Annotated in this window: 101 protein-coding genes, 1 pseudogene and 1 riboswitch; of the genes and pseudogenes, 66 read left to right on the plus strand and 36 right to left on the minus strand. The window is 73.5% G+C overall.

Annotated elements, in window-relative coordinates:
* Nucleotides 1–272: 272 nt before the first annotated feature.
* Complete coding sequence (locus D7193_RS31165) at nt 273–956, minus strand: hypothetical protein (protein ID WP_120783255.1); 684 nt, start codon at nt 954–956, stop codon at nt 273–275.
* A 70-nt stretch (nt 957–1,026) separates the two neighbouring features.
* Here D7193_RS31165 and D7193_RS31170 point away from each other — a divergent pair, with 70 nt between their 5' ends.
* Genes D7193_RS31170 through D7193_RS31180 form a run of 3 tightly spaced genes read left to right on the plus strand, consistent with a single transcriptional unit; the run spans nt 1,027 to nt 5,332 of the window.
* Nucleotides 1,027–3,645: a valine--tRNA ligase gene (locus tag D7193_RS31170; protein WP_120783256.1), complete on the plus strand. Its 2,619-nt coding sequence runs from the start codon at nt 1,027–1,029 to the stop codon at nt 3,643–3,645.
* A 59-nt stretch (nt 3,646–3,704) separates the two neighbouring features.
* Complete coding sequence (locus D7193_RS31175; RefSeq protein WP_377456380.1) at nt 3,705–4,976, plus strand: bifunctional folylpolyglutamate synthase/dihydrofolate synthase; 1,272 nt, start codon at nt 3,705–3,707, stop codon at nt 4,974–4,976.
* Nucleotides 4,973–5,332, plus strand: a complete 360-nt coding sequence (locus tag D7193_RS31180) for a DUF4233 domain-containing protein (RefSeq protein WP_120783258.1) — start codon at nt 4,973–4,975, stop codon at nt 5,330–5,332. The genes D7193_RS31175 and D7193_RS31180 overlap by 4 nt, the downstream gene beginning before the upstream one ends.
* Nucleotides 5,333–5,347: 15 nt before the next feature.
* Here the strand turns inward: D7193_RS31180 and D7193_RS31185 are convergent, their stop codons facing one another.
* On the minus strand, nt 5,348–6,700 hold the full coding sequence (locus D7193_RS31185) for a VOC family protein (protein WP_120783259.1): 1,353 nt from the start codon (nt 6,698–6,700) through the stop codon (nt 5,348–5,350).
* Between the two features lie 142 nt (nt 6,701–6,842).
* Between D7193_RS31185 and ndk the strand changes: the two genes are divergently transcribed.
* Nucleotides 6,843–7,268 (plus strand): nucleoside-diphosphate kinase, encoded by a 426-nt coding sequence (gene ndk, locus D7193_RS31190; protein ID WP_120783260.1) that lies wholly within the window; start codon nt 6,843–6,845, stop codon nt 7,266–7,268.
* A gap of 183 nt (nt 7,269–7,451) precedes the next feature.
* Here ndk and D7193_RS31195 read toward each other — a convergent pair whose 3' ends face one another.
* Nucleotides 7,452–7,883 (minus strand): carboxymuconolactone decarboxylase family protein, encoded by a 432-nt coding sequence (locus tag D7193_RS31195; RefSeq protein ID WP_120783339.1) that lies wholly within the window; start codon nt 7,881–7,883, stop codon nt 7,452–7,454.
* Nucleotides 7,884–8,076: 193 nt separating this feature from the next.
* On the opposite strand from D7193_RS31195, the gene D7193_RS31200 reads away from it, so the two are divergent.
* A complete protein-coding gene (locus D7193_RS31200) occupies nt 8,077–9,633 on the plus strand; it encodes an alkaline phosphatase D family protein (RefSeq protein ID WP_120783261.1) in 1,557 nt (518 codons plus the stop codon).
* 118 nt (nt 9,634–9,751) lie between these two features.
* Here D7193_RS31200 and D7193_RS31205 read toward each other — a convergent pair whose 3' ends face one another.
* The 4 genes from D7193_RS31205 to D7193_RS31220 are packed head-to-tail and all read right to left on the minus strand — an operon-like array spanning nt 9,752 to nt 13,409.
* On the minus strand, nt 9,752–10,540 hold the full coding sequence (locus tag D7193_RS31205) for an ABC transporter permease (protein ID WP_120783262.1): 789 nt from the start codon (nt 10,538–10,540) through the stop codon (nt 9,752–9,754).
* Nucleotides 10,541–10,549: 9 nt separating this feature from the next.
* A complete protein-coding gene (locus D7193_RS31210) occupies nt 10,550–11,323 on the minus strand; it encodes an ABC transporter permease (protein WP_241563687.1) in 774 nt (257 codons plus the stop codon).
* Nucleotides 11,320–12,327, minus strand: coding sequence for an ABC transporter ATP-binding protein (locus tag D7193_RS31215; RefSeq protein WP_120783264.1), 1,008 nt, complete (start codon nt 12,325–12,327; stop codon nt 11,320–11,322). Before D7193_RS31215 ends, D7193_RS31210 begins: the two co-directional genes overlap by 4 nt.
* A 59-nt stretch (nt 12,328–12,386) precedes the next feature.
* On the minus strand, nt 12,387–13,409 hold the full coding sequence (locus D7193_RS31220; protein ID WP_120783265.1) for a helix-turn-helix domain-containing protein: 1,023 nt from the start codon (nt 13,407–13,409) through the stop codon (nt 12,387–12,389).
* 248 nt (nt 13,410–13,657) lie between these two features.
* Between D7193_RS31220 and D7193_RS31225 the strand changes: the two genes are divergently transcribed.
* Nucleotides 13,658–14,353 (plus strand): lysophospholipid acyltransferase family protein, encoded by a 696-nt coding sequence (locus D7193_RS31225; protein ID WP_120783266.1) that lies wholly within the window; start codon nt 13,658–13,660, stop codon nt 14,351–14,353.
* A 12-nt stretch (nt 14,354–14,365) separates the two neighbouring features.
* Here the strand turns inward: D7193_RS31225 and D7193_RS31230 are convergent, their stop codons facing one another.
* On the minus strand, nt 14,366–15,841 hold the full coding sequence (locus tag D7193_RS31230) for a cryptochrome/photolyase family protein (protein WP_120783267.1): 1,476 nt from the start codon (nt 15,839–15,841) through the stop codon (nt 14,366–14,368).
* A gap of 67 nt (nt 15,842–15,908) precedes the next feature.
* Nucleotides 15,909–17,408 carry a hypothetical protein gene (locus D7193_RS34455; protein ID WP_120783268.1) on the minus strand — a complete coding sequence of 500 codons (1,500 nt, stop codon included), beginning with the start codon at nt 17,406–17,408 and terminating at the stop codon, nt 15,909–15,911.
* A gap of 118 nt (nt 17,409–17,526) precedes the next feature.
* Between D7193_RS34455 and D7193_RS31240 the strand changes: the two genes are divergently transcribed.
* From D7193_RS31240 to D7193_RS31280, 9 genes are all read left to right on the plus strand, one after another.
* Nucleotides 17,527–19,512, plus strand: coding sequence for a TIGR03960 family B12-binding radical SAM protein (locus D7193_RS31240; RefSeq protein ID WP_120783340.1), 1,986 nt, complete (start codon nt 17,527–17,529; stop codon nt 19,510–19,512).
* Between the two features lie 140 nt (nt 19,513–19,652).
* Nucleotides 19,653–21,431, plus strand: a complete 1,779-nt coding sequence (locus D7193_RS31245; protein ID WP_120783269.1) for a hypothetical protein — start codon at nt 19,653–19,655, stop codon at nt 21,429–21,431.
* A gap of 207 nt (nt 21,432–21,638) precedes the next feature.
* Entirely contained in the window at nt 21,639–22,358 is a 720-nt protein-coding gene (locus D7193_RS31250) for a TIGR03936 family radical SAM-associated protein (RefSeq protein WP_120783270.1), read from the plus strand.
* A gap of 131 nt (nt 22,359–22,489) precedes the next feature.
* A complete protein-coding gene (locus D7193_RS31255; RefSeq protein ID WP_120783271.1) occupies nt 22,490–25,561 on the plus strand; it encodes an Rne/Rng family ribonuclease in 3,072 nt (1,023 codons plus the stop codon).
* A 109-nt stretch (nt 25,562–25,670) separates the two neighbouring features.
* Nucleotides 25,671–26,207 (plus strand): hypothetical protein, encoded by a 537-nt coding sequence (locus tag D7193_RS31260; protein WP_120783272.1) that lies wholly within the window; start codon nt 25,671–25,673, stop codon nt 26,205–26,207.
* A 165-nt stretch (nt 26,208–26,372) separates the two neighbouring features.
* Nucleotides 26,373–26,687 (plus strand): 50S ribosomal protein L21, encoded by a 315-nt coding sequence (gene rplU, locus D7193_RS31265; protein ID WP_120783273.1) that lies wholly within the window; start codon nt 26,373–26,375, stop codon nt 26,685–26,687.
* Between the two features lie 11 nt (nt 26,688–26,698).
* A complete protein-coding gene (gene rpmA, locus D7193_RS31270; RefSeq protein WP_088992381.1) occupies nt 26,699–26,953 on the plus strand; it encodes a 50S ribosomal protein L27 in 255 nt (84 codons plus the stop codon).
* Between the two features lie 89 nt (nt 26,954–27,042).
* Entirely contained in the window at nt 27,043–28,488 is a 1,446-nt protein-coding gene (obgE, locus tag D7193_RS31275; RefSeq protein WP_120783274.1) for a GTPase ObgE, read from the plus strand.
* Nucleotides 28,489–28,558: 70 nt separating this feature from the next.
* Nucleotides 28,559–29,008, plus strand: a complete 450-nt coding sequence (locus tag D7193_RS31280; protein ID WP_120783341.1) for a GNAT family N-acetyltransferase — start codon at nt 28,559–28,561, stop codon at nt 29,006–29,008.
* A 33-nt stretch (nt 29,009–29,041) separates the two neighbouring features.
* On the opposite strand, the gene D7193_RS31285 is transcribed toward D7193_RS31280, so the two are convergent.
* On the minus strand, nt 29,042–29,701 hold the full coding sequence (locus D7193_RS31285) for a DUF6766 family protein (protein WP_120783275.1): 660 nt from the start codon (nt 29,699–29,701) through the stop codon (nt 29,042–29,044).
* Nucleotides 29,702–29,807: 106 nt separating this feature from the next.
* Nucleotides 29,808–30,290 (minus strand): DUF4383 domain-containing protein, encoded by a 483-nt coding sequence (locus tag D7193_RS31290; RefSeq protein ID WP_120783276.1) that lies wholly within the window; start codon nt 30,288–30,290, stop codon nt 29,808–29,810.
* A 260-nt stretch (nt 30,291–30,550) separates the two neighbouring features.
* Here D7193_RS31290 and D7193_RS31295 point away from each other — a divergent pair, with 260 nt between their 5' ends.
* The 5 genes from D7193_RS31295 (at nt 30,551) to D7193_RS31315 (ending at nt 34,406) form a co-directional block, all read left to right on the plus strand.
* Entirely contained in the window at nt 30,551–31,312 is a 762-nt protein-coding gene (locus D7193_RS31295) for a hypothetical protein (RefSeq protein ID WP_120783277.1), read from the plus strand.
* A gap of 31 nt (nt 31,313–31,343) precedes the next feature.
* Nucleotides 31,344–31,802: a phage holin family protein gene (locus D7193_RS31300; RefSeq protein WP_120783278.1), complete on the plus strand. Its 459-nt coding sequence runs from the start codon at nt 31,344–31,346 to the stop codon at nt 31,800–31,802.
* Complete coding sequence (locus D7193_RS34680; RefSeq protein WP_120783279.1) at nt 31,799–32,470, plus strand: DUF3618 domain-containing protein; 672 nt, start codon at nt 31,799–31,801, stop codon at nt 32,468–32,470. Before D7193_RS31300 ends, D7193_RS34680 begins: the two co-directional genes overlap by 4 nt.
* A gap of 128 nt (nt 32,471–32,598) precedes the next feature.
* Nucleotides 32,599–33,234: an SRPBCC family protein gene (locus D7193_RS31310; protein WP_120783280.1), complete on the plus strand. Its 636-nt coding sequence runs from the start codon at nt 32,599–32,601 to the stop codon at nt 33,232–33,234.
* Nucleotides 33,231–34,406: a zinc-dependent alcohol dehydrogenase gene (locus tag D7193_RS31315; protein ID WP_120783281.1), complete on the plus strand. Its 1,176-nt coding sequence runs from the start codon at nt 33,231–33,233 to the stop codon at nt 34,404–34,406. Before D7193_RS31310 ends, D7193_RS31315 begins: the two co-directional genes overlap by 4 nt.
* Before the next feature lie 40 nt (nt 34,407–34,446).
* On the opposite strand, the gene D7193_RS31320 is transcribed toward D7193_RS31315, so the two are convergent.
* Complete coding sequence (locus D7193_RS31320; RefSeq protein ID WP_120783282.1) at nt 34,447–35,691, minus strand: cytochrome P450; 1,245 nt, start codon at nt 35,689–35,691, stop codon at nt 34,447–34,449.
* 298 nt (nt 35,692–35,989) lie between these two features.
* Here D7193_RS31320 and D7193_RS31325 point away from each other — a divergent pair, with 298 nt between their 5' ends.
* A complete protein-coding gene (locus D7193_RS31325; RefSeq protein ID WP_241563689.1) occupies nt 35,990–36,463 on the plus strand; it encodes a hypothetical protein in 474 nt (157 codons plus the stop codon).
* Nucleotides 36,464–36,486: 23 nt separating this feature from the next.
* Here D7193_RS31325 and D7193_RS31330 read toward each other — a convergent pair whose 3' ends face one another.
* Nucleotides 36,487–36,705 carry a DUF397 domain-containing protein gene (locus tag D7193_RS31330; protein WP_091346888.1) on the minus strand — a complete coding sequence of 73 codons (219 nt, stop codon included), beginning with the start codon at nt 36,703–36,705 and terminating at the stop codon, nt 36,487–36,489.
* Between the two features lie 66 nt (nt 36,706–36,771).
* Between D7193_RS31330 and pepN the strand changes: the two genes are divergently transcribed.
* Nucleotides 36,772–39,288, plus strand: coding sequence for an aminopeptidase N (pepN, locus tag D7193_RS31335; RefSeq protein WP_120783283.1), 2,517 nt, complete (start codon nt 36,772–36,774; stop codon nt 39,286–39,288).
* A 155-nt stretch (nt 39,289–39,443) separates the two neighbouring features.
* Here the strand turns inward: pepN and D7193_RS31340 are convergent, their stop codons facing one another.
* Nucleotides 39,444–40,649 (minus strand): FAD-dependent oxidoreductase, encoded by a 1,206-nt coding sequence (locus tag D7193_RS31340; RefSeq protein ID WP_120783284.1) that lies wholly within the window; start codon nt 40,647–40,649, stop codon nt 39,444–39,446.
* A 227-nt stretch (nt 40,650–40,876) separates the two neighbouring features.
* Nucleotides 40,877–41,524 (minus strand): PadR family transcriptional regulator, encoded by a 648-nt coding sequence (locus tag D7193_RS31345; RefSeq protein ID WP_120783285.1) that lies wholly within the window; start codon nt 41,522–41,524, stop codon nt 40,877–40,879.
* 207 nt (nt 41,525–41,731) lie between these two features.
* Between D7193_RS31345 and nadD the strand changes: the two genes are divergently transcribed.
* The 9 genes from nadD to D7193_RS31390 all read left to right on the plus strand — a co-directional run bounded on the left by nadD (nt 41,732) and on the right by D7193_RS31390 (nt 50,472).
* The gene (gene nadD / locus D7193_RS31350; RefSeq protein WP_120783286.1) at nt 41,732–42,328 is read left to right on the plus strand and encodes a nicotinate-nucleotide adenylyltransferase; all 597 of its coding nucleotides are present in this window, start codon (nt 41,732–41,734) and stop codon (nt 42,326–42,328) included.
* 109 nt (nt 42,329–42,437) lie between these two features.
* Nucleotides 42,438–42,848 (plus strand): ribosome silencing factor, encoded by a 411-nt coding sequence (gene rsfS, locus D7193_RS31355; protein WP_120783287.1) that lies wholly within the window; start codon nt 42,438–42,440, stop codon nt 42,846–42,848.
* Entirely contained in the window at nt 42,845–43,474 is a 630-nt protein-coding gene (locus D7193_RS31360; protein ID WP_120783288.1) for a histidine phosphatase family protein, read from the plus strand. The genes rsfS and D7193_RS31360 overlap by 4 nt, the downstream gene beginning before the upstream one ends.
* Before the next feature lie 84 nt (nt 43,475–43,558).
* On the plus strand, nt 43,559–44,443 hold the full coding sequence (locus D7193_RS31365; RefSeq protein ID WP_120783289.1) for a DegV family protein: 885 nt from the start codon (nt 43,559–43,561) through the stop codon (nt 44,441–44,443).
* Between the two features lie 103 nt (nt 44,444–44,546).
* Complete coding sequence (locus D7193_RS31370; protein WP_120783290.1) at nt 44,547–45,314, plus strand: SDR family NAD(P)-dependent oxidoreductase; 768 nt, start codon at nt 44,547–44,549, stop codon at nt 45,312–45,314.
* Nucleotides 45,315–45,676: 362 nt separating this feature from the next.
* Complete coding sequence (locus D7193_RS31375) at nt 45,677–46,516, plus strand: ComEA family DNA-binding protein (RefSeq protein ID WP_377456378.1); 840 nt, start codon at nt 45,677–45,679, stop codon at nt 46,514–46,516.
* Nucleotides 46,513–48,912, plus strand: coding sequence for a ComEC/Rec2 family competence protein (locus tag D7193_RS31380; RefSeq protein WP_120783291.1), 2,400 nt, complete (start codon nt 46,513–46,515; stop codon nt 48,910–48,912). Before D7193_RS31375 ends, D7193_RS31380 begins: the two co-directional genes overlap by 4 nt.
* Before the next feature lie 145 nt (nt 48,913–49,057).
* Nucleotides 49,058–50,038, plus strand: coding sequence for a DNA polymerase III subunit delta (holA, locus tag D7193_RS31385; protein WP_120783292.1), 981 nt, complete (start codon nt 49,058–49,060; stop codon nt 50,036–50,038).
* Nucleotides 50,035–50,472 (plus strand): hypothetical protein, encoded by a 438-nt coding sequence (locus D7193_RS31390; protein WP_120783293.1) that lies wholly within the window; start codon nt 50,035–50,037, stop codon nt 50,470–50,472. The genes holA and D7193_RS31390 overlap by 4 nt, the downstream gene beginning before the upstream one ends.
* Before the next feature lie 267 nt (nt 50,473–50,739).
* On the opposite strand, the gene rpsT is transcribed toward D7193_RS31390, so the two are convergent.
* Both rpsT and D7193_RS31400 read right to left on the minus strand, forming a co-directional pair.
* The gene (rpsT, locus tag D7193_RS31395) at nt 50,740–51,006 is read right to left on the minus strand and encodes a 30S ribosomal protein S20 (RefSeq protein WP_120783294.1); all 267 of its coding nucleotides are present in this window, start codon (nt 51,004–51,006) and stop codon (nt 50,740–50,742) included.
* A gap of 180 nt (nt 51,007–51,186) precedes the next feature.
* Nucleotides 51,187–52,170 (minus strand): phosphotransferase family protein, encoded by a 984-nt coding sequence (locus D7193_RS31400; RefSeq protein ID WP_120783295.1) that lies wholly within the window; start codon nt 52,168–52,170, stop codon nt 51,187–51,189.
* A 140-nt stretch (nt 52,171–52,310) separates the two neighbouring features.
* On the opposite strand from D7193_RS31400, the gene D7193_RS31405 reads away from it, so the two are divergent.
* From D7193_RS31405 to D7193_RS31440, 8 genes are all read left to right on the plus strand, one after another.
* On the plus strand, nt 52,311–52,847 hold the full coding sequence (locus D7193_RS31405; RefSeq protein WP_120783344.1) for a DUF4240 domain-containing protein: 537 nt from the start codon (nt 52,311–52,313) through the stop codon (nt 52,845–52,847).
* Nucleotides 52,848–52,934: 87 nt separating this feature from the next.
* Complete coding sequence (gene lepA, locus D7193_RS31410) at nt 52,935–54,812, plus strand: translation elongation factor 4 (RefSeq protein ID WP_120783296.1); 1,878 nt, start codon at nt 52,935–52,937, stop codon at nt 54,810–54,812.
* Nucleotides 54,813–55,126: 314 nt separating this feature from the next.
* Complete coding sequence (locus D7193_RS31415; RefSeq protein ID WP_120331126.1) at nt 55,127–55,411, plus strand: GlsB/YeaQ/YmgE family stress response membrane protein; 285 nt, start codon at nt 55,127–55,129, stop codon at nt 55,409–55,411.
* Nucleotides 55,412–55,634: 223 nt separating this feature from the next.
* Nucleotides 55,635–55,922, plus strand: a complete 288-nt coding sequence (locus D7193_RS31420; RefSeq protein WP_120783297.1) for a GlsB/YeaQ/YmgE family stress response membrane protein — start codon at nt 55,635–55,637, stop codon at nt 55,920–55,922.
* Between the two features lie 238 nt (nt 55,923–56,160).
* On the plus strand, nt 56,161–57,447 hold the full coding sequence (locus D7193_RS31425) for a sugar ABC transporter substrate-binding protein (RefSeq protein ID WP_120783298.1): 1,287 nt from the start codon (nt 56,161–56,163) through the stop codon (nt 57,445–57,447).
* A complete protein-coding gene (locus D7193_RS31430) occupies nt 57,444–58,430 on the plus strand; it encodes a carbohydrate ABC transporter permease (protein WP_120783299.1) in 987 nt (328 codons plus the stop codon). The genes D7193_RS31425 and D7193_RS31430 overlap by 4 nt, the downstream gene beginning before the upstream one ends.
* Complete coding sequence (locus tag D7193_RS31435; protein ID WP_120783300.1) at nt 58,427–59,257, plus strand: carbohydrate ABC transporter permease; 831 nt, start codon at nt 58,427–58,429, stop codon at nt 59,255–59,257. The genes D7193_RS31430 and D7193_RS31435 overlap by 4 nt, the downstream gene beginning before the upstream one ends.
* Nucleotides 59,258–59,345: 88 nt before the next feature.
* The gene (locus D7193_RS31440) at nt 59,346–59,984 is read left to right on the plus strand and encodes an MOSC domain-containing protein (RefSeq protein ID WP_120783301.1); all 639 of its coding nucleotides are present in this window, start codon (nt 59,346–59,348) and stop codon (nt 59,982–59,984) included.
* Between the two features lie 129 nt (nt 59,985–60,113).
* Here the strand turns inward: D7193_RS31440 and D7193_RS31445 are convergent, their stop codons facing one another.
* Nucleotides 60,114–61,049, minus strand: a complete 936-nt coding sequence (locus D7193_RS31445; RefSeq protein ID WP_120783302.1) for a phytanoyl-CoA dioxygenase family protein — start codon at nt 61,047–61,049, stop codon at nt 60,114–60,116.
* Between the two features lie 190 nt (nt 61,050–61,239).
* A complete protein-coding gene (locus tag D7193_RS31450; RefSeq protein WP_120783303.1) occupies nt 61,240–62,100 on the minus strand; it encodes a hypothetical protein in 861 nt (286 codons plus the stop codon).
* 355 nt (nt 62,101–62,455) lie between these two features.
* Here D7193_RS31450 and D7193_RS31455 point away from each other — a divergent pair, with 355 nt between their 5' ends.
* Complete coding sequence (locus D7193_RS31455; protein WP_120783304.1) at nt 62,456–63,220, plus strand: SDR family NAD(P)-dependent oxidoreductase; 765 nt, start codon at nt 62,456–62,458, stop codon at nt 63,218–63,220.
* Nucleotides 63,221–63,281: 61 nt separating this feature from the next.
* Here D7193_RS31455 and D7193_RS31460 read toward each other — a convergent pair whose 3' ends face one another.
* Nucleotides 63,282–64,067, minus strand: coding sequence for an enoyl-CoA hydratase-related protein (locus D7193_RS31460; RefSeq protein WP_120783305.1), 786 nt, complete (start codon nt 64,065–64,067; stop codon nt 63,282–63,284).
* Between the two features lie 19 nt (nt 64,068–64,086).
* Here D7193_RS31460 and hemW point away from each other — a divergent pair, with 19 nt between their 5' ends.
* Nucleotides 64,087–65,310 carry a radical SAM family heme chaperone HemW gene (gene hemW / locus D7193_RS31465; RefSeq protein ID WP_174242788.1) on the plus strand — a complete coding sequence of 408 codons (1,224 nt, stop codon included), beginning with the start codon at nt 64,087–64,089 and terminating at the stop codon, nt 65,308–65,310.
* Nucleotides 65,311–65,346: 36 nt separating this feature from the next.
* On the opposite strand, the gene D7193_RS31470 is transcribed toward hemW, so the two are convergent.
* A complete protein-coding gene (locus D7193_RS31470) occupies nt 65,347–65,988 on the minus strand; it encodes a DUF4870 domain-containing protein (protein WP_120783345.1) in 642 nt (213 codons plus the stop codon).
* Nucleotides 65,989–66,249: 261 nt separating this feature from the next.
* Between D7193_RS31470 and hrcA the strand changes: the two genes are divergently transcribed.
* From hrcA to D7193_RS31485, 3 genes are all read left to right on the plus strand, one after another.
* Complete coding sequence (gene hrcA, locus D7193_RS31475) at nt 66,250–67,272, plus strand: heat-inducible transcriptional repressor HrcA (protein WP_120783307.1); 1,023 nt, start codon at nt 66,250–66,252, stop codon at nt 67,270–67,272.
* Nucleotides 67,273–67,345: 73 nt separating this feature from the next.
* Nucleotides 67,346–68,491: a molecular chaperone DnaJ gene (gene dnaJ, locus D7193_RS31480; protein ID WP_174242789.1), complete on the plus strand. Its 1,146-nt coding sequence runs from the start codon at nt 67,346–67,348 to the stop codon at nt 68,489–68,491.
* 63 nt (nt 68,492–68,554) lie between these two features.
* Entirely contained in the window at nt 68,555–69,289 is a 735-nt protein-coding gene (locus D7193_RS31485) for a 16S rRNA (uracil(1498)-N(3))-methyltransferase (protein ID WP_120783309.1), read from the plus strand.
* 79 nt (nt 69,290–69,368) lie between these two features.
* Here the strand turns inward: D7193_RS31485 and D7193_RS31490 are convergent, their stop codons facing one another.
* Nucleotides 69,369–70,130, minus strand: a complete 762-nt coding sequence (locus tag D7193_RS31490; protein ID WP_120783310.1) for an SDR family NAD(P)-dependent oxidoreductase — start codon at nt 70,128–70,130, stop codon at nt 69,369–69,371.
* Between the two features lie 68 nt (nt 70,131–70,198).
* Between D7193_RS31490 and D7193_RS31495 the strand changes: the two genes are divergently transcribed.
* The 8 genes and pseudogenes from D7193_RS31495 to D7193_RS31530 all read left to right on the plus strand — a co-directional run.
* Entirely contained in the window at nt 70,199–70,558 is a 360-nt protein-coding gene (locus D7193_RS31495; RefSeq protein ID WP_120783311.1) for a histidine triad nucleotide-binding protein, read from the plus strand.
* Nucleotides 70,555–71,931 (plus strand): serine hydrolase domain-containing protein, encoded by a 1,377-nt coding sequence (locus tag D7193_RS31500; RefSeq protein ID WP_120783312.1) that lies wholly within the window; start codon nt 70,555–70,557, stop codon nt 71,929–71,931. The genes D7193_RS31495 and D7193_RS31500 overlap by 4 nt, the downstream gene beginning before the upstream one ends.
* Nucleotides 71,932–72,170: 239 nt before the next feature.
* Entirely contained in the window at nt 72,171–73,232 is a 1,062-nt protein-coding gene (locus D7193_RS31505; protein ID WP_120783313.1) for a PhoH family protein, read from the plus strand.
* Between the two features lie 15 nt (nt 73,233–73,247).
* Nucleotides 73,248–73,721 carry an rRNA maturation RNase YbeY gene (gene ybeY / locus D7193_RS31510; protein ID WP_120783314.1) on the plus strand — a complete coding sequence of 158 codons (474 nt, stop codon included), beginning with the start codon at nt 73,248–73,250 and terminating at the stop codon, nt 73,719–73,721.
* Nucleotides 73,697–75,112 (plus strand): hemolysin family protein, encoded by a 1,416-nt coding sequence (locus D7193_RS31515; protein ID WP_174242790.1) that lies wholly within the window; start codon nt 73,697–73,699, stop codon nt 75,110–75,112. Before ybeY ends, D7193_RS31515 begins: the two co-directional genes overlap by 25 nt.
* Complete coding sequence (locus D7193_RS31520) at nt 75,105–75,491, plus strand: cytidine deaminase (protein ID WP_120783316.1); 387 nt, start codon at nt 75,105–75,107, stop codon at nt 75,489–75,491. The genes D7193_RS31515 and D7193_RS31520 overlap by 8 nt, the downstream gene beginning before the upstream one ends.
* A complete protein-coding gene (gene era / locus D7193_RS31525) occupies nt 75,488–76,384 on the plus strand; it encodes a GTPase Era (protein WP_120783317.1) in 897 nt (298 codons plus the stop codon). Before D7193_RS31520 ends, era begins: the two co-directional genes overlap by 4 nt.
* 222 nt (nt 76,385–76,606) lie before the next feature.
* Nucleotides 76,607–77,608: pseudogene (locus D7193_RS31530) on the plus strand (acyltransferase family protein); the annotation flags it as partial.
* 67 nt (nt 77,609–77,675) lie between these two features.
* On the opposite strand, the gene D7193_RS31535 reads toward D7193_RS31530, so the two are convergent.
* Nucleotides 77,676–78,527, minus strand: a complete 852-nt coding sequence (locus D7193_RS31535; protein ID WP_120783346.1) for a DUF4097 family beta strand repeat-containing protein — start codon at nt 78,525–78,527, stop codon at nt 77,676–77,678.
* A 102-nt stretch (nt 78,528–78,629) separates the two neighbouring features.
* Here D7193_RS31535 and recO point away from each other — a divergent pair, with 102 nt between their 5' ends.
* The 5 genes from recO to D7193_RS31560 all read left to right on the plus strand — a co-directional run bounded on the left by recO (nt 78,630) and on the right by D7193_RS31560 (nt 81,713).
* The gene (gene recO / locus D7193_RS31540) at nt 78,630–79,430 is read left to right on the plus strand and encodes a DNA repair protein RecO (protein WP_120783319.1); all 801 of its coding nucleotides are present in this window, start codon (nt 78,630–78,632) and stop codon (nt 79,428–79,430) included.
* A 41-nt stretch (nt 79,431–79,471) separates the two neighbouring features.
* Nucleotides 79,472–80,248, plus strand: coding sequence for an isoprenyl transferase (locus tag D7193_RS31545; RefSeq protein ID WP_174242791.1), 777 nt, complete (start codon nt 79,472–79,474; stop codon nt 80,246–80,248).
* A 94-nt stretch (nt 80,249–80,342) separates the two neighbouring features.
* Nucleotides 80,343–80,528: a hypothetical protein gene (locus D7193_RS31550; RefSeq protein ID WP_120783321.1), complete on the plus strand. Its 186-nt coding sequence runs from the start codon at nt 80,343–80,345 to the stop codon at nt 80,526–80,528.
* A gap of 199 nt (nt 80,529–80,727) precedes the next feature.
* Nucleotides 80,728–80,955 carry a thioredoxin reductase gene (locus D7193_RS31555; RefSeq protein ID WP_120783347.1) on the plus strand — a complete coding sequence of 76 codons (228 nt, stop codon included), beginning with the start codon at nt 80,728–80,730 and terminating at the stop codon, nt 80,953–80,955.
* Nucleotides 80,952–81,713: a pirin family protein gene (locus D7193_RS31560; protein ID WP_120783322.1), complete on the plus strand. Its 762-nt coding sequence runs from the start codon at nt 80,952–80,954 to the stop codon at nt 81,711–81,713. The genes D7193_RS31555 and D7193_RS31560 overlap by 4 nt, the downstream gene beginning before the upstream one ends.
* 36 nt (nt 81,714–81,749) lie before the next feature.
* Here the strand turns inward: D7193_RS31560 and gndA are convergent, their stop codons facing one another.
* Entirely contained in the window at nt 81,750–83,192 is a 1,443-nt protein-coding gene (gene gndA, locus D7193_RS31565) for an NADP-dependent phosphogluconate dehydrogenase (RefSeq protein ID WP_120783348.1), read from the minus strand.
* A 346-nt stretch (nt 83,193–83,538) separates the two neighbouring features.
* Entirely contained in the window at nt 83,539–83,835 is a 297-nt protein-coding gene (locus tag D7193_RS31570; RefSeq protein ID WP_120783323.1) for an MTH1187 family thiamine-binding protein, read from the minus strand.
* 314 nt (nt 83,836–84,149) lie between these two features.
* Here D7193_RS31570 and D7193_RS31575 point away from each other — a divergent pair, with 314 nt between their 5' ends.
* A complete protein-coding gene (locus tag D7193_RS31575; protein ID WP_120783324.1) occupies nt 84,150–84,455 on the plus strand; it encodes a hypothetical protein in 306 nt (101 codons plus the stop codon).
* A gap of 232 nt (nt 84,456–84,687) precedes the next feature.
* Here the strand turns inward: D7193_RS31575 and D7193_RS31580 are convergent, their stop codons facing one another.
* From D7193_RS31580 to D7193_RS31590, 3 genes are all read right to left on the minus strand, one after another.
* Entirely contained in the window at nt 84,688–85,488 is an 801-nt protein-coding gene (locus tag D7193_RS31580; protein WP_120783325.1) for an energy-coupling factor transporter transmembrane component T family protein, read from the minus strand.
* Complete coding sequence (locus D7193_RS31585) at nt 85,485–86,936, minus strand: ABC transporter ATP-binding protein (protein ID WP_120783349.1); 1,452 nt, start codon at nt 86,934–86,936, stop codon at nt 85,485–85,487. Before D7193_RS31585 ends, D7193_RS31580 begins: the two co-directional genes overlap by 4 nt.
* Before the next feature lie 109 nt (nt 86,937–87,045).
* A complete protein-coding gene (locus tag D7193_RS31590; RefSeq protein WP_120783350.1) occupies nt 87,046–87,630 on the minus strand; it encodes an ECF transporter S component in 585 nt (194 codons plus the stop codon).
* Between the two features lie 75 nt (nt 87,631–87,705).
* Nucleotides 87,706–87,811, minus strand: a riboswitch (TPP riboswitch).
* Between the two features lie 74 nt (nt 87,812–87,885).
* Here D7193_RS31590 and D7193_RS31595 point away from each other — a divergent pair.
* From D7193_RS31595 to D7193_RS31610, 4 genes are all read left to right on the plus strand, one after another.
* On the plus strand, nt 87,886–88,716 hold the full coding sequence (locus D7193_RS31595; protein WP_120783326.1) for an alpha/beta fold hydrolase: 831 nt from the start codon (nt 87,886–87,888) through the stop codon (nt 88,714–88,716).
* Nucleotides 88,717–88,779: 63 nt separating this feature from the next.
* On the plus strand, nt 88,780–89,529 hold the full coding sequence (locus tag D7193_RS31600; protein WP_120783327.1) for a sugar isomerase domain-containing protein: 750 nt from the start codon (nt 88,780–88,782) through the stop codon (nt 89,527–89,529).
* Between the two features lie 147 nt (nt 89,530–89,676).
* Nucleotides 89,677–90,180 (plus strand): DUF6328 family protein, encoded by a 504-nt coding sequence (locus tag D7193_RS31605; protein WP_120783328.1) that lies wholly within the window; start codon nt 89,677–89,679, stop codon nt 90,178–90,180.
* 115 nt (nt 90,181–90,295) lie between these two features.
* Nucleotides 90,296–92,308: an acyl-CoA dehydrogenase family protein gene (locus D7193_RS31610; protein ID WP_120783329.1), complete on the plus strand. Its 2,013-nt coding sequence runs from the start codon at nt 90,296–90,298 to the stop codon at nt 92,306–92,308.
* Between the two features lie 58 nt (nt 92,309–92,366).
* Here the strand turns inward: D7193_RS31610 and D7193_RS33815 are convergent, their stop codons facing one another.
* Genes D7193_RS33815 through D7193_RS31645 form a run of 8 tightly spaced genes read right to left on the minus strand, consistent with a single transcriptional unit; the run spans nt 92,367 to nt 96,869 of the window.
* Nucleotides 92,367–92,537, minus strand: coding sequence for a hypothetical protein (locus tag D7193_RS33815; protein ID WP_174242784.1), 171 nt, complete (start codon nt 92,535–92,537; stop codon nt 92,367–92,369).
* A 9-nt stretch (nt 92,538–92,546) separates the two neighbouring features.
* A complete protein-coding gene (locus D7193_RS31615; protein ID WP_120783351.1) occupies nt 92,547–93,152 on the minus strand; it encodes a hypothetical protein in 606 nt (201 codons plus the stop codon).
* A gap of 50 nt (nt 93,153–93,202) precedes the next feature.
* Entirely contained in the window at nt 93,203–93,601 is a 399-nt protein-coding gene (locus D7193_RS31620) for a Fur family transcriptional regulator (RefSeq protein WP_120783330.1), read from the minus strand.
* A gap of 28 nt (nt 93,602–93,629) precedes the next feature.
* Nucleotides 93,630–93,929: an ArsR/SmtB family transcription factor gene (locus D7193_RS31625; protein WP_120783331.1), complete on the minus strand. Its 300-nt coding sequence runs from the start codon at nt 93,927–93,929 to the stop codon at nt 93,630–93,632.
* A 43-nt stretch (nt 93,930–93,972) separates the two neighbouring features.
* Nucleotides 93,973–94,839, minus strand: a complete 867-nt coding sequence (locus D7193_RS31630; protein ID WP_120783332.1) for a metal ABC transporter permease — start codon at nt 94,837–94,839, stop codon at nt 93,973–93,975.
* 3 nt (nt 94,840–94,842) lie between these two features.
* A complete protein-coding gene (locus tag D7193_RS31635) occupies nt 94,843–95,604 on the minus strand; it encodes a metal ABC transporter ATP-binding protein (protein ID WP_120783333.1) in 762 nt (253 codons plus the stop codon).
* Nucleotides 95,601–96,557, minus strand: coding sequence for a metal ABC transporter substrate-binding protein (locus D7193_RS31640; protein WP_120783334.1), 957 nt, complete (start codon nt 96,555–96,557; stop codon nt 95,601–95,603). Before D7193_RS31640 ends, D7193_RS31635 begins: the two co-directional genes overlap by 4 nt.
* A gap of 54 nt (nt 96,558–96,611) precedes the next feature.
* Nucleotides 96,612–96,869 (minus strand): hypothetical protein, encoded by a 258-nt coding sequence (locus tag D7193_RS31645; protein ID WP_120783335.1) that lies wholly within the window; start codon nt 96,867–96,869, stop codon nt 96,612–96,614.
* A gap of 29 nt (nt 96,870–96,898) precedes the next feature.
* Here D7193_RS31645 and D7193_RS31650 point away from each other — a divergent pair, with 29 nt between their 5' ends.
* The 4 genes from D7193_RS31650 to dusB all read left to right on the plus strand — a co-directional run bounded on the left by D7193_RS31650 (nt 96,899) and on the right by dusB (nt 100,554).
* Nucleotides 96,899–97,240, plus strand: coding sequence for an antibiotic biosynthesis monooxygenase family protein (locus D7193_RS31650; protein ID WP_120783336.1), 342 nt, complete (start codon nt 96,899–96,901; stop codon nt 97,238–97,240).
* A gap of 24 nt (nt 97,241–97,264) precedes the next feature.
* Entirely contained in the window at nt 97,265–97,834 is a 570-nt protein-coding gene (locus D7193_RS31655; RefSeq protein WP_174242785.1) for a hypothetical protein, read from the plus strand.
* Between the two features lie 115 nt (nt 97,835–97,949).
* Nucleotides 97,950–99,329 (plus strand): glycine--tRNA ligase, encoded by a 1,380-nt coding sequence (locus D7193_RS31660; RefSeq protein ID WP_120783337.1) that lies wholly within the window; start codon nt 97,950–97,952, stop codon nt 99,327–99,329.
* 52 nt (nt 99,330–99,381) lie between these two features.
* The gene (gene dusB / locus D7193_RS31665) at nt 99,382–100,554 is read left to right on the plus strand and encodes a tRNA dihydrouridine synthase DusB (protein ID WP_120783338.1); all 1,173 of its coding nucleotides are present in this window, start codon (nt 99,382–99,384) and stop codon (nt 100,552–100,554) included.
* The last annotated feature ends 202 nt before the right edge of the window (nt 100,555–100,756 follow it).

Here is a 100,756-nt window from a genome sequence, read left to right on the forward strand (position 1 = left end):
GCTAAGCCCTCCAGCGCCGATGGTACTGCACTCGTGAGGGTGTGGGAGAGTAGGACACCGCCGGACATTCTTTCCTGTCAGGGTCACCTCCGTTGGGGGTGGCCCTGACAGCGTTTCCACCACAATTACCGCGGCCACCGGGCCACCGGCGCGCCGGAGGCGGCCGTCGCCAGGGTGATCGACTCCGGTTCCAGGAACTCGCGGCGTCCCGCGCGTCCGGACAGCGCGACGTCAAGGAACCCGAGTCGATCATGCCCGCACGGCGCCGGCGGTCAGTCGCGGCTCTGGATGCCGGCGCGGATGTCGCGGAACAGCGCCGCCGAATCGTCCAGCGTCCTTCCGGGGAACATCCCCAGCGCCACACTCCCGTGGTCGGCCCAGCCGCAGACGGCGAAGTCGCCGCCCTCCCCGCTGGTCGTCCCGCACTTCATGACGCCGCCCAGGTCGCCGGCCGGCACCTCGCGCAACCCCGTGACCTTGCCGGTCTCGTCGCTCATGAGGCCGAACAGCGTGTCGAGGTCACGTTCGGGCTGCCAGAGCAGGGTGGTGCCACCGAAGACCAGCACGGAGCGCTTCTCGTCGGCCGGGTCCCGGTAGACCACGCCGACGCTGCGGTCCAGGTCGATGTCGGCGGCCAGGCCGCTGCGCAGGTAGTCGGCGGTGCTGCGGGCCCGCTCGCTGTCGTCCCGGGCGAGGCCGGCGACCTGAGCCGGGGTGGCGAGCTGGGTGTCCTTCTCCTGGGCCACGCGCCAGCCGGCCACGCCCAGCGTGCCGGCTCCGGCCAGTCCCACCACGGCCGCCACGGCCCAGCCGATGCGCCGGCGCCGGGACCGGGTCGCCCGCCGTTCGGGGGTCTCGCCGGGCTCCCGGTTGCTCAGCTGGATCGGTTCCTCGGTCAGCTCGACGGGCTCCGGTCCGTCGTCGAGCTGGCGGTCGGTGAGATGTGCGTCGGACATAGCCGACACCGTACGCGAATGGCAGGTGGCGCACGTCGGGTCCGCGGAAGCCCTCCGTAGACTTTCTCGGGTGACCGAGAGACTCGATGCCCGACGCCCCGACGCCCCCACCCTGCCCGGCCAGTACCAGCCGGGTGAGGTAGAGCAGCGACGGTACGAGCACTGGGTAGCCGCCGGCCACTTCCGCGCCACCGCCGCCAGCGACAAGCCCCCGTTCACGATCGTCATCCCGCCGCCGAACGTGACCGGCTCGCTGCACATGGGCCACGCCCTCGACCACACGGTGCAGGACGCCCTGGTCCGCCGCAAGCGGATGCAGGGCTTCGAGGCGCTCTGGCTGCCGGGCATGGACCACGCCGGCATCGCCACCCAGAACGTGGTCGAGCGGCAGCTCGCCGGCCAAGGCCTGTCCCGGCACGACCTGGGCCGGGAGAAGTTCGTCGAGCGGGTCTGGCAGTGGAAGGCCGAGTCCGGCGGCGCGATCCTCGGCCAGATGCGCCGTCTCGGCGACTCGGTGGACTGGGACCGCGAGCGCTTCACCATGGACGAGGGCCTGTCGCGCGCCGTCCAGACGATCTTCAAGAAGCTGTACGACGACGGCCTCATCTACCGCGCGAACCGGATCATCAACTGGTGCCCGCGCTGCCTCACGGCGCTCTCCGACATCGAGGTGGAGCACACCGAGGACGAGGGCGAGCTGGTCTCGATCCGCTACAGCGACGACGTCGTGGTGGCGACCACCCGCGCCGAGACGATGCTGGGTGACACCGCGGTGGCGGTGCACCCGGACGACGAGCGCTACCGGCACCTGGTGGGCACCGAGGTGGAGCTGCCGCTCACCGGTCGGCGGATCCCGATCGTGGCTGACCCGCACGTGGACCCGTCGTTCGGCACGGGCATGGTGAAGGTGACCCCGGCGCACGACCCGAACGACTTCGAGATCGGCCAGCGGCACGACCTGCCGGCGATCACCGTGATGGACGAGCGCGGCGTCATCACCGCGCCGGGGCCGTTCGAGGGCCTGGACCGGTACGAGGCGCGGCCGGCGATCGTCGCCGCGCTGCGCGAGCAGGGCCGGATCGTCGCCGAGAAGCGGCCGTACCTGCACGCCGTGGGGCACTGCTCGCGGTGCCGTACGACGGTGGAGCCCCGGCTGTCGCTGCAGTGGTTCGTGAACACGGCCCCGCTGGCCCAGGCCGCCGGTGACGCGGTCCGGGACGGCCGGGTGCGTATCGAGCCCGCGGAGCTCGCGAAGCGCTACTTCGCCTGGGTCGACAACATGCACGACTGGTGCATCTCGCGCCAGCTGTGGTGGGGCCACCGCATCCCGGTGTGGTACGGCCCGGACGGCGAGGTGGTGTGCGTCGGGCCGGACGAGGAGCCCCCCACCGGCGCGGGTTGGCGGCAGGACGAGGACGTGCTGGACACGTGGTTCTCCAGCGCGCTCTGGCCGTTCTCCACCCTCGGCTGGCCGGAGCAGACCCCCGACCTCGCGAAGTTCTACCCGACCAGCGTGCTGGTGACCGGGTACGACATCCTGTTCTTCTGGGTCGCCCGGATGATGATGTTCGGCCTCTACGCGATGGATGGCCGGCAGCCGTTCGACGTGGTGGCCCTGCACGGCATGGTCCGCGACGAGCACGGCAAGAAGATGTCGAAGTCGTTCGGCAACGTCGTGGACCCGCTGGACTGGATCGACCGGTTCGGTGCCGACGCGACCCGGTTCACCCTGGCCCGCGGCGCCAACCCCGGTGGGGACGTGCCGGTGAGCGAGGAGTGGTGCCAGGGCTCCCGGAACTTCTGCAACAAGCTCTGGAACGCCACCCGGTTCGCGCTGATGAACGGCGCGCATACGGACGGGCCGCTGCCGGCCGCCGATCAGCTCTCGACCGTCGACCGGTGGATCCTGTCCCGGCTGGCGCACGTCACGGCCGAGGTGGACGAGCAGTTCGAGGCGTACGAGTTCGCGAAGGTCTGTGACCTGCTGTACCACTTCGCCTGGGACGACGTCTGTGACTGGTACGTCGAGCTGACCAAGCCGGTGCTCGCCGAGGGCGGCCCGGCCGCCGAGGCGACCCGCCGGGTGCTCGGCCACGTGCTGGACCAGCTGCTGCGGCTGCTGCACCCGGTCATCCCGTTCGTCACCGAGGAGCTGTGGATCGCGCTCACCGGCGGCGAGACCGTGATGCGGGCGGCGTGGCCGGTGGCCGACCGCGCGTGGGTGGACGACGCCGCGGAGGCGGAGGTCGGCACGCTCCAGCGGGTGGTGACCGAGATCCGGCGGTTCCGGTCCGACCAGGGCCTGCGGCCCACCCAGCGGGTGGTCGCCCGGCTGGACGGTCTCACCGGGGCCGGGATCGCCGCGCACGAGCCGCTGATCCGGTCGCTGGCACGGCTCGACGCGGCCGGCGACGGGTTCCAGGCGAGCGCGACGCTTGCCATGCCCGGCGACGTGAGCGTCGCGCTCGACACGCGCGGCTCGATCGACGTGGCCGCCGAACGGGCCCGGCTCACGAAGGACCGCGCGGCGGCCGAGAAGGAGGTCGCGCAGGCCCGGGCGAAGCTCGACAACCCGGCCTTCGTCGGCAAGGCGCCGGAGCACGTGGTCGGCAAGATCCGGGACCGGCTCGCGGCCGCCGAGGCCGACCTGGTCCGCATCGACGCGGCCCTGGAGGCGTTGCCCTCGTGAGCGACCACAACGCCTTCGCCGAGGTCGAGGCCGAGCTGGCCGGACGGGGTTACACCCGGATGGTCTTCGAGCTGGACCGGATCGAGTCTCTGCTCGACCTGCTCGGCAGCCCGCAGCGCGCGTACCCGTCGATCCACCTGACCGGTACCAACGGCAAGACGTCGACGGCCCGGATGATCGACTCGCTGCTGCGGGCCTTCGGCCTGCACACCGGTCGCTACACGAGCCCGCACCTGGAGACCGTGCGGGAACGCATCAGCCTGGACGGCGAGCCGGTCAGCGAGGAGCGGTTCGTGGCCACCTACCGGGAGGTGGCGCCGCTCGCGCGGCTGGTGGACGAGCGTTCGTCCGAGCCGCTGACGTACTTCGACATGACCACGGCGCTGGCGTTCGCCACGTTCGCGGACGCGCCGGTCGACGTCGCGGTGGTCGAGGTGGGGCTCGGCGGCGCCGAGGACTCGACCAACGTGCTCCAGGCCGGGGTCGCGGTGATCACCCCGATCGGGTTGGACCACACCGAGTGGCTGGGCGACACCATCGAGGACATCGCCCTGCACAAGGCCGGCATCATCCACTCCGGCGCCACCGTCATCTCCGCGGCGCAGGAGGAGGAGGCGGCCCGGCCGGTCCTGGAGCGCTGCGCCGAGGTGGGCGCCACCATCGCCCGCGAGGGTTCCGAGTTCGGGGTGCTGCGCCGGGCCGTCGCCGTCGGCGGCCAGGTGCTGACGTTGCAGGGCCTCGGCGGCGTCTACGAGGAGGTGTTCGTCCCGCTGCACGGCGCCCACCAGGCGCAGAACGCGGCGGTGGCGCTCGCCGCGGTCGAGGCGTTCCTCGGCGCCGGCGCCCGGCGGCAGCTCGACGTCGAGACGGTGCGGGAGGGGTTCGCCGCGGCCAGCTCCCCGGGGCGGCTGGAACGCGTACGCAGCGCCCCGACCGTCCTGCTCGACGGCGCGCACAACCCGCACGGGATGGCCGCCACGGTCGCCGCGCTGCAGGAGGAGTTCGCGTTCAGCAAGCTGGTGGCGGTCGTCGGCGTGCTCGGCGACAAGGACGCGCCGGCCCTGCTGGAACTGCTGGAACCCGTCGTCGACCAGGTGGTGGTGACCACGAACAGCTCGCCGCGCGCCATGCCGGCCCGCGAGCTGGCCGCGCTCGCCGCCGAGGTCTTCGGGCCGGAGCGGGTGGAGGTGGCCGAGGAGATGCCGGACGCGATCGAGGCGGCGGTGGCGCTTGCCGAGGAGGACGTACCCGGCGAGCTGAGCGGGGTGGGTGTGCTGATCACCGGGTCGGTGGTGACCGTGGCCGACGCCCGCCGGCTGCTGAAGCGATGACCGGGCCGGAGCAGCCGCGACGGTCCGGGCTGCGCGACCCCGAGCGGTCGGTACGCAGTCTGGGCGCCGCGACGCTGGCCATCGAGGCGTTCGTGCTGCTGCTCGCGATCCAGCCGATCCGGGTGGTCGGCGGTGATCTCGGTGGCCCGGCCATCGGCGCGATCGTGGCGCTGGCTGTGGCGGCCGTGGTGCTCGCCGGGATGATGCGCCGCCCCTGGGCCTGGCACGCCGGCACCGTCCTCCAGGGACTGCTCATGCTGGCGGGTCTGCTGCACTGGTCGCTGCTCGTGCTCGGCGTCATCTTCGCGCTGGTGTGGAGCTACGCCCTGCACGTGCGCCGGGTCATCCTGGGCTGACCGGCCCGGCCGCTGTCAGGCGTCGGCGGGCTCGCGCCACTGCACGAGGGCGAGGCCGTGACCGTCGGGGTCGGAGAAGGCGACGGCCCAGCTCTCCAGCTTCGTGCCCTCGTTGACGACGCGGGGAGCGGACGTGAAGCGGACACCGGCCGCGCGCATCCGCTCGTACGCTGCGTGGATGTCGTCGACCTCGAGGTTGACGTGTGCGGTGCGGAGGCTGACCCGCGAGGCCTCGGCCGCCTCGCGCAGCACGAGCCGGGTCGCGCCGTGGGCGAGGACCGCGGTGGAGGCGGCCCGGTCGACCTCGGTGAAGCCCAGCACGTCGCGGTAGAAGTCGAGCGAGCGGGACAGATCGGTGACCAGCAGTGTCATGCCGATGCCGCTGATCGGTGCGTCCACGTCGGCGGCCGGCGCGGCGGGCGGCGCCTCCGGTTCGTACCCGAACAGGGCCGGATCCAGGTCCTCGGCGCCGGCCGCCTCCTCGCGGGCTGGCCGGGCCGGCGGCGTGGGGTCGTCCAGCGGCAGGTCGAGCGGGTCGAGCGGGTCCACGACGAGGCGGCGGCCGCCGGTGTTGCCGCCCGTGGTGGCGGGGCCGGCGGCCGCGGCCGCTGCCGCCGGGGGGACGCCGAACTCCTCCTCGGCCGGTGTCCGCGGCGCGGGGGTGGGCCGCTTGGGCAGCGGGTTGGCCGGCGTCGGGTCGACGAGGGTGCCCTCCAGCACCACCCCGCTGCCCGGACGCTGGTGCACCACCACCGGATCCTGGACGTCCCGCGGGACGCCCGGGTCGTCGGCCAGGGGATCGCCGAGCGGGTCCCGGAAGTCGTCCTCGGCGGGGCGCCCGGCCCACGGCGGTGCGTCCTGCGCGATCAGCACCTCTTCGACGGGTTCGGCGCCGGCGAACTCCGGTGGGAGGTCGGCGACCGTCGCGGCGGCGGACTCGGCGTGGGTGGGGACCTCGTCCCAGAGGACGCGGACGTGCCGGGGATCGTCCAGCGCGACCCGGATCGGCAGGGTCTGCCCGAGCGACGGCCACTTCGCCACCGGCACCCGCGGCTCGATGATCTTCTTGCTGCGCGGCGGCAGCCCGGGAGCGTCGATGACCAGTTGCAGCTCGCACCGGCCGAACGCGTACTGGGTGGGGGGCTCGGAGGCGCTGTGCACGTGCCCCTCGCCGACCACCCAGGTGCGCCCGCCGGCGCGTACCGTGCCCAGGGCGATGGCCAGCACGAGGAGGGCGACCCCGAGCGCCACAATGGCCCAGCTGGTCATGCCGAGGCCGAAGAGCGTCACGAACGCGGCCACGGTGCCGAGCACCGCGGCGATCAGCTTCCGTACCGGCGCGATGGGTCGGCTGCCGCCATTCGCCACAGTGGACCTCCCGGGGGTCAAGGGCCAGGCTAGGCCGGAGGGGCCGCCGGGGGAAGGCCGGCCGCCGCGCCGGCGCCGGGACCGGGTCGCTAGGCTGACCGTACCCAGCCAGACCCGCTTCCGCGCACAGGAGGAACCCAGCGTGTCCAGCACCAGCCCGGACGAGCGCACGCTCGTACTGATCAAGCCCGACGCCGTCCGCCGGGGGCTGGTCGGCGAGGTCATTTCCCGCTTCGAGCGGAAGGGGCTGCGGATCGACGCCATGGTGACGCGGACGATGGACGGGGCTCTGGCCGACGAGCACTACGCCGAGCACGTGGACAAGCCGTTCTACCCGCCGCTGAAGGCGTTCATGACCGGCGGGCCGCTGGTCGCCCTGGTGCTCTCCGGTGACCAGGTCATCGAGGTGGTCCGGGGGCTGGTCGGCGCCACCGACGGGCGCCGCGCCGCGGCCGGCACGATCCGGGGCGACTTCTCGCTGTCGAACCGGGAGAACCTGGTGCACGCCTCCGACTCGGCGGACAGCGCCAAGCGCGAGATCGCGCTCTGGTTCCCCGAGCTGGGCTGACGCTCGTCCGGGCCGCCGCAGGCAGCGGCCCGGCACCGTGTGCGTAGCGCCGCGGCCCGGCGCGGCCGGCATGCCGACGTGGCTCAGCGCGGTGATGCGGCGGCGGGGCTCGGTCCGCCAGGCCGAGGAGCAACGGCCGGTGCGCGTCGAGCGCACCGGCCGCTTCCACCGCTCCGGCGCCGTTCACGCCTCGGTCGGCGGCTGCTTCTGGGTCGCGATGGAGATTCGGTTCCACACGTTGATCGTCGCGATCGCCACCAGGAGGTCGGCAAGCTCCTTCTCCGACCAGACCGCCGCGGCGGCGTCCCAGACCTCGTCCGGAACCCCGTGCTCACCTAGCCGGGTCACGGAGTCGGTGAGTGCGAGCGCGGTGCGCTCCCGCTCGCTGAAGAAGGGCGCCTCGCGCCAGGCCGCGACGGCGAAGAGCCGCCGGGTCGACTCCCCGGCCTTCAACGCCTCGCTGCTGTGCATGTCGACGCAGAACGAGCAGCCGTTCAGCATCGACGCGCGGAGCTTCACCAGCTCCAGCACCGTGTGGTCGACGTTCGCACGGACGTACTTCTCCAGCCCCAGCACGGCGTGGTACGCCTCCGGAACCACCTCTGCCGCGTCCATCCGCATGACTACCTCCCAGATCGGTTGACACCGTTACGACGGGGCGGCCGGGACGCGGCGTGACAGCCTGCGGGTGTGATGCCGATCATGCCGGGCGGACAACCGGCGTTCCGACCACGGCCATCCGCCGCGCGGCAAGTGGTCATGTCCGCCCGGTACACCTCCGGGGTCAGTCCCCGATCCAGGAGGAACGATGACCGAGCTTGATCGACGTACGGTGCTACGTGCCGGCCTGGTGGCCGGTGCCGGTGTGGTCGGCGGTGGCCTGCTGGGCGCGGGCGCCGCGACGGCGGCACCCGCGTGGCGGCCGGCCGGGCGGCCGGTGCTCACCCACGGCGTGCAGAGCGGCGACGCGACGGCGGAGTCGGCGCTGGTGTGGACCCGCGCCGACCGTCCCGGGCGGATGCTCGTGGAGGTGAGCCGCCGGCCCGACTTCCGCGGCGCCCGGCGGGTGACCGGCCCGGTGCTGGACCCGCGCGGCGACTTCACCGGAACGGTGCGGCTGCGCGGCCTGCCGGCCGGCGAGCGCCTGCACTACCGGGTCCGGGTGGAGAGCCTGGACCGGCACGGTCTCACCAGCGAGCCGCTGACCGGCGCGCTCACCACGGCACCGCGCGAGCACGAGCGGCAGGACGTCCGGTTCGTCTGGACCGGTGACATCGCCGGACAGGGCTGGGGGATCGCCCCGGACTTCGGCGGGATGTCGATCTTCCGCGCCATGCGGGCCACCCGCCCCGACTTCTACCTGTGCAGCGGCGACAACGTCTACGCGGACGGGCCGATCGCCGAGACCGTGACGCTGCCGGACGGGCGGATCTGGCGCAACCTCGTCACCCCGGAGAAGAGCAAGGTCGCCGAGACGCTGGCCGAGTACCGGGGCCAGTACGCGTACAACCTGCTCGACGAGCACCTACGCCGGTTCCTCGGTGAGGTGCCGCAGGTCAACCAGTGGGACGACCACGAGGTGACCAACAACTGGTACCCGGGCGAGATCCTCACCGACGACCGGTACACCGAGCGGCGCGTCGACGTGCTGGCGGCCCGCGCCCGGCAGGCGTACCGCGAGTGGGTGCCCACCCCGCTCGACGGCCGGCTGTACCGGCGGCTGTCGTACGGGTCGCGCCTGGACGTCTTCGTGCTGGACATGCGGACCTTCAAGGACCCGAACGACGGCAACACGTACGCCGACCCGGCGCGCGGTCTGCTGGGCCGGGAGCAGCGGGAGTGGCTGATCCGGGAGCTGAAGCGGTCCCGGGCGACGTGGAAGGTGATCGCCGCCGACCTGCCGCTCGGCCTGGTGGTGCCCGACGGCCCGGGTGCGCAGGAGGGCGTGGCGCAGGGCGACCCGGGCGCACCGGCCGGCCGGGAGTTGGAGTTTGCCGAGGTGCTGCGGACGGCGCACCGGGCGGGCGTTACCGGCATCGTGTTCCTCACCGCCGACGTGCACTACACCGCGGCGCACCACTACGACCCGGCGCGGGCGGCGGTCGGTGACTTCACGCCGTTCTGGGAGTTCGTCTCCGGGCCGGCGCACGCCGGCGCGTTCGGCCCGAACGCCCTCGACGGCACCTTCGGGCCGGAGGCCGTCTTCGTGCACGCCCCGCCGGCCGCCAACACCTCCCCGGCCGAGGGCTTCCAGCACTTCGGCGAGGTGAGCATCGACGGGCGCTCGGGCGCGTTCACGGTCCACCTGCGAGACCGCGACGGCGTCTCCCTCTGGACCCGAACCCTCCCCGCCCCCACCCCGTAACGCCCGCGCCCCCCGCCACCCACCCCGTCGATCTTGCAGTTTCGGCCCCGGCACAACGGGAGCAACCCGACGAAACGAGGGCCGAAACTGCAAGATCGCGGTGGGGGGTGGGACGGGGTTACACCGTTTCCAGGGTTGCTTGGCGGCGGGACTCGGTTTCGAAGAGCTTCAGGAGGGCTGCGGCCAGGATCGCGTAGCCGAGGCCGATCGCCAGTTCGGCGGCGAGCGCCGGGGCCGCCGCGCCGAAGCCGTCGCCGGCGACCAGGCGACGGGCACCCTCGGCGGCGTGCGTGATCGGGAGCACCCCGCCGACGGCGCGCAGGCCGGCGGGCAGCCCGGCGGCGGGCACGTTGACCCCGGTGAGCAGGAGCAGCAGCGCCACCGCGACGTTCGAGACCAGCCAGACGTCGCGGAAGCGCAGGCCGATGGCCCCCAGGGTCAGGCCGAAGAACCCGCAGGCCAGAGCCGCGGCGGCCAGCATGAGCAGCAGGCCGGGCAGCGCGGTGACCGGTATCCGCAGGCCGAGCAGCAGCGAGCTGACCGTCAGCGTGCTCACCGCGATCAGCAGGCCGTTGAGCGCGTACGGCAGGGCCCGGCCGAGGAAGATCGCGGTGCGGCTGCGCGGGGAGAGCAGCACGTGCCCGAGCGTGCCGAAGCGACGCTCGTTGGACACCGCCATGGTGCCGCCGAAGACGCAGGCCACCGAGGCGGCCAGCACGGCGTTGCCGACGATGTAGAAGCGGTCGTCGGCGACCCCGAGCTGGCGGCCGAGGTACGCGAAGAAGAAGAGCTGGAACAGCGGACCGACCAGCAGGGTGCCGACGAACATCGCCGGCGTGGTCCAGTTGAACAGGGCCCGGTAGGCGATGACGCCCCCGGTGCCGATCAGACGGAGCAGTGCGGTCATCTCGCCTCCTCAGGCCAGCGCGAGGGTGGCGGCGGCGCGGGCCCGCCGCTCGACGTGGGTCATCATGAGCGCGCCGAGCGCCAGGCAGGCCAGGCTGATCGCCAGGCAGATGCCGAGGGACGGCCAGACGGGACCGCTGCCGGTGGCGGCCTCCCGGACCGCGCGCGCTCCCCAGGTCGTCGGCAGCACGGCGGCGACCGGCCCGGTCCAGGCCGGCAGCGCGGTGATCGGCACGAGCATCCCGGACACCAGCCAGATCGGGTACTCCAGGGTGTTGGTCAGCGCGTTGGCGTTGCGGAGCAGGACGAAGGTCGAGGCGAGCAGCAGGCCGAACATGCCGAGGCCCAGAATGCAGCCGGGGACCGCGACCGCGAAGAGCAGCGGCCGGGCGAAGTCGAGCGGGATGCCGTACAGCAGCCGGCCCCAGACGAGGGTGGCGACCATGGCGTACGTGCCGGTGAGTGCCGTCGCCAGCGTGATCGGGAGGACGACGAGCGCGGGTGGCCGGGGCGCCAGCATGATCATCTCAAGGGTGCCCAGCCAACGCTGGTTCTGGATCGCCCCACCGGAGCCGAACAGCACCGACGACCACACCCCCATGAGGCCCGCCCCGACCGCGGCCTCCAGCAGCCGGCCCGGCTCGCCGCCCGCCCGGAACAGGTAGACCGCCAGCGTCGCCTGCACCACCGGCACGATCAGCGCGGTGGTGATCTCGAACGGGGAGCGGCTGAGCTGCTTGGCGTGCAGGAGCGCGCCGACCGCGAGCATGCGGAGCGTCCTCACGCGGCCACCGCCTCGATCGGACGCTCCTCGGCCACCCGGTTCACGATGGCCACGTACGCGTCCTCCAGCGTCGGCTGCCGGGCGGTGACCCGTCCGAGGCGAACCCCGTCGAGCGCCCGCAGCACGTCGGCCTGCACGTCGTACCCCGCGTCGGACTGCACCCCGAGCACCTGCGCCGCCCCGACGACGTCCATGCTGGCCTCCCGCACCCCGGGCAGCGTCCGGATGGCGGCCAGTTGCCGGTCCGTCACCCCGTACGCCTCGACCTCCAGCACACGGCGGCCGTCGGCGTGGCGGCGCAGCTCGGCGGGGGTGCCGAGGGCCTGGATCCGGCCGTTGGCGATCACCGCGATCCGGCCGCACAGCTCGTCGGCCTCGGCCATGTAGTGGGTGGTGAGCAGCACCGTGGTCCCGGTGGCCGCGAGGTCGGCGACGGTCTGCCGCAGCTCCCGGGCGGCCACCGGGTCCACCCCGATCGACGGCTCGTCGAGGAAGAGCACCCGGGGACGGTGCAGGAGTCCGCGGGCGATGTGCAGCCGCTGCCGCATGCCCCGGGAGTAGCCCTCCACCCGGTCGTCGTCCCGGCCGTCGAGCCGGACCAGTTCGAGCAGCTCGCCGATCCGGCGTCGCTGCTCCCGGCCGGGCACGCCGTACAGCTCGGCGAAGTAGCGCAGGTTGTCCCGGGCGGACAGCCGGTCGTAGAGGCCGCGGTCACCGCCGAAGACGTAGCCGATCCGCCGGCGCACCTCCCGGGTCCGCGTCACCACGTCGTACCCGCAGATCCGGGCGCTGCCGCCGCTGGGGACGAGCAACGTGTTCAGCATCTTGATGGTCGTGGTCTTGCCCGCGCCGTTCGGTCCGAGCAGGCCGAACAGCTCCCCGTTGCCGACCGTCAGGTCGACGCCGCGGACCGCCTCCACCTCCCGGCGCTGGGGTCGTAACCACCCGGTCCGGCTGCGGTAGGTGCGCCGCAGGCCGACCGCCTCGATCGCGTGTTCGCTCATGGGCGGAAACGTAGGGGCGGATCGGGGCGGCGGAAACGGATTCGGTTCCGACCGAATGCTCAGGCCGGGACGGCCGCCCGCTCCCCGCCGACCAGGCCGACCAGGGCCAGGCCGGCCGGTTCCAACCCGTACAGCACCCGCCGGCCGACCCGCCGCCGGTGCACCACCCCGGCGGCGAGCAGCGCGGCGAGGTGCTCGGAGACCGTGCTCGGAGCCAACCCCAGGGTGGCCGCGAGACCGGCCGTGGTGGCCGGCCGGCTCAGTGCCCGTAGCACCGCCGCCCGACCCCGGCCGACCAGGATCGCCAGCCGGTCGGTCACCGCCGCGTCGGCGGCGGCCGGAGCCGGGGCGCCCTCGGCGAGCAGCGCGGCGCCCCGTGCCTGGTAGGAGACCGCGACGATCTCGGGGTGGTCGGTGGAGCAGGTCAGGGCACCGCGGGAGAAGATCAACGGGATCAGCAACAGCCGGCGGTCCACCGCGCGGAAGCTCTGCTCCAGCGACTTGACCAGGGTCAGCACCGGCCGTTCCCAGCGCACGCGGTCGTGCAGGTCGGCCAGGAGGGCGTCCGGCCCGTCGGCCGCCAGCGCCCGGGCCCGGTGCAGCACCTCCTCGTCCAGCGCCGCCCGCATCGCCGGCCACCAGGGGGCGATCGCGGCGTCCCAGTACGCCTCAATGCCGGAGGCCAACCGGTCCAGGGCCGTCTCCCGGTCGTCGACGAACGGGCGCAGCCAGCCGGGCAGGTCGTCGGGGCGGTGGTAGCGCGGGACCTCCCCGGCGATCAGCGCGGCCGGGGTGCCGCGCAGCACGGCCAGTTCCTCGGCCAGCGTCGGCGTGGACGACGGGGGGACCGGTGTGAGGAAGTCGGGGATCCGGGAGCCGGCGGCGGAGAAGAGCCGCACCGGGGCCGTCTCCGGCACCTCGGCGAGGACTCTCCGGGCGTGCCCGGCCCAGCCGGTGTAGGGCCAGGGCGCCTCGGCCGGATGGGCGTCCAGCAGGTAGAGGCTGGTCACGACCTCCCACAGTGGGCTGATCGCGATCCGGGTACGTGTCACCGTGGGCTCGTCCAGCTCGATCCGGATCACGCCCCGAGCCTAGCGGCCGGTCGTCGTGCTGCGGCCCGTCGACGGTGGCGGCGCCACCGGGCCGACTCGGGTGGGCGTCCAGGTGACGCGGGGCCGCCCGCCGGGTACCAGGTACCCGGCGGCGACGGGACCGGCGCCACGCGATCAGCCGCTGAAGGGTTGCTGGAGGGTTCGCCACCCCGTCGGTACGACGGGGCCGCGTCCGCTACCGTGACACCGCCTGCATTGACACGACCGCCGGAGGACCAGTGCCGCTGCTCTACACCATCGGCAAGCTCACCGTGGCGCCCGCGCTGCGGTTGGCGTTCCGCCCGACCGTGGAGGGGCTGGAGCACGTGCCGGAGACCGGCGGCGCGATCTTCGCGGGCAACCACCTCTCGGTGGCCGACGAGCTCTTCCTCGGCACCGTGGTCCCGCGGCACCTGGCGTTCTGGGCCAAGTCGGAGTACTTCAAGGGCACCGGCCTGAAGGGCCGCTTCTCGAAGTTCGTCCTCACCGGCCTGGGCGCGATCCCCGTCGAGCGGGCCGGCGGTCGCGCCGCGCTGACCGCGTTCGACGCGGCCATCCCCGCCCTGAAGGGCGGTGAACTGGTGGCCGTCTATCCGGAGGGCACCCGCTCGCCGGACGGCCGGCTCTACCGGGGGCGTACGGGCGCGGTCCGGCTGGCTGTCGCCGCCGGCGTGCCGATCATCCCCGTCGGGATGATTGGCACCGAGAAGGTGCAGCCCATCGGGACGCGCATACCCCGGCCGGGCGCCGCCAAGATCACCGTCCGGTTCGGCAAGCCGCTCGACTTCACCGGCCGCTCCGACGACCGCACCTCTCTGCGGGCGATGACCGACGAGGTGATGAGCGAGATCCAGAAGCTCACCGGCCAGGAGTACGTTCCCCGGTACGCGCCGCCGCGCGCCCACCCGGCTCCGGTCGCCGACACCCCCGAGTGACCGGGTGGCCCGTCACGGCGGGCTCGCGCCTCGACGGTGCTCCTGCGCGAGGATCTCGTCGACGTCCCGCAGCCGGTTCAGCTGGGCCATCTGCCGGGCCATCCGGGCGTTGGCCGGCATCCGGTCCCGGTTGCGGTCCAGGAACGCCCAGTAGCCGGCCGTGTACGGGCACGCGTTCTCACCGGCGCGCTGCTTCGGGTCGTAGCGACAGCTGCCGCAGTAGTCGCTCATCCGGTTGATGTACGACCCGCCGGCCGCGTACGGCTTCGTGGTCATCCGGCCGAGGTCGGCATACTGGCTCATGCCGACGACGTTGACCGTCATCACCCACACGTAGCCGTCGACGAAGCTGCGGTGGAAGAAGTCCACCATCTCGGCCGGCCGCCAGCCGCGCTGCAGCCCGTAGTTGCCGAGCACCATGAGCCGCGGGATGTGGTGCACCCACCCGTGGTCGCGCAGGTCGGCCAGGACGCCGGAGAGGCAACGCGCCTGCACCGCGTCCGCGTCCAGGTCCCGGAACCAGTCCGGTACGGACCGTCGCGCGGCGAGCCGGTTGGTCCCCTGGTAGTCGGGCTCGAAGTACCAGTACAGGTTCCAGATGAAGTCCCGCCAGCCGAGGACCTGCCGGACGAAACCCTCCACGCTGGCCAGCGGTGCGCCCTGCCCGCGGTACGCCTGCTCGGCGGCGCGGACCGCCTCCAGGGGGTCGAGCAGGCCGAGGTTGAACGACGACGAGAGCAGGCTGTGCGCCATCCACGGGTCGGTGGAGAGCATGGCGTCCTCGTACGGGCCGAACCGCGGCAGCCGGTGCCGCAGGAAGTGTCGCAGCCGGGCCCTGGCCTCCTTCGTGGTCGCCGGGAAGCGGCGGGGACCGTCCCGGCCGACGAACCGGATGCCCTCGCGCTCCCACCGGTCGAGGTCGGTCCGGACCTCGGCGTCGATGTCGTCCTCCCTCGGCATCGGCGGCGGCGGGACGTCGAGGCGGCCGGCCTCCTTCGGCGGCGGTTGCCGGTTCTCCGGGTCGAGGCTCCACCGCCCGCCGACCGGCTCGTCCCCGTCGAGGAGCACGCGGTGGTGCTGGCGGGCGAAGCGGTAGAACGCGTCCAGCCGCAGCGCGCCCCGCCGACCGTCGGCCCATTCGGCGAAGTCGTCGATGGCCGTCACGAAGCCACGCGGGGGCAGCACGGTGACCCCGTCCAACCCCCGTACGAACCGCAGCGCCGCCCGGGACGTCGGGTGGCACACCTCCAGCGGCTCCCGCACCGCGCGCAGCGCCTCGCGGTAGGTCTCGGTACGCAGGTGGATCGCCTGGTCGCCGAGTTCGGCCGCGCGGTGCCGCAGGGCGGACAGCAGCAGGTGCGCCTTCTGGCGGTGGAAGGCGCGGCGGCGGAAGACCGCCTTCGACTCGACGAGCAGCACCGGTTGACGGCGGTCGTCGAGGAAGTGCGGCCCGAGCTGATCGGCGAAGAGCCAGCGCCGCGGCGGCATGCCCTTATTGTCGGTGTTGCGGTGACATATACCCGGGAGCAAAGGTGAAAAACGAGGGTGTGTCGTCTCAGCTCTGGTCGTTCGTGACGATCCGCGTACGCAGTCGGGCCAGCAGGGCGGCGCTGTCCTGCACCGAGAGGCGGGTGAAGACCGCGGTGGCGATGCTGCCGTGGTCGACCGAGGTGCAGACCACCACGTCGCCTTCGTCCGTGTGGCCCACCGCGCACCGCTCGTGCCGGCCCCGTACGCCCGTGTCGACGGTCTCGACCTGGCCGAGCCGGTACGACCCGGCCAACCGGGCGATCTCGCCGTCCGCGTCGCCCTCCGGGTCGAGCCGGAAGCCGGTCCCGCCGAACACCGTCACCCGCTTGCCGTCCGGGGTGGCGTAGACGCCCGCGAACGTGTCCTCGGCCAGCCAGTGCGCCTCGCGTACCTCCGTCTCCAGTTGGCGTGCGGCCTGTTCGCTGGTGCTGTCCTCGCGCAGGGAGAGGTCGTCCACCTGGGCCGGGAGCGTGGCGTGCGCCGGGTACTGCGTCCAGATCGGCCGGCCGTAGTAGGCCGGGCAGCCGCAGCAGCAGGCCAGCGTGAGCAGCAACAGCCACGGCCACCGCCGGCGCCGGCGGACCGGAACCGGCACATACCCCTTGGGGGCCTGCCAGCCCGGCGGCGGCGCGGCCGGTGGCGGCGCGCCGCGGCGCTTCGACCGGCGCTGCTTCGGCGGGGCGGGTGGAGGCGCGGCGGGCGGGGCCGCCACGACGGGCGGACGGACGGCCGGCGGCGACACCGGGTGGGCCGGCGGCGGCACCGAGTGGGCCGGCAGGGCCATGGGGTGCGGGAGCGGCGCCGGGGCGGGCGGCCCGGAGTAGGGCCGGGTCGGCGGCGGCGCCGGGTAGGGCAGGGTCGGCGGCGGTGGCGGCAACGCCGGCAGCTCGGCTGAGGGCAGCTCCCAGCCACCGGTGTCCGCGCCGGCCCACGGGTCGACGGGGATCTGGTGCTCCGGCAGCTCGGGCGGGGCCGCCGGCACGGGTGTCGGGTCGGCCGACTCGCCCCAGGCGCGGCGGCGCGGCGGAGGGGGAGGCACGGGGGCGGACCCGCTCCAGCGCGGTGCCGCGTCGGCGGCCTCGACGGCGGGCAGCCGGCGCGTCCCGGACGGCCCGTCCGGCCCGCCGGCCTCGTCGGTCACCGCCGGCGACGGCTCGTCCGGCCGCGGACTCCCCGGAGCGCCGCCGGCCGGCTTCGGGTCCGCGAGCCTCCGGGTGCCGTCGGGTCCGTCGGCCGGGTCCGGTTCCGGGTCGGAGAGCCGGCGCGTGCCGTCGGGTCCGTCGGCCGGGTCTGGCTCAGGGTCGGAGAGCCGGCGCGTGCCGTCGGGTCCGTCGGCCGGGTCTGGCTCACGGTCGGAGAGCCCGCGGGTGCCCGCGGGCTCCGCCGCGGCGGCCGGCTCGTCGGCGGTCTCCGGCGGTACGGGGGAGGAGGTGCTCTCCCCGGCGACGGCCGGCTCGCGGACCGGCTCCGTGCCCCGGGGGCTCCCCTCGGCCGGCCGGTCTGCCCCCGGCTGCGGCTCCGGCATCGCGGCAATCTCCTCTCGCGCCGACCCGAGGTTAGTACCGGTCCGCCACCCGTGGGGATCCGCCCGCCGCCCGCCGTGCGCGCGGCCGCCGCCCGGCGGGCGCGTACCCTTGGGCATCATGAGTGTCCCGTCCACGACGTCGCGCCCGGCCGCGGCGAACTCCGTCTGGTCCCGGCTGGAGCCCCTGCTGCCCCAGGTGACCAAACCCATCCAGTACGTCGGTGGCGAGCTGGGTGCGGTCGTCAAGGACTGGGACGCGGCGGCCGTGCGCTGGGCGCTGATGTACCCCGACGCGTACGAGGTCGGCCTGCCCAACCAGGGCGTGCAGATCCTCTACGAGGTGCTCAACGAGCTGCCCGACGTGCTCGCCGAGCGGACGTACGCGGTCTGGCCGGACTTGGAGCGGCTGATGCGCGCCCACGGCGTGCCGCAGTTCACCGTCGACGCCCACCGCCCGGTGCGCGACTTCGACGTGTTCGGCGTCTCCTTCGCCACCGAGCTGGGCTACACGAACCTGCTCACCGCCATCGACCTCGCCGGCATCCCGCTGCTCGCCGCCGACCGCACCGACGCCGACCCGGTGGTCCTGGCCGGCGGCCACGCCGCGTTCAACCCGGAGCCGATCGCCGACTTCGTCGACGCCGCCGTGCTGGGCGACGGCGAGGAGGCGGTCCTGGAGATCACGGCGATCGTCCGGGACTGGAAGGCTGAGGGCTGCCCGGGCGGGCGTGACGAGCTGCTGCTGCGGCTCGCCCGCACCGAGAGCGTGTACGTGCCGCGGTTCTACGACGTGGACTACCTTCCCGACGGCCGCATCCAGCGGGTCGTGCCGAACCGTCCGGACGTGCCGTTCCGGGTGCACAAGCGCACCACGATGGACCTGGACGCCTGGCCGTACCCGAAGAAGCCCCTCGTGCCGCTGGCCGAGACGGTCCACGAGCGGTACGCGGTGGAGATTTTCCGGGGTTGCACCCGCGGCTGCCGGTTCTGCCAGGCGGGCATGATCACCCGGCCGGTCCGGGAGCGGTCCATCACGACCGTGGGGCAGATGGTCCAGCAGGGGCTGGAGTTCTCCGGCTTCCACGAGGTCGGTCTGCTCTCCCTCTCCTCCGCCGACCACTCCGAGATCGGCGACATGTGCTCCGGGCTGGCCCAGCAGTACGAGGGCACCAACGTGTCGCTGTCGCTGCCGTCGACCCGGGTGGACGCGTTCAACATCGACCTGGCGCAGGAGCTGTCCCGCAACGGGCGGCGCACCGGGCTGACCTTCGCGCCGGAGGGCGGGTCGGAGCGGATCCGCAAGGTCATCAACAAGATGGTGTCGAAGGACGACCTGATCCGCACCGTGGTCACCGCGTACACCAACGGCTGGCGGCAGGTGAAGCTCTATTTCATGTGCGGCCTGCCCACCGAGACCGACGAGGACGTCCTCGAGATCGCCGACATGGCGCACGAGGTCATCCGGGCCGGCCGGGCGGCCACCGGTTCCAAGGACATCCGCTGCACGGTCTCGATCGGCGGCTTCGTGCCGAAGCCGCACACCCCGTTCCAGTGGGCCGCCGTGGAGCGGCCGGAGGTCATCGACGGCCGGCTCAAGCTGCTCAAGCAGGCCATCAACGCGGACCGCTCGCTGGGCCGGGCGATCGGCTTCCGCTACCACGACGGCGAGCCGTCGCTCATCGAGGGCCTGCTGTCCCGGGGCGACCGGCGCGTGGGCGCGGTCATCCGGCGGGTCTGGGAGAACGGCGGCCGGTTCGACGGCTGGAGCGAGCACTTCTCCTACCAGCGGTGGGTGGACGCCGCAGCCGAGGTGCTGCCGGCGTTCGGGGTGGATCTCGACTGGTACACCACGCGGGAGCGCGACGAGCTCGAGGTGCTGCCCTGGGACCACCTGGACTCCGGGCTGGACAAGGACTGGCTCTGGCAGGACTGGCAGGACGCGCTGAGCGAGTACGAGCAGGACGACTGCCGGTGGACGCCGTGCTTCGACTGCGGTGTCTGCCCCGCGATGGACACCGAGATCCAGATCGGGCCGACCGGCAAGAAGCTGCTCCCGCTCACCCCGATCAACGGGGGCGGCCTGCGGGTTCCCTCCGCCGGCTGACGCGCCGCCGGCACCCCGGCGGCCCCCGGGTCACCGGGTGCGCCGAGCGGCCGTCCGTCCGCTACCGTTTCCGGCGTCGGCCCGACCGCGTCGGAGGTTCGGAAGCCGAGCCCGTGGCGTGACCTGGATCATGGGGGGCGTTGGTGCTGCAGACGGGTACGGCGCGGGAGACGGCCGCCCCCGAACGGGTGAGCGGGACGGGCGCGCCACCGCCACCCGAGCGCCGGCGCGGGCCCTCCCGGCGGCTGGTGGTCGTGCTGCTGCTGCTGGGCTGGCTCGCCGGGGTGCTCTGGCGGCTCTGGTTGGCGCGCTCGGTGCAGATGCCGATCGCGCACACCGACGAGGATAGCTACCTCAACGCCGCGCGCGCCTTCGCCGGTGGCCCCAGCGGGTACAGCTCGGAGAACAGCGTGCTCCGCCGGGCGGGCTACCCGCTGCTGATCTCGCCGGCCTTCCTCGGCGACCACGGCTTCACCACCAGCTACGGGCTCGTCCGGCTCGTCAACGCGGTCGTCAACTCGGCGATGCTGCCGCTGGCGTACCTGCTCGGCACCCGGGTGCTCGGGGTGTCGCGGTGGCGGGCCCTCGGGATCGCCGCCGTGGCGGCCACCATGCCGGCCACCCTCTTCTACTCGCTGTTCGCGCTGACCGACTCGGTGCTCGCCGCGCTGACCGTCGCCTGGATCCTCCTGCTGGCGACGTGGCTGCGCCGGCCCGACCGGATGGTCGCGGCGCTCGGCGCCACCGCTGCGGCCGGCGCGTACTACCTGGTCCACGTGCGCGGCGTGGTCGTCCTGGCCGTGCACCTCGGCGTGGTGCTGCTGTGGGCGGTCCGCCGCCGCCTCGGCGTCCGGCCGCTGGTGGTCGCCGTGGGCACCGCGGCGGTCGCGGTCGTCCTGAACGAGGTGCTGATCAGGCTGCTGGACGGCAAGCTGATCCTCAACGGCTCCGATCCCGGTGACAGCACGCTGAAGGCGCTGCTCAGCAGCAAGGGGCTTGCCTTCGTCCTGGCCAGCCTCACCACCCAGGTCTGGTACGTGCTGGCGATCACCGGCGGGCTGGCGGCGCTCGGCTGGTTCGTGGCCGTCCGGCTGGTCGTACGCCGGGGGACCGACCCGGCGCAGCGCTGGCTGGCGATCGCCGCGCTGGCCGCGACCCTGGGCGTCGCGCTGGGCTGCGCGCTCGTCCTGGTCGGCGTGCCGTCGGCGACCCGGGACGCGGTGTACGCCCGGTACGTCCACGCGTTCGCCCCGCTGTGGCTGGTGGTCGGCCTGGCCGTGGCGTTCCGCGTGCCGCGCCGCGCGCTCGTCGTGGGGTACGCGGCGGCCGCCGCGCTGACCGCCGCGGGCGGCGGTTTCGTCGCGTGGCGGTTGGCCGGCGCCATCCGGGACGGCTCCCCGCTGCGGTACGGCGTGTTCGCTGCGCCCGACCTCATGGCGATGACCGCCGGCTGGACCCACTTCCGGCCCCTGGTCGGCAGCGCGATCGCGGTCGGTGCGGGCGCCGCCGTGGTGCTGCTCGGCCGGTTCCGGTGGGGTTGGCAGCCGGTGCTGGCCCTGGTCGTCGCCGGGCAGATGGTGATGATGGGGCTGCTCGCCGACCGGGTCCTGGCCCCGATGAGCGACGCGCTCGGACCCAGCCCCACCCTGGCGCAGCTCGGCCTGCGGAAGGGCGAGTCGATCGCCACCAGTTCCGGCTACCACCTGGCGCTGCGGCTGAACCACGAGCACGAGATCACCTGGACCTCCGTGCCGAATTTCGTCTCGGAGCCGCCCCCGGACGTGGACGTGGTCGTGGCCCGGTGGTATCCCCAGCCCGGCCCGCGGCACAGTTGGGACTGGGACGGCACCAGGTACGGGTTCCACCGGATCGGCGGGAACCCGGACCAGCACTGGGCGCTCTGGCGCCGCGACGGCTGACCGCCCCCGGGCCGTCCGTCCGTGCCCGGCTGTCACACGCGCTGTCCGGATGTCCGCCGTGTCCGGTCCGCACGAGGATGGCCGGAAAGTGGCATCGCACGCGCCGCCGGGTGAGGATGGACAGCGACAGACCGAGCAAGGAGTACGACGATCAGTAAGAGACCACAGCCGGAGGGCGGACAGGCGCCGGTCGTCCAGCGCGTCCGGATCCGGTACGCCAAGCGCGGACCGCTGCGTTTCACCTCCCACCGCGACTTTGCCCGGGCCTTCGAGCGGGCCGTACGCCGTGCCGGGGTGCCCGTCGCCTACTCGCAGGGCTTCACGCCGCACCCCAAGATCTCCTACGCCAGCGCCGCCCCGACCGGGGTGGCCAGCGAGGCGGAGTACCTGGAGATCGGCCTCCAGGCGCCGGTCGACCCGGCCGACCTGCGGGCCGCGCTCGACGGGGCGCTCTCCCCGGGGCTCGACGTGCTCGACGCCGTGGTGGCGACCGGCGGCAGCCTCGCCGACCGGATCGAGGCGTCCTCCTGGCGGGTCGAGCTGCCGGAGGTAGCCCCGGAGGCGCTGCGCGCCGCGGTGGACGCCTTCACCGCGGCCGCCGAGGTGCAGGTCGAGCGGATGACCAAGCAGGGGCGGCGCACCTTCGACGCGCGGGGTGCGGTCATCGCCATCGATGTGGCGACGCCGACGCCGACGCCTTCCGGGGGACCGGCCGTACCGTGTGCGATACTCGAAGTGGTCGTGCGGCAGGTCACCCCGTCCGTTCGACCCGATGACGTCCTTTCCGGCCTCCGCGTGGTGGCCGGCCTGGAGCCGCCGGTTCCGCCACGGGTGATCCGGCTGGCTCAGGGCACGCTGACCGCGCAGGGCGAGATCGTGGATCCGTTGGATGCGGACCGCGACGGGGCAACCATCGGTGAGCGCTGACCGACGGTCAGCGCTCAGGTAGGCAGACTTCGGCCGTCGCGCTCCTCGCGCGCCGGCGGAAACACCTTTTGCGGCGACCCTGCGTGGCAGCGCTCACCCGCGCCCGGGGTAGCCAGAACTGGAGAACGTCCATGCTCGAGAACGAGCCCGAGGGCGGCGAACGGACCGGTTCACAGCCGGCCGACGAGACCGCCGCACCGCAGAACCCCGCCGACGACGGTGCCGTCGAGCAGCCCGGTGGCGTGGAGGGCGTCGCCGACCTCCCGGCCATGACCGGGGACGGCGACGCCGAGCCGGCGCCGGCCCGGCGCAGGGCCACCCGACGCCGCGCGACGCCGGTGAACAAGCCGGAGCAGACCGACGCGCCGGTCGCGGCGCCCGCCACGGGCGCCGGCAGCGCCGAGTCCCCGCAGGCGGAGGTGCTGGCCCCCATCTCCGGCGACCTCGACACCGCCCCGAAGACCCCGCGCCGCCGCCGCAAGGCGACCGCCGCGAAGGCGGTCGAGGAGCCGCTGGTCGCGGCAGCCGCGGAGGAGGCCACCGCGGAGGTCGTCCCGCCGGTCAAGGTCACCCGGACCAGGCGGAAGAAGACCGCGCCGGCGGCGGCCGAGCCGGCCGCCGAGACGCCGGCCGAGACCGCCGACACGTCGGAGGAGCCGGCCGGCGAGACCCCGCCGCCGGCCCCCGCGGCAACGGAGACCGGTGCCGCGGAGACCGCCGGACCTGGCGGGGAGACCGCCCAGGCCGCGGCGGGCGACCGTACGAGCGGTGCCGAGGGCCGGTCCGGGGAGGTGCCGCCCGGTGTCGCCGTGGCCGGGACCACCGAGCAGCTCACCGAGCCGGCGGAGGCCACCGAGCCGGCGGAGGCCACCGAGCCGGAGCCGCCGCGCACCCGCCGCCGCCGCGCCGCCCTCACCGCGCCCACCGTGCTGTTCATGGCCCCGCAGCCGGACGCCGAGCCGGTCGTGCGCGTGACCGAACCGGCGCCCGTCGCCGAGGAGCCGGCCGCCGAGGAGCCCGCCGAGCCGTCCCGCCGACGCCGGCGTGGCCGCCGCGAGGTGGAGCCGGTCGAGGCCGTCGAGGCTGAGCAGGAGCCGGCCGAGGAGGCCGAGCTCGCCGAGGCGGAGGAGGAGGACGAGGACGACACCGCGGCCGGCCGCCGTCGCCGTCGTCGTGGCCGCCGTGGCCGTGGCCGCGGCAAGGGCGGCGTCGAGGAGCTCGAGGACGAGGAGGCCGAGGAGGCGATCCAGGCCGAGGCCGAGGAGGCGGAGGCCGAGGAGACCGAGGACGAGGAGGGCGCGGACGGGCTGACCCGCCGCCGCCGGCGGCGCCGCCGCCGGGGAGCCGGCGACGTCGAGGGGGCCGCCGCTGACGACGGCGTACCCACCGTGGTCAAGATCCGTGAGCCGCGCCGGACGGTCGACGAGGTGCAGGGTGTCTCCGGCTCGACCCGCCTGGAGGCCAAGCGCCAGCGCCGCCGGGACGGCCGGGAGCAGCGGCGTACGCGGCCGCCGATCCTGAGCGAGTCGGAGTTCCTGGCCCGCCGCGAGGCGGTGGACCGCGTGATGGCGGTCCGCCAGCGCGGCGACCGCACCCAGATCGCGGTGCTCGAGGACGGCGTGCTCGTCGAGCACTACGTCACCCGCAACTCCTCCGGCACCATGGCCGGCAACGTGTACCTCGGCAAGGTGCAGAACGTCCTGCCCAGCATGGAGGCGGCCTTCGTCGACATCGGCCGGGGCCGCAACGCGGTGCTCTACGCCGGCGAGGTCAACTGGGACGCCACCGGGCTGGAGGGGCGCGCCCGCTCGATCGAGCAGGCGCTCAAGTCCGGTGACTCGGTGCTGGTGCAGGTCACCAAGGACCCGATCGGGCACAAGGGCGCCCGGCTGACCAGCCACATCGCGCTCTCCGGCCGGCACCTCGTGTACGTGCCGAACGGCAACGCGTCCGGGATCAGCCGGAAGCTGCCGGACACCGAGCGCAAGCGCCTGCGGGACGTGCTGAAGAAGCTGGTGCCCGACGGCGCCGGCGTGATCGTCCGGACGGCCGCCGAGGGCGCGAGCGAGGACGAGCTTGCCCGGGACGTCAAGCGTCTGCAGGCGCAGTGGGAGGACATCCAGGCCAAGGCCGCCGAGGGTGGCGCGCCGGTGCTGCTCTACGAGGAGCCCGACCTGGTCATCCGCGTGGTCCGGGACCTGTTCAACGAGGACTTCCGCGAGCTGGTCATCGAGGGCGACGAGTCGTACGACATGGTCGAGTCGTACCTGTCGCACGTCTCGCCGGACCTGGTGGCCCGGCTGCGCCGGCACGTCGGCACCACGGACGTCTTCGGCGAGTACCGGATCGACGAGCAGATCCTCAAGGGGCTGGACCGCAAGGTCTTCCTCCCCTCGGGCGGTTCGCTGGTGATCGACCGGACCGAGGCGATGACCGTCATCGACGTCAACACCGGCAAGTACACCGGCTCCGGGGGCAACCTGGAGGAGACGGTCACCCGGAACAACCTGGAGGCGGCCGAGGAGATCGTCCGCCAGCTCCGGCTGCGCGACCTCGGTGGCATCGTGGTGATCGACTTCATCGACATGGTGCTGGAGTCCAACCGCGAGCTGGTGCTGCGCCGGTTGACCGAGTGCCTGGGCCGCGACCGCACCAAGCACCAGGTCACCGAGATCACCTCGCTCGGTTTGGTGCAGATGACCCGCAAGCGGATCGGCGCCGGGCTGCTGGAGGCGTTCAGCGAGACCTGCGAGTGCTGCAAGGGCCGCGGCGTCATCATCCACACCGAGCCGGTGCCGGAGAAGCCGCGTACCGCGGCGGCGGAGAAGGTCAAGGCGGTGGCGTCCGCGGTCGCCAGCCCGGCGGCGGAGACGGCCGGCGGCACGTCGCGGCGCCGGGCCCGCAAGAGCGCCCCCGCGGAGCGCGCGGTGGTCGAGATCACCGAGCCGGAGCCGGAGAACGTCGAGACCAGCACCACCGACGCCGACTACTACGACACGATGGGCTACGACCTGTCCCGCTACGCGTCGGAGACCGAGGCCGCGCCGGCCGTCGCCGACAGCCAGGAGGGCGACTCGGCCCGGTTGGCCGCCGCGGACGACCCGGACGCGATCGGCGACGAGACCGACGAGGAGGGCGGGGACAGCTCGGGCATCCGGCGGCGGTCCCGCCGCGGCGGAGCACGGCGGCGTACCCGGCCCTGACGGGCCGGCCCGGCACTGGATGGAAGGGCCCCGACTCCGGCACGATGGCCGGGGCGGGGCCCTTCCCGTTCCACGCGGTCTCGGGCCGGCATCGACCGGGGAGGTGCGCATGCGCCGTCTGCTCGTCGCCACGGTGCTCGCCGCCGGTCTCGCCTCGACGGGCGGCTGCGGGAGCGGGCAACCGTCGGATCCGCCCGCCGCGGGCGGCTCCCGTCCGGGCGGGACCGCGACAACCGGGGCCGCGCCCGCCGGAAGCGCGGCGAGCGGTGCCGGACCGAGCGGGGCTGGGCCGAGCGGGGCCGCGTCGAGCGGCGGTGGGGACACCGCCGCCGTCTGCGCCACCACGCGGCAGGCCGGTGCCGCCGCGGTCGAGACGTACGTCGCGGAGGTCGGCAGGATGGTCGCGGCGGTCGGCGCGAACGACGCCACCGCGGCCGAGACGGCCCGGCGGCGGGCGGAGGCGGCCCTCACCGGGTGGCGCGGCGTGCTGCGGGAGCAGTCCGCCCGGGCCACCGACCCGCGGCTACGGGCGCTGCTCGGTGACCTGGAAGCCGAGATCGAGGCGATGCGCGCCGACGTCGCCGGCGTCGACGAGACCGAGCTGGACCGCCTCCAGCAGCGCCTCGACCAGCTCTGTCCGGGCTGATCGGCCGGGTCGGTTTGGGTGCCGGGCGGGGCATGGCGTACGCTTGCCTGCGGCGCACTGTTGTGTGCCGAGTTCCCGTGTGCCCGCGCCGCCGTGCCACTGCTACCCGGCGAGCCGCCGCGGGGACGACCACCAGCAGCCTCAACGACAGGGAGTCCGCCTCCGATGTACGCGATCGTCAAGACCGGCGGCAAGCAGTACAAGGTCGCCGAGGGCGACGTGATCGAGGTCGAGAAGCTCACCGGTGCCCCCGGTGACGCGGTGCAGCTCACCGCGGTGCTCCTCGTCGACGGTGACGACCTGGTGACCGACGCGGCCCAGCTCGCCAAGGTCGCGGTGTCCGGCGAGATCGCCGCCCACACCAAGGGCCCGAAGATCCGGATCCACAAGTTCAAGAACAAGACCGGCTACCACAAGCGCCAGGGTCACCGCCAGCCGCTGACCCAGGTCAAGGTGACCGGCATCTCCAGCGGGAAGTAGGTCGTCCTCACATGGCTCACAAAAAGGGTGCGTCCAGCTCGCGTAACGGCCGTGACTCCGCGGCCCAGCGGCTCGGCGTGAAGCGCTTCGGTGGTCAGGTCGTCAGCGCCGGCGAGATCCTCGTCCGGCAGCGCGGCACCAAGTTCCACCCCGGTGACCTGGTCGGCCGGGGCGGCGACGACACGCTCTTCGCGCTGGCCGCCGGGTCGGTGCAGTTCGGCACCAAGCGCGGTCGCAAGACCGTCAGCATCGTGCCGCAGCAGTAGTTCGACAGCTAAGCGGGCCGCGGACCTGGTGTCCCGGCCCGCTTCGCTTTTTCTCGTGCGGGGCGGTCCCCGCTGGAAGGATTGACGGCGTGACGACGTTCGTTGACCGGGTCGTCCTGCACCTGCAGGCCGGCGACGGCGGGCACGGTTGTGTCTCGATCCACCGGGAGAAGTTCAAGCCGTTCGGCGGCCCGGACGGCGGCAACGGTGGGCACGGCGGCAGCGTGTCGCTGGTCGTCGACCCGCAGGTGCACACCCTGCTGGACTTCCACTTCCGCCCGCACGTGAAGGCGCCCAACGGCAAGGGCGGCGCCGGCTCGCACCGCGACGGTGCCAACGGTGAGGACCTGGTGCTCACGGTGCCCAACGGGACCGTGGTGCAGACCCTCGACGGCACGGTGCTGGCCGACATGGTGGGCGCCGGCACCACCTTCGAGGTCGCGCGCGGCGGGCGCGGCGGTCGGGGCAACGCGGCGCTGGCCAACGCCCGACGCCGGGCACCCGGCTTCGCCGAGCTGGGGGAGCCCGGCGACAAGCTCGATGTGGTGCTGGAGCTGAAGAGCGTCGCGGACGTCGGCCTGGTGGGCTTCCCGTCGGCGGGCAAGTCCTCACTCATCTCGGTGATCTCCGCGGCGAAGCCGAAGATCGCCGACTACCCGTTCACCACCCTGGTGCCCAACCTCGGGGTGGTCCGGGTCGACAACCACACCTTCACGGTCGCCGACGTGCCCGGGCTGATCCCGGGCGCCGCCAGCGGCAAGGGCCTGGGCCTGGAGTTCCTGCGGCACATCGAGCGCTGCGCGGTGCTGGTGCACGTCATCGACACCGCGACGCTGGAGCTGGGCCGCGACCCGCTGGCCGACATCGACACCATCGAGGCCGAGCTGAACCAGTACGGCGGCCTCGCCGACCGGCCGCGCCTCGTGGCGCTCAACAAGATCGACGTTCCGGACGGCCGGACGCTCGCCGAGATGGTCCGCCCCGACCTGGAGGCGCGCGGGTTCCGCGTGTTCGAAATCTCCACGGCCACCCGCGAGGGCCTGAAGGAACTCACGTACGCCATGGCCGAGCTGGTCGAGGCGGCCCGCGCCGCCACGCCGATCGTCGAGCCGACCCGGATCGTGATCCGCCCGACCGCCGTGGACGACGCCGGCTTCACCATCGAGGCGGAGGCGGACGGCTCGTACACCGTGCGCGGGACACGCCCGGAGCGCTGGGTCCGGCAGACGAACTTCGACAACGACGAGGCGGTCGGCTACCTGGCCGACCGGCTGGCCCGGCTCGGGGTCGAGGAGAAGCTGGCCAAGGCCGGCGCCGAGCCCGGGGACCTGGTCCGGATCGGCGAGCGCGAGTTCGACTGGCAGCCCACGCTGTACGCCGGTGTCGACTTCGTGCCCGGGGTCCGGGGCACCGACCAGCGCCTGGAGGAGAAGTCGGCCCGGCCGAGCGCGGCGGAGCGCCTCGCCGCCCGCAAGGCACGCCGGCAGCGTCCGGCCGACGAGATCGACGCGGACGAGACGGACGACGTCGAATAGCTCCGTACCGTCCGCGATCGGGTCGTTCGCCGGAAACCTGGCGGAAATCCACCCGGCTTACCGTCGGGTGGTGTTGATCGAGGCCCGTCCCGCCACCGACCCGGAGATCGCCGCCCTGGTCACCGCCCAGCAGCGGGAGCTGCGTGAGGCGGACGGCGGGCGGGACGGTCGGGGGATGCTGACCCCGGCCGACGTCCGCTTCCTCGCCGGGGTGGTGAACGGCCGGGCGGTCGCGTGCGGCGGCCTGCGGACCCTCGACGAGGAGACCGGCGAGCTCAAGCGGATGTACGTGCGGCCGGCCTACCGGGGCCGCGGGATCGCGCGCCAGCTGTTGGCGGCGCTGGAGGAGCTGGCCTACCAGGCCGGGTACAGCCGGATCTGCCTGGAGACGGGCACCTACCTGCCGGCCGCCATCGGGCTCTACACCTCCTGCGGCTACGAGCCGATCCCCGTGTACGGCGAGCACGTCGGCAACCCGTACAGCGCCTGCTTCGCGAAGCGGCTGCCGGTGCTGGCCTGATCCGCGGCGGCTCGGGCTCCCGGACTGGGTGGCTCAGGCGCCGGTCTGCGCGTGCGCCACGGTGACCGGCTTCGACTCGGGCGAGGCGTGCTGGCGCAGGAAGATGCTCAGCACGATCAGCGTGCCCACGGCGAGGAACTCGCTCTGCCAGTTCTGCATCGACTGGAACCAGAAGTCGCTCGTGCCGAGGAACTGCCACGCGCTGACCGGCGGCGCGCCGCTCTGCAACGCCTGCTCGGCGTTGTACTGGGCGGTGCCGCCGAGCAGGTGCCCCACGAACGAGCCGCCGAAGATCAGCAGCAGCGCGAGCGAGAGGCTGTTGCGGTAGATCACCAGCGGCAGGCCGCCGACCCGGGCCGGCCAGGGCGAGGCGGCGGTGGCGCGGCGCTCGTCGTCCTCCGGCCGGTCGGTCTGGTCCTCCGGCTTCGACTCCGCCGACCCCCGCTGCACCAGGTACGCGGTGAGCAGGACGTAGCCGCCCATCTGGAGGAACTCCGACTCCCAGTTCTCGAAGACCGCCTCGGCGAAGTGCCCGGTGGCGAGGTACGCCGGCCAGCTCAACGGTGCGGCGCCGAACTCGGCCAGCTCCTCGTTGTGGGTCTGCCAGCCGAACACGCTCTGCAATGCCAGGAAGACGAAGAACGCGCCGAACATGGCGACTGTCAGGGCGTTGTTGCGCAACCAACGCGGCATCTCGACCTCCTCGGCGGTGATCCGTGACTCTCCGTTGCCCCACGCGGCCAGTCGGCAAACGCCGGTGGTGCGCGGACACCCGGCCGGGTGACGGACGCCTCGGTGGTCAGGGACGGTCGGCCGGCGTGTCCAGGCGACCGCCGGTGCCGTACTGGTTCGACAGGAGCAGGCCGGTGGTCAGCATCCCGAAGCCCAGCCCCAGGTGCAGCCAGTTGTCGTTGTCGTTGACCGGCAGGAAGTTGGCCGCCCCGTCCTGGTGGATCGCGAACCCGTACAGCCAGAGCGCGAGGTAGGCGGCGCCGCCGCCGGCCAGGTAGAGCCGGGCCGCTCCGATGGTGCGGGCCATGGCGAGCCCGAGCAGGCCGAACAGCAGATGCACCGAGTTGTGCAGGATCGAGATCTGGAACACGCCGAACAGCTTCGCGCCCGAGTGGTGGGTGGCGCCGGCCAGCTGGTCGTAGTCGGTGGTGACCCCGGGAACGAAGCCCAGCGCGCCGACCACGAGGAAGACCAGGCCCACCAGGGCGGCCACCAGCTGGATGCGCGGCTTCGGCCCCGCCGGTCGGCCACCGCGCGCGCCCCGTGCCATCGATGCCACCTCCGTGGATCTGTCCCGCCCGCCGGTTCGTCCGGGCCTGGTCGTGAGGACCGTTCACCTCACCGTCCGTGGCGGCGACGTCACACAGCCCGCCGATCCTCCATTTTGAAGTTCGGGTCGGTCACGGCGCAGTGAAATGCCGGAACAGGTATGGACCCGACGACGGAGGGTAGGTGTTCCGCCGGAGGCGGTCGTCCCGCCACCGATCCCCCAAGCACAACCGCGACGACTTTCCGAGCGGAAGGGACATCATGACTTACGATCTGTCACCCACCGGCGCACCGTACGGTCAGGAGTCGACCAACGGCGGCGGCGTGCGCGAGCAGGCCCGCCAGGTCGGTTCGGAGGCCGCCCACGCGGGCGGCGCGGTCGCCGAGACCGCCAAGGAACAGGGCCGCGAGGTCGGCCGGGAGGCCGCGCGGCAGGCGCGCAACCTCTACGGCGAGGCCCGCACCCAGCTTGCCGGCCAGGCCGGCGAGCAGCAGCGGCGGGCCGCCGGCGGGCTGCGCTCGCTGGCCGACGAGATGCGCACCATGGCCGAGCAGGGCGGCCAGTCCGGCCCCGTCAGCGAGCTGGCCCGCCAGGCCGCCGACCGGGTGCACGGAGTGGCCGGCTGGCTGGAGGCGCGCGAGCCCGGCGACCTCATCACGGAGGTGCGTGACTACGCCCGCCGCAACCCCGGCACGTTCCTCGTCGGCGCCGCCGTGTTCGGCGTGCTCGCCGGGCGGCTGACCCGCAACCTCTCCGCCTCCGGCGGCGACTCCGGCCAGCACGCCCGCGGGCTGTACGACGACCCGGACCGGACCGCGGTCCTCCCGACCCCGACCCCACCGCACGTTTCGGAGCAGGTGCCGCCGGGCGGCTACCTCGACCCGGCCCCGGTCGCGTACCCCGACTCGCGCACCACCACCAGCTACGCCGATCCGGCGGGCGGCACCGGCCAGCCGTTGCCCCCGGTGAGCCAGACCGACCCGCTGCCGGGCGTGCCGTCCACCGGGACCGTGCGTCCGTGAGCGGCCGGAACATCCGAAGGGAGGAGTGGGCATGAGCATGCCGACGCAGGGGCCGGGGCTGGACCCCGGTGCCGCGGGCGCCCCGCACAGCGCCGCGGAGGTCAGGGGCAGCTCGATCGGCGAGCTGATGCGTCAGGTCACCGCCGACCTGTCCACCCTCATGCGCCAGGAGGTGGAGCTGGCCAAGGCCGAGATCCGCCAGGAGGGCCGCAAGGCGGGTAAGGCCGCCGGGCTCTTCGGCGGCGCCGGTTTCGGCGGCTACATGGTGGTCCTCTTCCTCTCGCTCGCACTCTGGGCCGGGCTGTCCAACGTGATGGACGCCGGCTGGGCGGCGCTGCTCGTGGCCGTCATCTGGGCCGTGATCGCGGCGGTCCTCTACTCGATGGCCAAGCAGAACGCGCGGCGCGTACGCGGTCTCGCGCAGACCAGCGACAGCGTGCAGCGGATCCCCGACGCGCTCAAGCCCCACCCGGAGGGAGTCACCCGATGAGCACCGATCCCGACCAGATCCGCCGGGAGATCGAAGCCACCCGTAACAGCCTGAGTTCCGATGTGGACGCGCTGGCGTACAAGGTCAGCCCGGGCCGCATCGTCGACGACCGTAAGCAGCGGGTCCGTACCGCGTTGCAGAATGTGAGGGACAGGGTCATGGGAACCGCGTCGGACCTCGGTCACGGCACCGGCCACGCCGCGCACTCGGTGGGCCAGCACGCCACGTCGGCGGCCTCCAGCGTGGGCGACGCCGCGCACTCGGCCGCGTCCACGGTGGGCGACGCCGCGCACTCGGCCGCGTCGTCAGTGAGCGACGCCGCGCAGCGGGCGCCGCAGGTCATCCGGCAGAAGTCGGAGGGCAACCCGCTCGCCGCCGGCCTCATCGCGTTCGGGGTGGGCTGGCTGGCCTCCTCGCTGATCCCCGCCACCCGCCGGGAGCAGCAGGTGGCGACGCAGGTCCGCGAGAAGGCGAGCGAGCACGGCGGCGTGGTCAAGGAGAAGCTGACCGAGGTCGCGAGCGAGCTCAAGGAGGAGCTGCGGGAGCCCGCCCAGCAGGCCACCCAGTCGGTCAAGGCCACCGCGCAGGACGCCGTGGAGACCGTGAAGGACGACGGCCGTACGGCCGCGCACGACGTGAAGGATCACGTGCAGCAGGCCCGCCAGTAGGAAGAGCCGACCCGCCTCCACCCACCTCGACGGTGCGTGGGGGCGGGTGCCGTTTCGGAGGGGCGCTGGCGGGTAGCGCTGCCGTACGGGCGTTCCGTCATCGAGGACGTCCCGGCGGAGGAGGCGTGATGGTCAGCAAGGCGACGAGGTGGGTCCTGCTCGGCGTCGGTGCGGCGGCCGCGACCGGTGTGGGCCGGACCGTGGCCCGCCGGCGGCGCCGGCACCAGCCGGAGCGGCAGGACGGCTGGTACGTGGTGCGCAGGGGGGTCACCGTCGACCGTCCGCGGGACGCGGTGATCGGCTTCTGGACCGACCGGGAGCGGTTGGACCGGGCACTGGCCGAGTGGGCGACGCTGGAGCGGATCGACGGCGACCGGTGGCGCTGCGAGGGCGTGGCCCCCGACGGCGGCGCCGGCTGGCGCGCCGAGATCACGGTCGAGGGTCCGGGGGTGCTGCGCTGGCGGGTCACCGAGGGCGCGGTCCCGCAGGAGGGACGCCTGGAGCTGACCGACGCGCCCCAGGGCCGGGGCACCGAACTCCGCGCCGAGCTGCGCTACCGCTCCGGGCCGGTGCGCCGGGTGTTCGGCCTGACCGCCGGGGACGAGCCCGACCTGGCCCTGCGGGACGCCCTCCGGCGGGTGAAGTCGCTGATCGAGTGCGGCCAGGTGATCGAGACCCGCCATGACCCGTCGGCGCGCAGCCCGCGCCAGGAGCGCGCCACCGACAAGATCCGGGACAAGCTGACGACGGGAGGACGGGCGTGAGGGCGCTGTGCTGGGAAGGCGTCGGCAAACTGGCCGTGCGCGACGTGCCGGAACCCCGCGTCCGCGCGGCCGACGACATCATCGTCCGGGTACGGGCGAGCAGCGTCTGCGGCTCCGACCTGCATCTGATCAACGGCTACCTGCCGGCGATGCGGGAGGGGGACGTCCTCGGACACGAGTTCATGGGCGAGGTGGTGGAGACCGGCCCGGGCGTGCGGCGACTGCGGGTCGGCGACCGCGTGGTGGTCGGCTCGGTGGTCGCCTGCGGTGGCTGCTGGTACTGCCGCACCGAGCAGTACTCGCTCTGCGACAACTCCAACCCCCAGCCGGTCTTCACCGAGAAGCTCTGGGGGCACTCGCCGGCCGGCATCCTCGGCTACTCGCACGCGGCGGGCGGCTACTCGGGCAGCCACGCGGAGTATGTCCGGGTGCCCTTCGGCGACGTCGGCGCGTTCCCGGTGCCCGACGGGGTGGCCGACGACGCGGTCGTGTTCGCCTCCGACGCGATGCCGACCGGCTGGATGGCCGCCGACTTCTGCGGGCTCGAGGGCGGCGAGGTGGTCGCCGTCTGGGGTGCGGGCGGAGTCGGCCAGATGGCGGCGCGCAGCGCCCAGATCCTCGGCGCGGAACGGGTGATCGTCATCGACCGGCTGCCGGAGCGGCTCGCCACGGCCGCCGCCCGGCTCGGCGTCGAGACGATCGACTACTCCCGGACCGACGTGCTGGAGGCGCTGCGCGAGATGACGGCCGGTCGCGGCCCCGACGCCTGCATCGAGGCGGTCGGCATGGAGTCGCACGACGTGGGGCCGAGCTATGCGTACGACCGGGCCAAGCAGGCGGCCCGGTTGCAGACCGATCGGCTCACCTCCGTCCGGCAGGCGATCATGGCGTGCCGCAAGGGCGGCACGGTGAGCATCGTGGGCGTCTACGCCGGGCTGGTCGACAAGTTCCCGCTCGGCGCGGCCATGAACAAGGCGCTGGTGCTGCGCATGGGGCAGATGCACGCCCAGCGCTACATCCCGATGCTGCTCGACCGGATCGCCGTGGGAGAGATCGATCCGGGCTACCTGGCCACCCACCCGCTGCCGCTGGAGGAGGGCGTGCGCGGGTACGAACTGTTCGAGAAGAAGCGGGACGGTTGCCTGCGTTCCGTGCTGCACCCGGCCGGCTGACCCGCGCGGCCGCGTCCCGCCCCGGCCGGGCGGGACGCGGTCAGGCCGTGCGACGGACGTTGGTGACGACGAAGCCGCTCGGCGGCAGCGTGGGCAACCGCCGCAGGTCCACGGCGAGGTCCTGCGGCGGCACGTCGTACCGGATGGTGCTCGTCAGGTTCGTGACCGCCCGCTTCATCAGCTCGATCGTGATCCACTCGCCGGCGCAGCGATGGCCCGTGTGCTCCCCGCCGCCCTGCGGGACCAGCGCGTACGCGTCCGGCCGCCGGTCGGCGAAGCGCTCCGGCCGGAACCGCTCCGGCTCGGGCCAGAGCGCCGGGTGGTGGTTGGTGCCGTAGAGGTCCAGCAGGACCCGGCGGCCGCGCGGGAACGGGTAGCCGTGCCACTCGAAGGGGCGCCGGACCCGGGCGGAGGCGGCCGGGAAGAACGGGTAGTAGCGGCGCACCTCGTGGACGAAGGGCTCGGCGGCGTCGGCGTCCTCGCGGACGCGCTCCCGCCAGGCCGGGTGGTCGTGCAGGGCGAGCGCGGCGAAGACGATGAACCGGCCCACGGCGACCGTCGGCCGCAGCAGGTTGAGCAGCTCCACCGCGGCGATCCGCCGGGGCAGGGCCCGCCCGCGGGGGTCGCTGTGCTCGGCGATCACCCGCAGCGCGCTGCCGGCCGGGGCGGGCAGCGTGCCAGCGCGCACCCGGTCGACGATCTCGGCCAGCCACCGTTCCCCCCGGCGCCGCGCGAGCCGGCCCCACCAGTGCACCGGCCCGATCGCCGCGCCGCTGCCGATCATCGCGTGCAGGTCGGCGGTGCGCCGGGTGACCTGCGCGTCGGCCAGCGGGACGCCGGCCCAGGCGCAGACCGCCCGGGTGAGCATCCGGCCCAGCTCCCGGTAGAGCACCACCGGCCCAGCGCCCTCCCAGACGGCCACCCGGGCCCGCCACTCGTCGTCGAAGAGCTGGCCGAGGTGCCGGACGGCGGTCGGCGTCATGAGCGACATCAACATCGCCTTGCGGTCCTCGTGCGCCGCGCCGTCCAGGCCCTGCACCCCGCCGCGCCCGGTGAGGGTCCACTGCACCCGTACCGGCATCGCTCCCGTCCGCTCGAAGCGCTCCGTGTCGTAGAAGAGCATCGAGGCCGGGCGCCCGCGCATGCAGATGGTGCGCCGCAGCAACAGGCGGGTCTGGAAGACGTCGCTGCCGTACCGGTCGCAGCGGGTGCCGATGTACCGGTAGCCCTCCCGGAGCAACGCGAGGGTGCTGTCCGGGACGCGGTCGGTCGGGATGGTCGCCATCGGGCCTCCTGACACGTGGCCGCCGTCGCCGGCCGGCCGGATCTCCTCGACCGGTGGCTTCTACCCAGGTCAGGGCCGCTGAATCACGGTGAGCGGCCCCCGCCGGCTGGCCCGGGCCCGTCGACCGGGGCGGTGGGTCGGGCCGGTGACGGGGGAGGGGGCCAGCGGATCAGGACGTCCGCTGGCCCCTCCCAGGAGCACGGGAACCTGGTTGGCTACGGACATCGGCACCGGCGCCGGCCGCGCCAGCGGCGGCGACGGGGCTAGGGGCGACGGCACGGATCACGGGGAGGGCGGAATGCGCGCAGACGGCTCGCCGCACCGGCGGCGGACGAACGGGGAACCGGGTCCCGGGAGGCCCGGTGCCGGCCCGGTCGGGCGGCACAGCAACGGACCGGTCGGGCGGCCCGGCGGCGGGCCGGCCCGGTCGCTGCGTGGCGCGGCCGGTGCGGACATTCCGCTGATCGCGCCGTCACGCCGGCCGGCACCCCCGGCCCGGCATTTCACCGTGCACCTCGGCTTCACGGCGGCCGGCCCGGTCGACGCCCGGGACGCGGCGGTCGCCTACGCCGAGGCGCTGAGCCTGCTCCGCCCCGAGCTGGCGATCGGCGCGGCAGCCCTCTCACCCGCCGACGCCTGGCACCGGGCCGAGCGGCTGTTCTGCGGTGCCGTCGGCCCCGATGACGAGCGCTGCGTCGACGTGGCCGGCCATCCGGGCTTCCACCACGGCCCGGGCCCCGGCGGCCTCGGCTGGGGCGACGGCGACTCGTGACCGCTGCCGTCGCGCCCGCGGCATCAGTCCAGGTCGAACTCGCCGTCCTGCGCGCCGGCCACGAAGGCGTCCCACTCGGCCTGCGTGAAGACCAGCACCGGCCCGTCCGGCTCGGCGGAGTTCCGCATGCCGATCAGGTCGTCGACGAAGGCGACCTCGACGGCGCTCTCGGAGGTGTCGCCCTCGGCCCGCTGCCAGACCGCCCGGGACAGGTCGAAGTCGCCCTTGGGGTGCTGAGCCATGGTGGTTCCTCCAGTGCACGCGTCGGCGGGGAAACACGTCCGTTCCCCATCGGGCAGGATAAGCGGATGCCCAGCCTGACCCGTGTAGAGGCGACCGCGCGTGGCGCGGCGATTACCGTCGAGTCCTACCAGGTGGACCTCGACCTGACCGGCGGCGGGGAGAGGTTCCGCTCCCACGTGACGATCCGGTTCCGGGCGACCCCCGGCACCGAGACGTTCGCCGAGGTCAAACCCGCGAAGCTGCTGGCGGTACGCCTCAACGGCGAGGACCTCGACCCCGGCGTGCTGGCCGACGACCGCCTGCCGCTGGCCGGGCTCGGCGAGCGCAACACGCTGACCGTCGAGGCGGAGATGGCGTACTCGAACACCGGGGAGGGCATGCACCGCTTCGTCGACCCGGCCGACGGGGAGACCTACCTCTACGCCATGTCGTTCCTCGACGACGTGCAGCGCATCTTCGCCGCCTTCGACCAGCCCGACCTGAAGGCGCCCGTCACCCTCACGGTCACCGCCCCTCCCGAGTGGACGGTGGCGGCCAACGGCCAGCTCGCGGCCAACCCGCGCCCGGGGCGGTGGGAGTTCGCCCCGACCATGCCCCTCGCCACGTACTTCTTCTCGCTGATCGCCGGGCCGTACCACGTCCGCCGCGACGAGCACGACGGGATCCCGCTCGCCGTCTACTGCCGACGGTCGCTGGCCGAGCACCTCGACGCGGACGCCGAGGAGATCTTCACCGTCACCCGGCAGTGCCTCGACCGGTTCCACCAGCTCTTCGCCGAGCGCTACCCCTTCGGCAAGTACGACCAGGCGTTCGTGCCGGAGTTCAACGCCGGCGCGATGGAGAACCCGGGCCTGGTCACGTTCCGCGACGACTACATCTTCCGGTCGGCGGTGACCGACACGCAGCGGGAGCTGCGGGCCACCACGATCGCGCACGAGATGGCGCACATGTGGTTCGGCGACCTGGTCACCATGCGCTGGTGGGACGACCTGTGGCTCAACGAGTCGTTCGCCGAGTACCTGGGCACCCGGGTGACCGCCGAGGCGACCCGGTTCGGCCGGGCGTGGACCACGTTCGCGCTGCGCCGCAAGGCGTGGGGGTACGCGGCCGACCAGCGACCCTCCACCCACCCCGTCGCGCCGCGCGAGGTGGCCGACGCCGCCGAGGGCCTGCTCAACTTCGACGGCATCTCGTACGCCAAGGGCGCCAGCGTGCTGCGGCAGCTCGTCGCGTGGCTCGGCGACGACGCGTTCCTGGCCGGGCTGAACGCCCACTTCGCCGCGCACCGGTTCGGCAACGCCACGCTGGCCGACCTCCTCGCCAGCCTGTCGGCGGCCAGCGGCCGGGACCTGACCGACTGGGCCGAGCGGTGGCTGCGCCGGGCGCAGGTGAACACGCTCCGGGTCGAGGTGAGCCTCGACCCGGACGGGCGCTACCGCGAGGTCGCGGTGGTGCAGACCGCCCCCGCGTCGCATCCCGTGCTGCGCCCGCACCGCATCGGCGTCGGCCGGTACGCCGCCGACGGCACGGTCGACCGGATCGAGGTGGACCTCGACCCGGACGCGGACGGCGGCCGCACCGTGCTCCACGAGCTGACCGGGGCGCCGGCCGCCCGGCTGCTGCTGCCCAACGACGGTGACCTCACCTTCGCGAAGGTACGGCTCGACCCGGCCTCCGCCGACGCCGTGCCGCTGGTGCTGCCCGGCCTCGCCGACCCGCTGGCCCGGGCGCTGCTCTGGGGCGAGGCGTTGGACGCGGCGACCGACGGGGAGCGGCCGGTCACCGGCCTCGTGGCGCTGATCGCCGCGGCGCTGCCCGCCGAGACCGAGGTGATCATCGCGGAGGACGTGCTGACGCTGAGCCGGTCGCTGGTCGACCGGTACCTCGACCCGGTGTCCCGGCAGGGGGCGCTGGCCCAGATCGCCGAGGCGTGCGACACGCTGCTGGGCGGCGCACCGGCCGGCGGGTCGCTCCAGCTCGCGGCCGCGCGTGCTCTCATCACCGCCACCACCGACGCCGACCTGCTGACCGGCTGGCTGTCCGGCCGGGCCGTGCCGTCCGGGCTGGCCGTCGACGCGGAGCTGCGCTGGGCGGTGCTGCGCCGGCTCGTGGTGCTCGGCGCGGCCGGCGAGGCGGAGATCGCCGCCGAGGCCGAGGCCGACCCCAGTGCCGCCGGCGCGGAACGGGCCGCTCGCTGCCGCGCCGCACTGCCCGACGCCGACGCCAAGCGGGTCGCGTGGGAGATCGTCACGCGCAACACCGATTTGTCCAACCGGCTCGTCGAGGCGACCGCGGAGGGCTTCTGGCAGCCCGAGCAGGCCGAGCTCACCGCCGGGTACGTCGAGCGCTACTTCGCCGACATGCCGGCCGCGGCCCGGCTGCGTACCCCCTGGACGGCCGACCGGGTCGCGAGTCTGGCGTTCCCCCGCTACGCCGTGGCGCAGCCCACCCGGGAGGCGGCCGCGGTGCTGCTGGCCCGCGACGACCTGACCCCCGGCCTGCGCCGGGTGGTCACCGACGCCGACGACGACCTGCGCCGAGCCCTGGTAGCCCGAACCGCCATAGCCGCAACCCTGGCCTAACCCCCCACCGCCGTCCCCGCGCCCCCTCAGCCCCGCGATCTTGCACTTTCTGCCCCGGCATTCCGGACCAAAAGCCGCGAAACAGGGGCCGAAAGTGCAAGATCGGCGGCGGGAAGGGGGGCGCGCGCGGGGGGCGGGGGCGGGGAGGGAGGGCGTCAGCTTGACGTCAGGTCTGCACTCACCGGGGTGTCCCAGTTGATGACGTAGCGCTGTTCGTGGCCCATGGTCTTCTCCGGGTCCATGGCCGTCTTCACGAACAGCGGCATGAGCAGCGGCATCACGGCCCGGGCCACCGCACCCGGCGCCTTGGCCCGGTTGATCCGCGCGGCCCGCGCGGCCACGCGCTCCACCCGGTCGCGCCGCAGCCGCTCGTACGCGGCGAACGCCGACGGCACGTCGGGCAGGTCGCGCAGGCACCGGGCGAGCTGCACGGCGCTCTCGATGGCCAGCGACGCGCCCTGGCCGGAACTGTTCGAGGGCGCGTGCGCCGCGTCGCCGACCAGCACCATCCGGCCCCGGTGCCAGTGCGGCACCGGCGGCATGATCAGCAGCGAGCCCACCACCTGGAGGCCGTCGGCGTCGCTCGTTGCCATCAGCGACCCGCCCGGGTCGTCGTCGCCGTACGCGGCGCGCAGCGTCCCCAGCCACTCGCTCGTGGGTACCGCCCGGGCCTCCGTGAGGGTCATGGGCCGCTCCTGCGGCAGGTTGACGCCCCACCGCGTGCCGCCGCCCGGCTCGGGCCAGTAGAGGTAGTAGCCCCCACGGCCGAAGGCGAACGTCATGGTGCCCGGCTCCACGTCCACCTCGTGCCGGGCCACCGCCTCGAACCCGAGCAGCCCGGTGTAGCGCGGGCCGGGGGCGTCCGGGTCGATCAGCGTACGGACCGTGGACCGGATGCCGTCGGCGCCTACCAGCACGTCGGCCGTCGCGGTGCCGCCGTCGGCGAAGTGCGCGGTGACGCCGGTGGCGCTCTCGCGTACGTCCACGAGCCGCCGGCCGTGCTCGATCACCACGCCCTCGGCGACGGCCCGGTCGTGCAGGGCCCGGTGCAGTTCGGCGCGGTGCACCACCCGCAGCGGTGGCACGCCGGCCAGGCCGGGCAGGGCGAAACGCCGACGCCCGATCGCCATCGCCGTGCGGTGGATCGGCGTGGCGATCGCGGTCACGGCGTCGTCGGCGCCGACGACGGCCAGCGCGGCGACGCCGTTGGGTGCGAGCGCGAGGGTGCCGCCGATGCCGTCGGCGGTGCTCGGGTAGGCCTCGTAGACGGTGGCGGCGATGCCGGCGCGGCGCAGCGCCAGCGCGGTCACCGGACCGGCGATTCCGCCACCGATGACGATGGCCGTGTTCACTGTGGTCATGGTCCTCTCCCTGGTCGTCGTGCCCGTACGACGGCCGACGGTGCTGTCCGTCGGTGCCGGTGCGACGGCACCGACCGGTCTGCGGCCGGCGCCGGTGTGGCACCGACCTGGGAGGGAGCCCGGCTATCCTCGTGGTTGCCGCTTCGGGGCCGAGCACCTTCCCAGGTGCGGTACCGAGGTAAGGGCCCCGGTGTGGTGTTGGCGCACCGCGCCGGGGCCGCCCGATGTCACTGCGTGGTGCTGCCTCCCTCGGCGAGATCGGTCAGCTCCGGCGGCATCTCGCCGGTCTCGTGGAAGGCCCGCCACTGGTCGAGCCCCGGGTAGGTGCCCGCGGTGAACTCGGCCAGCAGACCGCGTACCCAGGTCGCCTCGGCCTCCCGGACGGCCAGGTCGTACTCCGACTCGACCAGGAACAGCCGCGGGATCTGCCGCAGGTGCTCCTCCAGCGCGGCCCGGGCTGCCCGGATGGCGTCCTCCAGCCGGTCGAGGCGCTGCCGCAGGAGCGTCACCGCCTCGTCGGGATGCAGGACGGCCAGCACGGAGAGCCCGGCGCGGAAGCGGGGGTGCTCCGGCTCCGGCGTCGACACCAGCTCGCGCGCCCAGTCGACCAGCTCCGCCCGCCCCGCCTCGGTGATGCGGTAGACCGTGCGCTCGGGCCGGCGGCCGGCGCGCACGCTCTCGACGGCCGCGATGAGGCCGTGCCGGTCCATGTTGCGGATCACGGTGTAGAACGACCCCCACTTGATCTCCATGTCCTGCTCCTTGCCCCAGGAGCGCAGAGCGGTGGCGATCTCGTACGGGTGCATGGGTCGTTGGGTGAGGGCGGAGAGCACGGCCAGGGCGAGCAGATTGCCGACCTTGCGCTGTTTCGGCATGCCACCCTCCGATCCTCGTCCACGATTACTCGTACGCGAGTATAGGGCCTAGCGCGGGCCCCGCACCAGCCCCCGCGTAACCCGCGCACCGACCGTCAGGTAACCCGCGTACCGACCCGTCACGTGACCCGCGCACCCGCCCCGGCGTGGCGCGGACCACCTCGCCGCCGGGGGCTCCCGCCCCGCCGACCGGCCTACGATCACGGGGTGGAGGAAGATATCCGGCGGATCGGGATCATGGGTGGCACCTTCGACCCGATCCACCACGGGCACCTCGTCGCGGCCAGCGAGGTGGCGGACCGGTTCGGGCTCGACGAGGTGATCTTCGTGCCCACCGGCCAGCCGTGGCAGAAGGCCGACGTGCCCGTCAGCTCCGCCGAGGACCGCTACCTCATGACGGTGATCGCCACCGCCTCGAACCCCCGCTTCCAGGTGAGCCGGGTCGACATCGACCGGGGCGGGCCGACGTACACCGTCGACACGCTGCGGGACCTGCACGCCGAGTACGGCCCGAAGGTGGAGCTCTACTTCATCACGGGCGCGGACGCGCTGGAGAAGATCCTCTCCTGGAAGGACCTGGACGAGATCTTCGAACTGGCCCACTTCGTGGGGGTGACCCGGCCCGGCTTCGAACTCACCGACAAGCACCTGCCCGCCGACACGGTCAGCCTGGTGCAGGTGCCCGCCATGGCCATCTCGTCCACCGACTGCCGGGCCCGGGTCGCGCGCGGTGAGCCGGTCTGGTACCTGGTGCCCGACGGTGTGGTGCAGTACATCGCCAAGCGGCGTCTGTACCAGCGGTGACACGCCCGGTTTGGTGCCGTCCGGGCGGGTTACCCGCTCAAACTGAGAAGTCGGGACGACGCCGCATGTGAGACGCTTGAGGGGTCGCACGGTTGATCGAAGGAGAACGGTGACAGTTTCCGAACGCGCGTACGAGCTGGCGACCGCCGCGGCCCAGGCCGCCGCCGACAAGAAGGCGCAGGACATCGTCATCATCGACGTGGGCGACCAGCTCGCCATCACCGACGCGTTCCTGCTCGCCGCGGCCCCGAACGAGCGTCAGGTGCTCGCCATCGTCGACGCCATCGAGGAGCGCCTGCTGGAGCTGCCCGAGAAGGCCAAGCCGGTGCGCCGCGAGGGCGAACGCGGCGGTCGGTGGGTGCTGCTCGACTACGTCGACGTCGTGGTGCACGTCCAGCACACCGAGGAGCGGGAGTTCTACGCGCTCGACCGGCTCTGGAAGGACTGCCCGACCATCCCGTTCGTCGACCGCGACCTGGTCGACGCCGAGTCCGCCGCCGGTTCCACCGTCGCGGAATGACCCGGCTCATCATCTGGCGGCACGGCAACACGGACTGGAACGCCGGCGACCGGGTCCAGGGCCAGACCGACGTACCGCTGAACGACCTCGGCCGGGAGCAGGCCCGGTCGTCCGCGCCGCTGCTCGCCGCGTTGCGTCCCGACGCCATCGTGGCCAGCGACCTCAGCCGGGCCGCCGAGACGGCCGCCGCGCTGGCCGCCGCGACCGGGTTGCCGGTACGCACCGACGCCCGGCTCCGCGAGCGCCACTTCGGGCACTGGCAGGGGCTCACGCTCACCGAGGTCGCCGAACGCTTCCCCGACGAGTACGCACGCTGGCGTGCCGGTGACCCGGACCCGGGCGCCGGGATCGAGACACTGGACGACCTCGGCAAGCGGGTCGGCTCGGCCCTCGCCGACGCCGCCGACGCGATCCCGGGCGGCACCGTCGTGGTCGCCACCCACGGTGGTGGAGCCCGCCAGGGCATGGGGCACCTGCTCGGCTGGGATCCCGGTGTGCTGCGCACCGTCGGCTCCCTGCAGAACTGCCACTGGACCGAGCTGCGCCGCGACGACGTGCGGGGCTGGCACCTGCGGGCGCACAACGTCGGCCTGGTCGTCGTGCCGGCGGTCGCCGACGCCGTCTGAACCGGCGCCGGCGTGCCGGCCGTCGCGGCCCGGCCCGATCGTGCGGCCTCGTCGTGCGGCCCGCCATCGGCTAGCGTGCCGGGCATGCCCGTCGCGGTCGTCACCGACTCCACCGCCTACCTCCCGCCCGAGCTGGTGCAGGCGCACCGGCTCACCGTGGTGCCGCTGACCGTCGTGCTCAACGGCGCGGAAGGGCTCGAAGGGGTCGAGATCTTCCCCGCCGACGCGACCCGGGCGCTCAGCGGCCGGCGGGTGTCGGCGAGCACCTCCCGTCCCGCTCCGGAGCAGTTCGCGCGGACGTACCGTCGCCTGCTCGACGCGGGCGCGGACGGCGTCGTGTCGGTGCACCTGTCGGCGGAACTCTCCGGCACGGTGGAGGCGGCCCGGCTGGCCGCCGACGAGCTGGGCGGGCGGGTCGCCGTGGTGGACAGCCGCTCGACCGGCCTGGGCCTGGGGTTCGCGGTCATCGAGGCCGCCGCGGCCGCCGCCCGGGGCGAGGACCTCGATGGTGTACGCCGGGCCGCCGCCGACGCCGTCGATCGCACCACCATCTACTTCTACGTGGACACGTTGGAATTCCTCCGCCGGGGCGGGCGGATCAACGCGGCCGAGGCGCTGCTCGGCACGGCACTCTCGGTGAAACCGATCATGCACATGCCGGACGGGGCCATCGTGCTGCGGGACAAGGTGCGCACGGCCAGCCGCGGTGTGGCACGCCTGGTCGACCTGGCCGTCGAGGCGGCCGGGGACGCCGAGGTCGACCTCGGCGTCCACCATCTCGCCGCGCCCGAGCGGGCCGAGGCGCTGCGCGCGGCGCTGGTCGAACGGCTCGGCGACCGCGTCCGCGAGACGTACGTCTCGGAGGCCGGCGCCGTGGTGGCTGCGCACGCCGGCCCGGGCCTGGCGTGCGTCGTGGTGCACCGTCGGCCGGCCGCCCCGCCGGAGCCCGGCGGCCGCGACCCGGAATGACGGCCGGTACGGTCGCCGGCCCGGAGGCTGCGGAGCGCCTGTCGAGCTGCCCCGGATCTGGGGCACGTCCGCTTCGTGTCGGCGCGGGCGGAGAGGAGCGCGAGTGTCCTGTGTGGTGACCGGAGGCGGCCGGGGCGTGGGTCGCGCCGTGGTGGAACGGCTGGCGGCCGCGGGCGACACCGTCGTCGTGGTCGAGCGTGATCCCGCCGCGCTGGAGTGGCTGCCCGCCCACCCGGCCGCCGACCGGCTGCTCGGCGTGACCGGTGACGCCGGCGACGAGGCGGTCGCGGGCCGCGCCGCGGACCTGGCGGAACGGGCCGGACCGCTGACCGGGTGGGTCAACAACGCGGCGGTGTTCCGGGACGCCTCGGTGCACTCCGCGCCGGTAGGCGAGGTGGCCGACCTCATCGGGGCCAACCTCCGGCCGGCCCTGGCCGGCGCCGCCACCGCGGTACGGCGGTTCCTCGCCGCGCGCACCGCCGGGTCGATCGTGAACGTCTCCTCCCATCAGGCCGCGCGACCGGTGCCCGGCTGCCTCCCGTACGCGACCGCGAAGGCGGCGGTGGAGGGGATGACCCGGGCGCTCGCCGTGGAGTACGGGCGGTACGGCATCCGGGCCAACGCGGTGGCCCTCGGATCGGTCGGCACCGAGCGGCACGCGGCCTTCCTCGCGGGGCAGGACCGGGCCGAGGCCGCGCGGATCGAGGCGGACCTGGCCCGGCTGCACCCGCTCGGCCGGATCGGCCGGGTCGACGAGGTGGCCGACACGATCGCCTGGCTGCTGTCGCCCGCCGCAGGCTTCGTGAACGGCGTGACGCTGCCGGTGGACGGTGGGCGCGCGGTCCTCGGGTTGGATCCGGAGGCGCACTGACCTGCGACGCTCCCGTCGCTAGCAGACAATGCCATGATCAGGGAGTTGTCCACAGGCGGCGGCGCCGTCCACAGGGAACGGTCCGGAGGGCACGCGGTGGCGGATCGCCGCCGTAGCGTCACGCCGTGTCACACGACGACGAGACCGTGGTACGCCGACGCCTCCGGCGGCTCACCGCGCAGCCGCTCTTCGGGGCGGCCTCCGGCGGTGCGCCGCCCGGAGACGCGCAGTCGATCGTGGGTACGCCCGACGTGCCGTCGCCGGCGCCGTCCGGCGGGACGGCCGCCCTTGCGGGTCCGGCGCCCGGCCTGCCTGAAGCGTCCGACCTGCGGGACGCGCCCGGCCTGTCAGCGGCGTTCGACCTGCCGGCCGGCGCGACGCCCGGGTTGTCGACGGTGACCGGTTGGTCGGCCGGGAGTGGTGCCTCGAAGGCTCCTGGCCTGTCGGTGGCGTCCGGCCTGTCGACGGCGTCCGGCCTGTCGGTGGCGCCGGTCCGGCCGGCGGAGCCGGGGCTCGAGGGCGAGGCCTCGGCGGGTGGGCCGGGTGGGCTGCCCGGGCCCGGCGCGTTCGACCCGGGGCGGCGCGGCATCCGCGCACTGGCGGCGGTCGCCGTGGTGGTGGTCCTGGGCGCCGGATTCTGGGCCTGGCGCTCCCGCCCGCGAGCGGAGCCGGTGCGGCCCGCAGCGAGCACCGCGGCGCCCGTGGCCGAGGGCGTTGCGGACGGCGTCGCGGAGCCCGACCGGAGTGCGGCCGGCGAGCTGGTCGTCGCCGTGGCCGGCAAGGTGCGCCGCCCCGGCCTGGTGCGAGTGCCGGTCGGCGCCCGGCTCGCCGACGCCGTCGAGGCGGCCGGCGGAGCGCTTCCCGGGGTGGACGTCGCCCTGCTGAATCCGGCCCGCAAGCTGAGCGACGGTGAGCTGATCGTGGTCGGGGTGACCCCGCCGCCGGCAGCGGGCCAGCCGGTCGGCGGCTCCGGCGAGGGTCCGGCCGCGGGTGGCGTGCCCGGCCCCGGCGGGCGGGTCAACCTCAACACCGCGACTCTGGCGCAGCTCGACGCGTTGCCCGGGGTCGGTCCGGTGCTCGCCCAGCGCATCCTCACCCACCGCGAGCAGCACGGGGGCTTCCGGTCGGTCGGTGACCTCCGGCAGGTGGAAGGCATCGGCGACGCCCGCTACGAGCAGCTGAAGGACCTGGTGACGGTGTGAGCGGCCGATCCGACCGGGACGCGCCGGCGTCCATCGACCGAGGGTCGCCGGACCTGCGGCTGGCCGGGCTCGCCGTGGCGGCCTGGCTCACGGCACTGGCCGGGCTGCACCTCGACGCGGCGACCCTGCTGCTGCTCGCGGTGCTGGCCGCCGCGCTCTCCGCCGTCGGCGCGCTGCACCTGCTCGGTGTGCTGGGACGCCCCGGGCGTCGCGCCCGGCGGTACGGCTGGATCGCGGTCGCGGTGGGCATCGGGGTCGTCTGCGGCGGCAGCGCGACCGCGGCCCGGCTCGCCGTACGCGACGCCGCTCCGCTGCGCGCCCTCGCCGACCAGCGCGCGGTCGTCACCGCCGAGCTGGTCGTCCGCGACGATCCCCGGCCGGTCCGGGGCGCACCGGGCCGTCCGGCCACCCTGCTGGTGCCTGCCGACCTGGTGAGCCTCACCGCGCCGGACGGCCGACGGATCACCGGACCGGCCCGGGTGCTGGTGCTGGCCACCGGTCCGGGTTGGCAGGGGCTCCTGCCGGGGCAGCGGCTCGCCGCGCGGGGACGCCTCGACATTCCCCGCGGCGGCGACCTCACGGCCGTCGTGCTGAGCGCCAGCGGTCCGCCGGAACGCCACGGCACCCCCTCCTGGGCGCAGCGGGCCGCCGGGTCGCTCCGCGCCGGCCTGCAACGCGCCTGCGCACCGCTGCCCGACGAGCAGGGTGGGCTGCTGCCCGGGCTGGTGGTCGGCGACACCAGCCGGCTGCTGCCCATGGTGGAGGAGGACTTCCGGGCCACCGGCATGACCCACCTCAACGCGGTGTCCGGGTCCAACGTGGCGATCGTGGTCGGCGCCGTGCTGCTGCTCGCCCGCTGGTCCCGGGCCGGGCCGTGGCTCGCCGCCGGGCTCTGCGGCGTCGCCCTGGTGGGCTTCGTCATCCTGGTGCGCCCGTCGCCGAGCGTGGTACGCGCCGCCACCATGGGCGCCATCGGGCTGGCGGCGCTGGCCGCCGGGCGCCCCCGGGCCGCCCTGCCCGCGCTGGCCGCCGCGGTCACCGTGCTGGTGCTGCTCGACCCCGAGCTGGCCGGCGACGCGGGGTTCGCGCTCTCCGTCCTGGCCACCGGCGGATTGCTGCTGCTCGCGCCGCGGTGGCGGGACGGGCTGCGGCGGCGGGGCGTACCGGCCGGGCTGGCCGAGGCGCTGGCGGTGCCCGCCGCCGCCCAACTGGCCTGCGGGCCCGTGGTGGCCGGGCTGTCCGGCACGGTGAGCGTGGTCGCCGTGCCGGCGAACCTGCTGGCCGTGCCGGCCATCGCGCCGGCCACCGTGCTCGGCGTCGTGGCGGCGGCCGTGTCCCCGCTGTGGCCGGCGGGCGCCGAGTTCGCGGCCTGGCTGGCGAGCTGGCCGGCGTGGTGGCTGGTCCTGGTGGCCCGGTACGGCGCCCGGCTGCCGGCGGGCACGCTGCCGTGGCCGGGCGGCGTCCCCGGCGCCCTGTTGCTGGCGGGACTCACCGTGGCGCTGCTCGTCGCGGTCCGGCGGCCCGTGGTGCGTCGGCTGGTGGCGGTGGTGGCCGTGGCGGTGGTGCTGGGCACCCTGCCGGTGCGGCTGGTCGCCCGGGGCTGGCCCCCGCCCGGGTGGGTCGTGGTGGCGTGCGCGGTGGGCCAGGGCGACACGGTGGTGCTGCCGGTCTCGGCCGGCCGGGCGGTGGTGGTCGACGCGGGGCCGGAGCCGGCGGCGGTGGACGGGTGCCTGCGCCGGCTGGGCGTCCGCGAGGTGCCGCTGCTCGTGGTCAGCCACCTCCACGCCGACCACGTGGGCGGGATCGAGGGCGTGTTTCGGGGGCGTCGGGTGGCCGCCGTGCTCGCCCCGGTCTCCGACGAGCCCGAGACCGGGCGGGCCCTGGTGCGGTCCGCGGCCGCCGCGGGGCGGGCGCGGCTGCTCACCGCGTCGACCGGCTGGGCGTACCGGGCGGGCCACATCGACCTGGTGCTGCTCGGCCCGCCGTACCCGCTGCGCGGCACCCGCTCCGACCCGAACAACAACTCGCTGGTGCTGCGCGCCACGGTGGCGGGCGTACGGGTCCTGCTTCCCGGCGACGCCGAGACCGAGGAACAGCGGGCACTGCTGGACCGGTCGCCGCCCGGCGCGCTGCGGGCCGAGGTGTTGAAGGTGGCGCACCACGGCTCCGCCTACCAGGATCCAGCGTTCCTGGACGCGGTTCGCCCCGCCGTCGCGCTCGTCCCGGTAGGCGCCGGGAACACGTACGGCCACCCGGATCCCGGCCTGCTCGCGGATCTGGGCAGGGACGGCGTACGGGTGCTGCGTACCGACACCGACGGCGACGTGGCCGCTGTCCACGGCGAGCGCGGCCTCGCCGTCGTCACCCGGGGCGTGCCACCGGGTCGGCGGTCGTGACGGGCCTCGGGCGACCATACGTCACGGGAGAGAATTGAGGGACTGCATGGTGGATTGACATAAATGTCTGGATTTGCACTGAGTGCGGGCTCCGCCATCCGAGTGGCCGGTGAGCAGGCACGATCCGGTCGCGGCCCGTGCGAATATGGGCGACGTGACCCCCGCCAGCCTCGCCCCCATTCTGCTCGTTCTCGGCGACGAGGAGCTGCTCGCCACGCGCGCGGTGTCCGAAGCCGTGGCCAGAGCGCGCAGCGTCGACCCCGATGTGGACGTCCGCGAGTACCAGGCCGGCACACTCACGGCGGGGGAGCTCGCCGAGATGCTCAGCCCTTCCCTGTTCGGCGGGCGGCGGCTGCTGGTGCTGCGCTCCGGCCAGGACGCCCGCAAGGACCTCGTGGCGGCCCTGCTGGCGTACGCCAAGAATCCCGACCCGGATGTGCAGCTCGTCGTCCTGCACCTCGGTGCGGCCAAGGGCAAGGCGTTCGCCGAGGGGCTGAAGGCGGCCGGCGCGACGGTGGTGCCGGCCGCGAAGCTCAAGGGGCACCGCGACCGGGTCGCCTTCGTCCGCGACGAGATCCGCCGCGGCGGTGGCAAGTGCACCGAGGACGCGGCCGAGGCCCTGATCGCGGCGGTCGGCAACGACCTCCGCGAGCTTGCCGCCGCCTGCTCCCAACTGATCGCCGACACCGACGGGCGGATCGGCGCGGACACGGTGGCGCGGTACTACCGGGGGCGCGTGGAGGTGAGCGGCTTCACGGTGGCTGACGCCACCATGGTCGGTGACGTTCCGGCCGCGCTGGAGGCGCTGCGGTGGGCGCTGCACGTCGGCGTCGACCCGGTGCCGATCGCCGACGCCCTCGCCGACGGCGTCCGCACCGTGGCGCGCGTGGCGTCCGCCGGGCGGGGCAGCCCGTACCAACTGGCGAGCACGCTCGGCATGCCCGCCTGGAAGATCGAGCGCGCGCAGCGGCAGGGCCGGGGCTGGACGCCGGACGGCCTGGTGCTGGCCATGCAGGCCGCCGCCGAGTGCAACGCGGCCGTCAAGGGCGGCTCGGACGACCGGGCGTACGCCCTGGAGCGGGCCGTCTTCACGATGGCGGCCGCCCGGCAGGGTGGCGCCCGGTGAGCGGACCGGTCCGCACGGCGTGGGCCACTCTCGCCGCCGACGAGGAGCAGTTTCGCCCGCTCTACGCGCGGGTGCTCGGGCTGCGGTTCGTCAACCCCGGCGGCGTGCTCTGTTTCCTCTTCTTCGAGGGGACGGTGGCGCTCGCCGCGCTGCTCGCCCTCGCCGAACTGGTCAGCTGGTGGGCGGTGGTCGTGCTGCCGGCCGTCGTGGCGGTGATGGTGAAGCTCAACGACATGGTGGCCGCCGTGGTGGTCCGGTCCGCGGCGCTCGTGCCCGAGCAGGAGCGCGACCGGTTCCGCCGGCAGATGGAGCCGGCCGTCGGGCGTGCCCGGGTGGACTGGATCACCCACAGCGTGACCGGGATCGTGGTGTCGGCCGAGCCGGCCGAGCGCCGGACCGCCCCGGACGCGCCGAAGCCCGACCGCCCGGCCTGACCGAGCCGCCCGCGCCGGCCGACCGCCCCGAAGCCCGGCCTGACGGCGCCTATCCTCGCCCGGCCGCTGGTGGCGGCCCGGACCCGGCCCCCTGGACCTCACGGCGCGCGTGATCCACACCGCTTCGCCGATATGGCGGTATCCAGCTCTCCGGGACCCCGCCGTGTCGCCGGAACGGTGTGGATCACGCGCGGGCTGGGGGACGCGGACAGCAGGAAGCCCCCGAGCAGGTGCTCGGAGGCTTCCTGGAAGGTCTGCCGTTGCCGGTCAGGCGGAGAACGACGCGACGCGCTGGGCGATCGCGGACTTCCGGTTCGCGGCCTGGTTGGCGTGGATCACGCCCTTGCTGACCGCCTTGTCGAGCTTGCGGGAGGCGTCCCGCATCAGGGCGGTGGCCTGCTCGACGTCGCCGGTCTCGGCGGCCTCGTGGAACTTGCGGATGGCGGTCTTCAGCGACGACTTGACCGACTTGTTACGCAGCCGGCGCTTCTCGTTCTGCCGGTTGCGCTTGATCTGGGACTTGATGTTCGCCACGCGACAGCCTCGTCTTGATAGCTCGGGTTGGTCAGCTTGTGCGCGCAACGAGCATGAGTCATCGCCGCGCGAAAAGTCAGGTTACCAGGTCGGCCCCGGACGAGCCAAAACGGCACCCGATCCGGGCCCGCTCCGCCGGGCGGCCACGTCGTCAGGTCCAGCCCTGCCGCGGCCACGTGGTCAGGTCCAGCCCTGCCGGGCGGCGAGCCAGGCGAGGGCCTGCTCACCGCTCCACCGGTTGTGCCGCCGGATCTGCGGCGACGCGGTCGGTGGGGTCGCCGCGGCCGTGGTGAGGAAGTACCCGGCCAGCGCGGCGAGCGTCACGTCCAGCGCGTCCGCGGGCGCCCGGGCGGCCGCCGGATGGTCCGCGAAGAGCCGGTCGACGTCCAACCCGCTCGCGTAGCCCGTGATCAGGAGGCCGGCCAGGTCGAACCAGGCCGGGCCGCGGCACACCCAGGTCCAGTCGCAGAACCAGGCCGCTCCCGCCCGGTCGATCAGCACGTTGTCCAGTCGCAGGTCGCCGTGGATCAGGCTGTCCGGCGGCGTGGCGGCCGCGTAACCAGGTAGCCGGGACTCCAGCGCGACCAGCTCGGCGAGCCGGCCGTCGACTCCAGCGGGTAGCGCGGGCGCCGGTTCCCGGCCGGCGGCCACCTCGCCCCACCAGAGGATGTCCTCGCGCGCCAGGTCGGCGAGCCGGGGTGGATCGAGGGCGAGCAGGTCGACCGGCGGGTCGGCGAGCGCCGCGGCCAGGTCGGCGTACCCGGCCAGGGTGGCGGTGAGTTCCTCCGGCGACCAGGGCAGGCCGGGCGTGTGCCCGTCGACGGCGTCGAGGCAGATGGCGTACCAGCCGGCCGCGTCGAGGGTCCAGCGCAGCCGGGGGACGGGCAGCCCGGCGGGGAGCCGGGCGAGGATCGCGGCCTCCCGGGCGTACCAGTCGACCAGCCGCGGCTGCTCGCCCCGCCCGGCCGCCTTGAGGAAGGCGGACGATCCGTCGGCGGTGGTCAGCACGGCGGCGAAGCCCCGGGTGAAGCCCGCGCCGGCGACGTGCGCGTCGACGACCGGGGCGCCCAGCCGCTCGGCGACCGCCGACCGCAGGCCGGCCGGCAGCTCGGTCCAGCCCGGCCGCACGGCGGTGGCGTGATAGGGCGGCGGTGTGGTGGGCACGCCCCCATGCTGTCGTACCCCGCCGGGAGCATGTCGTCATGCACGCCGACGACGTCCGGGGCTCGGCCGCGGCCGACCCCGCGCCGCACCAGGTTCTTCCCGCTGCCCCCGCGGCGGGCGGTCTGAGAGACTGCCAGGCCATGAGGACCGACGACTTCTGGCAGCTGATCGACCGCGCCCGGGCCGGTGGCGGGGGAGAGGCCGACGCGGTGGCCGCCCGGGCGGTGGCACTGCTGGCCGAGCGCGACCCGGCCGACATCGTCGGGTACGCCCACCACCAGCGCCGGGTGCTCGCCGCCAGCCACACCGTCGACCTCTGGGGCGCCGCCTATCTGATCAACGGCGGGGCCTCCGACGACGGCTTCGAGTACTTCCGCGGCTGGCTCATGGCCCAGGGCCGGGCAGTCTTCGCCCGGGCGGTCGCCGACCCGGACTCGCTGGCCGAGCTGCCGCAGATCCGGGCCGCCGCGCTCTCCGGCGAGGAGTTCGAGTCGGAGGACATGCTGGCGGTGCCCTGGGAGGCGTACCGCAAGGCGACCGCGACCGACCTCCCGGCCGACCGCGACCCGGTGGCCGTGCCGGATCTCAACGACTTCTGGGACTTCGACGACGAGGAGGAGGCCCGGCGGCGCCTTCCGCGCCTCGCGGCGCTCTTCGTGGAGCCGCCGGAGGAGTGATCCGACCGCGCGCGGGGCGGCGTGGGAGCATAGAGGGGGCCGGCGTCACGCCGGCCCGCTCACGTCAGCCGACCAGAACGGACAGCTGTGCCACCGACGCTCGATTCCGGCGCGAACGCTCCTGGTGCCACCGACCCGGGGCGCATCAGGAACTTCTGCATCATCGCCCACATCGACCACGGGAAGTCGACCCTGGCCGACCGGATGCTGCAGCTCACCGGCGTGGTCGACCCGCGGCAGATGCGCGCGCAGTATCTCGACCGGATGGACATCGAGCGTGAGCGCGGCATCACCATCAAGAGCCAGGCCGTGCGGATGCCGTGGACGATCCGCGAGGGCGACCGGGTGGGCGAGACGGCCGTCCTCAACATGATCGACACGCCGGGCCACGTGGACTTCACCTACGAGGTGTCCCGGTCGCTGGCCGCCTGCGAGGGCGCGATCCTGCTGGTGGACGCGGCGCAGGGCATCGAGGCGCAGACGCTCGCGAATCTCTACCTCGCGCTCGAGAACGACCTGCACATCATCCCGGTGCTCAACAAGATCGACCTGCCGGCCGCCCAGCCCGAGAAGTACGCCGAGGAGCTGGCCCACCTGATCGGCGGCGACCCGGCCGACTGCATCAAGGTCTCCGGCAAGACCGGCGAGGGCGTACCGCACCTGCTCGACGAGATCGTCCGGCAGTTCCAGCCGCCGGTCGGCAACGCCGACGCGCCCGCACGCGCGATGATCTTCGACTCGGTCTACGACGTCTACCGGGGCGTGGTCACCTACGTGCGGGTGGTGGACGGCCGGATCAGCGCTCGGGACCGGATCAAGATGATGTCCACGGGCGCCACCCACGAGCTGCTGGAGATCGGCGTCATCTCGCCGGAGATGCAGAAGGCCGATGCGCTCGGCGTCGGCGAGGTGGGCTACCTGATCACCGGTGTGAAGGACGTCCGCCAGTCCCGGGTCGGCGACACGGTCACCGTCAACGCCAACCCGGCGACGGACGCGCTGGGCGGCTACAAGGACCCGAAGCCGATGGTCTACTCGGGCCTGTACCCGATCGACGGGTCCGACTACCCCAACCTGCGTGACGCCCTGGACAAGCTCAAGCTCAACGACGCCGCGCTGACCTACGAGCCGGAGACCTCCGGCGCGCTCGGCTTCGGCTTCCGCTGCGGCTTCCTCGGCCTGCTGCACCTGGAGATCATCCGGGAGCGGCTGGAGCGTGAGTTCAACCTCGACCTCATCTCGACGGCCCCGAACGTGGTCTACCGGGCCGTGCAGGACGACGGCCAGGAGGTCGTGGTCACCAACCCGAGCGAGTACCCGACCGGCAAGATCGCCGAGGTGTACGAGCCGACGGTCCGGGCCACCGTGCTGACGCCGAACGACTACGTGGGCGCCGTGATGGAGCTCTGCCAGGGGCGCCGGGGCAACCTGCTCGGCATGGACTACCTCTCCGCCGACCGGGTGGAGCTGCGCTACACGCTCCCGCTCGCCGAGATCATCTTCGACTTCTTCGACCAGTTGAAGAGCCGGACCAAGGGCTACGCCTCGCTCGACTACGAGCCCTCGGGGGAGCAGGCGTCCGACCTGGTCAAGGTGGACATCCTGCTGCACGGCGAACCGGTGGACGCGTTCAGCGCCATCGTGCACAAGGACAAGGCGTACAACTACGGGGTGTCGATCGCCGCGAAGCTGCGCAACCTCATCCCGCGGCAGCAGTTCGAGGTGCCCATCCAGGCGGCCATCGGCAGCCGGGTCATCGCCCGGGAGACGATCCGGGCGATCCGCAAGGACGTGCTCGCCAAGTGCTACGGCGGTGACATCAGCCGTAAGCGCAAGCTGCTGGAGAAGCAGAAGGAAGGCAAGAAGCGGATGAAGATGGTGGGCCGGGTGGAGGTCCCGCAGGAGGCCTTCATCGCCGCTCTCTCGTCCGACTCCGGCGACGTGAAGCCCGCCGGGAAGAAGTAGCCACCCGCGTACGGCGGCCGGCCCTCGAAGGGTCGGGACGATGCGTCCCGGTGCCCGAAGGGAGCCGGCCGTCGCCGTGTCCGGGCCCGTCCGGTAAGGAATTTTTCCCCCGGCGCCGGCCTGCCCTCCGGGTGCCCCACACCGGCTCCGACCTGGGTGGACGGTGCCTCCGGTCGATGGGACGGGAGGGCGGCGATCGACGGACGACGACGTTTCGGCCGGTGCTCCGGTTTGGCTTTTCGACGGCTCGGGAACTTAGCGGCCACGACAGGAAGCACACACATCGTGTGACACATTCTTGAAGGAGGGCGACCGTGGAGCTGACCGTTTGGGGCATCATCACCGCGCTCATCGTTGGTCTGATCGTCGGGGCGCTGGGTCGTCTGGTCGTCCCGGGCCGGCAGGACATGCCGATGTGGCTGCACATGCTGATCGGTGTGGGTGCCGCGCTGCTCGGTACGGTGCTGGCGCGGGCGCTGGGCATCGCGACGGAGACCGCCGGTATCGACTGGGGTGAGCTGCTGGTGCAGGTTGTGCTGGCCGCCATCGCGGTGGCTCTGGTGGCCGGAGTGGGCCGCCGGCGCAGCGTCACGCGGTGACGACGGCCGGCCAGGGGCCGGCGACAGCGCTGACGGAACGGGCGTCCGACCGAGGGGTCGGGCGCCCGTTTCCTGTGTGCCCGGTTCGCCGAAGAACGCGCTGGTACCGGCACGTCCGTCGGGCAGTGTCCCGGAAAGTCGGTTTGGTGCTACGGCCGGTAGGGAACCTATCCGTCAGACAGAAAGCACACACCGTGTGACGTACTTCTGAAGGAGGGCGACCGTGGAGCTGACCGTTTGGGGCATCATCACCGCGCTCATCGTTGGTCTGATCGTCGGGGCGCTGGGTCGTCTGGTCGTCCCGGGCCGGCAGGACATGCCGATGTGGCTGCACATGCTGATCGGTGTGGGTGCCGCGCTGCTCGGTACGGTGCTGGCGCGGGCGCTGGGCATCGCGACGGAGACCGCTGGTATCGACTGGGGTGAGCTGCTGGTGCAGGTTGTGCTGGCCGCCATCGCGGTGGCTCTGGTGGCCGGTCTCGGCCGCCGGCGCAGCGTCACCTACCGGTAATCCATCGACGCGCTCAGAGGCGCCCGGCCGTCCCGGCCGGGCGCCTCTGTCTGCGCGTACTGCCCCGTCGCGGCCCCTGCCCCGTGGCCTCGGCCTGCGGTACGGTGCGCGCCGGGCGTCGAGACGGCGGACTTCGTGTCGCCCCGCTTCCGTCGACCGCCCACTGTCGTAAAGGATTTTTTCCTACTAAGGTGCGGCGGAGAAGGTTAGTGCCAGGCGGCGCGAGGGGAGATGTGGCGTGAACAGGTGGAAGCGGCTGGCCCCGGTCACCGCCGTGGTGGCTTCGGCCGCGATGGTGCTGGCCGGGTGTGGCGGCTCGGACGACGACGCGGCCGACACCAGCAAGCTGACGGTCTGGATGATGGGTGAGGGCGGCGACGCCCAGAACGCGTTCCTCGACGGCGTCGAGGCCGAGTTCAAGCAGAAGCACCCGAACACCGACGTGGTGGTGCAGTACATCCCGTGGCTGGAGGCCCCCAAGAAGTTCCAGGCCGCCCTGGCCGGCGGTGAGGGGCCGGACGTCACCGAGCTGGGCAACACGGAGACCCAGGGCTGGGCGGCGCAGGAGGCCCTCGCGGACCTGACCGACCGGATGGGTGGCTGGGCCGACGGCAAGGACATCCTTCCCGACCTGGTGAAGAACGCGCAGCTCGACGGCAAGCAGTACGGCGTGCCGTGGTACGCGGGCGTGCGGGGGATCTACTACCGCACCGACTGGTTCGCCGAGGCCGGCGTGAAGCCGCCGACCACCTGGGACGAACTGGTCAGCGTCGCGAAGACGGTGCAGGCCAAGAAGCCGAACACGTACGGCATCGCCCTGCCCGGCAACTCCGAGCTTCCCTTCTACTCGTTCCTGTGGGCGGCGGGCGGGGAGATCGCCACCCAGCAGAACGGCACCTGGAAGTCCGGCTACACCACGCCCGAGGCGCAGAAGGCGGTCAAGTTCTGGACCGACCTGGTGACCGTCCACAAGGTGGCCCCGCCGGCGGCCGCCGGGTGGAACGAGATCGACGCGCGCACCCAGTTCGCCACGGGCAAGGCGGCGATGGCGTTCGCCGGCAGTTGGCAGCAGGGCGCGATCAAGAAGGACAACCCCGACATCGAGAAGGTGTGGGGCACGTTCCCGATCCCCGGCCCCGACGGCAAGGCCGCGCCCGCCTTCGCCGGCGGCTCGGACATCGCCGTCTGGAAGGACAGCGAGCGTCAGGACCTGGCCTGGGACTACGTCACGGTGCTGCTGAACAAGAAGAACGCGCAGACGTTCGCCGAGAGCCTCGGGTTCTTTCCCGTCTACCGGGACCTGGTTGCCAGCGACAAGTACACCAGTGACAAGATCATGTCGGCGTTCGCGACCACGATGCAGAACACGAAGGTCACGCCGCTCACCCCGAAGTGGGTGGAGGTCAGCCGTACCAAGACGGTGACCCAGGCGATGAACAGCTCGGTCATGAAGGGTCAGAAGACGGTCGAGAAGGCTACCGCCGACGCGGCCGCGGAGATGGAAAGCATCCTCAACGCCAAGTGACCACGCTGACCGAGGCGCCGGAGACGCCCGCCGCGCGGGAGATCCCCGCGCGGCGGCGTCGGCCGGTCGACCGCCTGCCGTACCTGCTGCTCCTGCCCTGCCTGATCGTGATCGGCGTGCTGCTGCTCTGGCCGCTCGGCCAGGTGGTGGTCATGTCGTTCTACCGGCTCAACAACGTCCGGCAGTTGCGCGGGGACCGCGAGTGGCCGTGGGCGGGACTCGACAACTACACCCAGATCCTCGGCGATCCGTTCTTCTGGACGGTCCTGCGCAACACCGTGCTGTTCGCGCTGGCCAACGTGGTGCTCACCATGATCCTGGGCACGCTCGTCGGGCTGCTGCTCAACCGGCTCGGCCGGAAGATGGCCACGTTCGTGGCGAGCTGCGTGATGCTCGCCTGGGCCACACCGGCGCTGACCGGCACGATCGTCTGGAAGTGGATCTTCGACGACACGAGCGGGCTGGTCACCTGGCTGTTCAACGCGCTCCCGGACGGGATGTCGCAGGCGCTGTTCGGGCACAGCGACTGGACGGGGTACGGCTGGTTCAACTCGCCGCTGCTGTTCTTCTCGATCCTGACCCTCGTGGTGGTCTGGCACTCGTTCCCGTTCATCGCGGTCAGCGTGCTGGCCGGGCTGAAGAGCGTACCGAGTGAGCTGCACGAGGCGGCGCGCGTGGACGGCGCGGGGCCGTGGCGGGTGTTCTGGCGGATCACCTTCCCGCTGCTGCGCCCGGTGTTCGGGATCCTGATCGTGCTCTCCACGATCTGGGACTTCAAGGTGTTCACCCAGCAGTTCGTGCTGGCCGGCGGCACCCAGGACCGGCCGACGTTCATGTTGTCCATCTACTCGTACGCGGAGGCGTTCTCACCCCCGCCGAAGTACGGGCTCGGCGCGGCCATCGCGGTGATCCTCACCGTGATCCTGCTCGTGGTGACCGGCTTCTACGTGCGGATGGTGCTCAAGCAGGAGGACGAGTCGTGAAGAAGGTCGCGCTCAACGGCGCCGGGCTGCTGGTGGCGCTCTTCGCGGCCTTCCCGGTCTACTGGATGATCGTCACGTCGCTGAAGCCCAGCCGGGAGATCTTCTCGACCACGCCGCGCCCGGTGCCGGCGCACCCCACGCTCGAGCACTACCGGGAGATCCTGACCGGCAACCTCATCCCCGGCGTGACCTTCGCCGACTTCTTCCTCAACAGCGCACTGGTCGCGGTCGCCACGGTGCTGCTCAGCGGCCTGGTGGCGCTGCTGGCGGCCACCGCGGTGGCCCGCTTCCGGTTCCGGCTGCGGACCAGCTTCCTCATCATGCTGCTGGTCGTGCAGATGATCCCGCTGGAGGCGCTGGTCATCCCGCTGTTCCTGATGATCCAGCGGCTCGGGCTCTACAACACCCTGCCCAGCCTCGTCCTCACCTACCTCGGCTTCTCGCTGCCGTTCGCGGTCTGGATGCTGCGCGGCTTCGTGGCCGCGGTGCCGAAGGACCTGGAGGAGGCGGCGGCGATCGACGGGGCCACCCGGGCGCAGACCTTCCGCCGGATCCTCTTCCCGCTGGTCGCCCCCGGTCTGGTGGCCACCAGCATCTTCTCCTTCATCACGGCCTGGAACGAGCTGATCTTCGCGCTCACCTTCATCAACGACCAGGACCGCTACACCCTGCCGGTGGCCATGACGTTCTTCTTCGGGCGCGACGACACCGCCTGGGGACCGGTGATGGCGGCGTCGACCCTGTTCACCCTGCCGGTGATCGTCTTCTTCCTGCTGGTGCAGCGGCGGATGGTCTCCGGTCTGGTCGCGGGCGCCGTGAAGGGCTGACCGGGCCGGGCCGCGTGGTCCGCCCGGACCCGGGGTCACGCCGCGCGCGGGATGATCTTCCCGGGGAGCGACGGCTACGCTGACCGCCATGACGGGCAGGGTGGTGGCGGTGAACCTCGGTGTGGTCACCGAGGCGGAGTGGGCCGGCGACGCGAGCGGTCGTAGCGGCATCGACAAGCGCCCGACGGACGGGGCCGTGCTGTTCCGCGCCGACGGCGTGGCCGGCGACTTCATCGGTGAGCGCGCCCACCACGGTGGCCCGGACCAGGCGGTCTACGCCTACGCGGAGGAGGACGCCGGCTGGTGGGCCACCGAGCTGGGCCGTGACCTGCGGCCCGGGAGCTTCGGCGAGAACCTCACGACGTACGCGGTCGACGTGACGGGTGCCGTGATCGGCGAGCAGTGGCAGGTCGGGTCCGCGCTGCTCCAGGTGACCAAGCCCCGGACGCCGTGCACCACCTTCGCGGGCTACTGGGGCGTACCGGATCTGATCAAGCGGTTCACGGCCCGGGCACTGCCCGGGGCGTACCTGAGGGTGCTGCGCGAGGGGGAGGTCGGCCCGGGCGACCCGGTCCAGGTGGTGGAGCGGCCCGCGCACGGGGTGACGATCGGCGAGGTGTTCCGTGCCCTGAGCCTGGAGCCGGACCTGCTGCCCCGGTTGCTGGACGCGCCCGACCTGCCCGGGCCGATCCGGGAGAAGGCGCTACGCCGGCTCACACCCCGGTGAGCGGCCGGCGGCGGACAGGACGAGGGTGAGCGGCCGGCGGCGGACAGGACGAGGGTGAGCGGCCGGCGCCGGACATGACGAGGGCCCCCGGCCGCGCCCGAGGCGACGGCAGGGGGCCCTGTCACGAGGTCAGCGCAGCCAGGGAACGCTGCGGTCGAGAAGGCCGCGCTCCTTGAGTTCCTTGCGCAGCGGGATCTCGTCGTCGATGTAGCCGTCCCAGTTGATGCCCCAGTAGTTCGCGGTGTGGGTGCCCTCACCGCAGAGCTGGCGCTGCACCGGGGTGCGGTTGGCCCACCACTCGCCGTCCTTGTCGATGTGCAGCTCGTCGAGGGGGCGGATCCACCGGTAGGTGTAGCCCACGAACAGCATCTTGCGGGTGATGGTCGACAGGTTCGTCGACCGGGAGTGCCACTGGCGGCGGTCGAAGATGAACGCGTCACCCGGGTTGGCGGTGATCTCGACGGTGCCCTCCGGGTCGGGGTTGTGCACCGTCGTGTCGGCCGGGCGGGGGAGCGAGTTCCACAGGTGGCTGCCCGGGATGACCTTGGTGGCGCCGCGCCCGGTCTCCGACAGGTCGGAGAGCACGTAGGCCACCTTGAGCGAGAACATCGGCCGCGGCAGGTTCGGGTCCATGGTCTCCGGGTCGGAGTTCTGCCGGTACCCGTCCTGGTGCCAGCCCCAGTACGGCTTCTCCGGCTCCAGCGCCGGCGGGGTCACGTCGAGGTGGTTGTGGTGGGTGTAGATGTTCCACCCGGCCAGACCCCACATGTACGGGAAGGCGATCGGGTGGGTGAGAAGGTCGCCGAAGAGCTCGTCCCGGTCGAGGAAGCCCAGCAGGTGCAGGGTCCCGTCCTTGGTGGTGTTGCCCTTGGCCTTCTCCTCGGCGTAGACGCGGTCGACCGCCGCCTCCAGCGCCGCCCGGTGGTCCTCCGTCAGGACATTGCGCAGCAGGAGAAAGCCCTGCTCGTGGAACTCCTTGCGGTCAGTGTCGCTGATCGGTTCGTAACCGGTCCGGTCGCCGTAGTCGAACGCCACGTCGTACCCCTCCCCATGAGGCGAAACCATGTCTGGCACAGGTCGCCGATCGTAACGCGCCCGCCCGGGGGTCAGGGAAGAGCGAGTGGGGCGTCGGGGCGCGTACGGGAACCATGGGCATCCAGGCGATCACCGTACGTAAGGAGATGGGCGCCGATGGAGGAGAATGTGGCGTTTTGCCGGTTCGTGCGATAACTGAGGGTACCGAGATGCGGGTGGATCACCCGTCGGCGAAGACCTCGGCGACCACCCGGTCGCCGGCCTGCGGGTCACCGGTCACCTCGCTCCAGCCGCCGTCGCGGGCGGTCCACTCGAGGCCGCCGAAGCGCACCCGTTTGACGCCGTGGTCCTGGGCGTGCGAGACGAGCCAGTGCGCGTACCGCCAGCCGTTGCGCTGGTCGGACGCCGCCAGGGTGAGGCCGGTCAGCTCGGCGGGCACCGCGCCGGCCACCCCCCAGTCCAGCGCCAGGTTCCGGGTCAGGGCGGCGGCCGCCGCCTCACCGCGCATCACCGGGTTGCCGGCCACCGTGCAGGCCACCGCCCCGGTCACGTCCCCGAGCAGCGCGCGGCTCAACACCTCCGACTCGTCGGCCCACTTCTGGTAGGCCTCGGGGAAGGCGGAGCGCTGCACCCGCTGGGCGGCGTCGGTGATCCGCATCCGTTCCCAGCCGCGGACCTTCTTCAGCGCCGTGTAGAACCGCCGGGCCGCGTAACGCGGGTCGCGGATCTCCTGCGGCGTCCCCCAGCCCTGGCTGGGGCGTTGCTGGAACAGGCCGAGCGAGTCGCGGTCGCCGTCGGGCAGGTTGCGCAGGCCGGACTCCTGGTATGCGGTGGCCAGCGCCACCACCACGGCGCGCTCGGGCATGCCCTGCTGGGCGCCGATCGCCGCGATGGTCGCCGCGTTGGCCATCTGGTCGGCGTCGAGCACCACCCGGCCGTCGGCCTGCACGGTGCAGGTCCGGCTGGCCAGGGGCAGACGCAGCTCACCGCCGATCCGCCGGACGAGGACCAGGACACCCACCACGGCGAGCAGGACGAGAACCACCCCACCCGCCACGACCGTCCGAGTTCGCACCCGCACCCCCTGTTCGACAATTCGACAAGCGTACGTCCCCATCCGGCCACTCCGGGTCGTCCGGCCGGTTTGGACCGGCCGGGCCCGGCCCGCACCCGCCGGACGTTCCCCTCCGGGACGCGCTCTCACCTGCGCATCGTCCCCCGTCCGGTTCCGGCCCGAATGGGAATTCCTTCGCCGCCCGTGCTGTCGCCTGCGCCACCGCGCCACCGGGGCCGGAAGTGCTTGACGCGTCAAGCGGTTGCCTGGTGTTGACATGTCAATTACCCGGCCGGCGGCTCCACGGGCCGTCCCGGGGGCACGGCCCGGACGGCCCGCGCAGGAGGTCGCCCGGACCGGCCCAGGAGGAAGGAGGAGTTCCATGGGAACGCTGGACGGAAAGGTCGTGCTCATCACGGGCACCGGGGGAGGTCTGGGACGCGTCGCGGCGCTCGCCTTCGCCCGCGAGGGCGCGCGGGTCGTCGGCGCGGACATCCAGGTCGACGCCAACAACGAGACCGTCGAACTCGTCCGCCGTGCCGGTGGCGAGATGACGGGCCTCGCGCCGGTCGACCTCACCGATCCGGAACAGGTACGGCGGCTCGTCGAGGACGCCGTGGCGGTCCACGGCGGGCTCGACGTGGTCTACAACAACGCGGCCTCGCTCCGCTTCGGGCCGATGCCGGGCTTCTCCGTCGAGGACTGGCGGGCCACCATCACCGGCGAGCTCGACATTCCCTTCTACGTGTCGAAGTTCGCATGGCCGCACCTGATCCGTCGCGGTGGCGGTGTCATCGTCAACGCCGCGTCCATGGCCGGCATGATCGGCGGCCGGGTTCCCCCGATGGTCGCGCACGCCGCCGCCAACGCCGGGATCATCGGCATGACGCGACAGCTCGCCCTGGAAGGCGCGCCGCACGGGATCCGTGTGGTGGCCGTCAGCCCCGGGCCGGTCCTGACCCCGGCGAGCGAACGCGACCTGGGGGACGACCGGGCGGCCCGGGACGCGATCACCGACAAGACGCTGGTCAAGCGCTTCGCCCGACCCGAGGAGGTCGTCGAGCTGGTCGTCTTCCTCGCGTCCGACCGGGCCGCGTACATCACCGGCGCGAACTACCCGGTCGACGGCGGCGCGACCGCGTGGTGACCCGCGCACGACGGCCGGGACGCGGCCCGGAGGTCACGTCCCGGCCGTCGTCGCCGGCGCGTCAGTCGCCCGCCGGCACCCACCGTGCCGGGCGCTTCTCCCGGAACGCCGCCACGCCCTCCCGGCCCTCGTCGGAGAGGAAGTAGCCGGTCGAGAGCGCGGACAGCTCGGCGATCTCCGTGCGCAGGTCGACGGCGGGCGGCCGGCGCAGCAGCTGCTTGGCCCCGGCCAGCGCGCCCGGCGCGCCCCGCACCAGCGACCCGCAGTACCGCTCCACCGTCGCGTCGAGCGCCTCGGCGGGCACCGCCGCGGTGACGAGGCCGACCTCGGCGGCCCGGCGGCCGTCGAACGTGTCCCCGGTCAGGTACAGCTCGGCCGCCGCCCGCGGGTGCAGCCGGGGCAGCACGGTCGCCGAGATCACCGCGGGGATCACGCCGATCCGCACCTCGGTGAAGGCGAAGGTGGCCTCCTCGGCGCAGACCGCCACGTCGGCCGCGGCGATCAGGCCGAGCCCGCCCGCGCGGGCCGGACCGGCCACGCGGGCCAGCACCGGCTTCGGGCACTCCCAGACCGCCGCGAGCACGTCGCCCAGCATGCCCGCCGGCACCGTCCCGCTGGCGTACGCGGCGGCCGTCTCCCTGAGGTCCGCGCCGGAGCAGAAGACCGGGCCGGTGTGGTCGAGCACGATCACCCGGACCGCGTCGTCGGCCACCGCGGCGGCCAGGCCGGCGAGCAGCTGCGTCATGAGCGGGGTGGAGAGCGCGTTGCGGTTGTGCGGGCTGTCGAGGGTGAGGGTGGTCACCCCGAGGGCCGTGGCGACCCGCACCAGCGCGTCGGGAGAGGTCATGCCGGGCACACTAGTGGCCATGCCCGGCGTCCCTCCAGAAGGCGAACCCGTCCCCGCCGACGGCGCGCTGCCCGCCACCGCGACCCGAGAGGTCGGCGCGCGCGGCTTCGGCGTGTACGTGCACGTGCCCTTCTGCGCGAGCCGCTGCGGCTACTGCGACTTCAACACGTACACGTCCGCCGAGCTGGGCGGGGGCGCCACCCGGGAGGAGTACGCGGACACCGTGCTGGCCGAGCTGCGGCTCGCCGCCCGGGTGCTCGGCGACACCCCGCCGCCGCGGGTGGACACGGTGTTCGTGGGCGGCGGCACACCGACCCTGCTCCCCGCCGACGACCTGGCCCGGATCCTGGACGCCGTCGACCGCACCTGGGGGCTGGCGTCCGACGCCGAGGTGACCACCGAGGCCAACCCGGAGTCGGTCACACCCGAATCGCTCAAGGCGCTGCGCGCGGCCGGCTACACCCGGATCTCGCTGGGCATGCAGTCGGCCGCGCCCGGGGTGCTGGCGATCCTCGACCGGCGGCACAGCGCCGGCCGGGCCACCGCCGCCGCGACCGAGGCGCGCGACGCCGGGTTCGACCACGTCAACCTCGACCTGATCTACGGCACGCCGGGGGAGAGCGCCGAGGACTTCGCCCGCTCGCTCGACGAGGTGGTGGCGGCCGGGGTCGACCACGTCAGCGCGTACGCCCTGATCGTGGAGGACGGCACGCGGCTCGCCGCCCGCATGCGCCGCGGTGAGCTGCCGTACCCCGACGACGACGTGGCGGCGGACCGCTACCTGGCCGCGGAGGCTGCGCTCGGCGCCGCCGGCTTCTCCTGGTACGAGGTCTCCAACTGGGCCCGTACGCCCGCCGCCCGGTGCCGCCACAACCTGCTCTACTGGGCCGGCGGCGACTGGTGGGGGCTCGGGCCGGGCGCGCACAGCCACGTGGGCGGGGTGCGCTGGTGGAACGTCAAGCACCCCACGGCGTACGCCCAGCGCCTGGCGGCGGGCACGTCGCCCGGCCTGGCCCGGGAGATCCTCAATCCCGACGAGGCGCACATGGAGGACGTCATGCTGCGGCTGCGGCTCGCCTCCGGACTGCCGCTGGACGTGCTCGACCCGGCGGGCCGGGCGGCGGCCGACCGCGCCCTCGCCGACGGGTTGCTGGACCCGGCCGGTCACGCGGCCGGCCGGGCCGTGCTCACCCTGCGCGGCCGGCTGCTCGCCGACGCCGTCGTGCGGGACCTGCTGCCGTAGGGGTGCCCGACCGGCCGGGGGAGCGGCCGGTCGGGATCACTTGATGAGGCTCGCCGACATCGGGTAGCGGTACGGAGTGCCCTCGTTGGCCTTGATCCCGGCGATGATGCCGAACACGGTGCCGATGATCACCGCGGCCCCGACGGCGAGGAAGCCGATCAGGATGCAGGAGAGGATCCAGCCGACCAGGCCGACGATCGACCAGACGAGCTGGAAGTTGAGCGCGGCCACGGCGTGCGCGCGGACCGTGGGCGACTGGTTGCCCCGGGCCAGCATGGCCACGAGCGGGGCGATCCAGCCGAGCACGCCACCGCTCAGGAGCATGCCCGCGGCGCCGCCGACGTGCGCGACCAGCGCCCAGGTCTTGTCCTCGTTGCCGGCGTAGCCGGAGGGCGGGCCGTAGCCGCCGCCGGTCGGATACCCGACGCCCGGCGGCGGGTAGCCCCCGGGCGGGGCGCCGCCACCCGGGGGCGGGTAGCCGCCCGGTGACTGCGGGCCACCGGGGGGTGGCGGATAGCCACCGGGCGGGGGATAGCCACCGGGGCCGGGGGCCCCGGACAGTGGTGCGGTGGGCGGCTCGTCCGAGGCGGACGGCCCGGGTGCGGGCGGCGGCAGGGTCGGGTCCGACGGCTGGCCGCCGGGCTCACCCGCGCCGGGAGGGCGAGGTGGTTCAGTCATGAACGTCACGGTAGGGGCCGCCGGCAACGTCACGCCAGAGCGACACCGCCGGGCCGGCACGCCCGATCGGGCGACCACCGGTTGCGCCCCCGCCCGACGGTCCGGGCGCCGCGACGTGGGACGGACCGCACCGGCGGTCCGTCGTTGATCATCGCGTCGGCGGGCCCGCCGACGTAGACTGGCACTCGCTACAGTCGAGTGCCAGGAACGCCGCCCGCGGTGCGCAGCGCCGGGGGCCGACGCGCGTAGGAGGTGGGGAGGATGGGTCTCGACGACCGCAAGCTCGCCGTGCTCCGCGCGATCGTCGAGGACTACGTCGCCACGCAGGAGCCGGTCGGCAGCCGCGCGCTGGTCGAGCGGCACCAACTCGGGGTGTCCCCGGCGACGGTCCGCAACGACATGGCGGTCCTCGAGGAGGAGGGCTACATCCGGCAGCCGCACACGAGCGCCGGCCGGGTGCCCACCGACCGCGGCTACCGGCTCTTCGTCGACCGGCTGTCCCGGGTCAAGCCGCTCAGCCCGGCCGAACGCCGGGCGATCGAGCGCTTCCTCGTCGGCGCCGTCGACCTCGACGACGTGGTGCACCGCACGGTGCGCCTGCTGGCCCAGCTGACCCGGCAGGTCGCCGTCGTGCAGTACCCGAGCCTGGCCCGCTCGTCGGTGCGGCACCTGGAACTGGTGCCGATCTCCACCACCCGGCTGATGCTGGTGATGATCGCCGACACCGGTCGGGTCGAGCAGCGACTGGTCGAGATGCCCGCGCCGATCCCGGCCGAGGACGTCACCGACCTGCGCCGGGTGGTCAACGAGAAGCTCGTGGGCACCCGTTTGTCGGACACGCCGCCGCTCGTGCAGGCGCTGGTCGACGAGGCCAGCCCCGGCCTGCGGCCGGCCATGGCCACCCTCTCCAGCGTGCTGCTGGAGACCCTGGTCGAACGGCACGAGGAACGGATCGCGCTGGCCGGCACGGCCAACCTGACCCGCGGCGGCCTGCTCGACTTCCAGGGCTCGCTACGACCGATCCTCGAGGCGCTCGAGGAGGAGGTCGTGCTGCTGAAGCTCATCGGCGAGGTCGAGCCCAGCACGATGCGGGTCCGCATCGGCGACGAGAACGAGATCGACAACCTCCGGGCGGCCTCCGTGGTGAGCACCGGCTACGGCCCCGGCGCGACGATCGTCGGCGGCCTTGGCGTGCTGGGGCCGACCCGGATGGACTACCCCGGCACCATCGCCACGGTGAGGGCCGTGGCACGCTACGTGGGCGACCTGCTGGCCCAGAACTGACCAGGCAGCACCGACGGCCGGTCCCGGCCGGCGGCCGGCGCAACGCGAGACGAACATGAGGACACGGAACGCAGTGGCCAGGGACTACTACGGCATTCTCGGCGTGAGCCGGGACGCCTCCGACGACGAGATCAAGCGCGCCTACCGCAAGCTGGCGCGCCAGTTCCACCCGGACGTCAATCCGGACCCGGAGGCCCAGGAGAAGTTCAAGGACATCAACGCCGCGTACGAGGTCCTCTCGGACGACCGGAAACGGCAGATCGTCGACCTGGGCGGCGACCCCCTCGCGCCCGGTGGCGGGGGCGCCGGTGGTCCGGGTGGCCCCGGCGGCGCCGGCCCCTTCGTCGGCTTCCAGGACATCATGGACGCCTTCTTCGGCGGGGCGGCCGGTGGCGCGCGCGGTCCCCGGCCGCGTACCCGGCCCGGCGCTGACGCGATCCTGCGTCTCGAACTGGACCTCCAGGAGACCGCGTTCGGCGTCGAGGCCCCCATCACGGTCGACACCGCGGTCCTTTGCACCACCTGCTCCGGCGCCGGCACCGCCGCCGGCACCCACCTCGCCACCTGCGAGGCGTGCGGCGGGCGGGGCGAGGTGCAGTCGGTGCAGCGCACCTTCCTCGGCCAGGTGGTCTCCGCCCGGCCGTGCACCGTCTGCCAGGGCTACGGCACCACGATCCCGCACCCCTGCCCCACCTGTGCCGGCGACGGCCGGGTGCGCACCCGGCGCTCGCTCACCGTCAAGATCCCCGCGGGCGTCGAGGACGGGATGCGGATCCGGCTGGCCCAGCAGGGCGAGGTCGGCCCGGGCGGTGGCACCGCCGGCGACCTCTACGTGGAGATCCACGAGCGGCCGCACGACGTCTACTCCCGCAAGGGCGACGACCTGCACTGCCGGGTCACCGTGCCGATGACGGCGGCGGCACTTGGCACCCGGCTGACCATCAAGACGCTGGACAGCGAGGAGACCGTCGACGTCAAGCCCGGCACCCAGCCGGGCAGCACCCTGCGGCTGCGCGCCCGCGGCGTGCCGCACCTGCGCGGCACCGGGCGGGGTGACCTGTACGTCCACCTCGACGTGCGCACCCCCACCAAGCTCGACGCCGACCAGGAGCGGATGCTGCGCGACTTCGCCAAGACGCGGGGCGAGGAGGTCGCCGAGCTGACCAAGCAGGGCGGTTTCTTCTCCCGGATGCGCGACGCCTTCAACGGCCACGCCTGATCCGGCTGTCCCTGTTCGCACCTCGCCGCCCCGGCGCCCGCCGGTGCGGCTAGCCTGACCGTCGTGTCCGCGCCACTGTTCCTCGTCGAGTCGCTGCCCGTCGGGGACTCGTTCACCCTCGGCGGTCCCGAGGGTCACCACGCGGCCACCGTCCAACGGCTGCGCGTCGGCGAGGAGCTGCTGCTCGCCGACGGCCGGGGCGGCACGGCCGCCGCGGTGGTCACCGCCGTCGGCCGGGGCAGCCTCGACCTCGCGCTCACCTCCCGGGGGTACGTGGACGCGCCCGTCCCGCGGCTGGTCGTGGTGCAGGGCATCGCCAAGGGCGATCGGGGTGAGCTGGCCGTGCAGGCGATGACCGAGGTCGGGGTGGACGAGATCGTGCCCTGGGCGGCGTCCCGCTCGGTGGCGCAGTGGCGCGGCGAGCGGGGCGTACGGGCCCGGGAGAAGTGGGCGTCCACCGCCCGGGAGGCGGCCAAGCAGGCCCGCAGGCCGTGGCTGCCGGTGCTGGCCGGCTCCCCGGACGAGTCGACCGACCGGGTTGCCCGCCGGATCGCCGGCGCGACCGCGGCGTTCGTCCTGCACGAGGAGGCTACGGACCGGCTCACCACGGTCGACCTGCCGGACACCGGCGAGATCGTGCTGGTGGTCGGCCCCGAGGGCGGTATCGCGCCCGCCGAGCTGGACGCGTTCAGCGCCGCGGGCGCCCGCCCGGTACGCCTCGGCGACTCCGTGCTCCGCACCTCGACGGCCGGCGTGGCCGCCCTCGCAGTGCTGTCCACCCGCCTGTCCCGCTGGTAACCCGCCCGCCCCCCGCGTCCCGCCCCCGGAGCACCAGGCCCTCGGCGCCCTCGCTCCCCGGCGCGGGTGCCGCGCGGGGTCAGGTGCGGAGGTAGGAGGCGCCGTTGAGGTCGACGATGGTGCCGGAGGCCCACTCGGCCTCGGGGGAGGCCAGCCAGTGCACCGCCGCCGCGATCTCCTCGGGACGGGCGATGCGGTTGAACGGGCTCTGCGCCCGGACCGCCGCGCCCCGCTCGGCCTTCAGGTGCTCGTTGGTCATGTCGGTCTCGACGAAGCCGGGCGCCACGGACGCCACCGCGATGCCGTACGGAGCCAGGGCGACCGCGAGCGACTGCGCCATCGCGTTCATCCCCGCCTTGCTCGCTCCGTACGCCGGATTCGCGGGCTCGCCGCGGAACGCGCCCCGGGACGAGACGTTGACGATCCGCCCGCCCCGTTCGCGCATGTGCTGGGCGGCGCACCAGGCCGCGTTGGCGGCGCCGAACAGGTTGGTGTCGAGGACCTCGCGCCAGCGCTCCCGCCACTGCTCGTAGGTGCTCTCGAAGACCGGGTGCGGGGGGTCCGCGGGCCCGAACACGCCGGCGTTGTTCACGAGCACGTCCAGCCCGCCGAGGCGGTCGGCGGCCTCGTCCACCATCGCCCGCACGGCGTCCGGGTCCGCGAGGTCGGCCCGGACGACCACGTGCCCCTCGCCGGGCAGCTGCGCCCGCAGGTCCTCGGCCAGCTCGGCCGAGTCCCGGTGGTGGATCGCCACCCGGTCCCCGCCGGCCGCGAAGGCCTTCACCACCGCCCGCCCGATGCCGCGCGAGCCACCCGTCACCAGTACCGCCCGTGAAGTCACGCGCGCCATCATGCCGGAGTGGCCCGGGCTCGCCCACAGGCCCCCGGGCCAGCGCTTAGCATGCCCGGATGGGATCCGACTGCCTGTTCTGCCGCATCGTCGCCGGGGAGATCCCGGCCACCGTCGTCCGGGAAACCGCCACCACCCTCGCCTTCCGCGACATCGACCCGAAGGCGCCGGTGCACGTGCTGGTGATCCCGAAGGAGCACTACGCGGACGTCGTCACGCTCGCGCAGGGCGATCCCGCGCTCGCCGGTGAGGTGCTGGCCACGGCCGCCGCCGTGGCCGAGGACGAGGGGCTCCTCGGCGACGGTTTCCGGTTGATGTTCAACACCGGGGCGTACGGCGGCCAGGAGGTGTTCCACGCGCACGCCCACCTGCTCGGCGGCGCGCCGCTCGGCCCGATGCTGGCGCGGGACGTCGCATGAGCACGGTGGCGGAGCGCCTGGACCGGATGGTGCGCCGGGTGCAGGCGCACTCCCGGGTCCCGGCCATCTCGGCGGCGCTGCACCGGGCCGACCGGCCGTTGTGGACGTGCACTGTCGGTGGCACCGGCAACGACACGGCGCTGGACCCGGAGACCACGTTCCGGATCGGTTCGGTCACCAAGACCTTCACCGCCGTGCTCACCCTCCAGTGCCGCGACGACGGCCTGCTCGACCTGGACGACCCGGTCGGCCGGCACCTCGATCTGCCGGCGCACGGCGAGCTGACCGTGCGGCGGCTGCTCTCGCACACCGCCGGCCTGCAACGGGAGCCGTACGGGGACGTCTGGGACACGCTGCGCGCGCCGGACGACGAGCGGCTCCTCGCCGACCTGGCCCGGGCCGAGCGGGTGCTGCCGTCCGGCCGCCGCTACCACTACTCGAACCTCGGCATGGCCCTGCTCGGCCGGATGGTCGGCAAGCTGCGCGGCGGCACGTGGGCCGAGGTGCTCACCGAGCGGGTGCTGACCCCGTTGGGGCTGACCCGCACCACGGTGACGCCGGGGCGGCGGGCCGCCACGGGTTTCCTGGTCGACGCGTACTCCGACGAGGCCCGTCCCGAGCCGCCGACCGACTTCGGCGCGGTCGGGCCGGCGGCGCAGCTGTGGAGCACCGCCGGGGACATGGCCCGGTGGGCCGCCTTCCTGGCCGACCCGGCGTCGCTCGACGCGGCCGGCCGGGTGCTCGCCCCGTCGACCCTCGACGAGATGCGCTGGCCGGTGACGGTGACCGACGAGACGTTGTGGTCGGGCGGGTTCGGGCTCGGGCTCATCCTGGTGCCGCAGGGCGAGCGGGTGGTGCACGTGGGGCACGACGGCGCGATGCCGGGCTTCCTGGCCGGCGTCTACGGCCGGCGCGGCGGGGAGGGGACGGCCGCCGCGATGGGTTGCGCGGTCCTCCTCTCCTCCGGCACCGCGGGCGAGGCCCTCGAGCTGCCGCACCGGCTGCTCGCCGCGGCGGTCGAGCACGACCCGGCGGAGATCGAGCCGTGGCGGCCCGGCGCGCCGGCCCCCGCGCCGCTGCGCGGGCTGCTCGGCCGCTGGTGGGGAGAGGGCTACGAGTACGTCTTCTCCTGGCACGACGGGGCGTTGCGGGCCCGCGGCGCCGACGACCCGGCCGGCAAGCCGCCGGCGGTCTTCGCGCCGGTGCCGGACCGGGAGGACGTGTTCCGGACGGTCTCCGGACGGGAGGCCGGCGAGCTGTTGCGGCTCACCCGGGACGAGAGCGGCGCGGTGGTACGGATGCACTGGGCCACCTACCGGTTCACCCGTCACCAGGAGACCTTCGACCGGTACGACTTCCGCATCGGGGAGTGACGGCCCGGGAGTGACGCCCGCCGGGGTGCGGGGGCGGCCGCGTGCCGCCCCCGCACCCCACGCGGTTCTGCCGTTTTTCGTGCTGTTCGTCCTGACCGCCGGCCGGCGCCCGGGGCGCGGAAATGCGCACGGTGCTGCGGGTGTTGAACCGATACGATGGGTGGAACGTCCGTACGCCGCGCCACCAGGGCCGGCGCCGAGATCGAGAGCAGGTGGCACAGGGCCCCTCGGCCCGACCTATGACCGGCACCCCACCTCCCGGCCCGCCCCAGGTGCAGACCAGGATCACGGTCCCTGATTCCAAGATCATGGTCAACCTGCTCGGCGCGGGTGACGAGATCCTGCGACTGGTCGAACGCTCGGTCAACAGTGACGTGCACGTCCGCGGCAACGAGATCACCATCTCCGGGGCGCCCGCGGACAATGCCCTCGCCGAGCGCCTCTTCAGTGAGCTGCTCGAACTCATCGAGAAAGGCGAGACCCTGACCACTGACGCCGTCCGGCGTACCGTCGGCATGCTCGAGCAGGGCAGCGCCGAGCGGCCCGCCGAGGTCCTGACGCTCAACATCCTCTCCCGGCGCGGCCGCACCATCCGTCCCAAGACCCTCGGTCAGAAGCGTTACGTCGACGCGATCGACGCGCACACCATCGTCTTCGGCATCGGGCCGGCGGGCACCGGCAAGACCTACCTGGCCATGGCGAAGGCCGTCCAGGCGCTCCAGGCCAAGCAGGTCAACCGCATCATCCTCACCCGGCCCGCGGTCGAGGCGGGGGAGCGGCTGGGCTTCCTGCCCGGCACCCTCAACGAGAAGATCGACCCGTACCTGCGGCCGCTCTACGACGCGCTGCACGACATGCTCGACCCGGACTCGATCCCGAAGCTCATGGCAGCGGGCACGATCGAGGTCGCGCCGCTGGCGTACATGCGGGGGCGGACGCTCAACGACGCGTTCATCATCCTCGACGAGGCGCAGAACACGACGCCCGAGCAGATGAAGATGTTCCTCACCCGGCTGGGCTTCAATTCCAAGATCGTCGTGACGGGTGACGTGACCCAGGTCGACCTGCCCGGCGGGACGACGAGCGGCCTGCGGGTGGTCCGCGAGATCCTCGCCAACGTCGAGGACGTCCACTTCGCCCAGTTGTCCAGCTCCGACGTGGTCCGGCACCGGCTGGTCGGGGAGATCGTCGACGCGTACGCCCGCTGGGACGCCGAGCGGGAGAACCAGCAGGCACAGCAGAGCGTGCACGCCGTACCGGGGCGGGCCGCGCAGGGCGGCCGGTCCGGCCGGCGCCGCTAGATCAGGGGAATCCACTTGTCCATCGAGATCGCCAACGAGTCCGGTGTCGAGGTCGACACCGACGCCGTGCTCGCCGTCGCCCGGCACGCCCTCGACGAGATGGGGGTCAACCCCCTCGCCGAGCTGTCCGTGCTGCTGGTCGACGTCGAGTACATGACCGAGCTCAACCACCGCTGGATGGGGGGCGACGGGCCGACAGACGTGCTCGCGTTCCCCATGGACGAGGGCAGCGTCGACCACGGCCCGGGCGAGAGCGCCCCGGCCGGTGGCGAGCCCGCCCTGCTCGGTGACATCGTGCTCTGCCCCGAGGTGGCGGCCAAGCAGGCGGCGACCGCCGGCCACTCCGCGGCCGACGAGCTGCACCTGCTCACCGTGCACGGTGTGCTGCACCTGCTCGGGTACGACCATGCCGAGCCGGAGGAGGAGCGGGAGATGTTCGCGCTCCAGGCCCGACTGCTGTCCAGCTGGCGGTCGAGCCGGTCCCAGTGATGTCCATCCAGGCCTCCGCAGCCGGCGCGACCGCCGGCCTGCCGGACCTGCAGCTGCTCGCCGTCGCCGCCGGACTGGTCGTGCTCGCCGGGCTGATCGCGATGACCGAGGCGGCGCTCGCCGCGGTGTCGCCGGCCCGGGCCGCCGAGCTGGCCCGTGACGGCGCGCGCGGCGCGCGGACGCTGCAGGCCGTCGCCGGCGACGTGGTCCGGCACCTCAACCTGCTCCTGCTGCTGCGGCTGCTCGCCGAGCTGACGGCCACCACGCTGGTGGCCCTGGTCGCGGTCGACACCTTCGGCGCGGGCTGGCGGGCGGCGCTCGTGACCGCCGGCGCGATGACCGTGGTCAGCTTCGTGGTGGTGGGTGTCGCGCCGCGCACCCTGGGCCGCCAGCATGCCTACCCGGTGGGCCGGGCGGTCGCGCCGCTGGTCCGCTGGCTGGGGCGCGCGCTCAACCCGCTCGCCTCGCTGCTGATCCTCATCGGCAACGCGGTGACCCCGGGGCGCGGCTTCCGCGAGGGGCCGTTCGCCACCCAGGTCGAGCTGCGCGAGCTGGTCGACCTGGCCGAGCAGCGCGGCGTGGTGGAGCACGGCGAGCGGCAGATGATCCACTCGGTCTTCGCGCTCGGCGACACCATCGCCCGCGAGGTCATGGTGCCGCGCACCGAGATGGTGTGGATCGAGGAGGGCAAGACGCTCTCCCAGGCGCTCGCGTTGTTCCTGCGGTCCGGTTTCTCCCGGATTCCGGTGATCGGCGAGAGTGTCGACGACGTGCTGGGTGTGCTCTACCTCAAGGACCTGATCCGGCGGGTACGCGGCGGCGACCCGTCGGCCGAGCAGCTCCCGGTCGCCGAGCTGATGCGTCCGGCCACGTTCGTGCCGGAGTCCAAGCCGGTCGACGACCTGCTCTCCGAGATGCAGGCCGCCCGCAACCACCTGGTCATCGTCGTCGACGAGTACGGCGGCACCGGCGGCCTGGTCACCATCGAGGACATCCTCGAGGAGATCGTCGGCGAGATCACCGACGAGTACGATGTCGAGCGCCCGCCGGTGGAACGCCTGGAGGACGGGTCGGTGCGCGTCACCGCCCGGCTCCCGGTCGAGGACCTCGGCGAGCTGTTCGACACCGAGCTGCCCACCGACGAGGTGGAGACGGTCGGTGGCCTGCTGGCGCAGTCGCTGGGCCGCGTGCCGATCCCCGGCGCGCGGGTCGAGGTGGCCGGCCTCCGGCTGATCGCCGAGGGCACCACGGGCCGGCGCAACCGGATCGACACCGTGCTGGTGAGCCGCGTCGAACCGACCGACGAGCAGCAGGGCACGGGGCGCGGCGAGCACGCCGAGTCCCGGAACAACCACAACCGGACCGAGGAGAGGCAACCCGCCGATGCCTGAGTCGCCCGCCGTGCCCGCGGCCCGGCCCACCCCGTCCGCACCCGGCGACTTGAGCGCCGAGGACGGCAAGCTCGTCATCCTGGCCCGCGGCGCCCGCGGCCGCGTCGGCGCCGTGGAGGGCGCGGCGGTCCGCGACCAGGATGGCCGGACGTACGCGGCGGCCAGCGTGGCGCTGCCGTCGCTGACGCTCACCGCGCTCCAGCTCGCCGTCGCCTCGGCGGTTGCCGCCGGCGCGACCCGGCTCGAGGCGGCCGCCGTGGTGACCGAGGCGTCGACGCTCGACGGCGCGGGGCACGCCGCGGTCCGCGACCTCGCCGCCGACGCACCGATCCACGTGGCCGCGCCGGACGGCGCCGTCCTCGGCACGGTGGTCGAGTGACCGCCGGGGAACCGCGTCCCTACCGGGCCGGCTTCGCCTGCTTCGTGGGGCGGCCCAACGCCGGCAAGTCGACGCTGACCAACGCGATCGTCGGCCAGAAGATCGCGATCACGTCGAACAAGCCGCAGACCACCCGGCACGTCATCCGGGCCGTCCTGCACCGGCCGGAGTCGCAGCTCGTCCTCGTCGACACCCCGGGTCTGCACCGGCCCCGTACGCTCCTCGGTGAGCGTCTCAACGACCTGGTCCGGCAGACCTGGAGCGAGGTCGACGTGATCGGGCTCTGCATCCCGGCCGACGAGCCGGTCGGGCGGGGTGACCGGTTCATCAGCGGTGAGCTCGCCGAGCTGAAGGCGACCGTGCTGGCCGTCGTCACCAAGACCGACCTCGTGGACCGGGGGCGTCTCGCCGAGCAGTTGCTCGCGGTGAGCGAGCTGGCCGACTTCGCCGCCGTGGTGCCGGTCAGCGCCGTCTCGGGTGAGCAGGTCGACACCCTGGTCGACGTGATGACGGGGTACCTGCCCGAGTCGCCGCAGCTCTACCCGGACGACATGCTCACCGAAGACCCCGAGCAGGTGCTGGTCGCCGAGCTGATCCGCGAGGCGGCGTTGGAGGGCGTCCGGGACGAGCTGCCCCACTCGATCGCCGTGGTGGTTGAGGAGATGATCCCCGAGGGGCAGCTCCTGCGGATCTACGCCGACCTGTACGTCGAGCGGCCCAGCCAGAAGGCGATCGTGATCGGCCACCGGGGCAGCCGGCTGCGGGAGGTCGGCACGACCGCCCGCCGGCAGATCGAGGAGCTGCTCGGCAGCCGCGTCTTCCTCGACCTGCACGTACGCGTGGCGAAGGACTGGCAGCGCGACCCGAAGCAGCTGCGCAAGCTCGGTTTCTGAACACCTGACGTACCGACGACCGGGCGGTTCACCGCCCGGTCGTCCGGTTGATCGGCATCGGTCAGACGGTGGATCGAGGGCGCGCCGAACGGGCGATGACCTGATCTCGATCGGTCGGACGTATGGGAAGTTTCACGTCCGGCCGGGGCGTGCAACCGTTTGTCGGCGAGGCGGCGGAGGGTAGGAGACAACAGCCCCTGCCCCCGACACAGATGCAGGCTGATGCGAAACAGATATCTCGACCTGCTCCGCTTCCTGGCCATCGTCCGAGTCGTCGTCTACCACGTAACCGGGTGGGCTTCGCTGACCCTCGTCTTCCCCGCGATGTCGGTGATGTTCGCCCTGGCCGGCTCGCTGATGGCCGCCTCGCTGGAGCGGTCCGGGCCGCCCGCGGTGCTCCGCCGGCTGCGTCGCCTGCTGCCGTCGCTGTGGGTGCTGGCCGCCGTCTTCGTACCGGCGATGCTGCTCACCGGCCTGCCGGTCACGCCACGGGTGCTGCTCTGGCTGTTCCCGGTCAGCGATCCGCCGGCCAACGGCTGGGGCGCGCTCGCGCTGAGCGTCATCTGGTACCTGCGCGACTACCTGTGGTTCGTGTTCGCCTCTCCGGTGGCGCTCTGGCTGTTCCGCCGGGCGCCGCTGCCGACCCTGCTGGCCCCGTACGCCCTGCTCGCGGCGATCGAGTCGGGACTCTGGGCGGGGGCGCCCGGCCCGGCGCGGGAGTTCGGCCTGTACTTCGGCGCCTGGCTGCTCGGCTTCGCCCACCACGCGGGGATGCTCCGGCGGCTCGCCAACCGGGTGCTCGTCCCGGCCGTGCTCGTGCTCGCCGCCGCCGGCGGCGCCTGGATCCTCACGCATCCCGGCCCACGGGGCTACGACCTCAACGACATCCACCTCGGCAACGCCCTCTGGTCGGCCGCGTTCATCCTGGTCGTGCTCGGGCGGGCGCCGGCCGGCGCGGCCTGGGTCGACCGCTCCGCACTGGTGGGCCGCGCGGTGACCGTGCTGAACCGGCGGGCGCTGACCGTGTACCTCTGGCACATGCCGTTCGTGGTCGCGCTCACCCCGCTCGTCGACGTGGTGGGCTGGTCGCATCAGGATCCGCTCGGGCTGGCGATCCGGGTGCTGCTGGTCTTCGCCCTGGTGGGCGTGGTGACGATGGCCGTGGGCTGGGTCGAGGACGTGGCCGCCCGGCGACCGCCGGAGCTGCTACCGGGCGGCGGTCGTTCGCGGCGGCCCTCGGCCGTCGTCCCGAAGGTCGTCGTACCGGCGCCCCGCACCGCGTCCGCGCAGGTCACCGCTGCGCGACGGTGATGTCGCCGCTGCCCGTGCTCACGTCGAGGACCAGCGTCGCGGCCGGGTCGTCGGCGACGGCCACGTTCACGTCTCCCGAGCCGGCCCTGGCCCGGACCCGGTAGCGGTCGGCCGGTACGACCAGGTCGACGTCACCGCTGGAGGCGTGCGCCCGGGCCGACACCGCCTTCTCGATGTCGACGGTGACGTTGCCCGACTGGGCCTCGGCGTCCACCTCGCCCTGGAGCCGCCGCGCGGTGATGTCCCCGGAGGAGGCGCGCAGTGTGACCGGGCCGCTGGCCTCCGACACGTCGATGTCGCCGGAGCCGGTCTCGACCCGCGCCGCGCCGCTGACCCCGGCCAGATGGACGTTCCCGGAACCGAGCCGCATCTCCACCGTGCCGACGCGGCTGAGTTCGACGTCGCCGGACCCACTCTCGCCGAGCACCGCGACTCCCTCGGGGGCGGTCACCTCGTACGAGACGCTGCACCGCGACCCGCACTCGGTGTCGAGCACCAGCTCGGTGCCCTTGATCTCGTACTTCGCCTCCGGTTGGGCGCCCTGGTACCGCACCACCCGCTTGATCCGCACCTCGGAACCGGTGCCGGTGGCCCGCACCACCACGTCACCGGCTCCGGGCAGCACCCGGATGGTGGTGACCCGTACCGATTCGGTGTTGTCGAAGTCCAGCCGCCGGTACGACAGGTTGTCACACCCGGCGAGGAGGATGAGAGTGGCGGCCGCGCCGAGCGCGACGGGGGCGCTCGCCCGGCGACGGGCCGCGCCGCGCCGGCCGGCGCCGAGGCGTGCGCCGGTGGTGCCGTGCTCGCCGGTGGTGGGGTGCAGGATCATGTCGAGCACGCTACGGCCGGGGCGGCGTCCGGCACATCGGGGTTCGTCCGTCGTTCCACCCCGAACCGACCCTGATTTCGCACCCCGAGGGAGAATGGCCCGATGGCCGGGTACCGCCGACAGCTCTACCGCGACGACGCGGTGGTGCTGCGCGTGCAGAAGCTCGGCGAGTCCGACCGGATCATCACGCTGCTCACGCGCCGGTACGGCCGGATCCGGGCGGTCGCCCGGGGCGTCCGGCGCACCACCAGCAAGTTCGGCGCCCGGCTCGAGCCGTTCGGGCACATCGACCTCCAACTCGCCGGCGACCCGAAGGGCAACCAGGGCAGCGCCCTGCACACGGTGAGCCAGGTCGAGGGGATCGACCTCTACGGCAAGCGCTTCCTCGGCGACTACCCGCGCTACACGGCGGCCAGCGCCATCGCCGAGACCGCCGAACGGCTCACCCCGGTCGAGCGGGAGCCGTCGCTGCGGCTGTTCCAGCTCACCCTCGGCGCGCTGCGCGCGCTCGCCGAGGGCAGCCACGCCACCACCCTCGTACTCGACGCGTACCTCCTGCGCGGGATGGCCCTGGCCGGCTGGGCGCCGGCGCTCCTGGCGTGCGCCGTCTGCGGTACGCCGGGACGCCACCGGGCCTTCTCCGTACCGGCCGGCGGCGCCGTCTGCCCGGACTGCCGGCCCCCCGGCGCGGCCCATCCGTCGCCCGCCACCATCGACCTGATGTCCGCGCTGACCGGTGGCGACTGGCGGGTGGCCGACGCCGCCGAGGCGGCCGTACGCCGGGAGTGCAGCGGCCTGGTGGCGGCTCACCTGCAGTGGCACCTGGAACGCGCGCTACGCTCGCTGCCGCTGGTGGACCGGGGGGCTCCGGCACCCGGCGCCGAGGGCGCGAGCAGGGAGTAGAGCGAGTGATCCGATCGACGAGGGCCGGCCGGCGCGAGCCGGTGCCACCCACACCGCACCCGTCCGGTGCCCGCCCGCCGGCTTTGCCGCCCGAGGCGGTGCCGCGGCACGTGGCGGTCGTGATGGACGGCAACGGCCGGTGGGCCAAGGACCGCGGGCTGCCCCGCACCAAGGGTCACGAGGCGGGGGAGTTCTCCCTCTTCGACACCATCGAGGGCGCCATCGAGATGGGCATCCCGTACCTGTCGGCGTACGCCTTCTCCACCGAGAACTGGCGGCGCTCGCCCGACGAGGTCCGCTTCCTCATGGGTTTCAACCGCGACGTGATCCGCCGCCGCCGCGACCAGCTCGTCGACCTCGGTGTCCGGGTCGTCTGGTCCGGCCGGGCCGGCCGGCTCTGGAAGAGCGTCATCTCGGAGTTGCAGACCGCCGAGGAGATGTCCCGGGGGAACTCGACGCTGACCCTGCAGTTCTGCGTGAACTACGGCGGGCAGGCGGAGATCGCCGACGCCGCGGCGGCGATCGCGCGCGACGTCGCGGCCGGCCGGCTCGACCCGTCCAAGGTCAACGAGAAGACGGTGGCGAGGTACCTGTACCACCCGGAGATCCCCGAGGTGGACCTGTTCCTGCGGCCGTCGGGTGAGCAGCGCACGTCCAACTTCATGCTCTGGCAGAGCGCGTACGCCGAGCTGGTCTTCCTCGACACGCTCTGGCCCGACTTCGACCGCCGCCACCTCTGGTACGCCTGCGAGCTCTACGCGCAGCGTGACCGCCGCTTCGGCGGCGCGCTGCCCAACCCGGTGGCGCCGCCGGCCTGACCGGCCCCGACGCGGCTCGCGCGGCCGGAAGGCTTACCTGGCCGTCACGCCGGGTATCAATCTCCTCAGGAGCCACTGACGGAGGTGAACCCACATGATCCAGAAGCGTATTGCCCAGTGGGCGTTGATGGCGGTCGCCGTGCCACTGGCGGCGGCCGGCGCACGCCGCCTCAGCCACTCGCTGGAGTCCCGTCGCGGCCCGACCGGGGTGAGCCGCCTGCTGGCGAAGGGCGCCGACCTCCTGCGGCCGCAGAAGGCCAAGCGCCGCCGGTTCTGGTGAGCCCACCCCACCCGGCCCGTCGATCATGCAGTTGTGGTGCCTGACAAAAGCCGCTCGCGGGCTTAAAACCACCACCACGACTGCATGATCGACGAGGGTGGGGCTCTCCGCGAGCTTCTGCGTTGGCGGGGTTTGGGTCTCGCTGCGGGCCTAGGATCGGCGGGGTGGGGGTGGGTCGGCTGCTGGTTCGGGGGTGGAGATGCGGGATCTCCGGTACAAGATGATTATGGCGTTGAACGCCGCCGATCTGGGTGACCCCATCTGCGAGCAGGTGGCCGAGATCTGCGCCGAGATCGCCGAGCAGCACTGCGCCGAGCACGGTCACGCGCCGCAGCTGCGCTCCGGCGAGATCGCCGAACTGGCCACCGGCGAGCCGGCCCTGACCTGGGCGCCGGTCCCCGAGGACAACCGGCAGCGTGCCTGGTGAGCGCTCCCGCCCCGGCGGTGGACGTCCGCCGCGCCGACGACCGCTTCACCACCCGGATCTCCTGGCTGGACTCGAAGCACTCGTTCTCGTTCTCCCGGCACTACGACCCGGCCAACACGCATCACGGCCTGCTGCTCGTCAACAACGACGACGTGGTCCGGCCCGGCGCCGGGTTCGAGACGCACCCGCACCAGGACATGGAGATCGTCACCTGGGTGCTGCGCGGATCGCTGGTGCACCAGGACTCCACCGGGCACTCGGGAGTCATCTACCCGGGGTTGGCCCAGCGGATGAGCGCCGGCACCGGCATCCTGCACTCGGAGAAGAACGACGCCTGGCGGCTCGACGGTCGCGCCCCGCACACCGACCCGGTCCACTTCGTCCAGATGTGGGTGCTGCCCGACACCGAGGGCGTCGACCCGGGCTACGAGCAACTGGAGATCGACGACGAGCTGCTCCGCGGCGGCCTCGTGCCCGTCGCGTCCGGCATGGAACGGTACGACGGCGCCTCCGCCATCCGGATCCGCAACCGGTACGCGACCCTGCACGCCGCCCGTCTCACGCCGGGCGACGCGATCACCCTTCCGGACGCGCCGTTCCTGCACCTCTACGTGCCCGACGGCGCGGTGACGCTGGAGGGCACGGGCCTGCTCGGCACCGGTGACGCCGTCCGGATGACGGCCACCGGCGGCCAGCGCGTCACCGCCACCGAGCCGGCCGAGATCCTGGTCTGGGAGATGCACGCCACCCTCGCCTGAGGCGGCCGCTCAGGCCCCGCGGCCCGAGGCGGCCGCTCAGGCCTCGACCTCCGAACGGTCGCCGGCCCAGAGGGTGTGGAACGTGCCGCCCCGGTCGACCCGGTGGTACGTATGGGCCCCGAAGTTGTCCCGCAGCCCCTGGATCAGCGCGGCCGGCAGCCGTTCCGCGCGCAGCGCGTCGAAGTACGCCAGCGACGAGGAGAACGCCGGCGTGGGCACCCCGGCCCGCGCCGCCTCGGCGACCACCCGCCGCCAGCTCGGCACGCCCGCGGCGACCGATTCGGCGAAGTACGGTGCCACGAGCAGCGTGGACAGGTCCGGCTGCGCGTCGTACGCCTCCCGGATGCGGTCCAGGAAGCGCGCACGGATGATGCAGCCGCCCCGCCAGATGGTGGCGGTGCCGCCCAGGTCGATGTCCCAGTCGTACTCCGTGCTGCCCGCGCGGATGTGGTCGAAGCCCTGCGCGTACGCCACGATCTTGGAGGCGAGCAGCGCCCGGCGCACGTCCTCGACGAACGCGTCGCGATCCTCGACCTGCAGTTTGGTGTCGGTGTCCGGGAACGCCCGGCGGGCGGCCTCGCGCTGGTCCGCGTGCCCGGACAGCGAACGGGCGAACGTCGCCTCGGCGATGCCGGTGATCGGGACACCCAGGTCGAGGGCGCTCTGCACGGTCCACCGACCGGTGCCCTTCTGCTCCGCCTGGTCGCGGACGATGTCGACGAACGCGCGGCCGGTGGCCGCGTCGGTGTGCGCCAGCACGTCCGCGGTGATCTCGATGAGGAAGGACTCCAGCTCGCCGCGGTTCCACTCCCGGAAGATCTCCGCGAGTTCCGCCGGCTCCGCGCCCAGGCCGGCGCGCAGCAGGTCGTACGCCTCGGCGATGAGCTGCATGTCGGCGTACTCGATGCCGTTGTGCACCATCTTCACGAAGTGGCCGGCGCCGTCCGGGCCGATGTGCCGGCAGCACGGCACCCCGTCCACCTGGGCGGCGATCTTCTCGAAGATGGGCCCCAGCTTCCGGTACGACTCCTCGGAGCCGCCGGGCATGATGCTCGGCCCGTGCAGCGCGCCCTCCTCACCGCCGGAGACGCCGGTGCCCACGAAGTGCAGCCCGTGCTCCCGCAGCGCCTCCTCCCGGCGCCGGGTGTCGGCGAAGTGGGCGTTGCCGCAGTCGACCACGATGTCGCCCGGCTCCAGCAGCACCGCCAGCTCGTCGATGACCGCGTCGGTCGGCGCGCCGGCCTTGACCATCACGATCACCGCGCGGGGGCGTTCCAGCGAGGCCACGAAGTCGGCCATCGACTCGGACGGTACGAAGCGGCCCTCGCCGCCGTGCTCGGCCACCAGACTCCGCGTACGCTCCGGCGAGCGGTTGTGCACCGCCACCGTGAACCCGTTGCGGGCCAGGTTGCGGGCCAGGTTGCGGCCCATCACTGCCAGGCCGGTAACCCCGATCTGCGCCATCGCCTGCTCGGCCATCCGCGCCGCCACCCTTCGCTGTCGCCGTCCGCGAATTCGAACCTACAACGGCGTCCGGGCGCGGTGCGCCGCTCCTCGACACCCGGTCACCGGACCGGCACGATCCGTCGCCGGGTGCTGGCGTCGTCGGCGTACCGTCGGCCGTGCCTTCGTCCCGGATCGTGCCCGGGCCGGCGCGGGGCGGGCACCCGGGTGGGTGCCGTCGCGCGGGCGGGCGCCCGGGTGGGTGCCCTGGGGCGCCACCGTCGTGCGGGTGGCGCCCGCGGTGGGTGCCGAGGGCGCGAGGGCCGGTGCCGGCGACGTCCGGATCGGTGCCGGCGACGACGCCGTGGACCGTCGTGCCGGCTCAGCCCTCGGCGAGCCGGGCCTCGACGCGCGCCACCTTGCCCGTGAGCGCGTCGCTGACCCCCGGCCGAACGTCGGCCTTGAGCACCACGCTGACCCGGGGCGCCCGTTCGGCCACGGCGTCGACGGCGCGCTTCACCACGGCCATCACCTCGTCCCACTCGCCCTCGACGGTGGTGAACATGGCGTCGGTCCGGTTCGGCAGGCCCGACTCGCGGACCACCCGCACCGCCTCCGCGACCAGGTCACCCACCGACTCACCGGTACCGAGCGGGGTGATGGAGAACGCGACCAGCATCTGCCGATCGTAAATCGGATGCGCCGGTCCCCGGTCGGCGGCTAGCGTGCGGTCATGCGCAACTGACGCCCACCCTCCGAGCCGGCCCGCCGCCCGACGCGCTGCGGTCCGTGCCTCCCGGGGCGTCCGCATTCCCTCGCCGCCGTCGCGGCGACGCCGGTCGTGGCCGATCCCGGGACCCATCCCGTCCACTCCGGACCGAGCCTGCCGCTCGGCCCGGTTCCCGCTCACCCGTGGCCACGCCCGCCGGCCCTACGCCGCGACCCTCCCGGTCGTGACGCCGCCGGCCGGGGCGGGCCTGGAAGGAGGCCCGGATGCCTGCCAAGCGCACCCCGAAGAAGTCCCGTACCCCGAAGTCCACGCCTGGGGCAGGAAGCCCCGAGGCCGGAAACCTTGAGGCCGGACACCCGACGCCGGACCTCGACCGGCTGACGGCAACGCCCAAGCTGCCCGCCGAGGCGACACCGCCGCTGCCGGTCGACGTGACGCCGCCTCTGCCGGTGGAGGTGGCACCGGCCCCGCCGAAGGCCGGCCCACCGGTCACGCACGGCCGCGCCGCGGCCGGCCGGGGCAGCCAACGCGCCGCCCAGCCCCGCCGCTACGCCTTCCGCCGCAGCTGACCCGTCCCCCTTCCCCGCCCCACCCACCCGCGCCTCCCCGCCCTCTCCTCCCGCGATCTTGCACTTTCGGCCCCTGGTTCGCCCCGGTACGCCCGGTATGCCGGGGCCAGAACTGCAAGATCGCGGGGAGACAGGGCGCGGGGAGACAGGGCGCGGGGAGGGAGGGCGCGGGGAGACAGGGCGCGGGGAGGGAGGGCGCGGGGAGGGAGGGTGCGAGGGAGGGAGGGCGCGGTCAGCCTAGGAGGGGGCGGTAGGTGCCCAGGAGGATGCTTGCGGTCAGGGCGGCGGCGGCCAGGGCCACGGCGCCGGCGACCAGCAGCGCGTCCGCGGTCGTGAAGCGTTGACGGCGGGCCACCGTACGGGGCGTGCCGGCGTCGAAGCCCCGCGCGTCCATCGCGACCGCGAGCCGGGTGCCCCGCCGGATCGCGCCGACCAGCAGGACGAACGCGGTCGACACGAAGAGCCGTAGCTTCGCGATCGGGTTGCGTCCGGCGTCCACCCCGCGCGCCCGCCGGGCCATGCTGATCGCCTGCCACTCCTGCCCGAGCAGTGGCACGAGGCGGAACGCCGCGAGGGCGCCGATGGCGAACCGGGCCGGCGCCTTCGCGTTCTGGATGAGCGCGTCGGCCAGGTCGGTGGCGTCGGTGGTGGCGAAGACGATCACGCCGGGCAGCGCCACGGCGAACGTCCGCAGCACCAGGCCGAGCGCGGTGAGCAGCACACCCGAGGTGACGACGACCGGTCCCGCCTCGAGCAGCACCCGTCCGGAGCGCTCGGCCGCGAAGAGCACGAGGGTAACGAGGATGCCGGCGGCGCTGACCAGCAGCGGCCACGCCCGCCGGGCGAGCACCCGGTAGCGCACCCCGAAGAGTGGCAGCAGCGCCAGTTCCACCGCGATGGCGATCGCGGGCGCCACCGGGTCGAGCGTGGCGACCAGGATGAACGAGAACAGCAGCGCGGCGGCCAGCTTGGCGACCGGGTTGCGCCGGGCCAGGGGTGCCCCGGGCGCGGCGACGGGCTCGATGCTGATCATGGTCGGTCCCCGTCGGGGGTGCCCGGCGCCGGTGCCGGCCGGGCGAGGGTGAGCTGCCGGTCCGCGAGCGCCGCCACGAACTCCGCGTCGTGGGTCACCGTGACGATGCCGTGCCCGGCATCGCGCAGGTCCGCGAAGAGGTCGACCAGCTCCAGCCACGTCCGCCGGTCCTGGCCGAAGGTGGGCTCGTCGCAGATCAGCAGCCGCGGCGCGGTGGCCAGGGCCGTGGCGACGCTCAGCCGCCGCGCCTCGCCGCCGGAGAGGGTGTACGGGTTGGCACCGGCGAGCGCGCCCAGCCGTAGCCGGGCCAGCAGGTCGTCCACGACGGCGCGGACCTCCGGCTCCGGGCGGCCGGTCCGGCGCGGGCCGAGGGCCAGCTCGTCGAAGACCGTGCCGGTGACGAACTGGTGCTCCGGGTCCTGGAAGACCGAGCCGATCCGCGCGGCCAGGGCCGGCGCGCGCCACCGGTGCGGGGGAGTGCGGGCGTCCCGGCCGGCGAGCGGGGCGGACGCCGTGAGGGTGCCGCCGCCCGGCGGGAGCAACCCGCCGAGCAGCAACGCCAGGGTGGACTTGCCGGCGCCGTTCGGCCCGAGCACGGCGAGCGCCTCGCCGGCGCGTACCGCGAGGTCGGTGGGGGCCAGCCGGGGCGGCAGGCCGAGCCGGTCGGCGGTGAGCAGCAGGTCGCCGGGGGCCGTGGTGGCGCGGCGGGGCGGTACGGTCCGACCCGGCACCCACACCCCATCGGCGGCGAGCGCGTCACCGTGGTCGCGGAAGACCGCCTCCGGGCTGCCGTCGGCGCGGACGCCGCCGCCGGCTTCCAACACGACCACCCGGTCGACCAGGGGCAGCGCCTCGGCCACCCGGTGCTCGACGAGGATCAGCGTGGTGTCGGCGTCCAGCGCGCCGGCGACCGCCGAGCGGACCAGCGTGGCGCCCGCCGGGTCGAGGTTGGCGGTGGGCTCGTCGAGCAGCAGCAGACCCGGTCGCAGGGCGAGCGCCCCGGCCAGGGCCAGCCGCTGCTGCTCGCCGCCGGAGAGCGCGGCGGTGGGGCGGTCCCGGTGGTACGGGAAACCGACCCGGCGCAGCGCGTCGTCGACCCGGGGCCAGATCTCCTCGGCCGGTACGCCGCGGTTCTCCAGCCCGAAGGCGACGTCGTCGCCGCAGCGGGCCATCACCAGCTGGCTTTCCGGGTCCTGGAAGACGATGCCCACCCGTTCCCGGCCCTTGCGCGGGTCGAGCCCGTCGATCTCGACGGTGCCCTCCTGCTCCCCGGAGTCCTCGGGCAGCAGCCCGGCGAGCGCGGCCAGCAGGGTGCTCTTGCCGGCTCCGGAGGGGCCGAGCAGCAGCACCCGCTCGCCGCTCTCGATCCGCAGGTCCACGCTGCGGACCGCCCAGCGTTTCCGCCCGGCGTGCCGCCAGCCGAACCCCCTCAGGATGACTCCGCTCAGTGTCCCCACCCCCTTCCGGCCGCGTCCGGCATGTTGATCAAGAGGTTTGCGTCAGGATCGTCGCCGTCGTTGACGCAAACCTCTTGATCAACGGGGCGAGGGTGCGGGCTCAGATGGCCGCACGTTCACGGCCGGCGGGGAACCGGTCCAGGACGCCGGTGTTCGCCAGCGAGCGGGTTAGCGCCCAGCCGCCGACGCCGGCCACGATCGTGGCGCTCACGATGGTCAGCAGGGCGTACGGGAGGCGGTAGCTGCCCAGGTCGTACGCCTTGTTCCAGTAGACGAAGTCGAAGATGGCTGCGCTCAGGCCGGTGAGCGCGCCGGCCAGCACGGCCGTCGGCAGCCGGAACGAGCGGTAGCGGAAGGCCGCGAAGGCCAGTTCGGCGCCGACGCCCTGGAGCAGGCCCTGCACGATCGTGATGCTGGCCCACTGGCTGCCCAGCAGGGCCGACAGGATCGCGGCCACCAGCTCGCAGTAGAGCGAGGCGCCCGGCTTACGGATGACCAGCCCGCCGAGCACGGCCGGCACCAGCCAGATCCCGTAGATCAGGGCCTGCGCCGGCGGGAAGAAGGCGAACGCGGGCTCTGTGGCGCTCCACACGAGGTTCCAGGCCCAGAAGATGACGCCGAACGCCACGGCGATCACCGACGCCACGACGATGTCGATGGTGCGCCACCGGTTCCCGTTGTCCATGGTTTGCTCCCAGTTCTCGAAGACGAACCAGGAGAAGACGCACGCCGCGTCCGGTTGGGACCGGACGGCGGCGCGGCTGGAGGTCGACCGAACTCCCTGCGCTGGCATTACCCAGATCAGGTTCGAGGGTCTGCGGGCCGTGCCCGCACTCTCAGCGCTGTGCGCTCCCCTGTCGGATGTGAAGTTGTTTGCGCAGACGCTAGCACCGCGGGCGGGGGACCGGCGACGCCGCCCGACCTGGGTAGGCTGCCGATCATGCGCATCGACGCCCGGGGCCTGGAGTTCGTGGTACGCGCCGGCGGTGCGGAGGGTGGTGTGCCCGCGCTTCTGCTGCACGGCTTCCCGCAGCACGGCGGCGAGTGGGACGACGTGGCGCCGGCCCTGCACGCGGCGGGGTTGCGCACGTACGCGCCGGACCAGCGCGGCTACTCGCCCGGTGCGCGGCCGGCGGAGGTCGAGGCGTACCGGATTCCGGAGCTGGTGGCCGACGCGGTGGCGCTGCTCGACGCGTTGGGTGTCGAGGCGGCGCACCTCGTGGGCCACGACTGGGGCGCCGTCGTCGCCTGGGCGGTGGCCGCGGCGCACCCCGACCGCGTCCGTACGCTCACGGCCGTCTCGGTGCCGCATCCCGCCGCGATGGCGCACGCCCTGGCGAACGACCCGCAGCAGAAGGTCCGCTCGTCGTACATGGTGCTCTTCCGGCAGCCGGGCAAGGCCGAGTCGGTGCTGCTCGGGCTGCGGGCGGCGGCGCTGCGCCGGATGCTGGCCGGTGTCGGCGACGCGACCCGGGTGGCGTCGTACGCGGAGCCGATGCGGGAGCCGGGCGCCCTGACCGGCGCGCTGAACTGGTACCGGGCGATGTCGCGCGCCGACCTGGCGCGCGTCGGGCCGGTGGCGGTGCCCACCACGTACGTCTGGAGCGACCGGGACCGCGCCATCGGGCGCGGCGCGGCCGAGGCGTGCGCGACGCACGTCACCGGCGACTACCGCTTCGTCGAGCTGCCCGGGGTGAGCCACTGGATCCCCGACGAGGCGCCGGCGGAGCTGGCGGAGGCGATCCTGGCCCGCGTCCGCGGTACGGCGTGAGCGGCGGGTGACGGGCGGCCGGGCCGTCGGGCGCCGGCCGGAGTGCGAACGGACGGAGGAGAGATGACATTGAGCGCCGAGGGCTACCTCGCGGTGATCACCGAGACGATGAACCGGGTGGCGGCCAGCCAGCGGGAGGCGGTGGGCCGCGCGGCGGACCTGCTGGCCGAGGCGGTACGCGCCGACGGGGTGGTGCACGCCTTCGGCACCGGCCACTCGGAGGCGCTCTCGATGGAGATCGCCGGTCGCGCCGGCGGGCTGGTCCCCACCAACAAGATCGCCCTGCGGGACCTCGTGCTGATCGGCGGCGCGCCCGCCGACCTGCTCGGGCCGACGCTGGAGCGGGACCCGACGGTCGCGCACCGCCTCTACGACCTCGCGCCGGTCCGCCCGCAGGACGTCTTCGTGATCGCCTCGAACTCGGGCGTGAACGGGGCGATCGTCGAGTTCGCGGCTCTCGTGAAGGAGCGGGGCCACGGGCTCGTGGCCATCACCTCGGCGCAGCACTCCGGGCAGATGACGTCCCGCCACCCGTCCGGGCGGAAGCTGGCCGACTTCGCCGACGTGGTGCTCGACAACGGCGCCCCGTACGGCGACGCCACGCTGCCGCTGCCCGGTGGCGGCGCCGTCGGCGCGGTCTCCTCGATCACGGCGGCGCTGCTGGCCCAGCAGATCACGGTCGAGGTGGTGGCGAGGCTGCTGGACGCGGGGGAGAAGCCGCCGGTCTACCTGTCGGCCAACATCGCGGGCGGCGACGAGCACAACAACGCGCTGGAGGCCCGGTACGCGGGCCGCATCCGCCGCGGCTCCTGACGCCCCCGGCCGGCCCGGGCGGCACGACCGCCGCCCGCGGGCCGGCGCCGCCCGTCGTGAGTCGGTTTCGCGGTACGGGCGATCGGGCATTGCGTTGCTGCCGGCGGCCGGGTCCCGCCGGCAGTAGCGTCTGAGCGGAGGTACCGGGTGTCGAAGGAGACCGAGAAGCAGCGCTGGCAGCGCAACTTCGCCGACCTGCTCCAGGAGCTGCGGGTGGCGCAGACCGGGGTGCAGATCCTCTTCGCCTTCCTGCTGACCCTCCCCTTCAGCAACGGGTTCACGAGGACGAGCGGTTTCCAGAAGGACGTGTACATCGTCTCGCTGCTCTCCGCGGCGGCGGCCACCGCGTTGATCATCTCGCCGGTGGCGTTCCACCGGGCGCTGTTCCGCCAGGGCCGCAAGCCGGAGTTGGTCCGGTTCGCCCACCGGATGGCCACCGGCGGCCTGGCCTTCATGCTGGTCTCGATGGTCAGCGCGGTGCTGCTGATTACCGACTTCGTGCTGGACCGCCCGATCGCGTTCCTGCTGACCGCGCTGACGGGCCTCTGGTTCCTCAGCTTCTGGGCGCTGCTGCCGTTCGCCCGCCGCAACTGGGGCGACGACGACATCGACGACGAGGACGACACCCCTCGTACGGCCCCCGGCGACTGATCTCCGATCGCCGAAACTCGATCTTTACGCAACGCTACCCCTGGGTAACACCCGGGGGTAGCGTGGCAGATGTCGAGCACGTTGACGCAGCGGACCGAGGTTCGAGGGGGCAGCCGTGACCACGACGCAGAACAGCCGACCCGCGCCGGACGAGTCCGGTGGAGTCCCGGAGCGCCCCGACACCAGCGGCGGCACCGCCGCCCCGCTGCCGAGCGAGGCGGGCCACGTCTCCGAGAAGGAGGCCCGCCAGGTCGCCGAGGCGGCACGTCAGTCCACCTGGGACCGTCCCAGTTTCGGCAAGGAGCTTTTCCTCGGCCGGTTCCGCCTCGACCTCATCAACCCGTGGCCGGGCTCCGACGCGGCCGACGACGCCCGCGCGGAGGAGTTCCTGGAGCAGTTCCGGGCGTACCTCACGACCGAGGTGGACGGCGAGGCGATCGAGCGGGACGCGCGCATCCCCGACGAGGTGTTCCAGGGGCTGGGCCGCCTCGGCGCGTTCGGCATGAAGATCGACCGCGCGTACGGCGGGTTGGGTCTCAGTAACCTCCAGTACTGCCGGGCGCTCATGCTGGCCGGCTCGGTGAACCCGGCGATCAGCGCGCTGCTCTCCGCGCACCAGTCCATCGGCGTCCCGCAGCCGCTCAAGATGTTCGGCACCGCCGAGCAGAAGCAGCGCTTCCTGCCCCGGCTGGCCGCCGGTGAGGTGTCCGCGTTCCTGCTCACCGAGCCGGACGTCGGCTCCGACCCGGCCCGGCTGGCCACCACGGCCGAGCCGACCGAGGACGGCAGCGGCTACCGGCTCAACGGCGTCAAGCTCTGGGCCACCAACGGTTCGGTGGCCACGCTGCTCGTGGTGATGGCGCGGGTGCCGGCCGCCGAGGGCCGCCGGGGCGGGATCACGGCGTTCGTCGTCGAGGGCGACGCCGAGGGCATCACCGTCGAGCGGCGCAACGCCTTCCTCGGTCTGCGGGGTCTGGAGAACAGCGTCACCCGGTTCCACGACGTGTTCGTTCCGACGGAGAACGTCATCGGGGGTGAGGGCAAGGGGCTCAAGATCGCGCTGACCACGCTGAACACGGGCCGGCTGTCGCTGCCGGCCATGTGCGTGGGCGCCGGCAAGTGGTCGCTGAACGTGGCCCGCGAGTGGGCGGCCGAGCGCGTGCAGTGGGGCCGGCCGGTCGGCGAGCACGAGGCGGTCGCCCAGAAGCTGGCCTTCATGGCGGCCACCACGTACGGCATGGAGACCATGCTCGACCTCTGCTGCCGGCTCGCCGACGACGACCGCAACGACATCCGGATCGAGGCGGCGCTCGTCAAGCTCTACGCCAGCGAGATGGCCTGGCGGATCGCCGACGATCTGATCCAGATCCGCGGGGGCCGCGGCTACGAGACCGCGGAGTCGCTGAGCGCCCGTGGCGAGCGGCCCGCCGCCGTCGAACAGCTCCTGCGCGACCTGCGGATCAACCGGATCTTCGAGGGCTCGACCGAGATCATGCACCTGCTGATCGCCCGCGAGGCGGTCGATGCGCACCTCTCGGTCGCGGGCGACATCATCGACCCCGACGCGGGCCTCGGCCGGAAGGCGAAGGCCGGTGCGCGGGCCGGCGCCTTCTACGCGAAGTGGCTGCCCACGCTCGCCGTCGGCAAAGGCCAGCGCCCCACGGCGTACGCGGAGTTCGGCCCGCTCGCCACCCATCTTCGGCAGGTGGAACGCGCGTCGCGCAAGCTCGCCCGGTCGACGTTCTACGCGATGTCCCGCTGGCAGGGGCGGATGGAGCGCAAGCAGGCGTTCCTGGGCCGGGTGGTGGACATCGGCGCGGAGCTGTTCGCGATGGCCGCGGTCTGCGTCCGCGCGCACGCCGAGCGGGACACCCGGCCGCAGAACCTGGAACTGGCCGACCTCTTCTGCCGGCAGGCGCGGACCCGGGTCGACGCCCTCTTCACGGCGTTGTGGGACAACACCGACTCCGTCGACGTCGCGGCCGCGAAGCGCATCGTCGCCGGCCGCTACGCCGACCTCGAATCGGGCGTGGTCACGCCGCCTGCCGACCTGCCCTGGGTGGCGACCTGGTCGCCCGGCCCATCGAGCGTCCCGGACGTGCGCCGCCGGATCCCTCCCCGCGAGTGACGCCCGGGGGAGGGCGAGCATGCCACGAGGGCGACGATGGCGCCGTCGGCCGGTGGGCTCACCCCCGGGCGATGGCCCAGGCCAGCACCGCCGCGAGGATCAGCCCGTTGAGCGCCGCCAGTCCCAGGTACGCCGCGGGTGGGATGCGGCGGCCCTTGCGCACGAAGCTGACCAGGACGGCGGCGTAGCCGAGCAGCAGCACGGCGATGACGACCAGGAAGTAGAACACCCGACGACCTTAGCGGCCGTCCCGCAGACCGAGTCGGCGCAGCTCCAGCGCGGCGAGGGCGTCGACCGTGGCGTCGTCGCCGCGCCGCCACGACTCGGCCACGTCGGGGCCGATCCGGGTCAGCCGCCCGAGCGGCTGGGTGGCCAGCGCGCGCAGCGCCAGCAGGTCGCGTCCGGCGGGCGCGGCGGACAGTTTCGCGGCCGACCCGGCGCGGCGCATCCAGCGCACCCGCAGCGGCAACCAGCCGACGAGCACCAGGCCCAACGGGAAGATCAGCACGGCGACCGCGAGGGCGACGGCCAACTGGTCGACCAGCTCCTGCTGGTCGCGTCCGGCCTCGGCCAGGGCCCGCGCGGCCCCGGCGGCCCGCTCGAACGGCGCGGTCAGCTCGTCGCCCACCAGCGGCACCCGGCCGACCTTGCCGCCGGCGTCGGCCAGGTTGTCGGCGAGGCCGCCACCGGCCCCCTCCAGCTTCTGTCCGGGGACGGCGAGTTTCTGGACGAGGTCGTGCAGCCACATGGCGGCGCGGATCGCGCCGTACACCCAGGCGACGACGAGCAGGTCGGTGAGGAACTGACGGGCGGCGGTCGGGAAGCGATCGGCGTAGATCTTCACGCCGGACAGCGTGCCACGGACGGCGCGCGCCGGCACCCGGCGCGGCGGCGTCAGCCGGCGCAGGCCGGGCAGGTGCCGAAGATCTCCAGGGTGTGGCTCACGTCGGCGTAGCCGTGCTGGGCGGCGACCCGCTCGGCCCAGTTCTCCACGGCCGGGCCCGCGACCTCGACGGTCCGCCCGCAGGCCCGGCAGACCAGGTGGTGGTGATGCCCCTCGCTGCACCGGCGGTAGAGGTGCTCGCCGCCCGGCGGACGCATCACGTCGATCTCGCCGGCGTCGGCCAACCCCTGCAGGGTCCGGTAGACCGTCGTGAGGCCGACGCGTTCACCGCGGGCGCGCAGCATGGCGTGCAGGTCCTGAGCGCTGTGGAACCCCTCGACCTCGCCGAGCAGGGCACTGACCGCGCTGCGCTGGCGGGTGTTGCGTACGGCGGTGCTGCTCTCGCTCACGGTGTGTCACCTCCGACCTGTCGCAGCCTCATGACCCCTCCCCGGCGTGACTGACCGCGTCCGCCACGATGTGCGCGACGTGCTCGTCGACCAGCGAGTACGCGATCTCCCGCCCCCGGCGTGAGCCGCGTACCACGCCCGCGCCGCGCAGCACCCGCAGGTGCTGGGAGACCAGCGGCTGCGCCACGCCGAGCTTCTCCACCAGCTCGTGCACGCACCGCTCGCCCGCGCCGAGTTCGCTGACGATGGCCAGCCGGATCGGCGCCGACAGGGCACGCAACAGCTCGCTGGCACCTTCGAAGGCGTCGTATCCGGACCCTCGGCTCACGCCGCAACGATAACCAATTCCGCCGATCGTGCGCCGATCCACGTCACCGCAGCACCACCTCGTGCGGCTCCGGTGTCGGGGCCGGCGCCGGCGTGCCGCGTCGGCGCAGCGCGCGCCACCCGGCGGCGGCCAGCGCGATCACCAGGAACGAGGCGATCGCCATCAGCACCACGGAGGCGCCCGGGGCGGTGTCGGCGTTGGCCGCCACCCAGACGCCGGAGCCCGCGGCGAAGATGCCGAGCGCCATGGCCGCCGTCATGGTGGTGCGGAAGCCGCGGGCCACCTGCTGGGCGGCGGCCACCGGCACCACCATGAGAGCGCTGATCAGCAGCACGCCGACCGCGCGCATGGCGATGGTCACGGTGACCGCGGTGGTGACCGCGATCAGCATGTTCAGCGTCCGCACGGGCAGGCCGGACACCCGGGCGTACTCCTCGTCGTGGCTCACCGCGAACAGCGCCGGCCGCAGCGCGAGCATGGCCACCAGGATCGCCGCGCCGAGCACCACGATGGTGGTCAGGTCGGCCTGCGAGATGGTGGTGAGGGAACCGAAGAGGTACGCGTTGAGGTTCGCGCTCGTGCTGCCGGACAGGCCCACGAGCATCACGCCACCGGCGATGCCGCCGTAGAAGAGCAACGCCAGGGCCAGGTCGCCGGAGGTCCGCCCGCGTGAGCGGACCACCTCGACGGCGATCGCACCGAGGGTCGCCACGATCACCGCGACGAGCACGGGAGAGCGGTTCAGCAGGAGTCCCGCGCCCACGCCGGTCAGCGCCACGTGGCCGATCCCGTCGCCGATCAGCGTGAGGCGGCGCTGCACCAGGTAGATCCCCAGCGCCGGGGCGGCGAGGCCGATGACCAGCGCCGCGACGAGGGCGCGCTGCATGTACGGGTACTGGAAGAGTTCCATCGCTCAGTTGCTCCAGAGCCCGGCGGGCTCGTCGGGACCGTGCGGGTGCACGTGGTCGTGGTCGGGCTCGGCGTGGTGGCCGGCGGGCTCGGGCACCCCGCCGTCGTGGCAGATACCGCCCTCGTGGACGACGACCGCGCGGCTGATCACCGGCCGCAGCGGGCCGAGTTCGTGCGCCACCAGCAGCACGGTGCCGCCGCCGGCCACGAACTCGCGCAGCGCCCCGGCGAACGCCTCCTGGCTGGCCGCGTCCACGCCGGCGGTCGGCTCGTCGAGCACCAGCAGGTCCGGCCGGCCGGCCAGCGCGCGGGCGATCAGGGTCCGCTGCTGCTGCCCCCCGGAGAGGGTGGCGACCGGGTCGTCGGCCCGGCCGGCGAGGCCGACGGCGCGCAGCGCGCTGTCGACCGCGGCCCGGTCGGCGGCGCCGGGTGGGCGGAGCAGGCCCCGCCGGGCGAGCCGGCCGGAGGCCACCACCTCGCGGACGGTGGCCGGTACGCCGCCGCCGGCGCCCAGCCGCTGCGGGACGTACCCGATGCGCTCCCACTGCCGGAACCGGCGCAACGGGCGGTCGAAGAGGGTGACCGACCCGGCGCTCAGGGGCACCAGCCCGAGCACGGCGCGGATCAGGGTGGACTTGCCGGAGCCGTTGGCGCCGAGCACGGCCACCACCTCTCCGGCCGTCACGGTCAGCGAGACGTCGCGCAGCACGGGGCGGCCGTCGTAGCCGACGGCCGCGTGCGTGACGGTGATCACCGGGTGGTTCACGAGCAGCCCAACGCCGTGCGCAGCGTCTGCAGGTTGGTACGCATCACTGAAAGGTAGTCCGACGAGCCGGCGTCGTCGGTGAGGCCCTCGATCGGGTCCAGTACGGCGGTCTTCGCGCCGACCTCGGCCGCGATGGTCTCGGCGATCTTGGGGCTCACCAGCGTCTCGAAGAAGATCGTGGTGGTCTTGTGCGCGCGCGCCTCCTCGGCGACCTCGGCCAGCCGCTGCGGGGAGGGCTCGGTGTCCGGGTCCAGCCCGGTGATCCCGACCTGCTCCAGCCCGTACCGCTGGGCCAGGTAGCCGAAGGCCGTGTGGCTGGTCACGATCTCCTGGCGCTCGCAGGCGCCGAGACCGGCCTTGAACTCGGCGTCCAGGGCGTCGAGGTCGGCGTGCAGGTCCCTGGCGCGGCTGGTGAAGTCGGCGGCCCGGTCCGGGTCGGCCTTGCCCAGCCGCTCGGCGAGCTGGTCGCCGACCGTGGCGAGCCGGGTGGGGTCCAGCCAGAAGTGCGGGTCCTTGCCGCCGGACTCCTCCTCCTCGCCCTCCTCGCCCTCGTGCTCGTGGTCGTGCCCACCGGCCGCGGCGTCCAGCAGCGGCTGGACGGTCGCCACGTCGAAGGCCCGGTCGGCGGCGTTCTGCGCGACCGCCTCGTCCATCGCCGGCTGGAAGCCCTTCAGGTAGACGACCAGCTCGGCCTCGCTGACGTCGCCGACCTGGCGCGGGTTGAGCTCCAGGTCGTGCGGCTCGGCACCCGGCTTCACGAGGTTGGTCACCCGGACGGCGTCGCCGCCGATGCGCTCGGCGATGAACTGGAGCGGGTAGAACGCCGCCACCACGTCCACCCGCTCGGGGTCGGCGCCGGCCGCGCCGTCGGCCGAACAGGCGGCGGCGCCGCCGAGGGTGAGCAGGGCGGTCGTCGTGGCGGCCAGGACGCGAGTGGTGACGCGGTTGTTCATGCCGTCAACTGTCCGCGCAAACGATAATGATTGTCAAAAACGCATGAGTGCATGTCAGAGCAGCTTGACCAGGGCGACCGCCACCAGCAGCGTCAGCATCAGCAGCCGGACGAGGCGGGTCTGCGGCGCCTGCACCGGCCAGGTGGTGGCCAGCAGCGCCACCAGGGCCGCGGCGAGCGCCAGCAGCAGCACGCCGCCGGCCACGCCCGGTGTGAAGAGGGCGACCAGCACCAGGACCAGGGTGACCAGGAACACCGTCGTCGGGTTCGCCCGGGCCAGCCGGCCCAGCAGGGGGCTCTGCGTACGCTGCATCCCACAGACTCTACGAGGAGGAACCCCCGGTGCTGGTGACCAACCGCTTCGTGGTCGACGTCGATGCCGCCGACGACTTCACCGAGCGCGCGCACGCCGCCCTCACCGCGCTGGCCGCCCGCCCCGGCTACCTGCGCGGACAGCTGGTCCGGGCGCTGGACGACCCGCGGCACTGGTGCCTGGTCACCGAGTGGGAGTCGGTCGGCGCGTACCGGCGGGCGCTCGGCGGGTTCGAGGTCAAGGTGACCGCCGTCCCGCTGCTCGCCCAGTCGGTCGACGAGCCGTCCGCGTACGAGGCACTCGCCACCGCCGCACCGGGTGGCGCGGTCGTCGTCAACGCCAGTGATCGGGCTGCTGGTCCTTATCGCTGAGCCCGTGGGCACTAGATTGCTCGTATGACCGCTCCCGGACCGGCAGCCCCACCGCCGCATCCCGCGCCGCCCGGGCCGCCTGGCGACCAGCCCCCCGCCGTGCCCGGTCCGCCGCCGGGGCCGCCCGGCCCGCCACCGGGGCCGGGCGTGGCGCCACCGTTCGCGGCGCCGCCCACCGAGGGACGGCGGGCCCGGCTCTGGCTGGGCATCGGGGTGGGCGCGCTCGCCGTGGTGCTGTGCTGCGGCGGCGGCGGAGCGGCCGTCGTCGGCCTGGCGGTCAGCGGCGTCCAGGCGGTCCGCGAGCAGGGCCGGACGGTCTCCACCGACTACTACCAGGCGCTCGTCGAGCAGGACTTCGGCGAGGCGTACGACCAGCTCTGCGACGACGCGAAGCGGCGCGAGTCGCGCGCCGACTTCGAACGCCGGTCGGCGGCCGAGCCCCAGATCACCGCGTACCGGGTGGGTGAGGTCGACACCAACAACCTCACCGTGCCGGTCGACGTGACCCTGGAGGGCGGCCGGCGGGAGCGACAGCAGGTCGCCCTCGGCCAGGACCAGCAGACGGGCGCGCTGGAGGTCTGCGGGGTCAGCTGAACCGTCCCCGGTATTCTGCTGGGCTCGGGACCCCTGCCGTCGTTACCGTTGTCCCGAACCGCTCGTTCCGTCCATATCACGTCCCCGCCGACCGCCAGCCGGCGTAGGAGGAAACATGCCAGTCGACCGTATCGACGCCGTCGTCAGCCTCGCCAAGCGCCGAGGCTTCGTCTTCCCCTCCAGCGAGATCTACGGGGGCACCCGGTCGGCGTGGGACTACGGTCCGCTCGGCGTGGAGCTCAAGGAGAACGTCCGCCGGCAGTGGTGGAAGACCATGGTCCAGCAGCGCGACGACGTCGTCGGCCTGGACTCGGCGGTGATCCTGGCCCGCAAGGTCTGGGAGGCCTCCGGCCACATCGCCGAGTTCGTCGACCCGCTCACCGAGTGCCAGTTCTGCCACAAGCGGTTCCGCGCCGACCACCTCGAGGAGGCGTACGAGGCCCGGCACGGCCGGCCGCTCACCTCGCTCGCCGAGCTGAACTGCCCGAACTGCGGCAACAAGGGCACCTTCACCGAGCCGAAGATGTTCAACGGGCTCATGAAGACGTACCTCGGCCCGGTGGAGAGCGACGAGGGGCTGCACTACCTGCGCCCGGAGACCGCCCAGGGCATCTTCGTCAACTACAAGAACGTCGAGACCGTCGCCCGCAAGAAGCCGCCGTTCGGCATCGCGCAGACCGGCAAGTCGTTCCGCAACGAGATCACCCCGGGCAACTTCATCTTCCGTACGCGCGAGTTCGAGCAGATGGAGATGGAGTTCTTCGTCGAGCCGGGCACGGACGAGCAGTGGCACGAGTACTGGCTCCAGGAGCGCTGGAACTGGTACCTCGACCTCGGCCTGTCGCCGGACAACCTGCGTTTCTACGAGCACCCGAAGGAGAAGCTGTCGCACTACTCGAAGCGGACGGTGGACATCGAGTACCGCTTCCAGTTCGGCGGCACCGAGTTCGCGGAGCTGGAGGGCATCGCCAACCGCACCGACTTCGACCTCTCCACGCACAGCAAGCACTCCGGCGTCGACCTGTCGTACTTCGACCAGACCAAGGGCGAGCGCTGGGTCCCGTACGTCATCGAGCCCGCCGCCGGCCTCACCCGGGCCGTGCTCGCGTTCCTGCTCGAGGCGTACGACGAGGACGAGGCGCCCAACACCAAGGGCGGCGTGGACAAGCGGACCGTCATGCGCTTCGACCCGCGGCTCGCGCCCGTGAAGGTGGCGGTGCTCCCGCTGTCCCGCAACGAGGCGCTGTCGCCCAAGGCCAAGGAGCTGGCGGCCACGCTGCGCAAGCGCTGGGTGGTCGAGTTCGACGACTCGCAGGCGATCGGGCGCCGCTACCGCCGCCAGGACGAGATCGGCACCCCGTTCTGCGTGACGGTCGACTTCGACACCCTCGACGACAACGCGGTGACCGTCCGGAACCGGGACACCATGGGCCAGGAGCGGGTCTCCCTGGACCAGGTGGAGCGCTACCTCATCGAGCGCCTGCCCGGCTGCTGAGCTGCGGGTACGGGCCCCGACCGGCGCCGGTCGGGGCCCGTACACTTGTGCGGTGACCACGACGACCGCTCCGGTGCTGCGCCCGTTGACGATCGGACGGCACCAGGTGTGGCCGCCGGTGGTGCTGGCGCCCATGGCCGGCATCACCAACGTCGGCTTCCGGCAGCTCTGCCGGGAGCAGGGCGGCGGCATCTACGTCTGCGAGATGATCACCACCGTCGCGCTGGTCGAGCGGAATCCGAAGACGCTCCGGATGATCGCGTTCGGCGAGCAGGAGCAGCCGCGCAGCCTCCAGCTCTACGGCACCGACCCGGAGATCACCGCCGCTGCCGTGCGGATCGTGGTCGAGAAGGATCTCGCCGACCACATCGACCTGAACTTCGGCTGCCCCGTCCCGAAGGTGACCCGCAAGGGCGGCGGCTCGGCCCTGCCGTGGCGGCGCCGGCTCTTCGCCCGCCTGGTCCGGGCCGCGGTGGAGGCCGCGGCACCCGCCGGGGTGCCGGTCACCGTGAAGATGCGCAAGGGCATCGACGACGACCACCTGACGTACGTCGAGGCGGGCCTCGCCGCCCAGGACGCTGGCGTCGCCGCGGTGGCCCTGCACGGGCGTACGGCCGCGCAGCGCTACTCGGGCACCGCCGACTGGGACGCCATCGCCACCCTCAAGCAGGCACTCGACGTGCCGGTGCTCGGCAACGGCGACATCTGGGAAGCCGACGACGCGTTGCGGATGGTCGCCCACACCGGCGTGGACGGGGTGGTGGTCGGCCGCGGCTGCCTCGGCCGGCCCTGGCTCTTCGCCGACCTGGAGGCCGCGTTCAACGGCCGCCCCGAGCGGCGGCTGCCGACGCTCGGCGAGGTGGCCGGCACCATGCGGCGGCACGCCGAGCTGCTGGTCGAGCAGTTCACCGCCGGCTCGCGTACGCCCGGGCGGGGCGAGCGGGACGGCTGCACCGACTTCCGCAAGCACGTCGCGTGGTACCTCAAGGGGTTCCCGATCGGCGGCGAGCTGCGCCGCGAACTGGCGATGATCGAGAGCCTGGCCCAGCTCGACGACCTGCTCGGCAAACTGGACCCGACCGTACCGTTCCCGGTCGAGACCCTCGGCCAGCCGCGCGGCCGCACCAACTCGCCGGGCAAGGTGTTCCTGCCCGACGGCTGGCTGGCCAGCCGCGACGACGACAGCGTCCCGGAGGGCGCGGAGCTCGCCGACTCCGGCGGCTGACTGACGCTCCGGCGGTTGGCCATCGGCTCTGGCGGTTGGCCGTCGGCTCCGGCGGTCGGCCGTCCCTGGAGACGTCGAAGGGCCGACCCCGTGTGGGGGTCGGCCCTTCGTGTTGGTGCGCTTGCTCTGTTTGTGGGTCAGTTGGTGGAGTAGCCGCGGGTGGCGATCCAGTCGCCGAGGTGGTCGACGCTGACCCAGTAGG

It is taken from the genome of Micromonospora costi (assembly GCF_003626655.1).
In the GTDB taxonomy this organism is placed as follows: domain Bacteria; phylum Actinomycetota; class Actinomycetes; order Mycobacteriales; family Micromonosporaceae; genus Micromonospora; species Micromonospora costi.

Bases quoted from the DNA above. Each gene is read 5' to 3' on its own strand.
- D7193_RS31165 (WP_120783255.1), bottom strand. From the start codon at position 956: ATGTCCGACGCACATCTCACCGACCGCCAGCTCGACGACGGACCGGAG.
- D7193_RS31175 (WP_377456380.1), top strand. From the start codon at position 3,705: ATGGTCTTCGAGCTGGACCGGATCGAGTCTCTGCTCGACCTGCTCGGC.
- D7193_RS31180 (WP_120783258.1), top strand. From the start codon at position 4,973: ATGACCGGGCCGGAGCAGCCGCGACGGTCCGGGCTGCGCGACCCCGAG.
- D7193_RS31195 (WP_120783339.1), bottom strand. From the start codon at position 7,883: ATGGACGCGGCAGAGGTGGTTCCGGAGGCGTACCACGCCGTGCTGGGG.
- D7193_RS31200 (WP_120783261.1), top strand. From the start codon at position 8,077: ATGACCGAGCTTGATCGACGTACGGTGCTACGTGCCGGCCTGGTGGCC.
- D7193_RS31205 (WP_120783262.1), bottom strand. From the start codon at position 10,540: ATGACCGCACTGCTCCGTCTGATCGGCACCGGGGGCGTCATCGCCTAC.
- D7193_RS31215 (WP_120783264.1), bottom strand. From the start codon at position 12,327: ATGAGCGAACACGCGATCGAGGCGGTCGGCCTGCGGCGCACCTACCGC.
- D7193_RS31230 (WP_120783267.1), bottom strand. From the start codon at position 15,841: ATGCCGCCGCGGCGCTGGCTCTTCGCCGATCAGCTCGGGCCGCACTTC.
- D7193_RS34455 (WP_120783268.1), bottom strand. From the start codon at position 17,408: ATGCCGGAGCCGCAGCCGGGGGCAGACCGGCCGGCCGAGGGGAGCCCC.
- D7193_RS31240 (WP_120783340.1), top strand. From the start codon at position 17,527: ATGAGTGTCCCGTCCACGACGTCGCGCCCGGCCGCGGCGAACTCCGTC.
- D7193_RS31255 (WP_120783271.1), top strand. From the start codon at position 22,490: ATGCTCGAGAACGAGCCCGAGGGCGGCGAACGGACCGGTTCACAGCCG.
- D7193_RS31260 (WP_120783272.1), top strand. From the start codon at position 25,671: ATGCGCCGTCTGCTCGTCGCCACGGTGCTCGCCGCCGGTCTCGCCTCG.
- rplU (WP_120783273.1), top strand. From the start codon at position 26,373: ATGTACGCGATCGTCAAGACCGGCGGCAAGCAGTACAAGGTCGCCGAG.
- rpmA (WP_088992381.1), top strand. From the start codon at position 26,699: ATGGCTCACAAAAAGGGTGCGTCCAGCTCGCGTAACGGCCGTGACTCC.
- D7193_RS31285 (WP_120783275.1), bottom strand. From the start codon at position 29,701: ATGCCGCGTTGGTTGCGCAACAACGCCCTGACAGTCGCCATGTTCGGC.
- D7193_RS31290 (WP_120783276.1), bottom strand. From the start codon at position 30,290: ATGGCACGGGGCGCGCGCGGTGGCCGACCGGCGGGGCCGAAGCCGCGC.
- D7193_RS31295 (WP_120783277.1), top strand. From the start codon at position 30,551: ATGACTTACGATCTGTCACCCACCGGCGCACCGTACGGTCAGGAGTCG.
- D7193_RS31300 (WP_120783278.1), top strand. From the start codon at position 31,344: ATGAGCATGCCGACGCAGGGGCCGGGGCTGGACCCCGGTGCCGCGGGC.
- D7193_RS34680 (WP_120783279.1), top strand. From the start codon at position 31,799: ATGAGCACCGATCCCGACCAGATCCGCCGGGAGATCGAAGCCACCCGT.
- D7193_RS31310 (WP_120783280.1), top strand. From the start codon at position 32,599: ATGGTCAGCAAGGCGACGAGGTGGGTCCTGCTCGGCGTCGGTGCGGCG.
- D7193_RS31320 (WP_120783282.1), bottom strand. From the start codon at position 35,691: ATGGCGACCATCCCGACCGACCGCGTCCCGGACAGCACCCTCGCGTTG.
- D7193_RS31325 (WP_241563689.1), top strand. From the start codon at position 35,990: ATGCGCGCAGACGGCTCGCCGCACCGGCGGCGGACGAACGGGGAACCG.
- D7193_RS31330 (WP_091346888.1), bottom strand. From the start codon at position 36,705: ATGGCTCAGCACCCCAAGGGCGACTTCGACCTGTCCCGGGCGGTCTGG.
- pepN (WP_120783283.1), top strand. From the start codon at position 36,772: ATGCCCAGCCTGACCCGTGTAGAGGCGACCGCGCGTGGCGCGGCGATT.
- D7193_RS31340 (WP_120783284.1), bottom strand. From the start codon at position 40,649: ATGACCACAGTGAACACGGCCATCGTCATCGGTGGCGGAATCGCCGGT.
- D7193_RS31345 (WP_120783285.1), bottom strand. From the start codon at position 41,524: ATGCCGAAACAGCGCAAGGTCGGCAATCTGCTCGCCCTGGCCGTGCTC.
- D7193_RS31360 (WP_120783288.1), top strand. From the start codon at position 42,845: ATGACCCGGCTCATCATCTGGCGGCACGGCAACACGGACTGGAACGCC.
- D7193_RS31365 (WP_120783289.1), top strand. From the start codon at position 43,559: ATGCCCGTCGCGGTCGTCACCGACTCCACCGCCTACCTCCCGCCCGAG.
- holA (WP_120783292.1), top strand. From the start codon at position 49,058: ATGGGCGACGTGACCCCCGCCAGCCTCGCCCCCATTCTGCTCGTTCTC.
- D7193_RS31405 (WP_120783344.1), top strand. From the start codon at position 52,311: ATGAGGACCGACGACTTCTGGCAGCTGATCGACCGCGCCCGGGCCGGT.
- D7193_RS31440 (WP_120783301.1), top strand. From the start codon at position 59,346: ATGACGGGCAGGGTGGTGGCGGTGAACCTCGGTGTGGTCACCGAGGCG.
- D7193_RS31445 (WP_120783302.1), bottom strand. From the start codon at position 61,049: ATGGTTTCGCCTCATGGGGAGGGGTACGACGTGGCGTTCGACTACGGC.
- D7193_RS31455 (WP_120783304.1), top strand. From the start codon at position 62,456: ATGGGAACGCTGGACGGAAAGGTCGTGCTCATCACGGGCACCGGGGGA.
- D7193_RS31460 (WP_120783305.1), bottom strand. From the start codon at position 64,067: ATGACCTCTCCCGACGCGCTGGTGCGGGTCGCCACGGCCCTCGGGGTG.
- hemW (WP_174242788.1), top strand. From the start codon at position 64,087: ATGCCCGGCGTCCCTCCAGAAGGCGAACCCGTCCCCGCCGACGGCGCG.
- D7193_RS31470 (WP_120783345.1), bottom strand. From the start codon at position 65,988: ATGACTGAACCACCTCGCCCTCCCGGCGCGGGTGAGCCCGGCGGCCAG.
- hrcA (WP_120783307.1), top strand. From the start codon at position 66,250: ATGGGTCTCGACGACCGCAAGCTCGCCGTGCTCCGCGCGATCGTCGAG.
- D7193_RS31495 (WP_120783311.1), top strand. From the start codon at position 70,199: ATGGGATCCGACTGCCTGTTCTGCCGCATCGTCGCCGGGGAGATCCCG.
- D7193_RS31500 (WP_120783312.1), top strand. From the start codon at position 70,555: ATGAGCACGGTGGCGGAGCGCCTGGACCGGATGGTGCGCCGGGTGCAG.
- D7193_RS31505 (WP_120783313.1), top strand. From the start codon at position 72,171: ATGACCGGCACCCCACCTCCCGGCCCGCCCCAGGTGCAGACCAGGATC.
- D7193_RS31520 (WP_120783316.1), top strand. From the start codon at position 75,105: ATGCCTGAGTCGCCCGCCGTGCCCGCGGCCCGGCCCACCCCGTCCGCA.
- D7193_RS31535 (WP_120783346.1), bottom strand. From the start codon at position 78,527: ATGATCCTGCACCCCACCACCGGCGAGCACGGCACCACCGGCGCACGC.
- recO (WP_120783319.1), top strand. From the start codon at position 78,630: ATGGCCGGGTACCGCCGACAGCTCTACCGCGACGACGCGGTGGTGCTG.
- D7193_RS31550 (WP_120783321.1), top strand. From the start codon at position 80,343: ATGATCCAGAAGCGTATTGCCCAGTGGGCGTTGATGGCGGTCGCCGTG.
- D7193_RS31555 (WP_120783347.1), top strand. From the start codon at position 80,728: ATGCGGGATCTCCGGTACAAGATGATTATGGCGTTGAACGCCGCCGAT.
- gndA (WP_120783348.1), bottom strand. From the start codon at position 83,192: ATGGCCGAGCAGGCGATGGCGCAGATCGGGGTTACCGGCCTGGCAGTG.
- D7193_RS31570 (WP_120783323.1), bottom strand. From the start codon at position 83,835: ATGCTGGTCGCGTTCTCCATCACCCCGCTCGGTACCGGTGAGTCGGTG.
- D7193_RS31575 (WP_120783324.1), top strand. From the start codon at position 84,150: ATGCCTGCCAAGCGCACCCCGAAGAAGTCCCGTACCCCGAAGTCCACG.
- D7193_RS31580 (WP_120783325.1), bottom strand. From the start codon at position 85,488: ATGATCAGCATCGAGCCCGTCGCCGCGCCCGGGGCACCCCTGGCCCGG.
- D7193_RS31590 (WP_120783350.1), bottom strand. From the start codon at position 87,630: ATGGACAACGGGAACCGGTGGCGCACCATCGACATCGTCGTGGCGTCG.
- D7193_RS31595 (WP_120783326.1), top strand. From the start codon at position 87,886: ATGCGCATCGACGCCCGGGGCCTGGAGTTCGTGGTACGCGCCGGCGGT.
- D7193_RS31600 (WP_120783327.1), top strand. From the start codon at position 88,780: ATGACATTGAGCGCCGAGGGCTACCTCGCGGTGATCACCGAGACGATG.
- D7193_RS31630 (WP_120783332.1), bottom strand. From the start codon at position 94,839: ATGGAACTCTTCCAGTACCCGTACATGCAGCGCGCCCTCGTCGCGGCG.
- D7193_RS31640 (WP_120783334.1), bottom strand. From the start codon at position 96,557: ATGAACAACCGCGTCACCACTCGCGTCCTGGCCGCCACGACGACCGCC.
- D7193_RS31645 (WP_120783335.1), bottom strand. From the start codon at position 96,869: ATGCAGCGTACGCAGAGCCCCCTGCTGGGCCGGCTGGCCCGGGCGAAC.
- D7193_RS31655 (WP_174242785.1), top strand. From the start codon at position 97,265: ATGACCGCTCCCGGACCGGCAGCCCCACCGCCGCATCCCGCGCCGCCC.
- D7193_RS31660 (WP_120783337.1), top strand. From the start codon at position 97,950: ATGCCAGTCGACCGTATCGACGCCGTCGTCAGCCTCGCCAAGCGCCGA.